Origin of the sequence: Bradyrhizobium erythrophlei (assembly GCF_900129425.1) — a bacterium.
Lineage (GTDB): Bacteria > Pseudomonadota > Alphaproteobacteria > Rhizobiales > Xanthobacteraceae > Bradyrhizobium > Bradyrhizobium erythrophlei_C.
The window spans coordinates 6,621,164-6,736,506 of sequence record NZ_LT670817.1; the positions used below are offsets into that span (position 1 = coordinate 6,621,164).

89 protein-coding genes, 1 other RNA gene and 1 pseudogene (1 of these 91 cut by a window edge) are annotated in these 115,343 nt (G+C 64.0%); 31 read left to right on the forward strand and 60 right to left on the reverse strand.

Annotated features, from left to right (window positions below; translation table 11 throughout):
- The 4 genes from B5527_RS31610 to B5527_RS31625 all read left to right on the forward strand — a co-directional run.
- A protein-coding gene (locus tag B5527_RS31610; protein ID WP_079604995.1) for a c-type cytochrome crosses the window boundary here: on the forward strand, positions 1–684 show its 3' portion. Its footprint begins 564 nt before the window's first position; 684 of the gene's 1,248 nt are visible here — the last part of the coding sequence; the start codon falls outside the window, past its left edge; the stop codon is at positions 682–684.
- Positions 685–887: 203 nt separating this feature from the next.
- Complete coding sequence (locus B5527_RS31615; RefSeq protein WP_079604996.1) at positions 888–1,163, forward strand: FeoA family protein; 276 nt, start codon at positions 888–890, stop codon at positions 1,161–1,163.
- A 19-nt stretch (positions 1,164–1,182) separates the two neighbouring features.
- Positions 1,183–3,054 (forward strand): ferrous iron transporter B, encoded by a 1,872-nt coding sequence (gene feoB, locus B5527_RS31620; protein ID WP_079604997.1) that lies wholly within the window; start codon positions 1,183–1,185, stop codon positions 3,052–3,054.
- Between the two features lie 150 nt (positions 3,055–3,204).
- Complete coding sequence (locus B5527_RS31625; protein WP_079604998.1) at positions 3,205–4,779, forward strand: ABC-F family ATP-binding cassette domain-containing protein; 1,575 nt, start codon at positions 3,205–3,207, stop codon at positions 4,777–4,779.
- Between the two features lie 360 nt (positions 4,780–5,139).
- Here the strand turns inward: B5527_RS31625 and B5527_RS31630 are convergent, their stop codons facing one another.
- From B5527_RS31630 to B5527_RS31640, 3 genes are all read right to left on the reverse strand, one after another.
- Entirely contained in the window at positions 5,140–6,702 is a 1,563-nt protein-coding gene (locus B5527_RS31630) for a Do family serine endopeptidase (protein WP_079604999.1), read from the reverse strand.
- A gap of 159 nt (positions 6,703–6,861) precedes the next feature.
- Positions 6,862–10,542, reverse strand: a complete 3,681-nt coding sequence (locus tag B5527_RS31635; RefSeq protein WP_079605000.1) for an AsmA family protein — start codon at positions 10,540–10,542, stop codon at positions 6,862–6,864.
- 197 nt (positions 10,543–10,739) lie between these two features.
- Positions 10,740–11,972 carry a cytochrome P450 gene (locus tag B5527_RS31640; protein WP_079605001.1) on the reverse strand — a complete coding sequence of 411 codons (1,233 nt, stop codon included), beginning with the start codon at positions 11,970–11,972 and terminating at the stop codon, positions 10,740–10,742.
- Positions 11,973–12,116: 144 nt separating this feature from the next.
- Between B5527_RS31640 and B5527_RS31645 the strand changes: the two genes are divergently transcribed.
- Complete coding sequence (locus tag B5527_RS31645; protein WP_079605002.1) at positions 12,117–12,728, forward strand: TetR/AcrR family transcriptional regulator; 612 nt, start codon at positions 12,117–12,119, stop codon at positions 12,726–12,728.
- A 207-nt stretch (positions 12,729–12,935) separates the two neighbouring features.
- Here B5527_RS31645 and B5527_RS31650 read toward each other — a convergent pair whose 3' ends face one another.
- The 6 genes from B5527_RS31650 to B5527_RS31675 all read right to left on the reverse strand — a co-directional run bounded on the left by B5527_RS31650 (position 12,936) and on the right by B5527_RS31675 (position 20,102).
- On the reverse strand, positions 12,936–14,231 hold the full coding sequence (locus B5527_RS31650; protein ID WP_079605003.1) for an MFS transporter: 1,296 nt from the start codon (positions 14,229–14,231) through the stop codon (positions 12,936–12,938).
- A 129-nt stretch (positions 14,232–14,360) separates the two neighbouring features.
- A complete protein-coding gene (locus B5527_RS31655; protein WP_079605004.1) occupies positions 14,361–15,344 on the reverse strand; it encodes a hydroxyacid dehydrogenase in 984 nt (327 codons plus the stop codon).
- Positions 15,345–15,497: 153 nt separating this feature from the next.
- Positions 15,498–16,247, reverse strand: a complete 750-nt coding sequence (locus tag B5527_RS31660) for an ABC transporter ATP-binding protein (RefSeq protein WP_154072627.1) — start codon at positions 16,245–16,247, stop codon at positions 15,498–15,500.
- Positions 16,228–18,027, reverse strand: a complete 1,800-nt coding sequence (locus tag B5527_RS31665) for an ABC transporter permease subunit (RefSeq protein ID WP_079605005.1) — start codon at positions 18,025–18,027, stop codon at positions 16,228–16,230. Before B5527_RS31665 ends, B5527_RS31660 begins: the two co-directional genes overlap by 20 nt.
- On the reverse strand, positions 18,027–18,884 hold the full coding sequence (locus tag B5527_RS31670) for a branched-chain amino acid ABC transporter permease (protein WP_079605006.1): 858 nt from the start codon (positions 18,882–18,884) through the stop codon (positions 18,027–18,029). Before B5527_RS31670 ends, B5527_RS31665 begins: the two co-directional genes overlap by 1 nt.
- 21 nt (positions 18,885–18,905) lie before the next feature.
- Positions 18,906–20,102 carry an ABC transporter substrate-binding protein gene (locus B5527_RS31675; protein ID WP_245332347.1) on the reverse strand — a complete coding sequence of 399 codons (1,197 nt, stop codon included), beginning with the start codon at positions 20,100–20,102 and terminating at the stop codon, positions 18,906–18,908.
- A gap of 274 nt (positions 20,103–20,376) precedes the next feature.
- Here B5527_RS31675 and B5527_RS31680 point away from each other — a divergent pair, with 274 nt between their 5' ends.
- The 3 genes from B5527_RS31680 to B5527_RS31690 all read left to right on the forward strand — a co-directional run bounded on the left by B5527_RS31680 (position 20,377) and on the right by B5527_RS31690 (position 22,779).
- Entirely contained in the window at positions 20,377–20,814 is a 438-nt protein-coding gene (locus B5527_RS31680; RefSeq protein ID WP_079605007.1) for a DUF3617 domain-containing protein, read from the forward strand.
- A 143-nt stretch (positions 20,815–20,957) separates the two neighbouring features.
- A complete protein-coding gene (locus B5527_RS31685; protein WP_079605008.1) occupies positions 20,958–22,217 on the forward strand; it encodes an alpha-hydroxy acid oxidase in 1,260 nt (419 codons plus the stop codon).
- A gap of 115 nt (positions 22,218–22,332) precedes the next feature.
- A complete protein-coding gene (locus B5527_RS31690; RefSeq protein ID WP_154072628.1) occupies positions 22,333–22,779 on the forward strand; it encodes a hypothetical protein in 447 nt (148 codons plus the stop codon).
- On the opposite strand, the gene B5527_RS31695 is transcribed toward B5527_RS31690, so the two are convergent.
- The 4 genes from B5527_RS31695 to B5527_RS31710 form a co-directional block, all read right to left on the reverse strand.
- On the reverse strand, positions 22,745–23,842 hold the full coding sequence (locus tag B5527_RS31695; RefSeq protein ID WP_079605010.1) for a cytochrome D1 domain-containing protein: 1,098 nt from the start codon (positions 23,840–23,842) through the stop codon (positions 22,745–22,747). The two genes, B5527_RS31690 and B5527_RS31695, sit on opposite strands and share 35 nt — an antisense overlap.
- Positions 23,843–24,025: 183 nt before the next feature.
- A complete protein-coding gene (locus B5527_RS31700; RefSeq protein WP_079605011.1) occupies positions 24,026–24,406 on the reverse strand; it encodes a hypothetical protein in 381 nt (126 codons plus the stop codon).
- A gap of 53 nt (positions 24,407–24,459) precedes the next feature.
- Positions 24,460–25,191, reverse strand: a complete 732-nt coding sequence (locus B5527_RS31705; protein ID WP_079605012.1) for an alpha/beta family hydrolase — start codon at positions 25,189–25,191, stop codon at positions 24,460–24,462.
- 56 nt (positions 25,192–25,247) lie between these two features.
- Complete coding sequence (locus tag B5527_RS31710; protein WP_079605013.1) at positions 25,248–26,540, reverse strand: LVIVD repeat-containing protein; 1,293 nt, start codon at positions 26,538–26,540, stop codon at positions 25,248–25,250.
- A 190-nt stretch (positions 26,541–26,730) separates the two neighbouring features.
- On the opposite strand from B5527_RS31710, the gene B5527_RS31715 reads away from it, so the two are divergent.
- Together B5527_RS31715 and B5527_RS31720 are read left to right on the forward strand one after the other, a co-directional pair.
- Positions 26,731–27,606: an MBL fold metallo-hydrolase gene (locus tag B5527_RS31715; protein WP_079607660.1), complete on the forward strand. Its 876-nt coding sequence runs from the start codon at positions 26,731–26,733 to the stop codon at positions 27,604–27,606.
- 211 nt (positions 27,607–27,817) lie between these two features.
- Positions 27,818–29,467, forward strand: coding sequence for a hypothetical protein (locus B5527_RS31720; RefSeq protein ID WP_154072630.1), 1,650 nt, complete (start codon positions 27,818–27,820; stop codon positions 29,465–29,467).
- Here the strand turns inward: B5527_RS31720 and B5527_RS31725 are convergent.
- Positions 29,453–30,826 carry an MFS transporter gene (locus B5527_RS31725; protein WP_079607661.1) on the reverse strand — a complete coding sequence of 458 codons (1,374 nt, stop codon included), beginning with the start codon at positions 30,824–30,826 and terminating at the stop codon, positions 29,453–29,455. The two genes, B5527_RS31720 and B5527_RS31725, sit on opposite strands and share 15 nt — an antisense overlap.
- Positions 30,827–31,018: 192 nt before the next feature.
- Between B5527_RS31725 and B5527_RS31730 the strand changes: the two genes are divergently transcribed.
- Both B5527_RS31730 and B5527_RS31735 read left to right on the forward strand, forming a co-directional pair.
- Complete coding sequence (locus tag B5527_RS31730; protein WP_079605015.1) at positions 31,019–32,641, forward strand: ABC-F family ATP-binding cassette domain-containing protein; 1,623 nt, start codon at positions 31,019–31,021, stop codon at positions 32,639–32,641.
- Positions 32,642–32,715: 74 nt separating this feature from the next.
- Positions 32,716–33,507, forward strand: coding sequence for a molybdate ABC transporter substrate-binding protein (locus tag B5527_RS31735; protein ID WP_172842732.1), 792 nt, complete (start codon positions 32,716–32,718; stop codon positions 33,505–33,507).
- Positions 33,508–33,557: 50 nt separating this feature from the next.
- Here the strand turns inward: B5527_RS31735 and B5527_RS31740 are convergent, their stop codons facing one another.
- Complete coding sequence (locus tag B5527_RS31740; RefSeq protein ID WP_079605017.1) at positions 33,558–34,976, reverse strand: FAD-binding oxidoreductase; 1,419 nt, start codon at positions 34,974–34,976, stop codon at positions 33,558–33,560.
- An 84-nt stretch (positions 34,977–35,060) separates the two neighbouring features.
- Here B5527_RS31740 and B5527_RS31745 point away from each other — a divergent pair, with 84 nt between their 5' ends.
- Positions 35,061–35,573 carry a thioesterase family protein gene (locus tag B5527_RS31745; RefSeq protein WP_079605018.1) on the forward strand — a complete coding sequence of 171 codons (513 nt, stop codon included), beginning with the start codon at positions 35,061–35,063 and terminating at the stop codon, positions 35,571–35,573.
- Between the two features lie 19 nt (positions 35,574–35,592).
- Here the strand turns inward: B5527_RS31745 and B5527_RS31750 are convergent, their stop codons facing one another.
- Positions 35,593–35,766 (reverse strand): DUF1328 domain-containing protein, encoded by a 174-nt coding sequence (locus B5527_RS31750; RefSeq protein WP_079605019.1) that lies wholly within the window; start codon positions 35,764–35,766, stop codon positions 35,593–35,595.
- 301 nt (positions 35,767–36,067) lie between these two features.
- On the opposite strand from B5527_RS31750, the gene B5527_RS31755 reads away from it, so the two are divergent.
- From B5527_RS31755 to B5527_RS31775, 5 genes are all read left to right on the forward strand, one after another.
- Positions 36,068–38,731: an ATP-dependent helicase gene (locus B5527_RS31755; RefSeq protein ID WP_079605020.1), complete on the forward strand. Its 2,664-nt coding sequence runs from the start codon at positions 36,068–36,070 to the stop codon at positions 38,729–38,731.
- A gap of 181 nt (positions 38,732–38,912) precedes the next feature.
- Positions 38,913–40,037, forward strand: a complete 1,125-nt coding sequence (locus tag B5527_RS31760; protein ID WP_079605021.1) for a DUF2336 domain-containing protein — start codon at positions 38,913–38,915, stop codon at positions 40,035–40,037.
- 36 nt (positions 40,038–40,073) lie between these two features.
- Positions 40,074–40,295, forward strand: a complete 222-nt coding sequence (locus B5527_RS31765; protein ID WP_079605022.1) for a hypothetical protein — start codon at positions 40,074–40,076, stop codon at positions 40,293–40,295.
- Positions 40,296–40,509: 214 nt separating this feature from the next.
- A complete protein-coding gene (locus tag B5527_RS31770) occupies positions 40,510–41,433 on the forward strand; it encodes an ABC transporter ATP-binding protein (RefSeq protein WP_079605023.1) in 924 nt (307 codons plus the stop codon).
- On the forward strand, positions 41,430–42,191 hold the full coding sequence (locus tag B5527_RS31775; protein ID WP_079605024.1) for an ABC transporter permease: 762 nt from the start codon (positions 41,430–41,432) through the stop codon (positions 42,189–42,191). The genes B5527_RS31770 and B5527_RS31775 overlap by 4 nt, the downstream gene beginning before the upstream one ends.
- Before the next feature lie 57 nt (positions 42,192–42,248).
- On the opposite strand, the gene B5527_RS31780 is transcribed toward B5527_RS31775, so the two are convergent.
- The gene (locus B5527_RS31780; protein WP_079605025.1) at positions 42,249–42,575 is read right to left on the reverse strand and encodes a hypothetical protein; all 327 of its coding nucleotides are present in this window, start codon (positions 42,573–42,575) and stop codon (positions 42,249–42,251) included.
- A 286-nt stretch (positions 42,576–42,861) separates the two neighbouring features.
- Here B5527_RS31780 and B5527_RS31785 point away from each other — a divergent pair, with 286 nt between their 5' ends.
- Entirely contained in the window at positions 42,862–43,644 is a 783-nt protein-coding gene (locus tag B5527_RS31785) for a L,D-transpeptidase (protein ID WP_079605026.1), read from the forward strand.
- Between the two features lie 114 nt (positions 43,645–43,758).
- Here B5527_RS31785 and B5527_RS31790 read toward each other — a convergent pair whose 3' ends face one another.
- Genes B5527_RS31790 through B5527_RS31800 form a run of 3 tightly spaced genes read right to left on the reverse strand, consistent with a single transcriptional unit; the run spans position 43,759 to position 48,126 of the window.
- Complete coding sequence (locus tag B5527_RS31790) at positions 43,759–44,205, reverse strand: hypothetical protein (protein ID WP_079605027.1); 447 nt, start codon at positions 44,203–44,205, stop codon at positions 43,759–43,761.
- A gap of 11 nt (positions 44,206–44,216) precedes the next feature.
- Complete coding sequence (locus B5527_RS31795) at positions 44,217–45,815, reverse strand: GMC family oxidoreductase (protein ID WP_079605028.1); 1,599 nt, start codon at positions 45,813–45,815, stop codon at positions 44,217–44,219.
- A 25-nt stretch (positions 45,816–45,840) separates the two neighbouring features.
- Positions 45,841–48,126 (reverse strand): spermidine synthase, encoded by a 2,286-nt coding sequence (locus B5527_RS31800; RefSeq protein ID WP_079607662.1) that lies wholly within the window; start codon positions 48,124–48,126, stop codon positions 45,841–45,843.
- Between the two features lie 263 nt (positions 48,127–48,389).
- Here B5527_RS31800 and B5527_RS31805 point away from each other — a divergent pair, with 263 nt between their 5' ends.
- On the forward strand, positions 48,390–49,991 hold the full coding sequence (locus B5527_RS31805; RefSeq protein WP_079607663.1) for a phytoene desaturase family protein: 1,602 nt from the start codon (positions 48,390–48,392) through the stop codon (positions 49,989–49,991).
- A 217-nt stretch (positions 49,992–50,208) separates the two neighbouring features.
- Here the strand turns inward: B5527_RS31805 and B5527_RS31810 are convergent, their stop codons facing one another.
- Entirely contained in the window at positions 50,209–51,333 is a 1,125-nt protein-coding gene (locus B5527_RS31810; protein ID WP_079605029.1) for a hypothetical protein, read from the reverse strand.
- A gap of 594 nt (positions 51,334–51,927) precedes the next feature.
- Entirely contained in the window at positions 51,928–52,239 is a 312-nt protein-coding gene (locus tag B5527_RS31815; protein WP_079605030.1) for a hypothetical protein, read from the reverse strand.
- Positions 52,240–52,358: 119 nt separating this feature from the next.
- Here B5527_RS31815 and B5527_RS31820 point away from each other — a divergent pair, with 119 nt between their 5' ends.
- Positions 52,359–53,255, forward strand: a complete 897-nt coding sequence (locus B5527_RS31820; protein WP_154072631.1) for a 50S ribosomal protein L11 methyltransferase — start codon at positions 52,359–52,361, stop codon at positions 53,253–53,255.
- Between the two features lie 15 nt (positions 53,256–53,270).
- Here the strand turns inward: B5527_RS31820 and B5527_RS31825 are convergent, their stop codons facing one another.
- Positions 53,271–53,468: a hypothetical protein gene (locus B5527_RS31825; protein ID WP_079605031.1), complete on the reverse strand. Its 198-nt coding sequence runs from the start codon at positions 53,466–53,468 to the stop codon at positions 53,271–53,273.
- A gap of 192 nt (positions 53,469–53,660) precedes the next feature.
- Between B5527_RS31825 and B5527_RS31830 the strand changes: the two genes are divergently transcribed.
- Positions 53,661–55,487 (forward strand): aminopeptidase P family protein, encoded by a 1,827-nt coding sequence (locus tag B5527_RS31830; RefSeq protein ID WP_079605032.1) that lies wholly within the window; start codon positions 53,661–53,663, stop codon positions 55,485–55,487.
- A gap of 250 nt (positions 55,488–55,737) precedes the next feature.
- Positions 55,738–57,018 (forward strand): multidrug effflux MFS transporter, encoded by a 1,281-nt coding sequence (locus B5527_RS31835; RefSeq protein ID WP_079605033.1) that lies wholly within the window; start codon positions 55,738–55,740, stop codon positions 57,016–57,018.
- Positions 57,019–57,918: 900 nt separating this feature from the next.
- Here the strand turns inward: B5527_RS31835 and ligA are convergent.
- A complete protein-coding gene (gene ligA / locus B5527_RS31845) occupies positions 57,919–60,069 on the reverse strand; it encodes an NAD-dependent DNA ligase LigA (protein ID WP_079605035.1) in 2,151 nt (716 codons plus the stop codon).
- A 122-nt stretch (positions 60,070–60,191) separates the two neighbouring features.
- Here ligA and B5527_RS31850 point away from each other — a divergent pair, with 122 nt between their 5' ends.
- Positions 60,192–60,479 (forward strand): GIY-YIG nuclease family protein, encoded by a 288-nt coding sequence (locus B5527_RS31850; RefSeq protein WP_079605036.1) that lies wholly within the window; start codon positions 60,192–60,194, stop codon positions 60,477–60,479.
- A gap of 273 nt (positions 60,480–60,752) precedes the next feature.
- On the opposite strand, the gene recN is transcribed toward B5527_RS31850, so the two are convergent.
- The 9 genes and pseudogenes from recN to murB all read right to left on the reverse strand — a co-directional run bounded on the left by recN (position 60,753) and on the right by murB (position 71,554).
- Entirely contained in the window at positions 60,753–62,426 is a 1,674-nt protein-coding gene (recN, locus tag B5527_RS31855) for a DNA repair protein RecN (RefSeq protein WP_079605037.1), read from the reverse strand.
- Between the two features lie 12 nt (positions 62,427–62,438).
- Positions 62,439–63,362 (reverse strand): outer membrane protein assembly factor BamD, encoded by a 924-nt coding sequence (locus B5527_RS31860; protein WP_079605038.1) that lies wholly within the window; start codon positions 63,360–63,362, stop codon positions 62,439–62,441.
- Positions 63,363–63,670: 308 nt separating this feature from the next.
- A complete protein-coding gene (gene lpxC, locus B5527_RS31865; protein WP_079605039.1) occupies positions 63,671–64,630 on the reverse strand; it encodes a UDP-3-O-acyl-N-acetylglucosamine deacetylase in 960 nt (319 codons plus the stop codon).
- A gap of 342 nt (positions 64,631–64,972) precedes the next feature.
- Entirely contained in the window at positions 64,973–66,766 is a 1,794-nt protein-coding gene (gene ftsZ / locus B5527_RS31870; protein ID WP_079605040.1) for a cell division protein FtsZ, read from the reverse strand.
- Between the two features lie 87 nt (positions 66,767–66,853).
- A complete protein-coding gene (gene ftsA, locus B5527_RS31875) occupies positions 66,854–68,173 on the reverse strand; it encodes a cell division protein FtsA (protein WP_079605041.1) in 1,320 nt (439 codons plus the stop codon).
- Entirely contained in the window at positions 68,170–69,156 is a 987-nt protein-coding gene (locus tag B5527_RS31880) for a cell division protein FtsQ/DivIB (protein ID WP_079605042.1), read from the reverse strand. Before B5527_RS31880 ends, ftsA begins: the two co-directional genes overlap by 4 nt.
- Positions 69,123–69,494: pseudogene (locus B5527_RS31885) on the reverse strand (D-alanine--D-alanine ligase); the annotation flags it as partial. The gene B5527_RS31880 and the pseudogene B5527_RS31885, both read right to left, overlap by 34 nt.
- A 5-nt stretch (positions 69,495–69,499) precedes the next feature.
- On the reverse strand, positions 69,500–70,489 hold the full coding sequence (locus B5527_RS31890; protein WP_079607665.1) for a D-alanine--D-alanine ligase family protein: 990 nt from the start codon (positions 70,487–70,489) through the stop codon (positions 69,500–69,502).
- A 144-nt stretch (positions 70,490–70,633) separates the two neighbouring features.
- A complete protein-coding gene (gene murB, locus B5527_RS31895; protein WP_079605043.1) occupies positions 70,634–71,554 on the reverse strand; it encodes a UDP-N-acetylmuramate dehydrogenase in 921 nt (306 codons plus the stop codon).
- 20 nt (positions 71,555–71,574) lie between these two features.
- Between murB and B5527_RS31900 the strand changes: the two genes are divergently transcribed.
- The gene (locus B5527_RS31900; protein WP_079605044.1) at positions 71,575–71,910 is read left to right on the forward strand and encodes a GIY-YIG nuclease family protein; all 336 of its coding nucleotides are present in this window, start codon (positions 71,575–71,577) and stop codon (positions 71,908–71,910) included.
- A 59-nt stretch (positions 71,911–71,969) separates the two neighbouring features.
- Here the strand turns inward: B5527_RS31900 and murC are convergent, their stop codons facing one another.
- The 10 genes from murC to rsmH form a co-directional block, all read right to left on the reverse strand.
- Positions 71,970–73,373 carry a UDP-N-acetylmuramate--L-alanine ligase gene (gene murC / locus B5527_RS31905; protein ID WP_079605045.1) on the reverse strand — a complete coding sequence of 468 codons (1,404 nt, stop codon included), beginning with the start codon at positions 73,371–73,373 and terminating at the stop codon, positions 71,970–71,972.
- 163 nt (positions 73,374–73,536) lie between these two features.
- Complete coding sequence (murG, locus tag B5527_RS31910) at positions 73,537–74,637, reverse strand: undecaprenyldiphospho-muramoylpentapeptide beta-N-acetylglucosaminyltransferase (protein WP_079607666.1); 1,101 nt, start codon at positions 74,635–74,637, stop codon at positions 73,537–73,539.
- A gap of 152 nt (positions 74,638–74,789) precedes the next feature.
- Entirely contained in the window at positions 74,790–75,941 is a 1,152-nt protein-coding gene (gene ftsW / locus B5527_RS31915; RefSeq protein ID WP_079607667.1) for a putative lipid II flippase FtsW, read from the reverse strand.
- A 185-nt stretch (positions 75,942–76,126) separates the two neighbouring features.
- Positions 76,127–77,527 carry a UDP-N-acetylmuramoyl-L-alanine--D-glutamate ligase gene (murD, locus tag B5527_RS31920; RefSeq protein WP_079605046.1) on the reverse strand — a complete coding sequence of 467 codons (1,401 nt, stop codon included), beginning with the start codon at positions 77,525–77,527 and terminating at the stop codon, positions 76,127–76,129.
- 109 nt (positions 77,528–77,636) lie between these two features.
- Positions 77,637–78,743 (reverse strand): phospho-N-acetylmuramoyl-pentapeptide-transferase, encoded by a 1,107-nt coding sequence (mraY, locus tag B5527_RS31925; protein ID WP_079605047.1) that lies wholly within the window; start codon positions 78,741–78,743, stop codon positions 77,637–77,639.
- Positions 78,744–78,753: 10 nt separating this feature from the next.
- Positions 78,754–80,193 (reverse strand): UDP-N-acetylmuramoylalanyl-D-glutamyl-2,6-diaminopimelate--D-alanyl-D-alanine ligase, encoded by a 1,440-nt coding sequence (locus tag B5527_RS31930; RefSeq protein ID WP_079605048.1) that lies wholly within the window; start codon positions 80,191–80,193, stop codon positions 78,754–78,756.
- Positions 80,190–81,650, reverse strand: a complete 1,461-nt coding sequence (locus tag B5527_RS31935; protein WP_079605049.1) for a UDP-N-acetylmuramoyl-L-alanyl-D-glutamate--2,6-diaminopimelate ligase — start codon at positions 81,648–81,650, stop codon at positions 80,190–80,192. Before B5527_RS31935 ends, B5527_RS31930 begins: the two co-directional genes overlap by 4 nt.
- 54 nt (positions 81,651–81,704) lie before the next feature.
- Complete coding sequence (locus B5527_RS31940; RefSeq protein WP_079605050.1) at positions 81,705–83,453, reverse strand: peptidoglycan D,D-transpeptidase FtsI family protein; 1,749 nt, start codon at positions 83,451–83,453, stop codon at positions 81,705–81,707.
- Positions 83,450–83,830, reverse strand: a complete 381-nt coding sequence (gene ftsL, locus B5527_RS31945; RefSeq protein WP_079605051.1) for a cell division protein FtsL — start codon at positions 83,828–83,830, stop codon at positions 83,450–83,452. The genes B5527_RS31940 and ftsL overlap by 4 nt, the downstream gene beginning before the upstream one ends.
- Before the next feature lie 2 nt (positions 83,831–83,832).
- A complete protein-coding gene (gene rsmH / locus B5527_RS31950; RefSeq protein ID WP_245332348.1) occupies positions 83,833–84,828 on the reverse strand; it encodes a 16S rRNA (cytosine(1402)-N(4))-methyltransferase RsmH in 996 nt (331 codons plus the stop codon).
- A 690-nt stretch (positions 84,829–85,518) separates the two neighbouring features.
- Here rsmH and B5527_RS31955 point away from each other — a divergent pair.
- The gene (locus B5527_RS31955) at positions 85,519–86,301 is read left to right on the forward strand and encodes an N-acetylmuramoyl-L-alanine amidase (protein WP_079607668.1); all 783 of its coding nucleotides are present in this window, start codon (positions 85,519–85,521) and stop codon (positions 86,299–86,301) included.
- 58 nt (positions 86,302–86,359) lie between these two features.
- Here B5527_RS31955 and B5527_RS31960 read toward each other — a convergent pair whose 3' ends face one another.
- Together B5527_RS31960 and B5527_RS31965 are read right to left on the reverse strand one after the other, a co-directional pair.
- Positions 86,360–87,601: an RNA polymerase sigma factor gene (locus B5527_RS31960; protein WP_079605053.1), complete on the reverse strand. Its 1,242-nt coding sequence runs from the start codon at positions 87,599–87,601 to the stop codon at positions 86,360–86,362.
- Between the two features lie 135 nt (positions 87,602–87,736).
- Positions 87,737–88,087 carry a YciI family protein gene (locus tag B5527_RS31965; protein ID WP_079607669.1) on the reverse strand — a complete coding sequence of 117 codons (351 nt, stop codon included), beginning with the start codon at positions 88,085–88,087 and terminating at the stop codon, positions 87,737–87,739.
- A gap of 147 nt (positions 88,088–88,234) precedes the next feature.
- Between B5527_RS31965 and rnpB the strand changes: the two genes are divergently transcribed.
- Positions 88,235–88,661, forward strand: an RNA gene (gene rnpB / locus B5527_RS31970) — RNase P RNA component class A.
- A gap of 192 nt (positions 88,662–88,853) precedes the next feature.
- Here rnpB and B5527_RS31975 read toward each other — a convergent pair.
- Positions 88,854–89,570 carry an alpha/beta fold hydrolase gene (locus B5527_RS31975; protein WP_079605054.1) on the reverse strand — a complete coding sequence of 239 codons (717 nt, stop codon included), beginning with the start codon at positions 89,568–89,570 and terminating at the stop codon, positions 88,854–88,856.
- A gap of 228 nt (positions 89,571–89,798) precedes the next feature.
- Here B5527_RS31975 and B5527_RS31980 point away from each other — a divergent pair, with 228 nt between their 5' ends.
- Positions 89,799–90,524 carry a sulfite exporter TauE/SafE family protein gene (locus B5527_RS31980; RefSeq protein ID WP_245332349.1) on the forward strand — a complete coding sequence of 242 codons (726 nt, stop codon included), beginning with the start codon at positions 89,799–89,801 and terminating at the stop codon, positions 90,522–90,524.
- A gap of 6 nt (positions 90,525–90,530) precedes the next feature.
- Here B5527_RS31980 and B5527_RS31985 read toward each other — a convergent pair whose 3' ends face one another.
- The 6 genes from B5527_RS31985 to B5527_RS32010 all read right to left on the reverse strand — a co-directional run bounded on the left by B5527_RS31985 (position 90,531) and on the right by B5527_RS32010 (position 100,081).
- Positions 90,531–92,300: an O-antigen ligase family protein gene (locus tag B5527_RS31985; RefSeq protein ID WP_079605056.1), complete on the reverse strand. Its 1,770-nt coding sequence runs from the start codon at positions 92,298–92,300 to the stop codon at positions 90,531–90,533.
- 139 nt (positions 92,301–92,439) lie between these two features.
- Positions 92,440–94,245 (reverse strand): ABC transporter ATP-binding protein, encoded by a 1,806-nt coding sequence (locus B5527_RS31990; protein ID WP_079605057.1) that lies wholly within the window; start codon positions 94,243–94,245, stop codon positions 92,440–92,442.
- 313 nt (positions 94,246–94,558) lie between these two features.
- Positions 94,559–96,061 (reverse strand): MBOAT family O-acyltransferase, encoded by a 1,503-nt coding sequence (locus B5527_RS31995; protein WP_079605058.1) that lies wholly within the window; start codon positions 96,059–96,061, stop codon positions 94,559–94,561.
- A gap of 9 nt (positions 96,062–96,070) precedes the next feature.
- On the reverse strand, positions 96,071–97,057 hold the full coding sequence (locus tag B5527_RS32000) for a hypothetical protein (protein WP_154072633.1): 987 nt from the start codon (positions 97,055–97,057) through the stop codon (positions 96,071–96,073).
- A 49-nt stretch (positions 97,058–97,106) separates the two neighbouring features.
- Positions 97,107–98,693 (reverse strand): DHA2 family efflux MFS transporter permease subunit, encoded by a 1,587-nt coding sequence (locus tag B5527_RS32005; protein WP_079605060.1) that lies wholly within the window; start codon positions 98,691–98,693, stop codon positions 97,107–97,109.
- Between the two features lie 53 nt (positions 98,694–98,746).
- Positions 98,747–100,081 (reverse strand): HlyD family secretion protein, encoded by a 1,335-nt coding sequence (locus B5527_RS32010; protein WP_079605061.1) that lies wholly within the window; start codon positions 100,079–100,081, stop codon positions 98,747–98,749.
- A gap of 184 nt (positions 100,082–100,265) precedes the next feature.
- Here B5527_RS32010 and B5527_RS32015 point away from each other — a divergent pair, with 184 nt between their 5' ends.
- Positions 100,266–100,907 carry a TetR/AcrR family transcriptional regulator gene (locus B5527_RS32015; RefSeq protein WP_079605062.1) on the forward strand — a complete coding sequence of 214 codons (642 nt, stop codon included), beginning with the start codon at positions 100,266–100,268 and terminating at the stop codon, positions 100,905–100,907.
- A 171-nt stretch (positions 100,908–101,078) separates the two neighbouring features.
- Here B5527_RS32015 and B5527_RS32020 read toward each other — a convergent pair whose 3' ends face one another.
- The 3 genes from B5527_RS32020 to B5527_RS32035 form a co-directional block, all read right to left on the reverse strand.
- Positions 101,079–101,309 carry an AbrB/MazE/SpoVT family DNA-binding domain-containing protein gene (locus B5527_RS32020; RefSeq protein WP_079607670.1) on the reverse strand — a complete coding sequence of 77 codons (231 nt, stop codon included), beginning with the start codon at positions 101,307–101,309 and terminating at the stop codon, positions 101,079–101,081.
- A 109-nt stretch (positions 101,310–101,418) separates the two neighbouring features.
- Positions 101,419–102,672: an extensin family protein gene (locus B5527_RS32025; RefSeq protein ID WP_079605063.1), complete on the reverse strand. Its 1,254-nt coding sequence runs from the start codon at positions 102,670–102,672 to the stop codon at positions 101,419–101,421.
- Between the two features lie 353 nt (positions 102,673–103,025).
- A complete protein-coding gene (locus tag B5527_RS32035) occupies positions 103,026–106,943 on the reverse strand; it encodes an autotransporter outer membrane beta-barrel domain-containing protein (RefSeq protein ID WP_079605065.1) in 3,918 nt (1,305 codons plus the stop codon).
- Positions 106,944–107,350: 407 nt separating this feature from the next.
- Here B5527_RS32035 and B5527_RS32040 point away from each other — a divergent pair, with 407 nt between their 5' ends.
- Positions 107,351–108,442 (forward strand): FecR domain-containing protein, encoded by a 1,092-nt coding sequence (locus tag B5527_RS32040; RefSeq protein ID WP_245332350.1) that lies wholly within the window; start codon positions 107,351–107,353, stop codon positions 108,440–108,442.
- 280 nt (positions 108,443–108,722) lie between these two features.
- Here the strand turns inward: B5527_RS32040 and B5527_RS32045 are convergent, their stop codons facing one another.
- From B5527_RS32045 to asd, 4 genes are all read right to left on the reverse strand, one after another.
- Positions 108,723–110,102 carry a sensor histidine kinase gene (locus B5527_RS32045; RefSeq protein ID WP_245332351.1) on the reverse strand — a complete coding sequence of 460 codons (1,380 nt, stop codon included), beginning with the start codon at positions 110,100–110,102 and terminating at the stop codon, positions 108,723–108,725.
- Positions 110,089–110,781 carry a response regulator transcription factor gene (locus B5527_RS32050; protein WP_079607672.1) on the reverse strand — a complete coding sequence of 231 codons (693 nt, stop codon included), beginning with the start codon at positions 110,779–110,781 and terminating at the stop codon, positions 110,089–110,091. Before B5527_RS32050 ends, B5527_RS32045 begins: the two co-directional genes overlap by 14 nt.
- A gap of 284 nt (positions 110,782–111,065) precedes the next feature.
- The gene (locus B5527_RS32055; protein WP_079607674.1) at positions 111,066–111,683 is read right to left on the reverse strand and encodes a hypothetical protein; all 618 of its coding nucleotides are present in this window, start codon (positions 111,681–111,683) and stop codon (positions 111,066–111,068) included.
- Between the two features lie 172 nt (positions 111,684–111,855).
- Positions 111,856–112,722, reverse strand: a complete 867-nt coding sequence (asd, locus tag B5527_RS32060) for an archaetidylserine decarboxylase (protein WP_079605066.1) — start codon at positions 112,720–112,722, stop codon at positions 111,856–111,858.
- A gap of 35 nt (positions 112,723–112,757) precedes the next feature.
- Here asd and B5527_RS32065 point away from each other — a divergent pair, with 35 nt between their 5' ends.
- Positions 112,758–114,422: an aminotransferase class III-fold pyridoxal phosphate-dependent enzyme gene (locus B5527_RS32065; RefSeq protein ID WP_079605067.1), complete on the forward strand. Its 1,665-nt coding sequence runs from the start codon at positions 112,758–112,760 to the stop codon at positions 114,420–114,422.
- Positions 114,423–114,653: 231 nt separating this feature from the next.
- Here B5527_RS32065 and B5527_RS32070 read toward each other — a convergent pair whose 3' ends face one another.
- Entirely contained in the window at positions 114,654–115,286 is a 633-nt protein-coding gene (locus B5527_RS32070; protein WP_079605068.1) for a hypothetical protein, read from the reverse strand.
- Positions 115,287–115,343: the final 57 nt, after the last annotated feature.

A 115,343-nucleotide genomic window follows, 5' to 3' on the forward strand; every position in this document is an offset into this window, starting at 1 on the left:
GTCCAGGGCCCCGGTCATTGCACGGCCTGCCATACGCCGAAAACCTCCCTCGGCGGCGACAAGTCGGGCGACAACCTGCGCGGCTTCAACCTCCAGGGCTGGTTTGCGCCCGACATCACCGCAGATACCAGTCAGGGACTCGGCCAGTGGAGCGAGGCCGACATCACGGGCTATCTCAGGACCGGCCATAACCGGATGACGGCCGCAACCGGACCGATGGCCGAGGAAATCGTCAATTCCACTTCGCAATATAACGACAGCGATCTGCATGCGATCGCCACCTACCTGAAGTCGCTGCCGGCGCGGCAGGACAAGGCGCCGGCGCAAGCGGCGCAGCCGGTGATGGCGGCGGGCCAGGCCATCTATCGCGATCAATGCTCGGCCTGTCACGGTCTCGATGGACAGGGCGTGGCGATGCTGTTTCCGTCGCTGGCGCAATCTTCCCTCGCCCATGCCAGCGACCCCACCAGCGCCATCCGGCTGGTGCTGCGCGGCGGCCGAAGTGTGGCAACCAAAGCCGAACCGACCGCGCCGGGCATGCCGTCGTTCGGCTGGCAATTGAACGACGAACAGGTGGCGGCCGTGCTCACCTACATTCGAAATGCCTGGAAAACCGCCGCTGCGCCGGTTTCCGCCGACACGGTCGGCAAGGCCCGGGACCAGCTTCGCACCCGGTCCGATTAGGCTGGGCGAACGGTTCAAGGTTCTTGCCTAAACCGGCTGCAATTTCCTGCGCTGCCTTGCTTTTCCTTAAGGATTCGAAAGGGAGTCGGACGGCATTTTCCAGGACCGGCAGCCGCGCAGGGCTTTCTTACAATCGCTCTAAGGAGCGGCCTCATTTTGACTGCTGCGCTTGACCTGTCGGCCGCCGATTGAAAATACAGGGCATGATTGAAACCAGCGACGCTCGCCTGCAACTGCCGCTAGGCCTGGCCAAACGCGGCTATTGCGGCGTGATCCAGCACTTCGCCGCCGGCGATGCGGGCTCTGCGCTGTCGGCGATCGAGCTCGAAAGCCGGCTGATCGAACTCGGCTTCGTCGAGGGCGCCCGGGTCGAGGTGCTGCACGAAGGCGTGATCGGGCGCGATCCGATCGCGGTCCGGGTCGAGAACGTCACGATTGCGGTGCGCCGGCGCGAGGCCATGGCCATCATTGTCGCCTGAAGCAAGCGAACCTTAAGCCATGGAAGCTCCGTTGATGCATCTGGCTCTGGTGGGCACGCCGAACAGCGGCAAGACCTCGCTGTTCAATGCGCTGACCGGCAGCCGGCAAAAGGTCGCGAACTATCCGGGCGTTACCGTGGAGCGCAAGGAGGGTTCGTTCGTCACGCCGCTGGGACGCCAGGTGTCGGTGGTCGACCTGCCCGGCACCTACTCGCTGCGCGGTCGCAGTCCCGATGAAGAAATCACCCGCGACATCGTGCTCGGCCGCACGCCCGGCGAGGCACTGCCGGACCTCGTGCTCTGCGTCGCCGATTCCACCAATCTGCGGCTGACGATCCGGCTCGTGCTCGAACTCAAAAGCACCGGCCGGCCGCTGATGCTGGTGCTCAACATGTTCGACATCGCCACTCGCCGCGGCGTCACGGTGGACGTGGCACGGCTGTCCGAGGCGCTCGGCGTTCCCGTGGTGACATCGATCGCGGTGCGCAAGGGCGGTACCGCCGATCTGCTGCGCCGGACCGACGAGATCGCGCTGCAGACGCCAACGCCGCTTCAACAAAACCTCTGGCGACCGCTCACGATCGCCGAATTACGCGCCACCCAGCGTGAGGCCGATCGCATCATCGCGGCGACCGTCAGCCTGCCGGCACGGCCCGACTCCTGGACCGCGCGGATCGACGCCGTCGTGCTCCACCCGGTGGCCGGACTTGCGATCCTGGCGCTGATCCTGTTCGTGATGTTCCAGGCGGTATTCACCTGGGCGCAGCCGCTGATGGAGCTATTGTCGTCGGCCTTCGAAGCGCTCGGGCAACTGGTTCACGACACGCTGCCGGCGGGCATCCTGCAAAGCTTCCTTCAGAACGGCGTGATTTCCGGCGTCGGCAGCGTCATCGTATTCCTGCCGCAGATCGTCATCATCTTCCTGTTCATCCTGCTCCTGGAAGATTTCGGCTACATGGCGCGCGCGGCGTTCCTGATGGACCGCATCATGGGCGGCGCCGGCCTGCACGGCCGCGCCTTCATCCCGCTGCTGTCGAGTTTCGCCTGCGCGATCCCCGGCATCATGGCAACAAGGGTGATTGACAATCGCCGCGACCGGCTGACCACCATCCTGATCGCGCCGCTGATGACCTGTTCGGCGCGGATCCCGGTCTACACGCTGATCATTTCCGCCTTCATCCCCGACCAAACTGTATGGGGCTTCATCAATCTGCGAGGCCTTGTGATGTTCGGGCTCTATGCGGCCGGCATCGGAAGCGCGCTCGGCGTGTCGTTCCTGATCAAGTTCTTCATGTGGCGCGACTACGCGCCGGCGCCGTTCATGCTGGAATTGCCCGACTACAAGATGCCGCGCCCGAAAAGCATCGCCATCGGTGTCTACACCCGCGCCAAGATGTTCCTGCAGCGCGCCGGCACCACGATCTTCTCGATGATGGTGCTGATCTGGTTTCTGGCGTCGTTTCCGCTGCCGCCGGCCGGCGCGCAGGACCCCGCCATCAACTACAGCCTGGCGGCCATGATCGGCAAGGCGCTGGCGCCGTTGCTGGCCCCGCTCGGCTTCAACTGGCAGATCGCGGTGGCGCTGATCCCGGGCATGGCCGCGCGGGAAGTCGCGGTCGCAGCCCTTGGTACGGTGTACGCCATCGAGGGCGGCAAGGAAGCCGCCGAGCAGATCGGTCAGGTGCTTGCCACCAAATGGAGCCTCGCGACCGCGCTGTCGCTGCTCGCCTGGTACATCTTCGCGCCGCAATGCGCTTCCACGCTGGCGGTGATCCGCCGCGAGACCGGAAGCTGGAAATGGATGGCGATCACCTTCGCCTACATGCTGGCGCTGGCCTATGTGGCGAGCCTCGCGACCTACAACGTCGCCGTCGCGTTTGGCGCCGGATAAATTTCCCGCCGCGGCACACGCGTCACCCCTTGCGCGGAAGCCCGCAAATTTCTATGGAAGAGCGATCCGACCGGTAACCCCTCATGGAGGCTGAAATGGACATCGCAAGGCACATCGCTTCGCGTTCCCTGTCCATTTCGGAAGCCTGCCATGACCGCGTTCCTCACGCTGGATTCGATCTCCCTCGCCACCCCTGACGGCCGCCCGCTCTTCGACGGATTGACGCTTGCGCTGGGGCGCGAGCGGACCGGCATCGTCGGCCGCAACGGCTGCGGCAAATCCACCCTTCTGCGGCTGATCGCCGGCGAGGTCGAACCTGCCAGCGGCTCGGTTTTGCGCGCTGGCTCCGTCGGCATGCTGGCACAGCTGGCGGACGACAGCCTGACGGTCGCCGAGGCGCTGGGCGTTGCCGACGGTCTTGCCCGTCTGCGCCGGCTCGAAAGCGGCGAGGGTTCGCTGGATGACGCCACAGAGGCCGACTGGACGCTGGAAACGCGACTGGATGCGGCGCTGGTCGAAAGCGGCCTGCCCGCTCTGCCGAGGGAGCGCCGGCTCGCTTCGCTCAGCGGCGGCGAACGCACCCGCGTGGCGCTGGCGCGCCTCCTGATCGAGGCCCCGGACCTGCTGCTGCTGGACGAGCCGACCAACAATCTCGATGCCGATGGCCGAAAGGCCGTCGCCGAATTGCTCGAACGCTGGCGCGGCGGCGTGGTCGTCGCCAGCCACGACCGCGCATTGCTGGAGCGCGTCGACCGCATCGTCGAACTAACCGCCGTCGGCGTCACCATCTTCGGCGGCGCGTGGTCGGCATTTGCCGCAGCCCGCGATGCCGCGCGGGCGCGCGCCGAAACTGAACTCGACCGGGCCGCCGATGCCCTGCGCCATGCCGAGCGCGCCGTCCAGAAAGCCCGCGAGAAAAAGGCGCGTCGCGACAAGGCCGGCCGCGCCTGGCGCGCCAAGGGCATCGAAGACAAGATGTTCATGGACGCCGAAAAACAGCGCGCCGAAAATAGCGGCGCGCGCGAGGCCCACCTCGCCGGCCGCCTGATCGGCGATCGCGCCGAGGCCCTCGAAGAGGCGCGCGCCCACGTCGAGGTGCTGACGCCACTCGCGATCGAACTACCTAGAACCGCGCTGCGCGGCGGCCGCGAACTGATTGCCTTCGAGGAGGTCGCGATGGCATGGGATCATCGCCGCCTGTTCGGCCCGCTATCCTTTACGGTGCGCGGCCCGGAACGCATCGCCATCAACGGCGTCAACGGTTCCGGCAAGACCACGCTGCTTCGCCTGATCATGGGAGAACTCGAGCCCAGTACCGGAGAGATCTGCCGCCTCACCGATCGCATCGCCATGCTCGATCAGCATGTCGGCCTCCTCGATCCTTCGGCCAGCATCCTCGACAATCTGCGCCGCCTCAATCCGGATTTGTCCGACAACGAAGCGCGCACGACGCTGGCGCACTTCGCGTTCCGCAACAAGGCGGCGCTGCGGATCGTCGGCACGCTGAGCGGCGGCGAGCGTCTGCGTGCGGGACTGGCCTGCCTGTTCGCAAGGCCGCGGCCGCCCTTGCTCCTGCTGCTGGACGAGCCGACCAACCACCTCGACCTCACCTCGATCGAGGTGCTGGAGGCCGCGCTGTCGGGATTCGACGGCGCCGTGATGGCCGTGAGTCACGACCATGCGTTTTTGCACGCGATCAGAGCCGAACGCGAGATCAGACTCTAACGCATCTCCGGTTCAGTGGCCTCATCCTTCGAGACGTGCGCAAGAGCCGCTCTGCAGGATGAGTTCTAGACCTACATCTGTGGAGCGCGCGGCAACGCCGCGCGTCCCGAACCACGAGGCCAAGATACCGGACGATCAGTTGGCCGGGGTTCGTTCCAGAATGGCTCTGCGCAGCGTTCGCGACAGCGCTTCGACCGAATAGGGCTTCTGAATGAGTTCGAAGCCCTGATGGGGCGTTCTCCGCCAGCACGCTGCTGTAGCCGCTGGCCAGCCGGCACGCGACCAGCGGATGAGCGCTGACCGCGCGCAAAAGCCGGCAGCGCGCGATGACGCTGCCGGCTTTGTGCGTTGCTGCTTTTATTAGCCGTTGCCGAGCGGTACAGCGACGTAGTGAGAGGTGTCGCCGGAGCGAACCCTCATCAGGACGTTGTTCTTGTTGTCGGCGTGCGCTGTCTTGATCGCGTCACGCACGTCACCGGGGTTCGCCACGGATTTTCCCGCCACTTCGAGAATGACGTCGCCTTCCTTGAAGCCTCTTTCCGCGGCAGCGCTGTTCGGATCGACGCTGGTGACAACGACGCCATTTTTGCCGGCACCCGCAACTGAATCCGCGGGCGCGATCGTGAGGCCAAGCCGCGGGACGTCCGAACCATGCTCGGTATCGGCATTCGCCTCCTGCGTGGCAGGCAACTGACCCAACGTCAGATTGATGGCTTCGTCCTTGCCCTGATGCAGGACGTTGAGCTTGACCGCATCGCCGGGCGCGAGGCCGCCGATGGTGCGGGCGAGTTCGCGGGCGTCCTTGACGGTTTCGCCGTTGACCGACGTGATGACGTCGCCGGATTCGATACCGGCCTTGGCAGCGGGGCCGCTGGCTTGCGGTTCAGCGACCAGCGCGCCTTCCGCTTTCTTCAGACCGAGGCTATCGGCGATATCCTGGGTGACCGGCTGAATCTGGACGCCGATCCAGCCGCGGCTGACGGTGCCCTTGTCCTTGAGCTGGGCGATCACGTTCTTCACGGTTGGAGCCGGGATCGAGAAGGCGATGCCGACGCTGCCGCCCGACGGGGAGTAGATCGCGGTGTTCACGCCCACGACTTCTCCCTGCATATTGAAGGAAGGTCCACCCGAATTGCCCTTGTTGACGGGCGCGTCGATCTGGAGGAAATCGTCGTACGGGCCGTTGCCGATGTCGCGGCCGCTGGCCGAGACGATGCCGGCGGTGACGGTTCCACCGAGACCGAAGGGATTGCCGACTGCGAGCACCCAGTCGCCGATCCGCGGCTTGCCTGCTGCAAGTTTGGCGAATGGAAAGTCCGCGCCGCCCTCAACCTTGATGAGCGCGACATCGGTGCGGGCATCGGTGCCGATGACCTTTGCGGTATAGGTCTTGCCGGCATCGGTCGTCACCTCGACCTTGTCCGCGCCAGCGACAACGTGATTGTTCGTCACCGCATAGCCATCGGGCGAGATGAAGAAGCCCGAGCCCTGACCCATCATGACGCCATGACCACCGCGGTGATTTCGCATGCCGGGAGGCGTGCCTTCAGGGCCGCCAAACCGCCGGAAGAAACGTTCCATCGGCGGGCCCGACTGATCCGACTCATCGTTACCGCGGTCGCTCGCATCGGCCGCTTTGTCCTTCATCGTGACCTTGACTGAAATCACCGAGGGCTTCACGCGCTGCACGATATCGGCGAACCCGATCGGCTGTGCGACATTGCTGACATCATTATTGACCTGCGCATGCGCCGGACTTGCAAGAAGGCCGAAGCCGCCAGGCGAGGAATCGAAGCCGCAGACGGCAACGCCAAGACCGGCCACCACCGAAGCCATCAGCGCAATCCTGCGTGCGGAAAACAGCGAACGCCGGGCGCGCGGATGGAAGGGAACTGAAGAAGGATCAGATCGATGATCTGTCATACGGAAGTCTCCATGATTGAGGTGATAACGCGGCGGCTGGCGCCGATGACACCCAACATGCGACTTGCCGCGTTACGGCCCGCTGGCCAGCAAGTTAATGTTTCGCAACAAACGTCGCGGTCTTCGCCATAGACGTCCGATCGGGGGAAATGAAATGCGCTAGAACGCCGGCCGCTGCGGAGTTGCAACCGGCGGCGTCAGCACCAGCGGCGGGTGTGGCTTCGGCTTCGACGGCGGTCGCAGCAGGCCGGGAGCCGGGCGGATCTCGATCGGCGGCGGCAGGGGCGTTACCTGCTGGCTGACGACAGGTGCATTGGCAGGTGGCGGAGCCGCCGGCGGACGCGGGGCACTCACCGTTGGCTTCGGCTGAGGCCGGCGCGGATCGGTGCCCGGCATCGGCACCCCGGAGAAGGGTTGATCCGGGGGGACCGCCTCCGGCATTCCGGCCGGCGGTGTTGCCGCGGGGGGTGGAATCGACGCAGGCAAAGCCGGCGGCGGTTCTCCGCGCTCGATTGAATCCAGCCTTCGGGTTTCGCGATCGATCGCCCTCACCGCCAGCCATGACGACAGCGCCGCCACGTCGACGGTGCGATCGAGCGCATCCGGCGAGCCCACTGCGAACAATTGAATTTCCGGACGGCTGGTCGCCGATCCCGTCGTCGTCGACGCCAGATTGACGCGAATGTCGGCCTGGTCGGCGGGGATATCGTATCCACCAGACACGATCGCGCGTGCGCCATCGGCGTCGAGTGTGGTGGCATCGACGCGAAGCCGGCCATCCCTGATATTGAATGGAATTTGCGCCGACTTGACCGACAACGCGCCCGCTGACAGCACCGGCTCGACGATCTGCCGCAGCCTGTTGTCGTCGCTGGCCTGTCCGCTGTCGCTGGCGCGGATCGCCGTGTCGAAGGCGCGGGGATCGAGCCCGGCGACACGAGCGGATTCCAGCGTCAAGGTCCCGCTTCCGGACAACGCGCCGATCAGTGCCGAGGCGCTGCGGCCCTCGCTCGCCAGCGTCATCTGCATCGACGCACGGCCGGCGGGCAGTACGAGGCTGCGATAACGCAGCGCCGCGCCGTCGACGCCCGAGAATTGAACGCGCGCATTCAGCGCGATACCGTTCGTGCTTGGCCTGGCGTCGATCGTGGCGTTCGCCTCGCCGCCACCGATGTTGCCTTTGATGGCGTCAAAGGTCAGCGACTGGCCGTCGCTCTTGACGGTGCCGCTGACCGGGCGCAACTCGCCGCCGCCCGGAAGCGTGCCGCGCAACGCCTGAAATGCGATGCGGCCGCGCCAGCCCTTCAACAACCCCGAGCCGAGCGGCTGGGCGGCATCGTGCCCGGCCGCGCCGACAGCAAGCGCAAAGGCCGGCTTGAGATCGAGCGTGTCGAGTCCGAGTTCGCCCTCGACGTTTTTTTCATCGTCAAGGGTCAACGCCAGCCGGCCGCGCAGCCGCGAGCCCGCCATCGCGCCGTCCAGATCGTCCAAGGTCAGCTTGTTGCCGGACAGCGAGACACGCGACGACACGCTGACGTTCTGCGCCAGCGCATCGGCCGGCTTGAGATCGAACAGCGGCGCCAGATTGACACTGCGAACCTTCAGATTGACGCTGGCCCTGGGCTCGGACGCCCAGGGTTCCGCACTCCCCTGCGCTTCAGCGTCGAGGCCCGCCCCCGAGATCCGGGCCTTCAGCCGCAGCGGCGCCCGCCACATGCCCGTCGCCGATCCCTCAAACCGCGCCGGACCTTCGCCCGCCGCGATGGCGCGATCGAGCCCGAGCAAGGCAAGCAATGAACGGCCCTGCTCCGAAGATAAGTTGGTCTCAATGCCGAATTCACTGCGCCCGAGTGCATCGAAATCGATCTTGCGCAGCGCTGCGGCATCCGGCTTTGCCGTGATGGTGGCCGTGCCCTTGAGTTGCGGCGCGTCAAGGTCGAGCACCGCGCGCGCATTGGCGCGACCGGCGTGTTCGGAATTCCGGGTGAGATCGAGCGCGAGCCTCAAGTGCGCGGGGCCCGGAACCGCCGCCATCGAATTGAGCCGGGACGCCAGCGCCGGCGCCAGCGGCGCGATCAGGCCGGTGATCTGGCCCAGCGATGCGACGCTTGAATTCAGCGCCAGTTTGCCGGTTGCATTGACTCGGTCGAAACTTCCCGCCGCTTCCATCATCACGCCGGCAGGTCCGCCGATCTTCAGTTGGTCGAGCGAAATCGTGTTCGGACCGTAGCCGAGCTTCGCGACGAACGGGCGCAACTCCTGACCGGACGATATGGCGCTGCCGATATTCAGCGACAGCTGCGCCTCGTCCGGCCACTCCTCTTGCGGACCGGCCAGCGAACGCGCGAAGGCTGTAGCGGCATCGAGATCGAGACGTTCCGCCGTCAATTCGGCGTCGAAGCGGGAGCCGCCGCCTGCTGGCGGATTTGAAACCGCCATCCGGCCTTCGACGGCGCCGCCATCGATCTCGGCTTTCATGGCTTCGATGGCAACGCGACCAGGGGTCACACTGACGTCGCCGCTCAGCCGCAGCGGCTTTTGATTGCGATGGGTGATCTCGCTGCGGCCCTGCAACCACGCCAGCAGCGTATCCGGATCGGATGAGTCAACGCTGAGTGCTGTTTTGAAGCTTCCGGACGAAGCCACTGGGGTATTCATGCCGCTCAGGGAAATACTGGTGGCGCCGGGTGCGCGAAAATCCAGCCGGTCGATGCTCCAGGATCCGGCGTCGGCATGCAGATCGGCGGAAAGATTCTGCAACGGACGCCCGCCCAGCATGATCTGTTCGGCGCTGAATTCGATTTTGGCCGGAATCGGAGCCTGCGGAATGTCAGCGATAAGCGCGCGCAACCCCGGCAATAGCCGCAACGGCTCGCCGGCGTTATTGTCTTTGGCGACAAACTTGTCGGCGTCGAGCTGCCGCGCCGTGAGTGCGGCGTGGAGCTGCGGCGACGCGCCAAAGCGAATGTCGCCCAGTCCGGCAAATTTCAACGCGGTCTCTTCGGCGCCGTAGCTCGCCTCAAGCTGTTCGAGCCTTGCTGTGGCCGGGTCCGCCTTGACCTTGGCCGATATCCGCCAAGGCGTGATCGGGACATCCCCGTTGGACTTGGGGCCGGCGGGCACAGCCAGAACCAAGGCGCCGTCGAAGCGCGGGGCGCGTGCCTCGAACGAAAGCACGCCGTCGAGATCAGCGGACCACGGACGCATACCGGGATCGATGTTGAGATGCACGCGTGTGCCGGTGCCATCGGGGCTCTGACCGGATGAGACGCGGAACGGGTAGCGCGTACCTGACAGCACGAAGTTGCCGTCGCCGCGTACTGCGCCGGCGAGCGAGCGAACGTCGCCGCTGAAAGCGATATCGTTCAGCTCGAGCGTGCCGCGGCTTGCGGCGTCATGCAGCGCGATGCGGCCGGTCAGGTTCAGACGGTCGATCGAAAGCGTTCCCAGGTTGAACTTGCCGGTCGAAGCGGGCCAATCGATCCGCCCCTGGGAATCGAGGCCGAGATCGAGCGACATGCCGTTGATGGTGAGTTCGTCGGCACGCCATTCGCCGCGCATCAGCGAGCCCAGGCTGAATTCGACATCGAGCTTGTCGGCGCGAACCTTGCCGAGATCGTTGGGACCGCCGACCACCACCGAGCGCAGCCGCAGCGACGGCGTCGGCAGCAGCCGCGCGTCGAGTTCGCCGCCGACCCGCACCGGCGCGCCGACCACCCGCGTTGCCTCGGCCTCAAATTGCGGCCGGAACTGATTCCAGTCGATGAAGTACGGCCCGACCAGCGCCGCAAGCAGCGCGACGATGAAGGCAATCGCTAATCCGAGCAGCGTCGTCTGCACGGCGTCTCCCTTTGAGCAGGTGCCGGCGCGGCCTCCCGCGGCATGTATCCGGTCGCCAGGCAGCCCGCGGCTTCGCCCAGGAGACCCGAAACCGTCCAGCCGCCCGCCGCGCTGAGATCAACGCCGGAACAGGCCATATATAGAGCCAACTGTGGCGAAGTCACAGCGACGTGGCGCCACGCCCTCGTGAGGGTCCGTCACCAGCTTGCGGGCAGCCGTTTCAGGCCGCGCAGCACGAAGGTCGGTCGCCATTCCGGATTTTCGGCATCGTCGAGCCGCAGATCCGGCAGTCGGCGCAGCAGGCTCGCGATCGCGATCTCCGCCTCGATGCGCGCCAGCTGGGCGCCGAGGCAAAAGTGGATGCCCCCGCCGAACGACAGCGGACGCACATTGGGTCGGGTGATATCGAGGCGATCCGGACGGTCGGGATATACCGCCGGGTCACGATTGGCCGAACCCAGCAGGCAGAGCACGCCCTCGCCTTTCGGGATTTTCTTGCCACCGAGATCATCGATGTCTTCCAGCGCCACCCGGCCGGACATCTGTACCGAGGAGTCATAGCGCAGGAATTCCTCGATGGCATTGGTGATCAGCGCGGGATTGGCCTTCAGCAGCGCGAGCTGATCGGGATTGCGGTGCAGCGCCAACAGCCCGTTTCCGATCAGATTGACGGTGGTCTCGTGGCCGGCGCCGAACAGCAGAATGATATTGGCGGTCAGTTCCTCGTTGGAGAGCTTGCTGCCGTCTTCCTCGGCGTGCACCAGTTGCGTCGTCAAATCGTCGCCCGGGCTGCGTCTGCGCAGTTCGAAAAGCTGCTGGAAGTACATCTGCGCCATTGCATTGGCGGCATTGCCCTGCTCGATTTCGGCCGGCGACATCGGTACCGGCTCGAGAACGCGCCCGCCATCACGCGAGCTGGCGTAGAAAACCTCGCGATGCTCCTCGGGAATCCCGAGCATGTCGCAGATGATGGTGACCGGCAGCCGGAACGCGAAATCCTCGATCAGATCCATCTGCCCGTTCGGGGCGATGCGGTCGAGTGTTTCATCGACGATCTGCTGGATGCGCGGGCGCATGTCCTCGACCCGGCGCGCCGTGAACGCCTTCACCACGAGGCCGCGCAGTCGGGTGTGGTCGGGCGGATCCTGCTGCAGCATCCAGTGGCTCATGCTGCGAAAGACCGGCTCCTCCATGATCTGCGGTCCATAGCGCCGCTTCGTCCGCTCGACGTAATCCTTGCCGAAGCGCTTGTCGCGCAGCACCAGACTGGCTTCCGCGTGCCGGCTCGCGACAAACGAGCCAAGCGCCGTCTGGTGCATTGGATCGGTAGTTCGCAGCCGCTCGTAGTGGGGATAGGGATCGCGAATGAACTCCGGCGATAGCGGGTTGAAAAGCGGCTCGGTGGTAGCCGTCTGAACAAGCTCGTTCATGATGACCTCATTTGGTTGCCGCGCTGGAGCGCCCGAAGTTGAGTGCATTGGCCTGCTCAAAGGCCGGACCCGAGGTGGTTATCCAGGCACCCTGAAATTCGATACACTATTGTATCGAGTTGCATTTTGACCTAAAACAGGCCGATGTCAAGAGTCCGAACCAGACCGACCCGGGACGAAACCTGCGAAAAACTGTTCGAGGCGGCGGCGCGCGCCTTCGAGGAACAGGGAATCGGCGGCGCCAGCATCGAGGCCATTGCGGCTGCGGCCGGCTTCACGCGCGGGGCATTTTATTCGAATTTCAAGAGCAAGGACGAGTTGATCATCGCCATGATCGAGGACCATGTCGAGCAATCCATTCGACGCAATCTCGATCTTCTCGCCAGGCACAAGAACCTCGCGGATTTTATCGATGCGCTAAAGACCATGGACCGCAGCCGACAGGATCCGCTCGGTCGTTCTCCGCTTCTGCACATGGAGATGATCCTGTTTGTGGCACGCGCCGAAAAGCGCAGACCTGACCTTGCCAAGCGCCTGCGGGCCAGAAGAAAACTGATTGCGGATATCGTCGAGACCACGTCGACGAACAGCGGAAAGAACGGACCCCTGAACCCGGCATGGACCGCCGCGATTCTGCTGGCGCTGGAGGACGGCTTTCGTCTGCACCGTCTGATTGATCCGGAGACCACGTCAGCTGACAGCTTCCTGCGTGCCATCGGCGATCTGCAGAGAGCCATGGGAATTTCATCGGCCTGACGGAATTTTTCGTCCGAATACAGCCGCCACGGCGGACGAGTATTTGGCGGCGCTAATGCTGGCTCGACGACAATCCTGCCAGCGATCAGTCTGGCGACCGCGGTCTTCGTCGTGTTCAGCCGGCGCAATCCGCTGTGGCGATCGCGGCCGGCACCTGCGTCAGCATCGCAGCACGTTGCAGCACTTCATCCGTGACTGCAGGGCAAGCTAGCCGGTCCTCTGGATTTGCGTCCGGTGCAACTGGCCCGCGACTGCGCGGATTTTGCCGGGCGACGCCATCCAGATCGCGAATGCGGACAATGCGCAGACACCGATCCCGATGGCGAAGGCGAGCGTATAATCCCCCGTGAGGTCGTGCAGAACACCGGTGACGAGGGGGCCCGCCGCACCTCCGGCGAGCGCGGCAAGCATCACGCAGCCGAAAATACTGCCATAGTGCTTGCCCTGAAATATCTCGACCACTACCGCGCCCATGATCGAGGTCAGGCCGTAGCCCAGCGCGCCCTGCCCCAGCACCATGAGATAGACCAGCGGCAACGTCGGAAAATACTTAAGCGCGATCAGTGCCGCAAAGCAGATCGCAAAGCCGAAGCAACTCGCACTCCAGATCCATTCGCGCCCCACCCGATCGGAGATGTGTCCGAGCAGGATTTGGCCGGGAATACCGAGCAGGCTGACCACGCCAAGCGCCCAGACCGCGACGCTGGAGCTGAAGCCGATGTCGAGCAGGTATTTGGTCTGGTGGACCTGCACCGCGTACCAGATATACAGGCCGCCGAAATAGCCGAGCGATATCCACCAGAACCGCGCGGTGCGAAGCGCGCGCCGCAGGGTCCAGTCGATGCCGGCCCATACGGGATCGACGACATTCGATACCGGTCTGGTAGAGGCCGAGGGCGCGGCATCGCCATCGGGTTCGAGCCCGATGTCTTCAGGGCGCTTGCGCAGCAACAGGTTGATCGGCGCCAGCACCACCAGAACCACGATCCCCATCGCGGTGCAGGCGGTGCGCCAGCCGGTTTGCTCGATCATGTGCTGCACCCAGGGCAGCAGCGTCATGGAGCCCAAGCCGACGCCGGCGAAAGCAAGCCCCATGGCGAGGCCGCGCCGGCGATTGAACCAGTTCGGCAGAAACAGCGATTGACCGGAATAGCCGAGACAGATGCTGCCGGCGCCGACCAGCACGCCGATGGTCAGATACAGATGCCAGGGCTGCGTGGTCAGCGGCGCGAGCAACAAGCCACTCGCCATCAAAGCCACGCCGAGTTCCATCACCGTGCGCGGGCCGAAGCGGTCCATCATGCGGCCGATCAGCGGGCTGACCGCGGCGGAAACCAGAAAGCCGAACGAAAATGCACCGGCGGTGACGCCGCGCTCCCAACCGAACTCATCGATGATCGGCGGAAAGAACAGCGAAAACGCGGTGCGCGCATTGACGCCGATCGCCATGGTGACGAACGTCACCGCGATGATGATCCAGCCGTAAAAGAAGGGAAGCCGCATCAGAAGCCTTTTTGTGGAAGTGACGGGGATGTCGAATTCAGGTGGTTGCGCAAAACCGTTTGGCGGGAGCGTGTCTTTCGAGAACGATTCAGGCGTCCTTCGCAATTTTTACCGGCTCCTGGTCAGCACTCAAGGACGACGTTTCCAACGATCGGCATTGACGGCACCCATCGGGACCTTGCCATCGATAATCGCTTCGACCTGGCGAACGGTCTCGGACGACTGGCTTTCGATCGCCGGTGGCGTCAGCCCCCCGATGTGCGGCGTCGCAATGACATTCGGCAGCTTCGCCAGTTCGGGTGACGGCATTTGATCCAGCGCGCGGCCGACATCCATCGCCGCGCCGGCAATGCGGTTCTCACGCAGCGCCGCCATCAGCGCGGCTTCATCGACGAGGTTGCCGCGAGACAGATTGATGAAGAATGCGTGCGATCGCATGCGCGCCAACTCCGCCTGTCCGATCAGATTTTCCGTGCTTTCGTTGGCGATTGCGAGGCAAACCACATAATCGGACCGTTCCAGAAGGTCTTCGAGCGACAGATGTCTTATCCTGGCGTCGTTCACGCTCGCGAACGGATCGGCCACCAGAACCTCCATCCCGAGCGCGAGAGCGATCGGAGCGAGATAACGGCCGATGCTGCCGTAACCGATGATGCCGAGGCGGCTGCCGGCCAGTTGCCGCCCCATTACGACCTCCGGCGCCCGCCCCGAGTGGTAGTCCGCCGTGGCGCGCGAAATTCCACGCGACAGATCGACCATGAAGCCAAGCACAAGTTCCGCCACCGATGGCACGAAGCCGGGTTCGGCCCGCGTGACCAGCACACCCGCCGCGGAAGCGGCCGCGACATCGATGTTGCGGATATCGACCGCGCAGCGAACGAAGGCGCGCAGCTTTGGCAGCCGCGGAAAAATCTCACCCGGCCCCTGCGTCAGGCGGTCGGCGACGATGATATCGACATCGCGCGCGGCCTCGATCAGGCCGGCAGCGTCGAGGGCGTCATCGGCTTCATTGAGAACGACCTGGGCCAGGGCCTGGAGGCCTTTCAGACTGCGCTCGCCGTAATACTGGCGCCGGAACTGAGGCGTATGGGTCAGCAGAATTTTTGTGATCATATGGTCTCTCTCAACTGACGGCGGTCAGTAACCGAAGGCGCGCGGCAGCGCGGTGCTGATGGCCGGCACGAAGGCAATCACCAGCAGGCACAGCAACGGCAAGCCGAGATAGCCGATGATCGGCTTGACGGTTTGTTCGGGCACAACAAGCTCTCACCCAACGACCGGCGCGTGGCTGTCATGTCCAAAATAGGCGCGTTCGAGCCGCTGCGGCAGGTTGGCCTCGCTGGTCGGCGCTTCCATCACGATGTGGCCCTGCACCAGCGCGTAGACGCGGTCGGCGGCGGCCAGCGCCTTTTCCAGCAATTGCTCGACCAGCAGCACGGCCGTGCCCTTGCTGCGGAGCTGGGCGATGACGTTGAGCACGCGATCGACCAGTACCGGCGACAGGCCCGCTGAGGGTTCGTCGAGCATCAACAGCCGCGGCCGGCGCACCAGTCCCTGCGCCACCGTCAGCATTTGTTGCTGGCCGCCGGAGAGCGCGCCGCCGCGCTCGTGGCGCTTCTCGGCGATCTCCGGAAAGAACGCCAGCGCCTCCTCGACGCGGGCCGCGCGCTCGCCGCGTGGCAGGTCGTAGGCCGCCAGCAACAGGTTGTCGGTGACGGAAATCTGCGTGAACACGCGATGGCCTTCGATGACGTGCACGAGTCCGGCGCGCGCCGCCTCGCGCGGCGTGGCGTTAGTCATGTCGCGGCCGGCGAAGCGCACATGCCCGGCATTGACCGGCAGCAATCCCGACAGCGCGCGCAGCATGGTAGTCTTGCCGGCGCCGTTGGGGCCGAGCAGCGCCACCACCTCGCCCGGCGCTACCGTGAAATCGATGCCGTGCAGCACGCGGATCTTGTCGTAGCCGGACTGCAGCGCTTCGACCGTGAGCAGAAGTTCAGCCGCCGAGGTAAGCACTGACCACCTCCTTGTGGACGCGAATCTCGGCCGGCGTTCCCGCAGCCAGGATACGGCCGAGATTGAGCACGGTGACTTGGTCGCAGATGTCGAAAATCAGGTCGGCATGATGCTCCACCAGCAATACGCCGGTGCCGCGCCGGCTGATCGCCTTGATGAGAATCCCGAGGCGTTCGATCTCGTCGCTGGAGAGACCGGCGGCAGGCTCGTCGAGCAACAGGAAATCCGGCTCCAGCATCAGCGCCCGCGCGATCTCGATGAAACGCAACTCGCTGTGTTGCAGCCGGTCGGCACGGACCTCGGCCAGCGTTTCCAGTCCGACGACGTCGAGCAGCGCGCGGGCCTTGGCGGCGAGCCTGCGCTCGTCGCGCCGGTTGCGCGGCAGCGCCAGCAGCGCTTCGACGAAGGTTGCCTGGCCCTCGATGGTACCGCCGATCATGACGTTCTGCAGCACCGAGGCCTCGCCGATCACGCGCGGGGTCTGGAAGGTGCGGGCGATGCCGCTTGCCGCGCGCAGCGCCGGCCGGCCCGGCGGTAGCGCGTCGTCGCCCAACGTCATAGTGCCGGCCTTGGCGGCGTAGTAACCGGAAATCACGTTCAGGGTCGTGGTCTTGCCGCTGCCGTTGGGGCCGATCAGGCCATGAACCTGGCCCGGCCGGACGTCGAGATCGAGCCCGTCGATGGCGCGCACATTGCCGAAATTCAGCGCAATCCTGCGCAGGCTCAACGTCCGGTCACCCGCGCGCTTGCGGACGACATCGCCGAGCGCGGAGGGACGCGGTACGATGGCGCGGTTGCTCGCGAGCGGACGGCGGTTGCGAAAGTCCAGCAGTGCTGCGATGCCGCCGGGCATCACCAGCACGATCACCAAGAGCAGCACGGCGTAAAGGAACGTCGACCACGCCGCCAGCGGTGCGGCGATCTCCGGCAGGATGGTCAATATGATGGTGCCGAGCATCGGGCCCAGGATCGAGCCGCGTCCGCCGATCAGGATCGCGATGAAGAACAGGATCGACAGATCGAAGGTAAAAGCGTCCGGCGTGATGTAGGTCTGCAGGCTCGCGAACAGGCCGCCGGCGATCGCCGCCAGCGCGCCGGCCAGCAGGAAGATCGCAATCAGCATGCGTGGCTTGGAAATGCCGGTGGCTTCGGCCGCGACTTCGGCGTCGCGGACCGCGATCAGGGCGCGGCCGAACCGGCTATGGGCGACATTGGCGCTCATCCAGGTGCAGAAGGCGGCGAAGCCGATACAGAGATAGTAATAGCCCCATGCGGTATTGAACGGCGCTGGAAATTCCGGGCCGGATATGCCGATGCCGCCGCCGGTGACGCTCTGCCAGGCCAGCGCGATCTGGGTGACAATGGTGGCGAAGCCAAGCGTCGACATCGCGAAATAGAACGTGCGCAATCGCAACGCCGGCAGGCCGACGATGACGCCGAACACCGCGCCCACACAGCCCGCGATCGGCAATGCCGCGAATACCGGCAGCGCCGGCATCACATTGCCGGCCACCAGCACGCTGGTGGTGTAGGCGCCGAGCGTCAGCAGCGCGACATAGCCGATCGCCAGATGTCCGGCGAAACCGACGATCAAATTGAGTCCGGAGACCAGCACCCAGTAGATCGCCGCCCGTGTCCCGATCAGCGCCCAGTAGTCGTTGCTGACGAACGGCAGCACCATCGCGACCGCGAGGATCCCGAGAAACGGCGCCAGTTGCGGCAGCACCGCGCGATAGGCGCGGGGTTCGCTGCGTGCCGGGGTTGCGGTGACCGAGGTCATCACACCCTCCGCGCCGTGGCCGAGCCGAACAGGCCTTGCGGCGCCGCCAGCAGGACCACGATGAACAGCGTGAACACGGCCACCGACGAGAAGATGCCGCCGACCAGGAAGTTAGCCGCCTGCTGGAACAGGCCGAGCGCCAGCCCGCCGATGATGGCGCCGCGGTTGTTGCCGAGCCCGCCGAGCGCCACCGGCACGAAGCCGTAGAAATTCAGCAGCGCACCATTGGCGAAGAACGCCAGCAGCAACTCGCCGCCGGAAAATCCGGCAACCCCGCCGATCACCCCGGCGAGCGCGTAACTGGCGATGCGCAGATTGCGCTCGGGCAGGCCCAGCGCGCGGGCGGCGAAATTGTCCTCCGCGATCGCCAGGAACGCGCGGCCGACCAGCGTGCGGCGATAGAGATATTCGAGGCCGGTGATGGTGACCGCGCAGGCGGCGACCGGCAGCCAGAATTTTTCATCGAGGACCCCGCTGCCCCACCCGATCAGCCTGGGAAACGGCTGCGGCTCGGTGCCCCATTTGATCGCCGCCACCTGTTGGATCATCAGCGCTAGCGCCAGCGTGGACAGCACATAGAGGTGTTGGTCGAGGTTTTTCAGCACCGGCCGCACCGCGACGAATTCGGTGATGACCCCGATCACAGCGCAGCCGAACAACGTCAGCAGCAAACCGGCCCATATCGGCATGCCCAGCTTCAGTATGAACATCGAGCCGAACACGCCGCCGAGCATGGCAAGCTGGCCGGAGGTGAAGCTCATCACCCGCGAGGTCGAGAACATCGTGTTGTAGGTGACGCCGACGAGTGCGTAGATCGCGCCCGCCGCCAATCCCGATGCGAGAATAGAGGCGAGCATCTGCCCTGCCCTCTGCCGCGGTCAGCTGTAACCGGGGGCCAGCGCGAAGGTGCCGTTCTTGGCGGTCGAGGCCTCCGACATCACGATCTCGTCGGTCGGATAACCATTGTGCTGGGTCGGCGTGAACGTGTAGTCCCCGAAATAGCCGGGATATTTCGACAGCGAATTCAAATAGGCGATAATGCCGGGGCCGTCGGTCGATCCGCTGGTTTCGACACCCTTGGCGAACAACTCGATGGCGTCGATGCCGCCGGCGATCCACCACAACAGGGTATCGTTGAGCGCGACGTTGGCCTTGGTGAGGCGGTCGACCAGGTCCTTGGTCTTCGGAGGCAGCTTGCCCGCGCCATCGTAGCTGACGCTCTTGTAGCCGACGGCGTAGACTTTTTTCCAGTTGGCGGGCTTCTCGACCAGCCCGGCGATTTCGCCTGACGCCAGCGAGGGATGACCGACAAAGGCCACATCCCAGTTCATGGCGGCGCGGGTGTTGAACATCCGCGCTTCCATGCCTGTCGTGACGCTCCACACCACGATCACCTCGGCGCCGGCATTTTTGGCGCGCAGCATGTCCGGCGTCATGTCGGGCTGGGTCGCATCGATGTTGGCCTGATAGACCACGTCGGCGCCGTCCTTCTTGAACGCCGCCACCGACGCGCCCAGCGCGGTCACGCCGTAGCCCGTGGTATCGCCGATCACGGCGATCTTCTTCACCTTGAGGATATTGAGGCAATAGCTGCGGACGGCATCGTCCCACTGGCTGTTCGAGGGCGCCATGCGAAAGGCATTGGGAAATTTGGCGGGGTCGATCAGGCTTTCGACGACGCAGGGATGAATGTTCGGCATCTTGGCGCGCGCCATGATCGGCGTGGTAGCGAGCGCCTCGCCCGAATTGACCGGCCCCCACAGCGCGTGAACCTTGGCCTGGCTGATCAATTCCTGCGTCGCGTTGACCGCCTTGGTCGGATCGCCCTGGGTATCGCGGGTGATGACCTCGATCTTGCGGCCCTTGACACCCCCGGCGGCGTTGATGGCGTCGACCGCAAAGATCACGCCGCGATTGAAGCCGATGGTGGGTGCGGAACTCGGACCGGTCATTGCGGCGAGCCAGCCGATCTTGATCGGCTCCGACTGGGCGATGGCGGGCTTTGGAAACGGCAGGGCCGCGGCGCCCAATGCTCCGGCGCTGCCCAGCAAAACCTTACGACGCGAAATCGCCATGTATTCCTCCCCGATACTATTTTTCAGGCGCCCGTCATTGCCGTGGGCGCTCTGGTTTGGTCCGCCAAATTTGAGCCTGATGTGGACGTCTTGTCCAGAGCTTCCGGTTGGAAGATACGAGATTGCAGCAAAGGGAGCGCCGATTTCGTGGAATAATGAAGGTCTGCTGGCGCGCCTGAACGACCCGATGGGAGACGACACCTGCGCCCCGTGATACCAGCGAAATGTCCGCGACTTCCCGCTTGGTGTCCTAACGAACTGGAGAAACAGGCCGATGAATAAATTTGTGGTGGTCTTGTTCTGCGCGCTTTCCGGGCCGGCGGCCCTGGCCGCAGCCGAGAATCTGATTGAGCCGGGACAGTGGAAAATAACCTCGAAAAATGTCGTGAACGGCGCGACCATGCCACCGCAGGTGAAGGCGCGTTGCCTCAGCCCTGAACAGGCCGGCGACGTCGCCAAGACCTTTGGCCCCGCGACCAACACCGTTAATTCGACCTGTGAACGCACGGAATACGAAGCGACCGGCCGAACGCTGAAATGGCACCTGCAGTGCAAGGGGCAAATGGGTATGGATGTCTCCGGCAATTTCAATTTCGACAGTGCGTCGCACTACACAGCCACCATCACCACCAAGGCCTGGATGGCGGGCATGTTGACCAACGATGTGAAAACGGAATTGGAAGCCGAGCGCGTCAGCGAGTGCCAGCCGTGACCGAAGGACGACACAGCGACCTCCCCTAACGCCGGTTCGAGCGAGCCGCGATTGAGGGTGACCCGTACGGCTCCTATGGCTTCCGGGAAACCCCGCCGGCTGCTATCGTCCCCCACAAGAACAACAACAGGGGGGATATTTGAATGACGTCGCCGATCGTTCGCGCCACCAGCCGCCGCCGTTTTCTGCAACACCTCGCGGCAAGTCCGCTGTTCGCCTCAGGCACGCTTTCGGCTTACGGCGCCGAGGCACCCTCCAAATGGCCCGATCCGATGATCTGGGCGCCGGCAGGCGGCGGCGAACTGATCGACCGCCCGAAGGACGCCATCAACGTGTTCGACTTCGAGCCGGTGGCGCGCAAGAACGTGCCGCCGGCGCATTTCGGCTACATGGCGTCCGGCCTGGACGACGAAGTCACGCTGCGCGCCAACCGCGAGGGCTTCCTGAAATTCCAGCTGATGCCACATCGTCTCAATGACGTGTCCAAGGTCGACACCAGCGTGGAGCTTTTCGGCACCCGCTACGATTCGCCGATCTTCGTGTGTCCGACCGGTGGCAACCAGTTTTTTCATCCCGACGGCGAGGTTGCCGTCGCCAAGGCCGCGCGCGCCGGCAACCATTTGCAGATCCTGTCGACATCCTCGAACTATTCCGTCGAAGACGTCACCGAGGCGCGCGGGGCGCCGATCTGGTTCCAGCTCTATGCGTCGCCGCGCTGGGAGGTTGCGCAGGCGCTGATCAAGCGGGCCGACGCCGCCGGCTGTCCGGTTCTGGTGGTGACCGTCGACCGGATCGCGGGCCGCAATCAGGAAACCCTGTTCCGGCTGATGCGCACCGATACGCGCGAATGTTCGGCCTGTCACGATCGCGGCAGCTTCGCGGCGCGCTCGGTGCGCCGGCACAATTACGACGGCATCGATCTCTCCGGCATGCCCGCGGGCGGTGAGTCCTCCAACTTGTCCTGGGATACTTTCAAGCGAATGCGGGACATCACGCGCATGAAGATCGTGCTCAAGGGCATCGTAACCCCCGATGACGCCGAGTTGGCGGTGCAGAACGGGATCGATGGAATTCTGGTTTCCAACCACGGTGGCCGCGGCGAGGACAATGGCCGCTCCACCATCGACGCGCTGCCGGACATCATCGCGGCAGTGAAGGGACGAATGCCCGTGATCGTCGACAGCGGATTCCGCCGCGGTACCGACGCGGTCAAGGCGCTCGCGATCGGCGCGCAGGCGGTCGGAATCGGCCGGCCCTATCTGTGGGGACTGGGTGCCTTCGGCCAGGAAGGCGTCGAACGGGTGCTCGAGATCGTGCGCACCGAAACGCGGGCGGCGATGCAGCAATGCGGCGCGCGCTCGGTGAGGGAGCTCAATCCGAGCTTTGTGCGCCGGGCAACCTAGAAATCGTCGGGTCCGCTGTTTGTTTTAACCGACGCAAACCGGTCAGGCTTGTCGAAGCCCGCATTTTCGCTACCATCCGACTCAATAGAAGAACAAGGCGCCAGGGAGAGTTGAAATGCCGGGTCGTGCGTTGATAGCCGTAGCGGTTCTGGCCGCACTTGCCGCTTCCAGCTCCATCGCTGCGGTGCAAGACACGCCGAAACTCGATTACGACTATTTCAAAACCCGGGTCGAACCGATCTTTCTGAGCAAGCGGCCTGACCATGCCCGCTGCTACGTCTGTCATGTCGAGAGCAACAACGCATTCCACCTGGAGCGGCTAGCGGCGGGTGCGCAGAGCTGGACCGAGGAACAATCACGCCGCAACTTCGAGATGATCTCGATCCTGGTCAATCCCGGCGATCCCGATACCAGCCGGCTGCTGCTGCATCCGCTGGCCCCCGAAGGCGGCGGCGATGTGTTTCACTCCGGTGGACGGCAGTTTTCATCGAAGCGCGATCCGGCCTGGCGCGCGCTGGCCGCCTGGGTCAATGGAGCGACGCTCGCTTCCCCGAAGAAGTAGCGGCGGAGTCCGGTCGGTCCGGAATCACCAGCGTGTTGATGCGCTTGGGCACCTCGCCGACCGGGACCACCGCGACCAGCTTCCTGGATTGGGTGTCGATCGCCGAGACCGAGCGCAGGCCGGCGTTGGAAATGTAGACCGTCTTGCTGTCAGGCGTGAACGTCACCCAATTGGCGACCGCCGAAATCGCGCCGTGCCCCGGCAGTTTCAGCGACGGAAGGGCGACTTCGCCTAAAAGCGAGAGATCGGCAAGCGAATAGACATACACCGCGTTATTGGGGATGCTGGTCACCCACAGCGTCTTGCCGTCGGGCGCCACGCCGATGCCGTGCGAGGGCGCGTCGGAGCGGCCGCCATCGGTCTCGAAGTCGGCCCTGGCCGCGGGCAGAAGGATCCGCGCCACTTCCTTGCGGGCGGCGAAATCAATCACGGCGAAGCCGTTGACGTCGGACAATTGCACGAAGATTCGTTTGGTCGCGTCGTCGGGGCCGGCCTCGATCGCCATCGGACGAATGCCCTTGTCGAGCTTGACCTCCCACGCCGGTTGCTCGGTCGCAAGATCGATGACACTGACAATTCTGGTTCGGATCGAACCGGTGACGGCGTATTTGCTGTCAGGAGTCACATAGACGTTATGCAGCCGGCCGTTGACCGGCACGCTTTTGGTCCGCTCCAGCGTGACGGGATCGATGATATCGAGCGCACCGGGGTCGCGGGCGATACCGACCACGATGCGGCCGTCCCTGGCCACCGCGATGTTGTTGGGATGCGCGCTCAGCCCCACCCTCTTGAGGAGCTTGCCGGACTTGCGGTCGAACACATCGAGCGTCGAATAGACTTCGTCGCTGACATAGACCCTGGCGCCGTCGGGAGAGAAGGCGATTCCGTGCGCGCCCTCGATACCCCTGATCTGCTGGACCACCTTGTTGGTCGCGGGATCGATGACATGGATGCTGTCCCCGGCGCTGTTGGTGATGTAGATGCGGGCGGTGCCCGCCCAGGCCGGAATTGGCGCAAGCACCAGCAACAGCCACGCACAGTGTAAGAGGCGGAAGGGCTTCATGGGCGTCGAGCTCCCGTTCTGGTTTTATCGGAGCCTACGCAGCAATTGGCCGTGCGGCAAGCTGGCAATGGCGGCCCAAACGCCGATCGCGGTCACTTGTTCTCGGAAAACCTACCTCACGCAGCACCTTATGATCCTCTTGCGGCTGGGGAGCGCCAAACAGCGCCTCCGTGCCCGCGAGGTTCATCGCCGCAGCACCGGATGGTCGCTCAGCACCTCTTCTCTGATCGACACCGTCTGGATCGCGCGAAACAGGATCCGCGCCGTCTTCAAATTGTCAGCCGTCACGCACAGGTCCACGATCTGGCGTACCGAAGCATCGCGCAACAGATCGTCGGAAATCTTGACGGCGATTTCCATGGCGGCCCTGGTGGCGCGCTCATAGCGTTCGGGCTCGTTCGCGTGATCGCGGCGGCCGGAGCCCCCTACGCTTTCAGGGCTGTTGGCGGCGGAACGGCAGATCTCGCGTATTCTGTGGGCCGCTTCGAGGTCGCCAATCGGCCACTGAATATCTTCATCCCAAATTTCCTGGCGCTGGTGCTTGCGCTTGGTGAACCACCACATCGGCAAACCCTTAAAACAGGGAAGCATAGATGGCCGCAGGGCAATTTCAATCGTCAATCCGCCGCAGGACCGGGCGTTTCTCCAGCCGGGCCGCCGATGCACTCCCCGGTTGTCGCGGCGATCCAGTCGGACAGTGTGTTTATGACCTCGCTCATGGCGTCGCGGTCGGTCCTTCCGGAACGCGCCAGGACATGAAAGGAATGGTCGCCCTCCCGCACAAGGTGCAGCGTCGCCGCTGCGCCGAGCCGTTTCACGACGGATTCGAGCAGCGGCAGTTCCGCGAGCTTGTCGCGGGTGCCTTGTACGAACAGCAAGGGAATATGGACATCCGAAAGGTGCTTTGCCCGCGCCTCAGACGGCTTGCCCGCCGGATGCAGCGGAAAGCTCAGGAACGCAAGACCATGGACGCCGGCCAATGGCGTGATGGCTTGCGCTTGCGAGGTCATGCGGCCGCCGAAAGATTTGCCGCCGGCGAAAAGAGGTAGCCCCGGACAGCTTCGCGCGGCTTCCGCCACGGCGGCGCGCACCGCGGCATGCGCGATCACAGGCGGATCCGGGCGCCTGCTGGCTTTTTCCATATAGGGAAACTGATAGCGCAAGGTCGCGATGCCGCGGTCGCAAAGCCCGGCCGCGACCGTCTCCATGAAGGCATGGGTCATCCCCGCGCCGGCGCCATGGGCAAAGACAAAGCACGCTCGCGCCGATAACGGCCGCAGCAACAACGCGGAGACGGCGTCCGCGCCATCGACCTCGATTTTCAGTTGCTGCGGGCTGACGGTATTCATCACGCTTCAGTTGATCGCGAAACCGGCATCCGGCGCAAGACCGAAAATCCGCGTCTCTATTTGCCGGTATATTTCAAGATCCAAAGCCCCTGGTTTTTGTGGGTGACATAGATAAAGCCCCTGGTATCGACCAGCACGTCCTCGCTCTGGGCGACCAGTTTGCCTTTCGGAAACACGCCATAACGATGGGTCGGATCGGGCGGCAGGAAGTATCCGACTTCACGCGGCGCGGTCGGCGTACTGGTGTCGTAGATCCGCAAGCCGGCATTGAAGTAGGTGAGATAGACCAGATCGCCCTGCGGCTGCACGAACGGATTGTGCAGCAGCGTATTCTGGTTGTGCGGCCCAAATCTTCCGCCGCGCTCGCAGAAGCTTTTGATCGGCCAGTCCGACGGCGGCAACGGCAACGGAAACAGCGCCATCAGCCGCGGCTTGGCGGGGTCGCTGATATCGACGATCGACGCATTCTGTAACGCTTCTTTGCAGTCCTCCTGGATCGCCTCGGAGTTGATGAAGGCGAGCCCTCGTGCCGGCACTGGAATCACCGTGTGCACGCCGATGCTGGAGGCGAACGGCGGAGACATCGAGAGCTGTCCGATCTTTTTCGGGTGCGCGACGTCGGCGATGTCGAGAATGATCATGCCCGCGCCGCCATAGGGCAGATACGCGGTATTGCCGACGATGAAGGCGGGGCCATGCAGCATGGTGCCGGGAGGCGCGGCGGGCGTTTCGCCGTCTTTCTGGCCGGGCACCCACCACCTTCCGGCTTCCACGGGATGCGCGGGGTCGCTGATATCGACGATGACGTAAATGTTGCCCTTGTATCCCGGCATGATGGCCGAGAGATGCATATACTTGCCGCCCTGATAGCCATTGCGGTGAGTGCCGAGCGAGCCGGTCTTGTACTGGCCGAGCTTTTGCGGATTGAGCGGGTCCTTCAGATCCCAGATCAGCACACCCTCGTCGAACGGCTTGTTCGGATCGCCGCCCCAGCCCGGCGATATCCTGGCCAGCGCGGTGATCATCTTGCCGTCGGCAATCTCCATCTGATCGGTCGCGGTATTGTCGGGCCCCTGGATTTCCTTGACCACTTTCGGGTCAGCCGGATCGGTGACATCGACGATCTCCCAGCCCTCGTTCCACAGCATGCCGATGTAGAGATACCAGCGTTCGCCGACCTTCTGGATCGACATCTTGAAGCCCGGCTTGTCGTTGAGATTGCTGTAGCCGACGGCCTCGACGTTCTGACCGACTGCGCCGGGGGGAATGGGGTCTGCCCGCGTCTGCGTCGCCGACGCCAAACAAAGAAAAGCGGCCGTCACGACTGCCGCCGGATGCATCGGTCTCATCACACGCCCCCCAATCGATCTTGTTTTGTTGGAGCGCAGCCTCCTCCAGTTTGCGCAGCGTCGCAATCGCCATGAAATCATGGGAGTGCTGCGTGACGCGCGCACGGCTCGCGCGAGGAATCGTTGGCCTTCACTTGAACGGCCGCGAGGCGCCGGTTACGCTCACGCCAACAAGTCCGGGGAAGCGAACATGAAGCAGATCAGGATCGGCGACATTACCATCGACGCGGTGATCGAACGCGAAGGCCCGTGGCGCCGACCGCAGGACTTCTTCCCGGCCTATGACGAGGCCCTCTTCAAGGGTCACCTGCCCTCCATGGAGCCGGAGGTGTTCGATGTGGCGCTGGGGATGATCGTCATCACCTACCAGACCTTCGTGGTCCGGACGCCGCATCATACGATCCTGGTGGACACCTGCACCGGCGAGCACAAGGGCCATCCGCCGCCATTCGATTTTCCCGGCAAGGAGCGCTGGCGGAACGAGTTGTTCGCGCTCGGCATCGGCTTCGACCAGGTCGACTATGTGTTCTGCACCCATCTGCATATCGACCACACCGGCTGGAACACCACGCTGCGCGACGGGCGCTGGGTGCCGACATTCCCGAATGCGAAATACGTCTTTCACAAAGGGGAATATGCGGTCTGGGAAGCGGAGCACGCGAAAGGCGCCAATCCGCCCGGCACGGTATTCCGCGACAACTGCCTGCCGATCGTGGAAGCCGGCCAGGCGCTGCTGGTCGACGACGACTACGCGCTGGACGACACCATCACACTGACGCCGACCCCGGGGCACTCGCCGTGCCATTGCTGCGTCAACATTTTTTCGCGCGGGCAGCGCGCGGTGGTGACCGGGGACATGATGCACCATGTGATCCAGTGCCGGGAGCCCGACTGGTCGGCCAAACCGGACTGGGATGCGAAGCAATCGGCGATATCGCGCCGGAAGTTTTTGTCCTCCGTTGCGGAAACCGATACGCTGATTCTGCCGATTCATTTCCCGACGCCGACGGCGGGGTTTGTGACGGCGGATGCGGATCGGTTCAACTACCGATTCAAGCGGGAGTGAACTGCCCGTTTTTCTGAAAACCTGGAACGCGCTCTGCGCCGGCGATCCCTCGACATCGTCTCATGTTCACAAGTGCGGCAAACGCGTCAAGCGCGACAATAATACTCGACGGTAAGGCCGTTGGGTTGTTTGATGCTCCCAAATGGTGCTCGTCGACGCGAGCCCCAATCGCAAGAATGCCGTACACGGCATCATCGAAGGGAGGCGCAAAATGACCGCAACACGGCGTGAGTTCTTGGGTGTGGGAGCCTCCGCGGCGCTCGGACTCCTGCCATTGGGCGAAACAACGCCCGTGGCCGCGCAAACTGCGGCCGGCGGCGGAATTTCGGCGCGGCCGACATGGGACGATGGGGAACTCGCTCACCTTCTTCCGACCAGCAGTCACGACCGGATTCTCGTCAAGGCGTCGTTCAAGAAGCCCCTCGAAGCGGCGCCGATTCTGCGGGTCGGCGATCAGCGCGTGGTGGGAGAGCGTTCGGATACGCGCGGGTCATTCTGGCAATTCAACGCCGCCGATCTGAAGCCTGGAACGCCTTATCAGCTGTCGCTGGTGAGTTCCGATGGACGCGTGCTCTCGCAGCCATGGACCCTCGCGACGATGCCGGCACCCGACGACATGCCGGCGAAGCTGCGATTGCTGGTGTATTCCTGCGCCGGCGGCCACGATATCTTCAAGCTGTCGCACACTGGTGTGGAGTTCGTGCCAACAGCGGTCCGGCAAAAGTTGCTTCAGCGGGCACTCTCGTATGTCCCGGACGCACTGATTGCCAACGGCGATCAGGTCTACTGGGATCTGCTGGCGCCGAAAGCATCGCCCCGGCTCGGAGCGTCCAAGGCCGCACTGGAATATGCCCGCTTCGATCGCAGCGCGCCCATTCTCGGCGGAGCCAACGAGACGGCGTTGCTTCGCGCGGCCGGCGAGCAGATCAGCCCGCTCTACGGCACGCTCTGCCGTTCGACGCCGGTATTTTTCCTGCAGGACGACCACGACCATTTCGACAACGACGAAGCGACCGACGAGATCGTGACGTTTCCGCCCGACAATTTCATGCTGCAGGCCGCCCGCGCGACCCAGCGGCTGTGGTATCCCGAGTTCCTTCCCGATCCCAATCGATCGCCCGGGCTTCCCGGCTCCGACTATCCGGATCAACCGGCGTCGCGGCCGTCGGGCCTTTCGGAAAGTTTCGGCACCCTGCGCTATGGCCGCCTGGCCGAGGTTCTTCTCTATGACGTGAGGCGGACCGTCACGCTGGCCGGACCGTCGGGTGTCTTTGTCGCGCCCAACGTCGAAGCCTGGTTGAAGGCCCGGGCGGCGGCCAGGGAAGTCGTCCATCTCGTCAATGTGCCATCGAACCCGCCGGGATGGAGCGCCGGCAAGTGGGGCGAATGGTACCCCGACATGCTCGGTCCCGATGGCAGGCTTTCCGAGGCCAAGCCAAAACCGTATTGGCAGCGAGGCTGGCTCTCGCAGCATGATCGGCTGATGCAGGCGCTCTCGGAAATGCCGGGACGGATCCCGCTTGTGGTCAGCGGCGATTTACACGCCACCGCGGAGGGACGAATGATGCGGAGCGGTCAGCTCGACTTCTCGCGAAATCCCGTGATCACCGTTCTGCCGGGCACTATGGGCACCAGCACCGGCGGCTGGGCGTCGGAATTCCGTGGCGTCGGCCCGCAGCCGCCGCAACATCTCGACATGCAGGAAACCGTCAAGCCAATCGAGGAGAACGGCTTTCTGCTGATGGACTTCACGCCTGAGACGATCACGCTGCGCTATTTCAAGTGGAATCAAAAGACCCAGCCGGTCAGCGACATCGAGACGCTGGAGCCGTTCCACACCACTGAATTAAAGCGCGCCTGACGCTTGGCTATCGGCGGCGCGCCGCATGGCAGTCAGCGTGCCGCCGACCACCACGATCGAGAGCACGGCCGCGGCGATGATGTAATAGGCCGGCACCAGCTTGCTCCCGGTCGCCGCGATCAGCCAGGTCACCGTCAGCGGCGCAAATCCGCCGAATACGGTGACGCCGACATTGTAGGCGATCGCCATGCCGGTGGAGCGGACCTCGACCGGAAACAGGCCCGCGAGCATCCCGGGACCGGGGCCCTGCAGCAGGCCGAACACGGTCAGCACCACGAACTGCGCCAGGAACAACCGGCCGAACCCGGGCGCGGCCAGCACATAGGCGAAGAACGGATAGGAGATCAACGCGGAGATCGCGGTGAACAGGAAGAACATCCGATAGGGACCGTATTGGTCCGCAAGCCAGCCGCCCAGCATGCAGGTGCCGATGCCGAGCGCGGACGTGACGAGGACGCCGAGCAAGCCTTGCCATAGCGGCAGGTGCAGTTGCTCGACCACATAGGTCGGCAGATAGGTGTTCCAGATATAGGTCAGCGAGGTACCGATGATGATGAGGCCGATGGCACAGATCAACGGCTGCCAGTGGCGTTGCAGCACGTCGCGTACCGGCGCGCGGGCCACATCCGGCGCATGCTCGCGGAGCTTCCGATATTCCGGCGATTCCCCGAGGCGATATCGCACGTAGAAGCCGAACGGCCCGATCAGCGAACCGATCAGGAACGGGATGCGCCATGCGCCCGCCTGCACCGTCGCGGCCGGCAACGTCAGCAACACCGAGAGCCCGATGCTCGTTGCCAGCACGCGCCCCAACGCCTGGGAAGACATCTGAAAGCTGCCGAACGTCATCCGCCGGTTCGGCGGCGCGTATTCCACCAGCAGCGCGGTGGCGCTGGCGAATTCACCGCCGATCGAAATCCCCTGCACGATGCGCCCGAACACGACGATGATCGGCGCAGCGATACCGATCGTGGCGAAGGAGGGCGTCAGCCCCAGCGTCAGCGTGCCGAACGCCATCATCACGATCAGCAGCGAAAGCGCCCGCCGCCGCCCGTAGCGGTCGGCATAGGCGCCGAGCATGATGCCGCCGATCGGCCGCACCACGAATCCGACCGCAAAGGTCGCGTAGGTCAGGACAAGCGAAAGATTGCTGTCCGCCGGGAAGAACACTTTCGCGATGATGCTGGCGAAATAACCGTAGGAGACGAAATCGAACCATTCGAGTCCGTTGCCCAGAACCGATGCCAGCACCACCCGCCGCCGCATCCGGCTTTCCGTTATGGCGTCGTCGGCGGCGACGGCTGGAAACTCGCCGATATCGGCGGGCAGCGCGGAGCGGAGCAGCGAGGCCGGTTTCATTGTCGCAACTCCACCGCGGCAGTCTCCCGCGTCGTCGCCCCGGAGCGTGTCCGGCAGAAATTCCAGCATCGAACATTTCATGTTTTGGCGGCTGCTTCCAGCGCATAAGCGCCAGCGCCGCTAGCCCCTTTCGCAGGTGCACAACATGTCCTAAGCAGCGGCCGCGACATCTCTTTCCAGTCACGTGTGCACATGATTCGTCTCGACAACGTCAGCAAGCAAATTGGTCACCAGATCCTCTTCATCGAGGCGTCGGCGGCGCTCCAGAAGGGCGAGAAGGTCGGCCTCGTCGGTCCCAACGGGGCCGGCAAAACCACACTATTCCGAATGATCACGGGCCAGGAGTTGCCCGACGAGGGCCAGGTGGCCGTCGATCGCGGCGTCACCATCGGCTATTTCAGCCAGGACGTCGGCGAGATGTCTGGCCGCAGCGCGGTATCCGAGGTGATGGACGGCGCCGGTCCGGTCAGCGCGGTCGCTGCCGAATTGAAGACGCTCGAGGCGGCCATGGGCGATCCGGATCAAGCGGATGACATGGATGATATCATCGCGCGCTACGGCGAGGTGCAGGGGCGCTTCGAGGAGCTCGACGGCTACGCATTGGAGGGCCGGGCGCGCGAAGTCCTCGCCGGCCTCAGCTTCAGCCAGGAGATGATGGACGGTGACGTCGGCGCGCTGTCGGGCGGTTGGAAGATGCGCGTGGCGCTGGCCCGCATCCTGCTGATGCGCCCCGACGCCATGCTGCTGGACGAGCCAAGCAACCATCTCGACCTCGAGAGCCTGATCTGGCTGGAGCAGTTCCTTAGGGGCTACGACGGCGCGCTGCTGATGACCTCGCACGACCGCGAGTTCATGAACCGCATCATCAACAAGGTGGTGGAGATCGATGGCGGCACGCTGACGACCTATTCGGGCGATTACGAGTTCTACGAGCAGCAGCGCGCGCTGAACGAGAAGCAGCAGCAGGCTCAGTTCGAGCGCCAGCAGGCGATGCTGTCAAAGGAAATCAAGTTCATCGAGCGCTTCAAGGCGCGCGCCTCGCACGCCGCCCAGGTGCAGAGCCGGGTCAAGAAGCTGGAGAAGATCGAAAGGGTGGAACCGCCGAAGCGCCGCCAGACGGTCGAGTTCGACTTTTTGCCGGCGCCGCGCTCCGGTGAGGACGTGGTGAGCCTGAAGAAAGTGCATAAGGGCTATGGCAGCAAAAGTATTTACGAGGGACTGGACTTCATGGTGCGGCGCCGGGAGCGCTGGTGCGTCATGGGCATCAACGGCGCCGGCAAGTCGACGCTGCTGAAACTGGTGGCGGGCTCCACGCCACCGGATGATGGCACGGTGGCGCTCGGCGGCAGCGTCAAGATGGGCTACTTCGCGCAGCACGCCATGGATCTCTTGGACGGCGAGCGCACCGTATTCGAGTCGCTGGAGGACTCATTCCCTCAGGCCGGACAGGGCTCGCTGCGCGCGCTGGCCGGCTGCTTCGGATTCTCCGGCGACGACGTGGAAAAGAAATGCCGGGTGCTATCGGGCGGCGAGAAGGCCCGGCTGGTGATGGCGAAGATGCTGTTCGACCCGCCGAACTTCCTGGTGCTGGACGAGCCCACCAACCATCTGGACATGGCGACCAAGGAGATGCTCATCACCGCGCTGTCGCAATACGAAGGCACCATGCTGTTCGTCTCGCACGACCGGCATTTCCTGGCCGCACTGTCCAATCGGGTGCTGGAACTGACGCCCAAAGGCATTCACCAGTATGGCGGCGGCTACACGGAGTACGTGGCGCGCACCGGCCACGAGGCTCCCGGCCTGCGCAGCTGAGGTTGTCCGCGCCGAATTCCTCCGCTACCCTCTCCTTCAACAACAACGACAAATCTTTCGGGGAGAGAATGACCATGGCTGGGAGCGCATTTGTGCTGAGGTTTGCAGGGGCGATGGCGGCAGGATTGCTGTTTGCGTCGGTCACAGCGATCGACGCGGCCGTCGCGGAGCCTGCCGAGATCAAGGTGCTGACGTCGGTGGCGCTGACGTCGACCATGGACGAGTTGGCGCCCCAATTCGAACGCGCGACCGGCAACAAGCTCAACATCGGCTACAGCCTGATCGCCGACATCAAGAAACGCATCCTCGCCGGCGAAACCGCCGACGTCATCATTCTGTCGCGGCCGGTGATGGACGACCTGCAAAAACAGGACAAGTTGGCGCCCGGCAGCATCGTCAATGTCGCGGGCACCGCGGTGGCGGTGGCGGTACGCGCCGGCGCGCCGAAGCCGGACATCAGTTCGGCCGATGCACTGAAGCGTTCGCTGCTCGAAGCCAAATCCATCGTCTACGCGGATCCGGCCAAGGGCGGCGCCAGCGGGGTCGCTTTCGCCAAGGTCATCGACCGGCTGGGAATCGCCGAGCAGTTGAAGTCCAAGACCATTCTGGTGCCGGGCGCCCAGGCCGCCGACGTCGTCGCGAAGGGCGAGGCCGAGATTGGCGTCGGGCAAACCTCGGAGATCGTGCCCGTCGCCGGCGCGCAACTGGTGGGACCGCTACCCGGAGACCTCGGAAGCGTGACGTCCTTCGCCGCCGGAATCGGCGCCGGCAGCAAGGCACCGGGCGCGGCGAAGACGCTGATCCAGTTCCTGACGGGCCCTACGGCCGCGCCGGTGTTCACGTCGAAGGGCTTGCAGCCGGGTTGACGGCGCCCGCGGCATCGACAGCCCGTCGGGACCTCTGTGATTCCGAGCCGCTACGCCGCCGGCAGTATCTTTCCCGGATTGAAAATATTTTGCGGATCGAGCGCCGCCTTCACCGCGCGCATCGCGTCGATCGCCTCGGGGCCGAGTTCGGCCTTGAGATATTTCTGCTTGCCCTGCCCGATGCCGTGTTCGCCGGTGCAGGTCCCGCCCATCGATTGCGCCCGCTCCACCAGCCGATGCATGAAATCCTCGCCGCGCGCCATTTCGTCACGATCGTCGACATCGCACAGCAGCGAGCAGTGGAAGTTGCCGTCGCCGACATGGCCGACAATCGGCGACTGCAGGTTAAGGCGCTTCAGGTCCGCTTCGGTTTCGGTCACGCAATCGGCCAGCCGGGAAATCGGCACGCAGACATCGGTCGCCACCACGCCGGCGCCGGGGCGCAAGGCTTTCACCGACCAATAGGCGTCGTGCCGCGCCTGCCAGAGCTTGGTGCGATCCTCCGGCCGCGTGGTCCAGGTGAAATCCCCGCCCCCACATTCTTTGGCGATCTCGCTGAAATTCTTCGACTGCTCGGCGACCTCGTTCTCGCTGCCGTGAAATTCCAGGAGCAGCAGCGGGGTCTCCGGCAGCGACAGTTTCGAATAGGAATTGCAGGCGGCCACCTGCTCGGCGTTGAGCAGTTCGATGCGGGCGACGGGAATGCCGGTCTGGATCGCCATGATCGTCGCCTGGCAGGCGCCGCGAACGGTCTCGAACGAACAGGCCGCGGCCGCGATGGTCTCGGGAATGCCGCGCAGCTTGATGGTGAGTTCGCTGATAATACCGAGCGTGCCCTCGGCGCCGACGAACAGATGCGTCAGGTCGTAGCCGGCCGAGGATTTCTTCGCCCGCGTGCCGGTCGTGATGATCTCGCCGTCGCCGCGCACCACCTTGAGCGCCAGCACGTTGTCGCGCATGGTGCCGTAGCGCACCGCATTGGTGCCGGAGGCCCGGGTCGACGCCATGCCGCCGAGCGAGGCATCGGCGCCGGGATCGATCGGAAAGAACACGCCCTGGTCGCGCAGGTATTCGTTCAGCGCCTTGCGGGTGACGCCGGGCTGGATCACGCAGTCGAGATCCTCGGCGTGGACTTCCAGCACCTGGTTCATGTCGCGCAGGTCGATGCAGATGCCGCCCGCGGGCGCGTTGACCTGCCCCTCCAGCGAGGTGCCGGTGCCGAACGCAATCACGGGGACGCCATGTCGGGCGCAAATCCGCACCACGTCCTGGATGTCCGAGGTCTCCTGCGCCATCACCACCGCGTCAGGCGGCTGCGGCGCCAGCCAGGTCGTGGTATGGGCGTGCTGGTCGCGGACCGCCTGCGAGGTAATCAGCCGGTTGCCGAACCGCGCGGCGAGCGCTTGCAGTGCGCTTGCCAGCGCCTGCGGCTCCGGACGCTTCAAATGATTGGTGATGGTGATACCCAAGCTAGATCCTCCCGGCTCGAGGCGACCGTGGCAAAGGATATATAAGGGGTCAAGGGACCAGAATCGAACAAACGGGGATGGGCGATGCCGACCTTTGCCGCCGGTAATGATGCGCTGCTCCGGCCCGTGCCGTTTCTGGCGTCGGTGATGCAGATCGAGCCGCAATGGATCGACTATAACGGCCACCTCAACATGGCCTATTACAACGTGATGTTCGACCGCGCCATCGACGAATTATGGCTCGAACTCGGCATTGGTCCGGCTTACATGCGGGAACGCAAGGGATCGACCTTCACCGCTGAATGCCACGTGCGATATTTGCGCGAAATCCATCTTGGCGATCCGGTGCAGGTGTCGATCCTGCTGGTTGCGGCGGACGAAAAGCGGCTGCATACGTTCGAGGAATTACGCCACGCCGGCGAGGGCTGGCTGTCCGCCACGTCGGAAAATATGACCATCCACGTCGACATGACCGCGCGAAAGACCGCGCCGTTTCCACCGGATATTCGCGCCCGCATCGAGGCGGTCACGAAGGCGCACTCGGCAGTTCCTCGGCCCGAGGGCATCGGACGAAAAATCGCGATGCCCGCCAAGTAGCGGCTCGTATCCGATCGCGTCAAACGCGGGTGCGTCCGCGCGCCAGACCGACCACGGCTGAGACCAAAAACAGCACGACCGCGATGAAGAAGATGGTCTTGGCGATTTCGATGGAGGCTCCGGCGATGCCGCCAAAGCCCAGAATGCCGGCGATCAGCGCGACGACCAGAAACGTAACGACCCAGCTCAACATGATACCAACCTCTGCTACCACTTTCTGTTTCGATATCAGCGCGACCGACCTCGCCGCGCATCGACTGCAGGAACAATCCGGCCTCGGAACAAAAGTTCCGGGCGGTTCCGACCGCCGAAATCGCAAAAATGGCGGGCCGCGCAAGGAACTAAATCCCGCCTGGGGGTGCCAAATGCGGCCCGCTGCGCCACGGGATAAGTCCTGTCAAATCCGCGGCAAACCCCCTATATGCCGTCCAATCCTGCTATGAAGGCTCCCCTTCACGGCCCCACGGTGCCATCGTGGGCGGAAGACGATTCGCATGACCGAGCCGAACAGATTGACCCTTTCAGGCGTTCCCGACCACCAGCCCGCGGCTGGCGGCATCGCCGCGCGTGCGCGGGCATCCGCGACCCCGCAATATCTGAGCGGCCTCAATCCCGAGCAGCGCGAGGCGGTGGAAACGCTGGACGGGCCGGTTCTGGTGCTGGCGGGGGCCGGCACCGGCAAGACCCGGGTACTGACCTGCCGCATCGCCCACATCCTCAGCACGGGCCGCGCGCGACCCGGCGAAATTCTCTCAGTCACCTTCACCAACAAGGCGGCGCGCGAGATGAAGCTGCGGCTCGGCCAGATGCTGGGCCAGGCGGTCGAGGGCATGCCGTGGCTCGGCACCTTTCACTCGATCGGCGGGCGTATCCTGCGCAGCCACGCCGAACTGGTGCAGTTGAAGTCGAATTTCACCGTGCTCGATGTCGACGACCAGATCCGGCTGTTGAAGCAGCTTCTGGCGGCCGACAACATCGACGACAAGCGCTGGCCGGCGCGCATGCTGGCCGGCCTGATCGACGGCTGGAAGAATCGCGGGCTGACGCCGTCGCAGGTGCCCCCGGGCGAAGCCGCCGTGTTCGGCAACGGCCGGGGCGGCAAGCTCTACGCGGCCTATCAGGAACGGCTGAAGATCCTCAACGCCGCCGATTTCGGCGATCTGTTGCTGGAAAACATCCGGCTGTTCCGCGAACACCCCGACGTGCTCCGGCAATACCAGCACCGCTTCAAGTTCATCCTGGTCGACGAATATCAGGACACCAACGTCGCACAATATCTGTGGCTGCGGCTCTTGGCGCAGGCGCCGTCGAAGCCGGGCGTGCCCCTATCCTCCGTCATTCCCGGCCTCGCAGCCTCTCCCGTCATTCCGGGGCACGCCGAAGGCGTGAACCCGGAATCTGGAGATAAAGAGGACTCTCCTCGGGATTCCGGGTCTGCGCTTGCAGCGCATCCCGGAATGACGGCGCAAAGTCCACCCAAAAACATCTGCTGCGTCGGCGACGACGACCAGTCGATCTATGGCTGGCGCGGCGCCGAGGTCGACAACATCCTGCGCTTCGAACACGATTTTCCCGGCGCCAAGGTGATCCGGCTGGAGCGCAACTACCGCTCCACCGGCCACATCCTGGCCGCCGCCTCGCATCTGATTGCGCATAATGAGGGACGGCTCGGCAAGACATTGCGCACCGAGGACGTCGACGGCGAAAAGGTCACCGTGACCGGCTCCTGGGACTCCGAAGAGGAAGCCCGTGCCATCGGCGAGGAGATCGAGGAACTGCAGCGCGGCGGCCACAAGCTCAACGATATCGCGATCCTGGTGCGGGCCTCGTTCCAGATGCGCGAATTCGAAGATCGTTTTGTCACGCTCGGCCTGCCCTATCGCGTGATCGGCGGCCCCCGATTCTACGAGCGCGCCGAAGTCCGCGATGCGCTGGCGTATTTGCGCGTCATCAACTCGCCGGCCGACGACCTCGCCTTCGAGCGCATCGTCAACGTGCCGAAACGCGGCCTCGGCGACGCCTCCGTGCAGATGCTGCACGACCACGGCCGCAAGCGCCGCATTCCGCTGTTCGAGGCTGCCCGCGCGGTGGTCGAGACCGACGAGCTGAAGCCGAAAGCGCGCGGCTCCCTGCGCGATCTCATCGTCAATTTCGATCGCTGGCGCGCGCAACGCGAGGTAACCTCGCACACCGAACTGGCCGAGATCGTGCTCGACGAGAGCGGCTACACCGAAATGTGGCAGAAGGATCGTTCCGCCGACGCCGCCGGACGCCTGGAAAACCTCAAGGAGCTGGTGCGCTCGATGGAAGAATTCGAGAACCTGCAAGGGTTCCTCGAACACATCTCGCTGGTGATGGACCGCGACGGCGGCGCCGAGGACGATGCGGTGTCGCTGATGACGCTGCACTCGGCCAAGGGACTGGAATTCGACAACGTGTTCCTGCCCGGCTGGGAGGAAGGCCTGTTTCCGAGCCAGCGCACGCTCGACGAACAGGGCCGCGCCGGTCTGGAAGAAGAGCGCCGTCTGGCCCATGTCGGGCTGACCCGCGCCCGCCGCCGCGCCAAGCTCTACTTCGCGACTAACCGGCGAATTCACGGCACCTGGTCGACCACGATCCCGTCGCGCTTTCTCGACGAACTTCCGGCGCATAATGTCGAGATTACGGAGTCTAAGGGCGGCTCGGGCTGGGGCGGCAGCAGCGGTTACGGCCCCTCGCGCTTCGACAATGTCGAATCGTTCGGCTCGAGCTATACGACCCCGGGCTGGCAGCGCGCGCAGGCCAACCGCGCGCGCGGCCAGCGTGGCGGCAACGGCCAGGCCGGCGGCGGTTTCAATGAAAGCCAGTCGCCATTTTCGGGCTCGCGCAGCGATGCCTCAGGCTCGCGCAGCGATGCCCCAGGCTCGCGCAGCGATGCCTCAGGCTCGCGCGGCGAGGCCGGCGGCTTCTCCCGCAGCAAGCGCGGCCCGATGACCATCGAAGGCGAACTGATCGCCAAATCCACCGGCACCATTTCGGAATTCTCCCTCGACGACCGCGTTTTTCACCAGAAGTTCGGCTATGGCCAGGTGGTGAAGATCGACGGCAACAAGCTCACCATCGCGTTCGAAAAGGCCGGCGAGAAAAAGGTGGTCGATAGTTTCGTCGAGCGGGCGTGACATCGAGTGTTTGATGGCGCCTGGGGCACTGTGACCGCGAAATCAATAAACTCATCCGCATTTTAGCGAATTTTTAGAACCAATACTTAGCCTCCATTTTTACCGAAAACTCGGGTGTGTGCGCTATGAGCCAACGTGGAAATCTTTGGCACGGGTGTATTGGCAGTTAAGGTTGGGCGGAATGAGTGAGGCAAGTTCGTTTTTAAGGGACCTCGATGACGCGGTGTTGCGGGGAAACGAAGAAAGCCGCCTGCGGGCATTGTGGCATACCACCGATTTGATGATCGCCGGCCGGTACAGCGATGACGAGATATGGACCTTTGGCGAGGTGATCGGGCGGCTTGCCGATGAAATCGAGGTTGCCGCCCGCGCGCAGCTTGCCAGGCGGCTGGCCCGCTTCGACAAGGCCCCGGTCAACATCATCCATAAACTGGCCTTTGACGATTCGATCGATGTCGCCGGCCCGGTATTGCTGGAGTCGGAGCGGCTCGAGACTCCCGCCCTGGTCGCCAACGTCTGCACCAAAAGCCAGCCGCATTTGCTCGCGATCTCGAAACGAAAGTCGATCGAGGAAACGGTTACCGACGTGCTCGTGACGCGCGGCGATCGGGAGGTCTTGAACTCGGTCGCCAAAAATGATGGCGCGCGTTTCTCGGACTTCGGCTTTTTACACATGATCCAACGGGCCGAAGGCGATTCCATTCTCGCCGAGCAACTCGGCCTCCGTGAGGACATCCCCAGGCAGCTTTTCCAGCAACTGATCGCAAAGGCGTCGGACGACGTGAAGAAGCGGCTGGAGCGCGAGCGCCCGGCCATGGTCGGCCAAATCCAGACCTCGGTGACGGACGTCGCGGGAGCGCTGCAGTCGAAGTTGGGCCCGGTATCGAGAAGCTATTTTGTCGCAAAGCGTCTTGTGACGGCGCAGCATCAGCAGGGCAACCTGAACGAAAACAGTATATCCGGCTACGCGCGATCCCATAAGTTCGACGAGATCACGATCGGCCTGTCCTTATTGTGCGCGTTGCCGGGCGACGTGATCGAACGTGCGTTGGTAGACAGGAACAGGGAAATGCTGCTGGTTCTGTGCAAAGCCCTCGACTTTTCGTGGGCGACGACCATGTCGTTGCTGTTTCTTGGCGCCAAGGATCACCGCATCACCGCCAAGGATCTGAATGATCTGGAAAGCGAGTTTGGCCGCCTCAACGTCGAGACCTCCCGGAGCGTTCTGGAATTCTACAAGTCTCGCAAGAATGCCGGGGCCGCCGATCCCGGTTCGCGGCAGCCGTCCCTGCTTGGGGTGCATTGAGATGACCGATCCAAAATTGGCTGGAGAACATCGGCAATGAACGCCATGTCATTTGGCGCGGCAGCACATGAACGCCCGGGCACCATCTCCGATGGGTCGAACACCCCCCTGGATGCGGTCTGGATCGTTCTCGAGGCAGCGAACGATCTCGGGGACGATGCCACCGTCGAAATTTGTCGACGGGTCATCGATGCGAACCTGAACGGGAGGTCCGCCCGCCAATCCGACCTGCATATCATCCTCGATTATTTCAGGTGAATACGGGACAGTCCTGGATTTGCGGTAGCCTCGCCTGAATAGGGAGCCTGGCTTGAATGCGGGCCAGTCCGAGCCTGGTCATATGGCTCGCAGCGATTGCGCTCTGGCTTGAGCCTCCCTATCTGTCAGTGCTCGCCTCCTCTCCCGCCTTAAGCTGGCCGAATTGCCGCTTACCCTCTCGCGCATTTTTCCTGTTCAGGCTATCACGCCCGCCATGCCTCCCATCATATCCGTTTCGAACCTGTCGAAGAGCTACGCATCCGGCTTCAAGGCGCTCAATAACGTCAGCCTTGACATCAACCGCGGCGAGATCTTCGCGCTGCTGGGGCCGAACGGCGCCGGCAAGACCACGCTGATCAGCATTATCTGCGGCATCGCCAATCTGAGCGAAGGCCGCGTCACCGTCGGCGGGCACGATATCAACGGGGAATATCGCGCGGCGCGCACGATGATCGGGCTGGTGCCGCAGGAGCTGCACACCGACGCCTTCGAATCGGTGTGGGCCACGGTCAGCTTCAGCCGCGGCCTGTTCGGCAAACCGAAAAATCCGGCACATATCGAAAAGGTGCTGAAGGACCTGTCGCTGTGGGACAAGAAGGACGCCAAGATCGTCACGCTGTCCGGCGGCATGAAGCGCCGGGTGATGATCGCGAAAGCGCTGTCGCACGAGCCGCAGATCCTGTTTCTGGACGAGCCGACCGCGGGCGTCGACGTCGAATTGCGCAAGGGCATGTGGGAAGTGGTGCGGACGCTGCAGGCCTCCGGGGTCACCATTATCCTCACCACGCATTACATCGAGGAGGCCGAGGAGATGGCGGACCGCATCGGCGTCATCAACAAGGGCGAGATCATCCTGGTCGAGGACAAGGCCGGCCTGATGCAGAAGCTCGGCAAGAAGCGGCTCAAGCTGCACCTGCAGGGACGGATCGATGCGATTCCCCCGGCGCTCGCGGACTACAATCTCGAACTGTCCGATGGGGGCTGCGAGGTGATCTACACCTACGACACCAAGGGCGACCGCACCGGCATCACCAGCCTGCTGAGCGACCTCCGCGGCGCCGGCATCCGCTTCTACGATCTCGACACCACCCAAAGTTCGCTGGAAGACATCTTCGTCAGTCTGGTGAGGGCGCCATGAATTTCCGGGCAGTCCGCGCGATCTATCTGTTCGAAATGGCGCGCACCTGGCGCACGCTGCTGCAAAGCATCGTGTCGCCGGTGGTTTCGACGTCGCTGTATTTCGTGGTGTTCGGGGCGGCGATCGGCTCGCGTATCACCTCGGTCCAAGGCGTCAGCTACGGCACCTTCATCGTGCCGGGGCTGGTGATGCTGTCGGTGCTGACGCAGAGCATCGCCAATGCCTCGTTCGGGATCTATTTTCCGAAATTCGTCGGCACCATCTACGAATTGCTGTCGGCGCCGATCTCCTATTTCGAGATCGTGCTCGGCTATGTCGGCGCCGCCGCGACCAAATCGATCATCCTCGGCCTGATTATCCTCGCCACCGCCGGCCTGTTCGTGCCGCTGCACATCCACCACCCCTTCTGGATGCTGACCTTCCTGGTGCTGACGGCGGTGACCTTCAGCCTGTTCGGCTTCATCATCGGGATCTGGGCCGACGGATTCGAGAAGCTGCAGATGATCCCGATGCTGGTAGTGACGCCGTTGACCTTCCTCGGCGGCAGCTTCTACTCGGTGAGCATGCTCCCGTCGGGCTGGCGCACCATCACGTTGCTCAATCCGGTGGTCTACCTGATCAGCGGCTTCCGGTGGAGTTTTTATGAAATCGCCGACGTCAGCGTCGGCGTCAGCATCGGCATTACGCTGATGTTTCTCGTTATCTGCATGGTCGTGGTGTGGTGGATCTTCAAGACCGGCTACCGGCTGAAGAATTGATGCGAAGGGCCATTCCGGGTTCGCGTAAACGCGCGCCCCGGAATGACGGCCTATCGATTACCGATAGCAGTGGAAGCGACGATGGTGATCGTAAAAGCCGCGGCAGCGATAGTGACCCCGATAGGGAATCCCGAGCACGCCATCCACGGCGCCCACTGCACCGCCGACGCCGGCTCCGACCGCGCCGCCAACTAGTCCGCCCACCGGACCGGCGGCCCGGTTGCCTTCATACGCACCTTCCTGGGCGCCGCGCACGATGCCCTGCGCATGTCCGATATGGGGGATCGCCAGCAAGCCGAGAGCGAGCGCAACACCCGCAAGATAGAGTCTGGCCGGCGAACGGGTCGGCAGCGCCGATGTCTTGATCTTCGTCGTCGTTTTCATCTGGATTCCTCTTGATCGGCTGCGATTGCGCCGGCGGGGCGGGCATGTGTAACGCCGGTGCGGCCAAAAGGTTGCGCAGCCGTGACGAATTCGCGACGGCCCGGTGCGGTGAGTCCAGCACGAATAACGCGACGCGCCGGATAAAGCCCCGCCCCTGCCTTGTTAGCGCCCGTCTGCGCATTGACGATGGCCCAAGAGCCCGGTGGAACCAAAGCCGAACTTCGGGCATATAGATGCCGGGGACGGTGAGCGTCACTGCAGTCAAGGCCCGGAGGCCAAAAGTAAGATGCGTTCCTTTATCGTTGCTGTCGCTAGCCTGATGCTGTTCGCCACCGGCGCCGCGCAAGCCAAAATCTCCATCACCGTCGACAAGAATGCGCAGATGATGACCGTCGCAGTCGACGGCGTCCAGCGCTACCAGTGGCCGGTCTCGACCGGCAATCCCTCACACGAGACGCCGAACGGTACCTTCCAGACCTTCCGGATGGAGGAAGATCACTACTCCAAGGAATTCGACGACGCGCCGATGCCGCACTCGATCTTCTTCACCAAGGTCGGCCACGCGATCCACGGCACCGAATCCGAAAGCCATCTCGGTGTGCCGGTGTCTCACGGCTGCGTGCGGCTGTCGCGCGCCAACGCCACGACGTTATACGCGCTTGTGCAGCAGGAGGGCGTGCTCAACACCACCGTGACGCTTACCGGTTCATCCCAGATTGCGCTGGCGCGCAATCCGCGCAGCCGCCCCAATATCGCCGTCGCCCGCCGCGATCCGACGCAGCCCTACGATCAGCAGTACAGCGCCGCCGGCGATCCCGTGGTGATCACTCCGCAGCAGGCAGCGCCGGGCCAGTACGCGCCGCAGCAGCGGGCAGACGACGGTTACATCTATCCGGCCGACGGCAGCTCGGACGTGGCGCGCTATCCCGCGCCGCGCAGCAGCCGCCGTCTCTACGACACGCAGGTCTATCAGCAGCAGCAATATTACGACAGCCGCGGCTACGCGCCGCAATATGCGCCGCAGGTCTACGCGCCGCGGCCGTATCAGCCGCGCGGACTGTTCGACTGACCGAACTGACGCGCGTCATTCACTTTCAAAAATGGCGTGGGCCGGCCCACGCCATTTTTGGTGTTTCCGCCCCGCGATGCGTAGTCGATCCCCGAAAACTTGCGGCGATTGTGTTTACTCAGGCCGCCGGTACATCGGCGGCCGCACACGGACCGGATCGAGCAGCGACCAGTCGCCCTGTTCGACGACGTGCCCCCTGGGGAAGGGTGGGCGCGGTTCCTGGCCGAGCGAGCGCATCACCCGGTCGTCCCTGTAGTAGCAAAGCAGGACCACGCGGACCAATGCGGCGAGCGGCGCACCGCCAGCTTCGCGAAAAGTCGCGGCCACCTCCGTGCGGCGCACTGGGCCGAGGTCCGCGAAGACGCCACCTGCGAGCGTGGCCAGATGCACCAGTGCGCGACCTATGTCGTCGCGATCGCGCTCAAGGCTCGCCAGGATGTCATTGAAGATCGTTTCATCGTCGGCGCCGGGCACGCCATAGGCCGGACTCGGCGGGATGATCGCGGCGGCGAGCGCGCGGAAGTCGCGTATCTGTTCGGCGGAAAGGCCATGGTTCTGCATGTTGGTCTTTCTTAATCGAACAGGTTGGCGAGGCGCTGCTTGATGCTGTCGGCAATGTAGAGCGCCAGCGCCTGGATGGTCGAGGTCGGGTTGACGCCGCCGGAGGTCACCCAGATGCTACCGTCGACGATGAAGAGGTTCTTCACGTCATGGCAGCGGCCCCATTTATTCACCACCGAGCGTTCGGGGTCAGTGCCCATGCGCGCGGTGCCGAGCAAATGCCAGCCGCCGTTCAGGATCGGACTCTCCACGGCAATATTGCTGGCGCCGGCTGTCGTCAGAATCTCCGTCGCGCGCGCGATGCCATGGTTCATCATCTTCAGACTGTTGGCGCTGATGGTATAGTCGAGCTTCGGCGCGGGGATGCCGCTACTGTCCTTCAGGTCAGGATCGAGCGTGACACGATTGTGCTCCTCGGGAAGGTCCTCGCAGATCGCCGAAAGACCGATGCGATGGTTGAGCAGTTTCCGGTAGACCCGGTGATGGTCTTCGCCCCATGGCAGCCGCCCGGCCGCGGAACTGACAATGGCTTCCATGATCGCACCGACGCCGCGGCCGAACTGAAAGGTATAGCCGCGCACGAAATCGCGCCGGGAATCGGTTTCGTAGAATTCCTGGCTCCACAGACATAAAGGCGGGCCGTGATTGCCATCGAGCGGCTCATCGACATAGCCGTAGGTCAGGGCGTACGGGTGAAACATCAGGTTCTTGCCGACCAGCCCTGAGGAATTGGCAATGCCGTTGGGGAATCTTGCCGATACCGAATTCAGCATCAGGCGCGGCGTGCCGACGCCGTTGCAGGCGAGGATGACGACTTCGGCCGCCTGGAAGTGCTCCGGCCCCTCGCCGTCATAATAGATTACGCCTGTCGCCATGCCGTCTGCATCGACGGTTATTTCGCGAACCCGGCACAGCGTGCGCAGTTCGACGCCGGCGCGGATCGCATGCGGCCAGTAGGTGATGTCGGTACTGCCCTTGGCGCCCTGCGCGCAGCCCGGCGTGCAATGACCGAGGTTGATACAGCGCCCGCGCCCTTCATAGTCGGTCGTCGCAATCGTGGTGTCGGACGGCCACCAGTGCCAGCCGAGCTGGTTCATCGCCTTGCCGAAGCGCGTGCCCGACTTGCCGAGCGGCAGCGGCGGCATCGGCGGCTGTTTCGGCGGATAGGCGGGATCGCCGGCGAGACCCGAGACGCCCATCATGCGATCATTCTCGGCGAAGAACGGCTCCAGCGTGGCGTAGTTGATCGGCCAGTCGTCGGCGACGCCGTCGAGCGTGCGTACCCTGAAGTCGGAGGGGTGCAGGCGCGGAAAATGCGCGGTGTACATGATGGTGCTGCCGCCGACGCCGTTGAAGTTCACCACCTTGATCGGCGAATTGGCGTCGTTGATCGGATAATCGGTCGGCCGCGCCCGGCGGTTGGGATTGATGGCGAAATCGCTGAATAGCCGCGCCTCCCAATCCCGTCCGTTGCTCGGATAGTCTGAAGGCTTCACCCAGTCGCCCTGCTCGAGGCAGAGAATCCGCATCCTGGTATCGGCCAGACTCCACGCCACCGCGGCGCCTGACGCTCCGGAACCGATGATCAGCACATCGACTTTATCATGCATGCATTCCTCCCAACCGCCCCGAGCCCTACTCCTCGCCGTCGCGCAGCCGGCGATAGACCGCGCCGAGCACGTTGGAATAATCGTCGGTCCAAACCCGCTGGTTCTCGTCGGGTTCGGTCAATTCCCACTGCTCCGAGGACGCCAGCTTGCCGAGGTCGGCCTCCTCGCGCGCGCAGACTACGACCGAAGTGGCGAAGATGTATTCGTCATCGCGGTTGGAATCCTCGCTGTAGACCCAGCTCTTGAGATCGTTGGCTTCCGCAATGCCGACGACGACGCTGGACAATTCCAGATGCCGGTTGGAGACGTGCATCACGACAGCGCCCTGCGGCGCCAGCTTGTCCTTGTAGATCTTCATCGCCTCCTGGGTGGCGAGATGGATCGGGATCGCGTCCGACGAATAGGCATCGACGATGATCAGGTCGTAGACGCCGTCGGGCTCGCGGGCGAAGGTCAGCCGCGCGTCGCCCATGACGGGCTTCAGATCCGGCTCGCAGTTCTGGATGTAGGTGAAATATTTCGGGTCGCGCGCGGTATCGACCATCGACTGGTCGATCTCGAAGAATTTCCAGCTCTCGCCCGGCTCGGAGGCGCAGGTCAGGGTGCCGGAGCCCAGCCCGATCACCGCCACGCGCAGCGGTGCGCCCTTGCGCTCGCGCACCGCCGTGATCGCCTGACCGATACCGCCATCCTTGTGGTAATAGGTGATCGGCTCCGGCCGCCCGGTCACCGGCGTGCCGTCATTGTTCAGGAATTTCTGGGCGCCGTGGATCGTGGTGCCGTGCATCAGCACGTGATACTGGCCATGCGGCGTGACCACGATCTTGTGGACGCCGAAGAAGCTGCGCACGGTTTCGACGCGCCCGTCGTCGGACGGATAGGCGCGGATCAGCACCAGCGCCACCGCGACGGTTGCGAAAATCTTCCAGCGGTTGGCGTTCAATCCGAGCGCCAGCAAGGCCGAGAGCACGCCGACGGCGCCGATCACCCAGACCCGGTGGTCGCCGAGCCAGGCCATGACCTTGCCCTGCGAATAGGACGGCGCGATCAGGGCTACCGCCAGCACGGCGAGAAACGGCCAGTACCAGCCGCTCCAGCGCGGCAAACGCTCCTCGCCGCCGGGCGGCCGGCACAACGCCGCCAGCCCCAGCAGGATCGGGTATTCGGCGATCCATGAGAAGGTAAAGGGTGCGATCAGGCCTGCGAACAATCCGCCGACCATGCCGCCGAACGACAGCGCGACATAGAAACCGGTGAGATATCGCGCGGCAGGCCGCGTGCGCGCCAGTTCGCCATGGCAGGCCATCGCGATCACAAAAAAGCAAAGCAGATGCCCACCGAGCGTCAGCAGCAGGTTCTGCTCGCCGCCGATCGCGAGCAGCATGATCACGCCCGCGATCGCCAGCGGCTGCGTCATCAGCATCCATTTGTGCGGCAGCAGCGGGCGCGACTGGAACACCAGCACCCAGGTCAAAAGATAAAGCGATAGCGGCAGCACCCACAACAACGGCGCCGCGGCGACATCGGTGGAAATATGCGCGGTCACCGCGATCAGCAGGCCCGACGGCACCGCGGCGAGGAAGATCCAGCGCGCGCGCAGGATCCACGGCGGCGGCGGGGCATCGGTATCCTCGGCAAGTACATCGACCGCGGCCATCGCAGGCGAGCGCAGCAGCAGCACGCCGCAAGTCCCGATCAGGACGATCAGCAAGCCATAGCCGCCGGTCCAGATCAGGTTTTGCGTGCGCAGCGTGAACATCGGCTCCAGCAGCACCGGATAGGACAACAGCGCCAGGAAACTGCCGATATTCGAGGAGGCATAGAGGAAGTAGGGATCGGGCCCGTTGGGATGCCCGGTGCGGACGAACCAGGCCTGCAGGAGCGGATTGTTGGCGGCCAGTGCAAAGAACGGCAGCCCGATCGAGACCGCGAACAGGCCCAACAGCCAGAACGCATAGCCCGATGTCGGCGGCTCGCCCCACCCGCCCGCGATCGACAGCGGCAGCGTCAGCAGGGCGATCAGCAGCAGCCCCAGATGAACGACCACCGGAATCATGCGGTTGCGGATCCGCATCAGGTAATGCGCATAGGCATAGCCGGCGAGCAGCAGCGACTGGAAGAACACCATCGCCACCGACCACACCGCCGGCGAACCGCCGAGCCGCGGCAGCACCATCTTGGTGAACAAAGGCTGCACCGAGAACAACAGCAGCGCGCTGACGAAGATGGCCGAGGTGTAGACCATCAGGACCAGCCGGTTTCGGCCGGCGGAAGGCTGGTCCGTGGCAGCGGACGGATCGGGTGACGTCATGGAAACTCCGGCTTGAACCCGGCGGGCGCCGGCGGCGGGATTTCCGGCAAAGCGCGCGCCGGGCGCGGCAATGGAGCATAGGGCGACGCGGCGGGCAATGCGGGGGAGACAGCCGAAGGGCATGTTGGCATTGTGCTGATGTTCACATCTTCGCTAAGGAGTGAATGTCATTCCGGGACATGCCAAGCAGAACCCGGAAACTCGAGGTTCCGGGTTCATCGCTGCGCGATGCCCCGGGAACGACGAATGCGAATGAACCAGCCATGACAGAAACCGACGTCATCATCATCGGCGCGGGGCATAACGGCCTCACCTGCGCGGCCTATCTGGCGATGGGGGGCCTGCGCGTGAAGGTGATCGAGCGCCGCAAGGTCGTGGGCGGCGCCGCGGTGACGGAGGAATTCCATCCCGGCTTTCGCAATTCGGTCGCGGCCTACACCGTCAGCCTGCTCAACCCGCGGGTCTCAGCCGATCTGAAATTGAGCGAGCACGGCCTGCGGATCGTCGAGCGCCGCGCCCAGAATTTCCTGCCCGCCCCCGATGGCAGCTATTTGCTGACCGGCGAAGGCCGCACGCATCAGTCCGTGGCCAAACTCAGCGAACGCGATGCCGTCAGGCTCGATGCCTTCACGCGCGAGCTTGAGGTGATCGCCGACGTGCTGCGCGCGTTCGTGTTGCGCGCGCCGCCGAACCTCGTCGAGGGGTTTGGCGCCGGATCGATCCGCGAAGCCTTCAACGCGCTCAGCACCGCCAACATCCTTCGCCGGCTTTCGCTGGAGCAGCAGCGCAGCCTGCTCGATCTGTTCACGCGTTCGGCCGGCGAAATGCTGGACGAGGTCTTCGAGAGCGACCTGGTCAAGGCGCTGTTCGGATTTGACGCTATCGTCGGTAATTACGCCAGCCCCTACGCATCCGGCTCGGCCTATGTGATGCTGCATCATGCGTTCGGGGAGGTGAACGGCAAGAAGGGTGTGTGGGGCCACGCCATTGGCGGCATGGGCGCGATCACGCAGGCGATGGCGCAGGCGGCGCGCGGACACGGCGCCGAAATCGGGCTGGATGCCGGCGTGCGCGAGGTGATCGTCGAACGCGATCGCGCGGCCGGCGTCATCCTCGACAACGGCGAAACGATAAGAGCCAGATATGTCGCCTCCAGCGTCAATCCTAAACTGCTGTATACGCGGCTGGTGCCTGCGGATGCATTGCCGCCAGCCTTTCTCGATCGCATCAAGAACTGGCGCAACGGCTCCGGGACTTTCCGCATGAATGTCGCGCTGAATGCCCTGCCCTCGTTCACGGCGCTTCCGGGCGCCGGCGACCACCTCAGCGCGGGCATCATTATCGGCCCGAGCCTGCCCTACATGGACCACGCCTGGCAGGATGCGCGGGCGCACGGCTGGAGCCGCGAGCCCGTGGTCGAGATTTTGATCCCGTCGACGCTGGACGATACGCTGTGCCCGCCGGGCCGGCATGTCGCCAGCCTGTTCTGCCAACATGTCGCGCCGCAATTATCCGATGGAAGGTCGTGGGACGACCATCGCGAGGAAGTCGCCGATCTCATGATCGCGACGGTGGACAACTACGCGCCGGGTTTTGCCGCAAGCGTCATGGGACGGCAGGTGCTCTCGCCGCTCGATCTGGAACGGCAGTTCGGCCTGCTTGGCGGCGACATCTTTCATGGCGCGCTGACGCTGAACCAGTTGTTCTCGGCGCGGCCGATGCTGGGCCACGCCGACTATCGCGGCCCCCTGAAGGGTCTTTACCATTGCGGAAGCGGCGCGCATCCCGGCGGCGGTGTCACCGGCGCACCCGGCCATAACGCCGCGCGCGTAATTCTGGGGGATCACCGGACGCTGTTCAAGTGAGTGGACGCAGATGCAGCCATCTGTCATTGCGAACGTCAGCGACGCAATCCAGATGGTGACGGAGGCAACCGGTTGACAACCCGGTGGACAGCCTGTGGAAAACCGGTTGACGGCCTGGTGATAAGGCGGTGGAGAAGCCGCCCGGATTTGCTGTGGATATTGTCAAGGCGGGCCTGTGAGCAACCAGGCAGAGGCTCAATCCAGGATCTGAAGCTGCTTAGACGTTGGAGAGTTGCGCCGAAAGCCAGGCAATGGCTTCCGTGCCGGAAACCTCATGACCGCCGGCAAATACGCGCAATGTGACAGCGCCCGCAGCGTCAACCTCCCGATAGGCCGTTTGAATTTTCGCGAATGCCTGGTCGCGGCCGAAAGTGTTGTTGCTAAGCCCGTCGCGATCCCCGATTTCGAAATACAAGGGGCACGGTCGCACCAATTTCGCCAAACCCGGAAAAAAATAATTTGCAGCGCCGGGCAGCTGGTGAAGGTAGGTCAGGAACGGTTGGCTTGCCCGGTTTTCGAGCCATCCGGATCTAACCAACTGCTCCTCGTCGCGCAAATACCCCGAAAGGACACTCGGCGTGCGCGCTCCCGTCGCGGCTTCGAGATTGCCGGCGATGACGCTACCCCACGACATTCCATAACGGACAACGCGGAGTTCTGGCACTTTCAGTTGCCTCATGGCCCAAGGGCCGAGGTTCAGCGCCGAGCAAACCACGTTGTGATAGGAAATTCCTGCAAGTGAAAGCATTCCGGCAAGATTGTCCTGACTTGGCTCATTGCCGGACTGAGGCAAGAACGGACACCACACAGCCAATCCCGCTGCGCACAGCCGTGCTCCAATCGCTCTCATGTAGTCAGGAGATGTCACGTTAAAACAACGCTCGGGAGTCGTCTCCATGCCGTGGGCCAGCAAGACGAGACCGCGAGGTGCTGTCCGCGGCACCGCCGCGCAGCCCATGACCGGAACTCCGCAGTCCAGGTCAAAGCTAAGTCTGTGAAGCGTGAAGTCCTCAATCCTGTCGGTCGAAAGGATTCGCAAACTCTCTTCCTGCGCGACGTGCAAGTGATCGCCGCCAAACGCCTCGCGGATTTCTGCCCTGATCACAGGCCCGGTGGCAGCACCCGTCAACCTGTCAGACCGACTGAGGTCAAAGAACGAATGATAGAACTTGTCATATTCAAATCGCGACCAATCCTGACTAAAACAATCCGCCGCGCATTTGCTGTTTGACAATTTCCTTTTTAAGTCCGTCCAGGCACCGGTGCCCGCGAGACCAAAGCAAGCCGACGCGACCACCGAGGCCGTCAAACCTCCAAGGAGAAAGTTGCGCCGCGCAATCATGAAAAAATTTGTATGGTGAACTAGATGGCATACAATGGCAGGAGATGAGCAAGAATGAGGCAGGAGAGTAAGCGTTGTTGCCGGTTGTTTCTCTTTCCATGTGCCTTTCAGATTTTTGTTACGGTCGACTATTTTTCGCAATCGGGGCTTCGCCCAAGTCTTGAAGTTTTCGTTCGCTCACGCGCGACCGGCTTTAATGCCTCGGTTTGAATGCTGAATTTTGCTCCACGCGTGCTGATTGCAATCGTGCATTCCGAATCAACTCGCGATTTGCGGTTACCGCAGCGAGCGTTCCAGTTGAAATCGTCGCGCGGTCCGGCGAGCGATCGAGAGTCATTACCAAAGATTCATGTTCGGGCAGCGACATGACATGTGCTGTGCTGGATCGAGGCGCCCTTCAAAAATGTCCGCGACCGCATATTGAAACAATCCGCTGGCATGATCGGCGTGGCACCGATCCCCGGGGATCCGCGTATTGTCTCCCGAAACGCTATTGGCGCGCGTAGCGCCAATCCGGACCCATCCGGACTGACCACGTGCGTCACGTGCGAAGTGCCTGTGCACAAACCGGGTATGTCCCAGTGCATGACGCTGTCAACGTCCCCTGCGTTTGATGCCGACAGGCTGTGACGACGCGGTCCTGTCTCCGTTGGCGGAGTGAACTCTTTTGCGCATGACCACATGCTGGCCTCTCTCCCGATTTGTGCTGCAGGCCAGGGCCGCCTTTTGCGACACCGGCGCTTGCTCGGACACCGGGTCCGGACCTGACTGCCTCATGCCGTCGCCTCTGACGAACAGCTCGGAATGCGGATCCACCGCAAGCCGCTCGAACAGCGCCTGCAGTTCGGGCCGAAGCCCGTCGCCGCACAGAGCGGCAATGGAGTGAAATTTACGGAAAGGTGCCATGACCCAAAACTCCTGGCGAGGTGTTGAGGCACCATAGGGAGGCAGGCCTGTTGCGCCACCCGATTACCGGGTAATCGATGGGGCGCGTTACCCGCCTGCGCCATTTCCCCGGACCCTTGATGACCTCCATTATTACCCCCAGCACCAGCCGCGCTACCTTCGCCATCGGCAACGAGCAGACCGCCAAGCGCGTGGTCGATCTCCTGACCGAAAGCTTTTTCGACGGCCAGGCCGCCATCGCCGCGTACGAGGGTCCCGGCGGGCGCTGGGGCATCACGGTGCATTTTGCCGAAGCGCCCGATCAAACCTCGATCCGCGAACTCGTCCGTCTCGTCGCCGGTGACGAGGTCGCGCAAGCCATCAGCTTCGACACGGTTGAGGCAAAAGACTGGGTCAAGGCGACGCTCGAAGAACTCGTTCCGGTGCGCGCCGGGCGATTCATCGTGCATGGCAAACATGACCGCGCCCGGGTGCCGCCGAACAAGCTCGGCATCGAGATCGAGGCGGCGCTGGCGTTCGGCACCGGCCACCACGGCACCACCCGCGGTTGCCTGCTGCTGCTCGACGCGGTGCTGAAGGCTTACCACCCCCGGCGCGTGCTCGACCTCGGTACCGGCAGCGGCGTGCTCGCCATCGCGACGGCGAAGGCGCAGCACCGGCCGGTGCTCGCGAGCGACATCGATCCGCTGTCGGTCCGGGCGGCGCGCGACAACGCCCGGCTCAACGGTGTTGGCGGTCGCGTGCAGGCGATCCAGGCGAGCGGGTTTTCAGCGCCGTTATTCGCCGCGCGCGGACCGTTCGACCTGGTGCTGGCGAATATTCTCGCCAATCCATTACGGCAAATGGCAACGCCGATGGCGCGGCATCTGGCACCATCGGCGTTGGTCATTCTATCGGGGTTGCTGCCGCATCAGGCTCAGGGGGTCGTCGCCGCCTACCGCGCCCGCGGGCTTGTTCTCGTGCGGCAGCTACAAATCGAGGGCTGGAGCAGCCTGCTGATGCAGTGCGCGGCCTGACATAATCAGAAATACTTAATCAGCATCAGAAGGTCGCTGCTGGCGGGGGGCGACGGCGCCCTTTTCCTCTTCCTCGCCCAGCGTCCGCCTGACGCGGGCCTCGACAAAACGATCCAGGATCTGGACGATGACACCGCGTTGTTTCTTGGCGGTTGGAGGAATCTGGCCGCGGGGGACCGGCGGCGAAATCTTCTCAAACGTGAAAACAGGCATGGTGTATCCCCTCTTCGTTGAGTTGAAACACTCCTGGAATTTCCCCAGATATCGTTAGGTGAACCGTTTGTGAGACAAACCGTTCCATCCCGTCTAACGCAGGTGTAATAATTCAAGCATAAGTTACGCAAAATATGAAGCAATTTGCATTGCATTGCGGACTTCTCCCCGTACTCCTAAGGTAGGCCCGCGATGTTCGAAGCCCTTTTCCAGACATTCGAAGAGCCCGAAAGCGGCGTGGCGCTGACCGCGCGGCTGTCCGCGTTTCGCGAGGAGCTGGCGCGGCGGAGGCTGACCGGGTTTGTGATTCCCCGCGCCGATCAGCAGCAAAATGAATATGTCGCGCCGTCCGAGGAGCGGCTGGCCTGGCTGACGGGTTTCACCGGATCGGCTGGACTGGCGATCGTGCTGGCGCAAGCCGCCGTATTCGTCGATGGCCGCTATACCCTGCAGGCCGCCAAGCAGGTCGATACCAGGGCCTGGAGCATCGAGCCCCTGGTCGATCCGCCGCCGGAAACCTGGCTCGGGAAGCATCTCGCCGCCGGCGACCGACTCGGGTTTGATCCATGGCTGCATACTTCCGCGGCCGCCGAACGGCTGGCCGCCGCCTGCGCCGGGGCCGGCGCGGAGCTGATCGCGGTCGATACCAACCCCCTGGATTCCGTTTGGACCGAGCGTCCGCCGCCGCCGCTCGGCCCCGTGGCCGTTCACGGCCCGCAATTTTCCGGCGAACCCGAGGCCGACAAGCTCGGGCGTATTCGCCAGGAGATCGCCAGGCTCGGCGTCGATGCGATGGTGCTGTCGGATTCGCACGCGGTGGCCTGGACCTTCAATATCCGCGGCGCCGACGTCTCGCACACCCCGCTGCCGCTGTCCTATGCGTTGGTTCCGAAGGACGGCCGCCCCATTGTGTTCATCGATCACCGCAAGCTGTCGAACAGCGCCCGTGACCACCTCGAACAATCAGCCGACGTCGCCGAGCCGGATGCGCTGACGCCTGCGCTCACCGAGCTGGCACAACGCGGCGCATCGGTCGGCCTCGACAGCGCCACCGCGGCCGACGCCTTGAGCCGGCTGATCGTCGCCGCCGGCGGCAAACCGGTGCGCGGCAACGATCCGGTGAGCCTGCTCAAGGCCGTCAAGAATGCCACCGAGATCGAGGGCGCCCGCAGCGCGCACCGGCGCGACGCGGTGGCGCTGGCACGGTTTCTCGCCTGGATCGACCGCGAAGCCCCGTCGGGGGCGCTGACCGAGATCGATGCCGTCGAGGCGCTGGAGACCTTCCGCCGCGACACCGGCGCGTTGAAGGACGTCTCGTTCCCGACCATCGCCGGCACCGGGCCGAACGGCGCCATCGTGCACTACCGCGTCACCCGCAAGAGCAACCGGCGGGTTTCGCCCGGCGATCTGCTGCTGATCGATTCCGGCGCGCAATATGAGGACGGCACCACCGACGTCACCCGCACCATCGCGATCGGTACGCCGACGGTCGAAATGTGCGACCGCTTCACCCGCGTGCTGCGCGGCCACATCGCGATCGCCCGCGCGGTGTTTCCCGACGGTACCACCGGCGCGCAGATCGACCCGCTGGCGCGGCAATTCCTGTGGCAGGCCGGCGTCGATTTCGAGCACGGCACCGGCCATGGCGTCGGCAGCTATCTGTCGGTGCATGAGGGCCCGGCGCGAATTTCCAAGCTCGGCACCACGCCGCTGCGGCGCGGCATGATCCTGTCCAACGAGCCCGGCTATTACAAGACCGACGCCTACGGCATCCGGATCGAAAATCTGGAACTGGTTGTCGGCACCGATATCGCCGGCGCCGAGAAACCCGTTAATGCCTTCGAGACGCTGACCCTGGCGCCGATCGATCGCCGTCTGATCGATCTGAACATGCTTGATGGCGACGAACTGAACTGGATCAACGAATATCACGAGCGCGTCCGCCATGCGGTCCGCCCGCATGTCGACGAAGCCACCAGAGCGTGGCTCGACGCCGCCACCGCGACGCTGTCGCTGTAACTAGCCGCAATCAGAACGTCATTCCGGGGCGGTGCGAAGCGCCGAACCCGGAATCCAAGGATTCCCCGATGTGCAATCGCACATCTGAGGTCTGGTCCTTCGGACCATCCCGGAATGACGAGGTTGATTGTGGTGGTCGTCCTCAAAAATCGAATAGCCGCATTCCGAAACGGGCGTATTCCCGCTGAAGGATGGGGTTACAGTCGGCTGCGATTTATTTTGAATCATACTCGAGCCGAACCCGGAAAAAATGCACGGAGTGATGGGCAAACAGCCCGAAGCGGTGACGGAGGCCGGCACCGCGCCATCGCGGGTCATGCTGTGGCTGCTGGTCGCGATGACCGGCGTCGCGCCGATTTCGCTCTATATGCTGGTGCCGGCGCTGCCCCAGCTCGCCACCATTTTCGAACGCGACATCTCGATCGCGCAGATGACGGTGTCGCTCTACATGGTCGGCATCGCCTGTTCGCAGATCATCATGGGCCCGCTGTCGGACCGGTTCGGACGCCGTCCGGTGCTGCTGGCGGGACTCGGCCTGATGGTCGCGGCAAGTGCTGCCTGCATTTTCGCCGAGACCCTGCCGGAACTGATCGCGGCGCGGTTTCTGCAGGCGCTGGGCGGCGCCACCGGCATGGTGGTGAGCCGCGCCATCATCCGCGATCTCTACAGCCGCGAGCGCATCAGCAGCATGATCAGCCTGGTGATCGCGGTGATGATGATCGCGCAGATGCTGAGCCCGCTGACCGGCGGCCTCCTGGAAACCGCGTTCGGCTGGCGCTCGATCTTCTACGTCATCACCGGCGCTTCGCTGGCGGTCGCCGTGGCCATCGCGCTCGCTTTGCCCGAGACGCGCCGGCTGCGCGCTGAGGGCAGCGGGTTCCGACAGGATGTCGGCAGCCTGCTCACCAGCCGCGCCTTCATCGGCTACATGCTGTGTCAGGTGCTGGCCTCGCAGATCATCTTCACCTTCGCCGGTGGCGGGCCCTATATCGTGGTGATGCAGATGGGTCGCAGCAGCGCCGAATATGGCGCCTGGTTTGCCACGACGGCCTTTGCCTATCTCATCGGCAATCTGTTCTGTGTGCGCTTTTCACCTCGGCATTCGCTGGAGAAACTGATCTGGTTGGGGCTCGCGCTGCAACTCGCCGGCAGCGCGCTGAACCTGGTATGGGGCGTCATCGGGCTGAACCAGTCGCCGTCATGGCTGTTCGGCACCCAGATGCTGGTGATGTTCGCCAACGCCTTCGTGATGTCGAACTCGGCGGCCGGCGCCATCAGCGTGCGCCCGGAAGCCGCCGGCACCGCCTCGGGCGCGATGGGATTCCTGCAGATGGGACTGGGCGCGCTGATCTCGCAATTCGGCGCTTGGCTCGGCGGCCATTTCACAACGCCGGTGCCGCTCAACATCGCCATCGTCGTGCTGTCGATCGCCTGCGCCTCGACTATGGTTTTCCTGATCCCACGCCGCAACGTGGTGGTCAGCGAGCAACTGATCGAACAGGCGGAGGAGGAAGAATCGGGGTTGCTGTAGGCGGAGGTTCTTGACCTCTCCGCTCGGTAGATTGCGCGAAATTCCGACACAGTCATTGCAGACACACCTTCGCATTCTCGCGGCGCGATACGCCCGAGGTTTGCTCTCAAGTCCCGCCCTCTCAATTCAGAGGGCGCAGGGAATGCCGGGCGCCCGATGCACCCGCAGCCTCGTGTGCGCTATGGGGTAGTAAGTAGGCACACGAGTATTCACAGCGAGTTTACCGGAGTCATCCGGCATTCCCCGCGCAATGGTTTACGGCTTATACCGTGCTCTCCCCGGTGATCGGCTTTCTTGCCACCGTCGTTACGCGGATCAATCCGCCAACTTGACGCCGGCACCGAGGCGTCAGGACCACACGTCTTCGCCGTCCGCGTTGGCATCGCCCGTCAAGCGCGCCGTCGCGTCCACCGCCCCCCGCCCCGCGTCCGTGACGTTCGCGAAACGCCCCTCTGAGTGGAACAGGATGGCGGGGGATATAGACTGATTTGGGTTTTCGGAAAAACAGAATATTTTTGCAAAGGGGGCTGGACATGCCAGCATTGGAAGGCGAACTGATTTGCCCGTCGGGCCGCAAGCGGCGCGCCGTGTCGCCATACACTCACATGAGAACAAGATGGTTTTAATTTGAATCGGTGCCCTTCACCTCTCCCCAGCGGGGAGAGGTCGATTTGCGCAGCAAATCGGGTGAGGGGGCGCTACACCAACGATAGACCGCAACCCCTCACCCGGCGCTACGCGCCGACCTCTCCCGATGGGAGAGGTAAAGTTCACCGCTGCGTCCCTTCATCTCATCACGCTTTAGCCCGTCGTCGCCCGGCGCCTGTCCCCGACTTGATTGGGGATGAGCGGGCGACCCGGTACGCCGCGGCTTCTCATTCAATCGGAAAGGATACCTCGTCACTCCCCGATCATCTTCAGCCATTCATCCTCGGTCAGCACCGCGACCTCGTGCTTTTTGGCTTCCGCGAGTTTCGAGCCGGCGCCGGGACCGGCGACCACGTAATCGGTCTTCTTCGACACCGAGCCGGACACCTTGGCGCCGAGCCGCTCGGCCTTTGCCTTGGCTTCGTCGCGCGTCATCTTCTCCAGCGCACCGGTGAAAACGACGGTCTTGCCGGCGACGGCCGAGTTGCTCTTTGGCTTTTCCGCATCGAGGATGGTGACTTCTTTTGTCAGCCGCTCGACGATGCCGCGATTGTGGCTCTCGCCGAAATAGGCGGCGATGGCGGCGATCACGGTCTCGCCGATCTGGTCGAGCGCGTCCATCTCGGCGATGGCCTCCTCGTCACCGCTGGCGACCTTGAGGCAGGCGTCGTGAAAAGCCGTCCATGAGCCGTAGCCGCGCGCCAGCGCCAGCGCCGTGGTCTCGCCGACCTGACGGATGCCGAGCGCGTAGATGAAGCGTTCCAGCGAAATTTCGCGCCGCCGCCTGATCGCCTCGAACAGGTTGCGCACCGAGGTCGCGCCGTAGCCTTCGATCTCCTCGAGCTTCAGCTTCGCATTTCGCGCTTCGAGGGTAAAAATGTCGGCCGGCTCCTTCACCCAGCCCTGCTCGAAAAAGAATTCGATCTGCTTTTCGCCGAGCCCGTCGATATCGAAGGCGCGGCGCGCGGCGAACAGTTTCAGGTGCTCGATCTTCTGGTAGGGACAGGCAAACTCGCCGGTGCAGCGGGCTCGCGCCCCCTCCTCGCCGGTGGCGGTTTCCTCGCGCACCACGTCGGTATGCAGCGGACACGGGCACTTCTTGGGAAAATGATAGGGCCTGGCATCCTTCGGCCGCTTGTCGGCGACCACATCCACCACCTGCGGGATGACGTCGCCGGCGCGCTGGACGATGACGGTATCGCCGATCCGGATGTCGCGGCCCTCGCGCAACTGCTCGCCGTCGCCGCCGATACCCCGGATGTAATCCTCGTTATGCAGCGTGACGTTCTGCACGATGACGCCGCCGACGCTGACCGGTTCGAGCTTGCCGACCGGCGTGAACGAGCCGGTGCGCCCGACCTGGATCTCGATATCCCGGAGCACGGTCATGGCGCGCTCGGCCGGGAACTTGTGCGCGATCGCCCAGCGCGGCGTGCGCGAGACGAAGCCGAGACGTTCCTGCCAGTCGAGACGATCGACCTTGTAGACGACGCCGTCGATGTCGTAATCGAGATGCGAGCGCTGCTCCTCTATGCTGCGGTGAAAGGCGATCAGTTGCTCTACCGAGTGACACAGCCTGGTCAGCGGATTGGTCTTGAAACCGCAACGCTCGAACCAGCCGATCATGCCGGACTGGGTATCTTCAGGCATCCCGCTCATCTGCCCCCAGGCGTAAGCGAAGAAGCCGAGCGGCCGCGAGGCGGTGATCGACGGATCCTTCTGGCGCAATGAGCCCGCCGCCGAATTGCGCGGGTTGGCGAACACGGTATCGCCGGCGGCCTTCTGCCGCTCATTGAGCGCGAGGAAAGCCCGCTTGGTCATGTAGACCTCGCCGCGCACTTCGCAGATCTCGGGTACGTTGCGACCCCCGAGTTTTTTCGGCACGTCCTCGAGCGTTCGGATATTGGCGGTGACGTCCTCGCCCTCGGCGCCGTCGCCGCGGGTGGCGGCGGTGACGAGTTCGCCGGCTTCGTAACGCAGCGACATCGAGAGCCCGTCGATTTTCGGCTCGGCGCTGAAGTCGATCTGGTCGTCTTCGCCGAGTTTCAGGAAGCGCCTGATGCGACCGACGAAATCGAGCACGTCCGCTTCCGCAAAGGCGTTGTCGAGCGACAGCATCGGCACCGCATGCCGGACCTTCCTAAAGCGCCCCGAGGGCGCCGCGCCGACCTTCTGCGACGGCGAATCGCTGGTGACGAATTCGGGAAACCTGGCCTCGATGGCGCTGAAGCGTTTGCGCAGCGCGTCGTATTCAGCGTCCGAAATTTTTGGCGCGTCCTCCTGATAGTAGCGCCTGTCGTGGCCTTCCAGCTCCAGCGCCAGCCGTTTGTGCTCCACCCTGGCCCGCGCCTTGGTGAGGGTGTCGACGTCGGGGGGAGATTTTGTTTTTGATTTTGCTATCATGATAAGAATTTATAGCCCGTCATTCCGGAATGGTCCGCAGGACCATATCCGGAATCTCGAGATTCCGGGTTCGTGCTTCGCACGCCCCGGAATGACGTTTTGCGTTGTGAGCAATTAATATCATGGCCTATTACGTCTACATACTTGCCAGCAGAAAGGACGGCGCAACCTACATTTGGATTACGAACGATCTCGTGCGCAGGGTCTACGAACACCGCACAAAGGCCGCCCGCAGCGTCACGTCGAAATACAATATCACGCGACTCGTCTGCTTCGAAATCTACGATGATCCGATTTCCGCGATTTCCCGTGAGAAAGAACTGAAGAAATGGAAGCGGAGCTGGAAAACCCAATTGATTGAAGCGCAGAACCCGCGGCGGAATGATCTGTATGAATCCATTTGTAACTGACTCGTCATTCCGGGATGGTCCGAAGGACCAGACCTCAGATGTGCAATTGCACATCGGGGAATCTCGAGATTCCGGGTTCGCGTCTTCGACGCGCCCCGGAATGACAAGGAATACCTACGCCGTGGCCGCGCGCAGCAGGTGTTCACGCGCGTCTTCGACGCGCTATGGTGATGCGCTGCTGATCCGGGGTCCATGACGACGCTCAGTTGGTTGGGTCCCGGCTCTGCGGAGCAGCGTGAAGAACGCTGCACCGCGTCCGGGACACGAGAGACCTCACGCCGTGGCCGCGCGCAGCAGGCGTTCCGCCGCCGCGCGGGCCTCGGCGGTGATTTCCGCACCGGCCAGCATGCGGGCGATTTCCTCGCGGCGGTGATCGGCGGCGAGTGCGTTGACGCGGGTGGCGACGCGTTTGCCCCTGTCGAGCGCGTCCTTGGAAATCAGCAAATGCTGGTCGGCGCGGGCCGCGACCTGCGGGGCGTGGGTCACCGCCATCACCTGCACCTTGCCCGCGAGCCGCGCCAGCCGCGCGCCGATGGCGTCCGCCACCGCGCCGCCGACCCCGGTGTCGATTTCGTCGAACACCAAGGTGGGCGCCGAACCGCGATCGGACAGCACCACCTTCAAGGCCAGCAGGAATCGCGACAGCTCGCCGCCGGAGGCGACCTTCATCAAGGGCCCCGGCCGCGTGCCCGGATTGGTCTGAACCCAGAACTCGATGCGGTCGAACCCCTGCGGGCCCGACGACTCCGGATCGGATTCGATCTGCGTGGTAAACGTGGCGCGCTCAAGCTTCAGCGGCGCCAGTTCGGCATTGACGGCCCTGTCGAGCTTCTGCGCCGACTTCGATCGCGCGGCGGAGAGCTTTGTCGCGGCGGCGCCGTAGCGCTTGTCCGCCTCGGCCGCGGCCGCCTCCAGCTTCTTCAACTGATCGGCGCCGGCGTCGATCAGCGCCACGTCGGCGGCGTATTTCTTAGCCAGCGCCGCAAGGCCGTCGACCGCCGTCGAATGTTTGCGCGAGGCGGCGCGCAGCGCGAACAGCCGCTCCTCGATGCGCTCGAGCTCGCTGGGGTCGAAATCCGCCGCGATCAGCGCCGCCGTGAGATGCTGGTCGGCCTCCTCCAGCGCGTTGATGGCGGCGTCGATCGCCTTCACCGCGGGCTCGACCAGCGCAGGCGAATTTCCGGCCCGGCGCTCGAGCCGCCGCACCGCCGCGGACAGTGCCGCGACCGGCGAATGATTGCCGCTGACGGCATCCTGCGCCTCGCGCAGATCGCCGGCGATCTTCTCGCCCTGCATCATCGTGGTGCGGCGCTCCGCCAGCGTGGTTTCCTCGCCGTCCCTGGGCGCGAGTTTTTTCAGCTCATCAGCGGCGTGGCGCAGATAGTCGGCGTCGCGGGCGGCGCGCTCCATGCTCGCGCGATGCTCGTCGAGCACGGTGTTGGCCGCGCGCCTTGCATCCCACAGCAGCTCCAGCGCGGCGACGTCCTTCTCGAGGCCGGCGAATGCATCGAGCAGGCGGCGGTGGGTCGAGGCATCGACCAGCGCCCGCTCGTCATGCTGGCCGTGGATCTCGACCAGCGCGGAGCCGACCGCCTTCAGGGTCTGCACGCTGATCGACTGATCGTTGATGAAGGCACGGGTGCGGCCATCGGCGAGCTGCACACGGCGCAGGATCATTTCGCCGGTGTCGTCGAGGCCGTTATCGCCGAGGATTTTCGCGGCCGGATGGTTCTTCGGCACGTCGAACACGGCGGTGACCTGCCCCTGCTCGACGCCATGACGGACCAGACCGGCGTCGCCGCGGCCGCCGAGCGCCAGCGCGAATGCATCGAGCAGAATGGATTTGCCGGCGCCGGTTTCGCCGGTCAGCACCGCCAGGCCACGGGAAAACTCGATATCGAGCCGTTCGATCAGGACGATGTCACGGATCGAAAGGCGCGCCAGCATGCTGAATTAATCCTACCCAAGACCCAGTTTTTTGAAAGCCCTGGAGATATAGGAACCCTGATTCTCGCTCGGCTCGACGCCGCCGGACTTTACTAGATTATAGGCGTCCTTGTACCAGCGGCTATCGGGAAAATTGTGCCCGAGCACGGCGGCCGCGGTTTGCGCCTCGCCGACGATGCCGATCGCCATGTAGGCCTCGGTGAGCCGGGCCAGGGCTTCCTCGACATGCCGGGTGGTCTGATACTGGGTGACCACGGTCTTGAAACGGTTGATGGCGGCGGTGTAGTCGCGTTTGTCCATGTAATAGCGGCCGACCGCCATTTCGCGGCCGGCGAGCTGGTCGCGCGCGCCTTCGAGCTTGGCCTTGGCGCTGACGGCGTATTCCGAGGTCGGGTATTTGCGAATCACCTCTTCAAGCGCCGCGATCGCCTTCTCGGTGCGGCCCTGATCGCGGGTAATGTCCGGAATCTGGTCGTAATGCGAGGCCGCGATCAGATATTGCGCATAGGCGGCATCGGGGCTGCCCGGGTGCAAGGTGACGTAACGGGTCGCGGCGCCGATGCAGCTGTCATAGTCGCCGGAATCGTAGAAGGCATAGGCCGACATCAGCAGCGATTTGCGCGCCCAGTCGGAATAAGGATGCTGACGGTCGACTTCCTCGAATTTCTTCGACGCCGCCTTCGGATCCTTCTTCTGGTTCATCAGGTACAAGCCCTCATTGTAGAGCTTGTCCGCGGGCTCCTCGACGAAGGTATCGTCCTTGGCCATAAACTTGTCCCACAAGGCCCCGGTGCCGCATCCGCTCAGGGGGATCGCGAGCACAACCAGGCCCGCGGCCAGCAGCAGCCGCCGGCCGATCCAATTGCGCCCCGCAATCTCTTGGCCGATGCCAGCCGATTTCTTGCGGAATTCGAGCGTCATACGCGGTGCCGACATGAAGTTATGACCTGACGCCTGTGATGCGGTGCCCGCCGCGCGTCCCGAGCGCGGTCATGGACGCGGTGATTGCTGTGCCGGTGCCGCCGTGCCATGCAATCGCGGGCCTGTGTAGCCGAAATTAGTCCCTCAACCAACCGGATACGCAGGCATTTCGCCCGGATTAAGGCGGGTCTGGGCCGATCGCTGCCGATCATGGTTACCGCAGGGATCGAGGATCAGTCCGCCCCTGGACAAGGCCCAAGGCATTTCAAAGCCGAAAGTCAGGAAACGTCCAGAGGACGCTCAGGACATTTCGAAGCCGAAAGTCAGGACACGTCGGGACCGTAGGCCGGGGCGATCATGCCGCCCACCATGCCACTGCCGGGCTCCGCGTGACCGCGCGAACGACGGGCGGCCTCGGACTCGATCACCCGCCAGGCACTGCGATCGGCCATCAAGGCCGTCAGCACCGCGTGGTTGAGCTTGTGACCGCCGCGCACCGAGCGATAGGCGCCGAGCATTGGCAGACCCGCCAGCGCGAGATCGCCGATCACGTCGAGAACCTTGTGGCGCGCGCATTCGTCGCTGTAGCGCAGCCCCTCGGTGTTGAGCAGGCGGGTCTCGTCGAACACCACCGAATTCTCGAACGAGGCGCCGAGCGCAAAGCCGGCGCTCCAAAGCCGCGCCACATCGTTCATGCATCCGAAGGTCCGGGCGCGGGAAATCTCGCGGCGGAATCTTTCGGGGCTGAGATCGAGTACATAACTCTGACGGCCGATCACCGGATTGGCGAAGTCGATTTCGATCTCGGCGCGGAAGCCCGCGGCATGGGGGCGCAATTCGCCGAACGAATCGCCCATCGCGACCTGCACCGGCTTCAGCACCTGGATGAAGCGGCGCGACGCCGACTGGGTAAGAATACCAGCCTGGTCAATCGCAGCGACGAAGGCGGCTGCGCTGCCGTCCATGATCGGAACTTCCGGGCCGTCGATGTCGATGGTGGCGTTATCGACGCCCATGCCCCGCAGTGCAGCCAGCACATGTTCGGCGGTGGAGACGAGCGGACCCTCACGGTCACCGAGCACGGTAGCAAATTCGGTGGCGATCACCGACTCGGCTGACGCCTGAACCTCGCGATCGCAGCCATCCAGACCGGTGCGGACAAAAATAAAACCTGCATCCACAGGTGCAGGTCCAAGAGTGAGGCTTACAGGTAGACCAGAATGAACGCCAACGCCCGTCACGGTGGCTTGCGACCGAAGCGTTGTTTGCCGGCTAAATTTCATTCGAAGACCGCCCACCACCGACTTACTCAAAGATCAGATCCGACCCGATTCCGGGTACCGATTCGCACTTCAAGTCCCCAAGTCACGGCGGACCATAGTCACAGCCTCAAAGGGCGCCAACTCACGCTTTTTTACCAATTGTTACCCTATCCATGCCGTATTTACGCCAAAGGTTAACCAAATTGGAGCACGCCTGGCAGCCTTCGCGGGCCTGCCATCCCACCACGAAATACATAATTAATCATTTAATATCAGTTGCTTGAAGAAGACATTGACGGCCTTCCCAACTCAAAAACCAAGGCCCCGGCTAGGTCAGCCGGGGCCTCTTCCGTCGTAACAATTTCAGCTGGACTGGCGGCGTAGGAACGCCGGGATGTCCAAATGATCGTCGCCCTGTGGCGCTACAGCAACAGGTGCAGGGCGGCCGTGAACGTCCAATCCCTGGGGCGCGGGCCGGCGAGCGTATTCGGACACCGGTTCAGCGGCCGCAATTTGCTGCGCGACCGAGCGCTGCGGCTTCCGTTCCGGCAGCGGCGGCATCGACGCCATCGCAGGACCCGAGGCGCGGGCCGCGATCGGCGGCTCGCTCTCTTCGTCGCGGCGGCCGAGGCCGACATTGGCGAGGCGCTGCAGCAGCGACATCCGGGTCTTTTGCGGATGCTCCTCTTCGGCTTCGCCGCGTGCCTGGCGAATCTCGTTCTGCGCCGGCATCGGCAGATCCTCGAACTTCGGCATCCTCGGCGCGCGAACCGGCGCGCGCTCGGCCGCCTGCGGAATGAATGTCTCGGGCGTCGGCGGCTCGTGAGCCTGTACACGCGCGACATCATGATCCGGGAACAGCGACGGCTTCTGCGCAATCGGCCGAACCGTGACGTCGCCGTAGGACGCGGGCTGCATCGGCGCCGCGGCCGGCTGCGGCGTTTGCGGAGAGACCGCCGCGGCGATCGCCGCGAGCGCTGCGCGTTCGACGCTGCCCGAGGAGCGCTGCGGCGCGGCGGAAGCGGACGGCGCCGGGCCGGATGCCTCCTGTTTCTGGGCACGTTCAGCGATGCGCTGGTTGTCGGCACGCAGCCGCGCGGTCAGGTCGGCCAGGCGGGAGTCCGGGCTGGCCGCCGGAGCCGCCGCATGGGTCACGGGTGCGGCCGGCGACGCGGCGTTGCGGGAAATCAGCGCCTGTTCGATACCGGTGGCGACGACGGAAACCCGGATCACGCCGTCGAGGGTTTCGTCGAACGTGGCGCCGACGATGATATTGGCGTCCTGATCGACCTCCTCGCGGATCCGGGTTGCGGCTTCGTCGACTTCGAACAGCGTCAGATCCTTGCCGCCGGTGATCGAGATCAACAGGCCGCGCGCGCCCTTCATCGAGGAATCGTCGATCAGCGGATTGGCAATGGCGGCCTCGGCCGCGGTCAATGCGCGCTTCTCGCCGGAGGCTTCGCCGGTGCCCATCATCGCCTTGCCCATTTCGCGCATCACGGCGCGAACGTCGGCGAAGTCGAGATTGATCAGGCCTTCCTTGACCATCAGGTCGGTGATGCAGGCGACGCCCGAATACAGCACCTGGTCGGCCATCGCGAAGGCGTCGGCGAAGGTGGTCTTTTCGTTGGCGACCCGGAACAGGTTCTGGTTCGGGATGATCAGCAGCGTATCGACCACCTTGTGAAGCTCGGAGATGCCGGCCTCAGCGGTGCGCATGCGGCGCTGGCCTTCGAAGTGGAACGGTTTTGTCACCACGCCGACGGTGAGGATGCCCATGTCGCGCGCGGTCTTGGCGATCACGGGTGCGGCGCCGGTGCCGGTGCCGCCGCCCATGCCGGCGGTGACGAACACCATGTTGGCGCCCGAGAGGTGGTCGCGGATCTCGTCGATGACTTCCTGGGCCGCGGCGGCGCCGACATCCGGCTGCGAACCGGCGCCGAGGCCCTGCGTGACCTGGGTGCCCATCTGCACGATGCGCTGCGCCTTGGACATGGTGAGCGCCTGCGCGTCGGTGTTGGCGACGACGAAATCGACACCCTGCAGTCCGGCAGTGATCATGTTGTTGACGGCGTTGCCGCCGGCTCCGCCGACACCGAAGACGGTGATCCGCGGCTTGAGCTCGCTGATGTCAGGGGGGGTCAGATTGAGTGCCATGGTTGCCTCTCGATTACGCGCGCGTTGGTTCGCCCCGGCCGACGGCCGCGGGAGTTGGTGGAAGCCGAATGGGCCGGAAAAAATTCATCAGAAGCCCTCACGAAGCCATCGTCCGACTTTTCCGAGATAACCGTCAGTCCCTGTCCTGAGCTGCCGCGTATGCCGCGGTTCGACATGTTCAAGATGAGCGTATTGCGGATAGACCAATAGACCCGAGGGGACCGCGAACGACGCGCTCTTCGCCTCGGCGGGCAGCCGGCCGAAACCGAGCGGGCGGGCGATCCGCACCGGCCGGCCGAGAATCTGGGTGGCAAGTTCGAGGGTGCCGGAGAGCTGCGAAGCGCCACCGCTCAGGACAACCCGCGCCCGTGGCTCTGCCGCAAAGGGAGAATCCGCGAGGCGGTCCCGGACCATTTCAAAAATCTCCTCGGCGCGCTGGCGTACGATGTTCGCGATCGTGGCGCGGGACACGATTTGCGGAAGATCCCGCTCGCTGTCGCCGGCGCTCGGCACAGACATCAACTCACGCGCGTCGGAACCACCGGTCAGCACGGTGCCATATAACGTCTTGATTCGCTCGGCATCCGCAATGCATGCGCTCAAGCCGCGCGCAAGATCCATGGTGATGTGGTGACCGCCGAGCGCAAAGCCGCTGGCATGCACGAAGCGCCCGCTGGAATAGGTCGCGATCGTGGTGGATCCGGCGCCCATCTCCACCACGGCGGCGCCGAGATCGGCTTCATCGTCGGTCAAAACCGACAGCCCCGCCACGTAGGGGCTCGCCGCCATGGCTTCGACGTTGAGATGGCAGCGTTCGACCACCAGCATCAGGTTCTTGGCGACCGTCGCATCCACGGTGACGACGTTCATGTCGACGCCGAACTGCCGGGCCACCATGCCCTTGGGATCGCGAATGCCCTTGACGCCGTCGAGCGCGTAACCGACCGGCAGCGCATGCAGCACGGTACGGCCCGCGCCGGTGGCGTGGCGCATGCCGGCAGAGGTGATCCGGGTGACGTCGGCTGATGTAACCGCGCCGCCGCGAATATCGGCCGCGGCTTCGATCAATTGACCTTGCAGCCGGCCGCCCGAAACCGAGAGCAGCACGGATTCGACCCGGACCTTGGCCATTCGCTCGGCCAGCGTCACCGCCTGGCGCACCGCCTGCTCGCATGCGGCGAGATCGACCACGGCGCCAGCCTTGACGCCGCGCGACTGGATCTGGCTGTACCCGATCAGCTCGACGGCATGGCTGCGCCCGCGCAACGCGCCATTCGGCGGGCACGGCTTCAACCGTGCGATCATGCAGGCGATCTTGCTGGTGCCGATGTCGAGCGACGCCACCAGCGCGGTGCGCTTCTGCATCGGGCGCGTTTTCGGCGTCTGATTGTGATCGAGGCCGGTCATGCGTCACCGGCCTTTTTCTTGGACTTCTTGTCCTTCAACAGGTCTTCGCGGGCCTTGGCGGCGTCATCGGACAATTGCACCGTCAGCCGGTCCGGCAGCCGCATGTCGACGGCGACGATATCGCGCGAGAACAGCCGGTCTTCCTGGTCGAGCTTGCTCAGCGCCGCCAGCGCATTGCCGACGTCGTGTTCCGGCAGCCTGATATCGAGACCGTCCTTGAGCCGCAGGTTCCAGCGCCGCTCGCCGACGAAGACAGCGGCCTTCGTCACCGAGCGCACCTGCGGATAGCGCGCGAGCAGCGCCAGGAAATCCTTGGCGCGGGTTTCGGCACCCTTGCCGACGACCAGCGGCAGCGAGAGGAAGCGGCGCGACAAATAGGGCTCGAGCACCGCGCCGTCGTCGGAGATCACCGCCAGACGGCCGTCCTGCTGCCACAGCGCGAACGCCGAACGTTCGACAATATCGATCTGGAGCTGGCCGGGATAAAGCTTGAGGACGGTGGCTTCGGCGATCCAGGGATTGGCCTTCAGCTTGTCGCGCACCTGGTCGGCGTCGAGGAACAACAGCGAGGAGCGGCCATTGACGCCGCCGATCGCCAGCACCTCGTCCTGGGTCAATTGCTTGCGGCCGTTGATGGCAACCGCGGTGATTCGAAATCCGGCCGAATTGGCGATCGCATTGCGGGCGTCGCTCAAAGCCGAGGTGAATTCCTCGAGGTGGCCGCCCTTGACGATCCCGAAGCCGGCGCTGCCGAGCAAAATCAGGACGGTCGCGGTGACGCCTGCGCGGTGCGGAAGGTAGCGCTCGAGCAGCGCGATCAGGCGGTGCGGCGGTTGTTCGCGTTGCTGCCGCGGCCTGGCCGGCGCGCGAGGAAGGCCCAGCCGCTCGCGCAGCAATATGACCGCGCCAATGGCGGCGGCCTTCAGGTCAGTTTGGGGCCTCAGCGATCTCAGCGATCGAGCGAGGCGTCCTCCACCATCCATTGCACGAGCTCATCAAATGTTATGCCCGCAAAAGCTTTGCGAGTTCTGGCACATGTGACGTCTCGGTCATGCCGGGCTGGGCGTGTTGACCTCAAGGCAGAAGAGGCCACCTGTTCCCTCGATGCGGTCGTCGAAGCGGAAATCCGCGACAGCTCACGCCCCGGCAGCCAAGCGCCACATGCGCCGCCAGCGTTAACCTTCGGACTTCCTGGTAAACAAAGTGTAAATCAGTGGCAGGCTGGAGGTGTTTTGATCCGCCTTCCCCGCACTTTGGCTCGAATTCGTTAGAATTTTACCGATCCGACCATCCCGGTCACCCCGGCCGGTTCGCCCTTGACTGGAACTATTGCTGCGCGCGCCTAGCGGCCAGCGCGATCTGGTCCTGCAGAAAATCGGCAAATGCGATCCCCTGAGCCTTGAGGGATTTGGGATAGAGCGAGGCCCTGGTCAGGCCCGGCAAGGTGTTGGTTTCGAGATAAATCGGCCCGTTCTCCGAAATAATGAAGTCCGAACGGGAATAGCCGCTGCAAGACAACGCCTGGTGCGCCCTGACCGCCTGATCCTTGATTTGCGCGTTGATTTCAGGTGCAAAACGCGCGGGGCAGATTTCCTGGGTCGCCTTGGCCAGATATTTGGCGACATAGTCGAACGGGCCCTCGGCCGGAATGATCTCCACCGGCGGCAGCGCGATCAGCGAGCCGTCCAGTTGCTCCAGCACGCCGCAGGTCGCCTCTGCACCCGCGATGAACGGCTCGATCACGTAGTCTTCGGTCCTGGCGGCGTTGCGGACGGCGACGAGGTCCTGCTTCGAATTGACAAAGATCAGGCCGTAGCTCGAGCCGTCCCGCGCCGGCTTGGCGATCAGCCTGCCGTGTTCGGCCAGCGCCGCCTCGGCATCTTGCAGCGCCACGCCGGCCGGCGACTTCACGCCTGCAATGGCGGCAAATCGTTTGGCAGCGACCTTGTCGAAGGTCAGATGCGACGACGCCGAGCCCGAGCCGGTGAAGGGAATGCCGCGCATTTCGCACATTGCCTGAAGCTCGCCATTCTCCGCCGTGCCGCCGTGCAGGCCGAGCACCAGCAGGCGGTTTTCCGCCTTTGCCTTGTCGAGCGCCTGTTCGATCCCACCGACGCCGCGGTCATCGACCTTGAATGGCTGCTCGAATGGCCTGGCATGAGTCTCAAGCGCCTGAGGCCGGATTTCATGCACGCTGTCATCGACGTCCCAGAACCACAGATCCGCGTCGGGCAACGCCGAATGCAGCGCCTGGGCTGTGGCCACAGACACCAGGCGCTCCTTGTTCGTGCCGCCGAAAACAATGGTGATCCGCATCATGCCGTTCCGCTGATTACATCTTTCGTCATTCCGGGATGCGCCGAAGGCGCAGACCCGGAATCTCGTTCTATGCTATTTCGAGATTCCCCGATGTGCGACAGCACATCTGAGGTTCGCGCTGCGCGCGCCCCGGAATGACATCTAGGCCGGAATCCCGATCCGCTTGATTTCCCAGTGTAGCTCAATTCCCGAATTTTCCTTCACCCGCGCGCGCACGGTCTCGCCCAGGGTTTCGATGTCATGGCCGGTCGCGGTGCCCATGTTGATCAGGAAATTGCAGTGCATTTCCGACACCTGCGCGCCGCCGACGCGCAATCCCCGGCAGCCGGCGGCCTCGATCAGCTTCCAGGCGCTGTTGCCGGGCGGATTCTTGAAGGTCGATCCCCCCGTCTTTTCCCGGATCGGCTGCGCGGCCTCGCGGTGGTTTTGCACCTCGTTCATCCGCGCGCGAATCGCCTCCGGCGCGCCGATCAGCCCGCGAAAGCGGGCCGAGGTAAAAATGACGGAAGCGTCGACGCCGCTGTTGCGATAGGCGAATTTCATATCGGCATTTTCAAACGTGTGTTTTTTGCCGTCGCGACCGACGCCGGTGGCCTCGACCAGCACATCTTTGGTCTCGGCACCATTGGCGCCGGCATTCATGCGCAGCGCGCCGCCGATGGTGCCGGGAATGCCAAAGAAAAATTCTAGCCCGCCGATATTGGCCGCCGCCGCAGTCTCGGCCACGCGCTTGTCGAGCGCGGCGGCCCCGGCGCCGACGATGTCGCCGTCAGCAGCGACGTCTCCAAAGCCGCGCGGCGAAAACCTGATCACCACGCCCGGCATGCCGCCATCGCGCACGATCAGGTTGGAGCCGACGCCGACGACATAGACCGGAAGTTCGGCCGCCAGATGCGCCAGGAAATAGGCGAGATCGTCTTCATCCGATGGCGTGAACAAAACCTGCGCCGGACCGCCGACCCGAAACCAGGTCAGCTCCGCGAGCGACTGGTTCGCCAGCAACCGGCCGCGCAAGCCAGGCATCGCGGCTTTGAGATCGAGCGTGATGTCGGGGAAGGTCACGCCGACTCCCTCAATTCGTCATGGCCGGGCTTGTCCCGGCCATCCACGTCTTGCAGAATATCCGCATGGCAGGTGGATACGCTTATATTCTGACCAACCGCCCAAACGGCATCCTGTACGTCGGCGTGACGAGCGATCTTGTCCGCCGCGTATTCGAGCATCGTTCCGGATTTGTCGATGGCTTCACCAAACGGTACGGACTGAAACGCCTCGTCTATTTCGAAAAGTTCGATGACATCCGCGACGCCATCCAGCGCGAGCACAACATCAAGCATTGGTCGCGCGCATGGAAGGTTCGAACGATTATCGCTGCAAATCCAGATTGGGACGATCTCTATCCGACGATCACGCAGTAAAGACGTGGATGGCCGGGACGAGCCCGGCCATGACGAACCTGAACGTTGAGGCCAACCCATCACCCCAGCGCCTTCAATTCGCCCGGCAGCGCATAGGCCCATTGCGTGATGTTGCCGGCGCCGAGACAGACGACGAAATCGCCGCTCGCCGCGATGCCATGAACCACGCCGGCGAGATCGGCGGAATTCTGCAGCGGAATCACTTCGCGATGGCCGTGCGCGCGCAGGCCCAGCACGAAATGGTCGCGGTCGATGCCCGGTATCGGCGCCTCGCCGGCCGGATAGACTTCGGCGACGACGACCGCGTCGGCATCGTTGAAGCAGGTGCAGAATTCCTCGAACAGCGATTGCAGCCGCGTGAACCGATGCGGCTGCACCACGGCGATGATTTTGCCCTGGCTGGATTCCCGCGCCGCCCTCAACACCGCCGCGATTTCCACGGGATGATGGCCGTAATCGTCGATGATGGTGACGCCGTGCCATTCGCCGGTGCGGGTAAAACGCCGCCGCACGCCGCCGAAGCTGGCGAGCGCCTTCCGGATGGTCTCGTCCGCAAGTCCCAATTCATGCGCCACCGCGATCGCCGCCGTGGCGTTGAGCGCGTTATGCCGTCCCGGCATCGGCAGCACGAGATCGGCGATCTCATGCGCGACATCGGTCTTGCGGTCGCGAAAGGCGACCTTGAAGCTGGAACCGCCGCCGGCCGGATGAAGATCAATCAGCCGCGCGTCGGCCTGCGGATTTTCGCCGTAGGTGATGATGCGGCGATCCTCGATCTTGCCGACGATGCTCTGCACCACGGGATGGTCGATGCACATAACAGCGAAACCGTAGAACGGCACGTTCTCGACGAAATGGCGGAACGCATCCTGCACGGCGTCGAAGGTCTTGAAGTGGTCGAGATGCTCGGGGTCGACATTGGTGACGATGGCGACATCGGCCGGCAGCTTGAGAAAGGTGCCGTCGCTTTCGTCGGCCTCCACCACCATCCATTCGCCGGCGCCGAGCCGGGCGTTGGTGCCGTAGGCATTGATGATGCCGCCATTGATCACGGTCGGATCGAGATCGCCGGCGTCGAGCAGGGCCGCGACCATCGAAGTCGTGGTGGTCTTGCCATGGGTGCCGGCGATGGCGACGCAGCTTTTCAGCCGCATCAGTTCGGCCAGCATTTCGGCGCGGCGCACCACCGGGATGCGCTGCGCGCGGGCCGCCATCAATTCGGGATTGTCGCGCTTGATCGCGGTCGACACGACAAGCACGTCGGCGCCGGCCACGTTCTCGGCCTTGTGGCCGACGGTGATGGCGATGCCCTTGTCGCGCAGCCGGCTGACATTGGCGCTCTCGGATGCGTCCGAGCCCTGCACGGTGTAGCCGAGATTGCACAGCACCTCGGCGATGCCGCTCATGCCGATCCCGCCGATACCGACAAAGTGGATGGGTCCGATCTCGCGCGGCAATCTCATGGTTGGTTCCGTATGTTCTCGTCATACCCGGGCAGAAGTGCGAAGCGAGTCTTCGCACTAGGCGTCCCGGGCATCCACGAATCTCCGTCACTTCATGCAAGACGTGGATGGCCGGGACAAGCCCGGCCATGACGGTAAATACCCAAAATGCGGCCGCTTTGGCCTAAATCCCTGCCACTTTCATCACCAGATCGGCCAACCGCTCGGCGGCATCCAGCCGGCCGACGGTTCGTGCGCCGGCGGCCATCGCGGTCAGCCGCGCGGGCTCGGCGGCGAGCGCGGAGATTTCCGCCGCCAGCCGGTCGGGCGTGAAATCGGCCTGCGCAATCCGCAGCGCGCCACCCGCCTGCGCCAGCACGCCGGCATTGGCGAATTGATCCTGGTCAATCGAGCCGGGCAGCGGCACCAGGATCGAGGGGCGGCCGATGGCACCGAGTTCGGCCACGGTGCCGGCACCGGATCGCGAGATCACCAGCTGGCTCGATGCCAGACGCGCCGGCAGATCGCCAAAGAACGGCGCCAGTTCGGCGTTGATCTTGAGCCGGTCATAGACCACGCGCACCCGCGCCATATCTTCTTCGCGCACCTGCTGGGTGAGGACCAGCCGGTTCCACAGCGCCGGTTCCAGCCGCTCGATCGCTGACGGCACGATATCGGCCATCACCCGCGCGCCCTGGCTGCCGCCCACCACCAGCAACCGAAACGGTCCGGCGGCCTCGGGGGTCACGAATTTTACCGCCGCGGCGGCGAGGATGGCCGGGCGCATCGGCGTGCCGACGGTGGTTGTTTTCCCTGACAGCGCCGGGTCGCGGTCGAGCACGCCGGGCAGCGAGGTTGCGATCGCGCTGACCCGGCTTGACAGAAAACGATTGGCGCGGCCGAGCACCGCGTTGGCCTCGTGGATGATGCCGGGCACGCCGAACATACGCGCCGCCAATAGCGGCGGCAGTGTCGGATATCCGCCGAAGCCGACCACGGCCGAAGGCTTCAGCCGGCGCATCAGGTTGAGCGAAACGGCCGTGCCGGCCGCGAGCATCGCACCGGTAGCGGCGAGCGACCACGGCGTACGACCGCGCACGGTCGCGCTCGGCACCACGTCGATGGTGTCCTTTGAAAACAATCCGCTGTAGCGCAGCGCGCGGGAGTCGGTGGCGAGGCGCACGCGAAGTCCGCGCCTGATCAGTTCGACGCCCAGCGCCTCGGCGGGAAACAGATGGCCGCCGGTGCCGCCCGCGGCCAACAGAATGAGAGGCTGTGTAGTCATCGGTCTGATCGTCGCCAATTTCAATCGTCATTGCGAAGCGACGAAGCAATCCAGCCTTGCTTGATATCGCGCCGGATGGCTTCGCGGAGGTTATCATCGGGCGCGCATTCGCGCGACCCCTCGGCTCGCAATGACGAAAAGTTACCGTAAGATCAAGCGTAACTGGAAACCGCGTTGGCGTCGCCGATCGATTCCATCTCGGTGCGCGGCCGATGTCGTGTCAGGGCAAGCATCATGCCGACGCCGTAAGCCAGTGAGACGATCGACGAGCCGCCATAGGAAATGAACGGCAGCGTCATGCCCTTGGCCGGTATCAGCTGCAAATTGACCGACATGTTGATCGCGGCCTGCACGCCGAACAAAATGGCGAGCCCCGACGCGGCGAAGCGCGCGAACATATCTTCAGTGGCGTAGGCGCGCGACAGCGCGCGGATCACGATGAAGGCGAACAGCCCCAGCAGCGCGAGGCAGAGGATAATTCCGAATTCCTCCGCCGCCACCGCGAACACGAAGTCGGTATGGCTGTCCGGCAGGCTGCGCTTGGCGATGCCTTCGCCCGGCCCAAGCCCGAACCAGCCGCCATTGTAGAAAGCCTCCATGGCGGTATCGACCTGAAAGGTGTCGCCCGAGGCGGGATTCATGAAGCGTGTAATGCGGCCTGCGACATGCGGCACCAGAAGATAGGCGCCGAACAGCCCGGCGCTCGCGGCGCCCGCGAGCCCCAGCACCCAGATCATCCGCATGCCCGCGATGAAGAACAACGCGCCCCACACCATCAGGATCAGCATGGTCTGGCCGAAATCGGGTTCCATTACCAAGAGCGACACCAGCGTCATCAGCAGCACCAGCGCCATCGAGGTCGCCGGCATTTCCGGCCGCCGCGCCGATTCCGCAAACAGCCATGCGGCCAGCACCACGAAGGCGGGCTTGGCGGATTCGGACGCCTGGATATTGACGCCGATCAGGGTGATCCAGCGCCGCGAGCCCTTGACCTCGGGGCCGATCAGCAACGTCGCCACGATCAGCACGACTGAGACCGCGAAAACAATCAGCGCCGTACGGCGGATCTGCCGCGGCGACAGGAAGGACACCCCGATCAGCACGATGAAGGACGGCACCAGAAAGAGGACGTGGCGGTTGAAGAAGTGAAACGGATCGAGCCCGATCCGGGTCGCCACCGGCGGACTGGCCGCCAGCGAAAGAATGATGCCGGCCAGCATCAGCGCGATAACAGCCGCAAGCTGCAGCCGGTCGACGGTCCACCACCATTCGCTTAGGGGGGTACGTTGTTCACGGGAAATCATCGGCGGTCCCAAAGGCGGAGGTTTGCCCATTGGTCGCCCATGATGGTTTCCAGGAGGTTAACGGAATGCGTAACTTTTGTGGGCAAATGCGCTCCGCTCGTCATGCCCGGGCTTGTCCCGGGCATCCACGTGTTTTGCCCAGGACAGACGTGGATGGCCGGGACAAGCCCGGCCATGACGGGCCATTACACCACCGGCTCGACGCCGGGCAGCGCGGTGACGAGGTCGCGGAAGCGGGAACCGCGAATCTCGAAATTGCGGTACTGGTCGAACGACGCGCAGGCCGGCGACAGCAGCACCACGGGATCGGGCAATCCGGAGGCTTCTGCATCGCGCGCCGCATTGGCGACCGCGACCTCGAGCGTCTCGGATATCTCGTGCGGCGCAAGCTCGCCCAGCGTGCCGGAAAATTCCTTCGCGGCTTCGCCGATCAGATAGGCCTTGCGGATGCGCGGGAAATATTCGCTCAGGCCGGTGATGCCGCCAAGCTTCGGCTTGCCGCCGGCGATCCAGAAAATATCTGAAAACGACGACAGCGCATGCGCCGCCGCATCTGCATTGGTGCCCTTGGAATCATTGACAAACAGCACGTTGCCGCGGCGACCGACCTGCTCCATGCGATGCGCCAGGCCGGGAAAACTGCGCAAGCCGTTTTGCAGGGTTTCGGGGGCGACACCGAGCGCCACCGCGCAGGCCGACGCGCAGGCCGCATTCTGCGCATTGTGCAAGCCACGCAAGGAACCGATGCCGCCGATGACAGCCATCTCGCTGCGCGCGCCGCCGGAGGCGCGCCAGATGATTTCGCGCTCGACATAGACGCCGTCGGGAAGCGGATTCTTCACGGAGACCCGGACCACGCGCCGGCCGGCCCGCTCGATCCGGTCGGCGGTGTTGCGGCTCCAGCCGTCATCGACGCCGACGATCGCGGTGCCCTGCTTCTGCACGCCGGCAACGAGACGTTCCTTCACCGCGGCGTAATGCTCGAGCGTGCCGTGACGATCGATGTGATCCTCGCTGACATTGAGCAGGATGCCGACAGAGGGATCGAGCGATGGCGAGAGATCGATCTGATAGGACGACATCTCGATGACGTGAACCCGCCCCATCCGCGGTGGCTCCAGCGACAGGATCGCGGTGCCGATATTGCCGCCCATCTGGGTGTCGTAACCGGCAAAGCGCATCAGATGCGCGATCAACGCCGTGGTGGTCGATTTGCCGTTGGTGCCGGTGATGGCGACGAACGGCGCATCCGGCGCATGGCGGCGTCGCTCGCGGCAGAACAGTTCGATATCGCCGACCACCTCGACGCCGGCCCGTTGCGCCGCCAGCACCGTCCAGTGCGGCGCCGGGTGGGTCAGCGGCGCGCCGGGGGTCAGCACCAGCGCCGCGAAATTGGCCCACGATACCTTGCGCAAATCGGCGGTAATGAAGCCGGCCTTCGCGGCTTCGGCGAGCTTTTCCACGCCGTCGTCGCTGGCAATCACTTCCGCCCCGCCCGCCTTCAGCGCGTGGCAGCTCGCCAGCCCCGATCCGCCGAGGCCGAACACCGCGACCGTCTTGCCCGCAAAGGAGGTGACGGGGATCATGACGTGGCGTCGGTCATTCCGGGGCGTGCGAAGCACGAACCCGGAATCTCGAGATTCCGGATTGCCGCTTCGCGGCCTCCGGAATGACGAAAGAGAGTATCCAAGGCGATCACCGCAGCTTCAGCGTGGAGAGGCCGGCCAGCGCCAGCATCACCGAGATGATCCAGAACCGGATCACGATCTGCGGTTCGGTCCAGCCCAGTTGCTCGAAATGGTGATGGATCGGCGCCATCCGGAACACGCGCTTGCCGGTGAGCTTGAACGACACCACCTGCACGATCACCGAGACCGCTTCCAGCACGAACAGGCCGCCGATCACGGCAAGCACGATCTCGTGTTTGACCGCGACCGCGATCGAGCCGAGCATGCCGCCGAGCGCCAGCGAGCCGGTGTCGCCCATGAAGATCGACGCCGGCGGCGCGTTGAACCACAGGAATCCCAGTCCTGCGCCAAGCACCGCGCCGCACAGCACCGCGAGTTCGCCGGTACCGGCGACGTAATTGATCTGCAGGTAATCCGAGAACACCGCGTTGCCGACGAGATAGGAGATCAGGCCGAAACTCGCCGCCGCGATCATGACGGGAACGATGGCCAGACCGTCGAGACCGTCGGTCAGATTGACCGCGTTGCCGGCGCCCACCATGATGAACGCGCCGAACAGCAGGAAGAACCAGCCGAAATTCAACAGCACGTCCTTGAAGAACGGAATCACCAGCGAGGTCGAGAACGGGTCGCGTCCGAGCCGGACCAGGGCGTAACACGCCGCCAGCGCGATCACCGCTTCGATCGCAAGGCGGATGCGCCCGGCGAAGCCGCTATGGGTCTGCTTCGTCACTTTCAGATAATCGTCGTAGAAGCCGACGAAGCCGAAGCCGAGCGTCACCGCGAGCACGATCCAGACATAGGGATTGAGCGGATTGGCCCACAGCAGCGTCGAGACCACCAGTCCCGACAGGATCATCAGCCCGCCCATCGTCGGGGTGCCGATCTTGGTGACGAGATGCGATTGCGGGCCGTCGCTGCGGATCGGCTGGCCCTTGCCCTGGCGAATCCTCAGGTGATCGATGATCCAGGGACCGAACAGGAAAACGAACAGCGCCCCCGTCACCATGGCGCCGCCGGTGCGAAAGGTGATGTAGCGGAACACATTCAAGAATGTGCGGAACACGGCAAACCCTGGAACCGTGTTGGAAAGATCGATCAGCCAGTAAAACATTCAAACCGCCCTATACCGCGGCTTCGTCGAGCGCGGTCTTGCCGGGAAAGCGCCTTTCAAGCGCATTCACAATCGTTTTCATCTTCGAGCCGAGCGATCCCTTGACCATGATGGCGTCGCCGGCGCGAATCGCGGCAACCGCCTCTGCTTCGAGACCCGCCGCGCTCTCGGCATAGCCGCCCCGTTTACCCGTGGAAAGAGCGTCCCACAAGTTACGCATCAGCGGACCACAGCAATATACGAGATCGATGTGGTTGGCCTTGATGGCGTCGGCCAGGCCGCGATGCAGCGCGGCGCCGGTGGGGCCGAGTTCCAGCATGTCGCCGAGCACCGCGATGCGCCGGCCATGCGGACCGACCGCGGCATGGCCGAGCACGTTCAGTGCCGCCGCCATCGACGCCGGGTTGGCGTTATAGCTTTCATCGATCAGCGTCGCCTCGCCGTCGGCGGTTTCGAGCACGCGCCGAGCGCCGCGGCCCGCCGCCGGCCCGATCTGCGACAGCGACAGCGCCGCCAGCGCCAGATCGGCGCCCGCGAGCGAGGCGGCTGCGAGCACCGCCAGCGAATTCATCGCCATGTGGCGGCCGGGCATGCCGAGTTTGTAGGTAACGTCATGGCCGAGGATATTGGCATGCACCGCCGAACAGGCCGCATGCAGCGACACGTCGAGCAGCCGCGCGTCGGATTTCGTGTCGGCGCCGAAAGAGACGATGCGCGAGATACCTAGCTTGCCAGCGCGTCTTTGTAATCGCGCGAACTGCGAGTTGTCGCGGTTGAGCACCACCGTGCCACCGGGCTCGAGGCCGGTGAAGATTTCCGCCTTGGCGTCGGCGATCGCCTCGATGCCGGCGAAGAACTCCAGATGCACCGGCTCCACCGTGGTGATGACAGCCACATGCGGCCGCACCATGTTGACCAGCGGCTCGATTTCGCCGGCGTGATTCATGCCGATCTCGAAGATCGCAAAACGCACTGTGGCCGGGCATCGCGCCAGCGACAGCGGCACGCCCCAGTGGTTGTTGAAGGACGCGGCCGAGGCGTGGGTCTCGCCTTGTGCGCCGAGCACGCGCCGCAGCGCTTCCTTGGTCGAGGTCTTGCCGACCGAACCGGTGACCGCGATCACCTGGGCCTTCAGGCGCGCGCGCGCGGCGCGGGCGAGATCGACCAGTCCGGCGAGCACGTCGTCCACCACCAGCAGCGGCGCGTCGGGCGCGAATGTGTGGCGCTGCGCGGCCTCGACCACCGCCAGCGCCGCGCCCGCCTTCAGGGCGGCCTCGACGAAATCGTGGCCGTCGTGAACGTCGCCCTTGATGGCGAAATAAGCCTCGCCCGGCGCGATGGTGCGGCTGTCGATGGAAAGGCCCGTGACGGCCTCGGGCAACGTGCCCCGGACCTTCGCGCGCATCGCCTCCGCCATCGCGCCCGAAGTCCACAGCGGCGTCGTGCTCATGCCACCCTCGGCGCAAAGGCGGATGCGACCGCATCGTGATCGCTGAACGGCAACACCCGGTCGCCGACGATCTGTCCGGTCTCGTGGCCCTTGCCGGCAATCAGCAGCGCATCGCCCGGCTGCAGCGCTGCAATCGCGGTCCGGATCGCCTCGGTGCGGTCCCCGATCTCCCTGGCACCGTTCGCAGCGTTCAGGATCGCGGATCGGATCGCTTGCGGATTTTCGCTGCGCGGATTGTCGTCGGTGACGATGACGCTGTCGGCATTCGCGACGGCAATCGCGCCCATCAGAGGCCGCTTGCCGGCGTCGCGGTCGCCGCCGGCGCCGAACACCACGACAAGCCTGCGTTTCGCGTAGGGCCGCAGCGCCCGCAGCGCCTTCGCCAGCGCGTCGGGCTTGTGCGCATAATCGATAAAGATCGGCGCGCCGTTGTGCTCGGCGACCCGCTCCAGCCGGCCCTTCGCGCCTTCGAGCAGTTCGAGCTCGGCAAACACGGCTGTGGGCTCGCTGCCGGTAGAGATCGCGAGCCCGGCGGCGACCAGCGCATTCTCGATCTGGAATTCGCCGACCAGCGGCAGCCGCACCGCATGCCTGCGCCCGCGATGTTCGAGCTCAAGTTTCTGCGCAAAGCCGTCGATCTCGGCTTTGACCAGGCGAATGCCCTCGCGCGCGCCGTCGCCCTTGTGGCCAACGGTGACGATCCGCAGGTTTCTCGCGCGGGCCGCATCGATGACCGTCTGCGAGCAATCGTGATCGGCCGAGATCACAGCCGTGCCGCCGGCCGCGATGAGATCGCGGAACAGCCGCAGCTTGGCGGCAAGATAATGCGCGACGTCGGGATGGTAATCCATGTGGTCGCGCGACAGATTGGTGAAGCCGCCGGCAGCGATGCACACGCCGTCCAGCCGATACTGATCGAGCCCGTGCGACGACGCTTCAAAGGCGAGATGCGTGACGCCTTCGCGCGCGATCTCGTCGAGCTGCCGGTGCAGCGCGATCGGATCCGGCGTCGTCAGCGAGCCGTAGATGGTGCGCTTGGGCGATACCAGCCCGATGGTACCGATGCTGGCCGAGGCATGACCGAGCCGCTGCCAGATCTGCCGCGTGAAGGCGGCGACGGAAGTCTTGCCGCTGGTGCCGGTGACGGCGGCAATCGTCGCAGGCTGTCGCGGGTAGAATCTCGCCGCGGCCAGCGCCAGCGCGCGGCGCGGATTGGGCGTGGTGACGAACGGCACGCGGGCTTCACCTTGCGGCGGATGATCGCCCGCGATCGCCACCGCGCCGGAGGAAATCGCGGAATCGATGAAGCGCGCGCCGTCGGTCTTGCCGCCGGCGATCGCAAAAAATAGATCGCCGGGCTTCACCGCGCGGCTGTCGACGGCAAGGCCTGTCACCGCGACCGCTTCCGCCTGCGGGTCGATCGTGGCGTCATCGCTGAACAGCTCGCGAAGTCTCATGATCTTCCGGTCCGGCAGGTGCGCTGGCGCCCCCGTTTTACGAAGTTCTACGCCTTACTGGGTTGTCCTGGATGCCGCAAGAATAAGGCGGTCGGACGGCGGCAGATCGAAACGCGGTTCGATGCCCAGAAGCGGCGCAATACGGGCGATCACATTGCCGCCGGTCGGCACCGCGTTCCAGCCGGAAGTCATGAAACCGTAGGTTTCCTTCAGCGCCTGCGGCTCGTCCAGCATCACCAGCAGCTGGTATTTTGGATTGTCGGCAGGCAGGATCGCGGTGAAGGCCGTGAGCACGCGCTTCTTGGCGTAGCGGCCGTTGACGACTTTTTCGGCTGTGCCGGTCTTACCGCCGATGTAATAGCCCTTGACGTCGGCCTTTCGGGCGGTGCCGATCTCGGCATTGAGGCGCATCAGGAACCGCATCTTTTCGCTGGTCTCGGGCTTGATCACCCGTTTCGCCAGCGCCATGGCTTCCTGCTCGCTGCGTTTCAGGAAAGTCGGCGGAATCAGATAGCCGCCGTTGACCAGCGCGTCGATGCCCATCACCGCCTGCAGCGGCGCCACCGCGATGCCGTGCCCGAATGCGATGGTCACCGTGTTCAACTCGCCCCAGTGCTTCGGCAGGATCGGCGATGCGCTCTCGGGCAGTTCGGTACGCAGCCGGTCCATTTGCCCCATCTTGCGCAGGAACGCCTTGTGCGCCTCGACGCCCTGCGACAGTGCGATCCGCGCCGCGCCGACGTTGGACGAGAAGGTGAAAACCTCCTTCATGGTGAGAAAGCGGCCCTTAGGTTCGTCGTCGTGGATCGTGAACTTGCCGTAGTGCAGCGGACCGCGCGCGTCCCACAACGAGTTGAGATCGGACTTGCCGGAATCCAGCGCCATCGCCAGCGTGAAGGCCTTGAAGGTCGATCCCATCTCGTAGACGCCTGTGGTCAGACGGTTGATGCGATCGGGATCGTGCGCCTCTTTCGGATTGTTGGGATCGAAATCCGGCACCGACACCATCGCCACGATTTCGCCGGTCCTGACGTTGGAGACGAGACCGGAGGCCGCCTTGGCGTGGAATTTTTCCTTGGCCTTGAGCAGTTCGTCGCGCAACGCGTGTTCGACGCGCAGGTCGACCGACAATTCCACCGGCAGCTGCAGGCGATCGGTGGCGAAGCCGGCGCGGTGCAAATCGGCGAGACCGTTGGTGTCGAGCCATTTCTCCATCCCGGCGATGCCCTGGTTGTCGGTGTTGACCAGGCCGATCAGATGCGCGACTTCGGCGCCGGTCGGGTACACCCGCTTGTTCTCGCGCAGGAAGCCGATGCCGGGAATGCCGAGGCGGTGAATTTCCAGCTGCTGCTTCGGCGTGATTTCGCGCTTCAGCCAGACGAAGCCTTTTTTCGACGACAGCCGGTCGCGCACTTCGGCGGTGTCCAGATCCGGCAGCGTCGCGGTCAGGAGCTCGACGGCTTCATCCTTGTCGATGATCCGGCGCGGCTCGCCGAACAGGCTGGGCGCCTTGACGTCGGTGGCGAGCACCTCGCCGTTGCGGTCGATGATATCCGGCCGCGCGGTGGCGATGGCATCCTGCGCCGCGGTGTGGCGCGCGCCGTGATTGTCGCCGACGGCGGCGAACATGACCAGCCGTCCGCCGATCACCGCATAGATCGTCAGGAATGCCAGAATCGTAAATCCGACGCGGGCGCGCGCTTTCGCGGCGCGGTCGACGTTGCGCCCGTACAGCAGGCTGCGGATCAGCCGCTGCCGCCATGGTTCTGTGGGCTTGACTGGCCTGGGCGCCCGATCCGTCATTGTTGAGCCTCCGGCGCCGGCACCGAACCGGTCACGGCAGCGGAATCGATCGTCTCGATCATCGCGCCGATCGGATCGGGCTCACCGGACCTGGTGAAGTTCGGCGGCCGCTCGGGCAGGTTCTTCAACTGATCGTATTGCGTGGCGGCAATGGGCTTCAGCGGCAGATGGCGTTCGGCGAGGCCCTGCAGCCGCACCGGCGCATCGAGCTTGGCCCATTCCGAACGCAGCACCGCGATGGCGTCGCGCTGCTCGCGAATCTCCGCATGCAGCCGCAGCACCCGCTCGGTACGCAAGGTGGAGTCCATCTTGATCCGGTAGACGTAAGCGGCGGCGAAAACCAAAGCGGCGATGACGAGGAGGTGGATGATCCGCATGGTCAGCCTCCCTTCATCACGCGGGCGAGGGTCGGCCATTCCGGCAAGGCGTTGGCGGCATGCGGCGGCGCAGCGGTGCGCTCGGCCGCGCGCAACTTCGCCGACCGCGCGCGCGGATTGGCCGAGATCTCGGCGTCGTCAGGCGTGACCGGACGTTTCGTCAGAAGAGTGAAGCTCGGCACGGCCTGCGAGACTTCGGGCAAATGCCGCGAGCCGCCGCCGGCCTTGCTGCGCTCGACCATAAAGTTCTTGACGATGCGGTCTTCCAGCGAATGAAACGACACCACCACCAGCCGGCCGCCGGGCTTCAGCACGCGCTCCGCCGCCGACAGCGCCAGGTACAATTCATCGAGTTCTTCGTTGACGAAAATCCGCAACGCCTGAAACGTTCGCGTCGCCGGGTGAATTTCCCCCGGTTTGGACCACACCACTTTCGCGATGATATCGGCCAGCGCGCGGGTGGTCGTAATAGGCGCTTCCTTGCGGGCGGCGACGATGGCGCGGGCAACGCCGCGGGAATGACGCTCCTCGCCGAAGATATAGATGATGTTGGCGAGATCGGCTTCCGACGCGGCAGCGATCACATCCGCCGCGGTCGGGCCGTCGTGTCCCATCCGCATGTCGAGCGGGCCGCCGAGGCGAAACGAGAAGCCGCGGTCGGCCTCGTCGAGCTGCATCGAGGAAACCCCGACGTCCATCACCACGCCGTCGACCGCATCGAGACCCTGCCCCGCGCAAATTTCGGCAAGATTCGAGAACCGGTCCTCGACCAAGGTGAGCCGCCCGCCGGACCGATCGACCAGGTCGAACCCGGCCGCTACGGCTGAGCGGTCCCGGTCGATGCCGATGACGCGGGTACCGGCGGTGTCGAGGATTGCCCGGCTGTAACCGCCGGCCCCGAAGGTGGCGTCGACATAGACGCCGCCGTCGCGGGGCGAAAGCATCTCGACCGCCTCGCGACCGAGCACGGGAACATGGCGTGTGCCAGCCGGATTCATGCGCCGGCTCCGGGCGCGGTCCGGGTCAAAGTACGGAAATTGCACGCCAACGGGCCCATTGCGCCTCAAATATGTGCGCTTCGCGCGGCTTTTCCGGTCGAAAAGCCACTGCGAGGCACGGTTGCCGCTCCCGCGCGTCCCACTTCGCAACCCCTGATTTCCCGACGGAATGTACTGGGCTGCCATGGGATTTCGAGCGTCAAATGGGGCCTCGGCCGCCCCAAAACGGGTTCGGCGCTTCACCACTTAGTAACGTCAGTTAGCGTTAAGAAAGCGTTGATGGGACTGATTCAATTCCCTCGCGGGGAATGAGGGCCGGGTTCCTGATGTTTAGGTGTCATTCCGGGGCGATGCCAAGCATCGAACCCGGAATCTCGAGATTCCGGGTCTGGTCCTTCGGACCATCCCGGAATGACGGGGCAATTTGTCGGACCATCTGAGCCTTGATCGCCAATCGCGCCTCCGGTGATGCTTCCCGCACACACTCGGCCAAAATGCGAGGGCGAGGCCGGCGCGCGCATTGCGCGGACGACATCGTAAAGGAATAGTAAACGACGTTCGTTTTGAAAACGCACTGTTGCCGTTCTCCTGCCCCGTTTGAGCTATCCTATGCCGCTCGGTTCGTTCGCATCTGTTGGTTCCGATTCGAAGCGTCAACGTGCCCTGCCGATTCCAAGGGCCAGCGCGAACATGAAGACATTCACCCCGGATTCCTCGATCGCTTCCGACGTCATCCCTTCGGCGAATTATGGCGAGCGCCACAAGGGCCGTTTGCCCGACATGATCGTGCTGCACTACACCGGCATGCCGGACGTGGAAGGCGCGATCGCGCAACTGTGCACGGCGGGCACCGACGTATCGGCGCATTACATCGTTCTGGAAGACGGCCGCATCGTGCAGTGCGTCCCGGAAGCCAAGCGCGCCTGGCATGCCGGCGTGGCGTCGTGGGCCGGCGAAGAAGACATCAATTCCTGTTCGATCGGCGTCGAGATCGTCAATCGCGGCCATGACTGGGGCTATCCGGAATTTCCGCTGCGCCAGATCGCGGCAGTGATCGCGCTGTGCCGAGGCATCATGCTCCGCCGCAAGGTGCCGTCACACCGCGTGCTGGCGCATTCCGACGTCGCCCCATCGCGCAAGAGAGATCCCGGCGAAAAATTCCCATGGCATTCGCTGGCCAATTCCGGGGTCGGTCATTGGGTGCAGCCGGCGCCGATCGTTCGCGGCGAAGCGCTCAGGCTGGGCACCATCAGCGACGACGTCAGCAGCCTGCAGCAGGCGCTCGCCAAATACGGCTACAGCGTCCCGGTCAACGGCAAATATGACGGGTCGACCATGGAGGTGGTCACCGCGTTCCAGCGCCACTTTCGCCCCGTCCGCGTCGACGGCGTCGCCGATCATTCGACGCTGACCACATTGCAGTCGCTGCTCGCCAGTCTTTCGGCCGATACCAAGGCAGCCGCGACGGGATAGGCGCCCATCCGGCGAACTCGGTTTCCGTCATGGCCGGGACAAGCCCGGCCATGACGATCTACTTGTCTTCCAGCTCCACCAATCGCCGCGCGTAAAGCCGCCGCAACGGCTCGAGCTGCGTCGCGGCGGTCGCCTGCAGATAGGCTTCGCGCGCCGCTTCGCGCCGGCCGAGCCGGCGCAACAGGTCGGCGCGGACCGCCGGCATCAGTTCGTAACCCTTGAGTCCGCCGCGCCCCTCCAGCGCGTCGATCAGATCGAGTGCGCGGCCCGGTCCGTCCACCATCGACACCACGGCGGCATGATTGAGCTCGATCACCGGCGAGGGGCTGATCCGCAGCAGCACCTCGTAGAGGCCGGCGATCTGCGGCCAGTCGGTGTCGCGATAGCTCGGCGCCCGCGCATGCAGGGCGGCGATCGCGGCCTGCACCGCGTAGGATTGCGGCCGGCCCGGCATCCGCAGCGCCTCTTCCACCAGCCTCACACCCTCGGCGATCTGGCAAGCATCCCACAGCGCGCGATCCTGCTCTTCCAGCAGCACGATGTCGCCGCCCGCGGTCGCGCGCGAAGCGCGGCGCGCGTCATGCAGCAGCATCAACGCCAGCAATCCCTTGATCTCGCCCCGTTGCGGCATCAGGGCGTCGAGCAAACGACATAGCCGGATCGCCTCGCGCGCCAGACTGGGCCGCATCAGTTCCTCGCCCGATGTCGCCGCGTAGCCTTCGGTGAACACGAGATAGATCACCGCGAGCACCCCGCGCAGCCGCGGCTCCAGCGCTTCGCGCTCCGGCACCTCGTAGGGAATGCCGGCCAGACGGATTTTCTGTTTGGCGCGAACGAGGCGCTGCGCCATCGCGTCCTCGCCGGTCAGGAAGGCGCGCGCCACCTGCGCGGTCGTCAGCCCGCACACCGTGCGCAGCGTCAGCGCGACCTGCACCTCGATGGCGAACGCCGGATGGCAACAGGTGAAGATCAGCCGCAGCATGTCGTCGTCGAGCACCGCGGCGGCCGGCTCGCCGCCGGCCGATGCGTTGAGCAGCAATTCGTGCAGCAGTTCCCCCTGCTTGCCGCGAAAGGCGATGCTGCGGCGGATCCGGTCGATCGCCTTGTTGCGTCCGACATTGACCAGCCACGCCCGCGGATTGGACGGCGGATCGGCGGCCGGCCAGCGTTCGAGCGCGACCGCAAAGGCATCCTGCAGCACGTCCTCGGCGAGATCGAAATCGCCGACCAGGCGGATCAGCGTTGCCAGCGCCCGACCCGCCTCGTCACGGAATATTTTTTCGATCTCGGTGGGGGTCATCGGGTGGCCGTTTGAGGAACGCCATCATTCCGGGGCGACGCGGAGCGTCGAACCTCAGATGTGCAATTGCACATCGGGGAATCTCGAGATTCCGGGTCTGGTCCTTCGGACCATCCCGGAATGACGGGGAAAGCGTCAATCATAAACCCAGATCGGTCTCACCTCGATCGAACCGTACCGGGCGCTGGGAATCCGCGCGGCGATCGCAAGCGCGGTATCGAGATCTTTGGCCTCGACCAGATAATAGCCGCCGAGTTGCTCGCGCGTCTCGGCGAACGGACCATCCGTCGTCAGCGTCTTGCCCTCGCGGACCCGTACCGTGGTCGCCGTCGTCGTCGGCTGCAGCCGGTCGCCGGCCTTGAAATTGCCGCTCTGGATGATGGACTGGGTAAATGCACCGTATTCCTCCAGCATCTTCTTGCCCGTCGCGGCGTCGATTTTGGCGTAATCGGCTTCGTTCTGATAGATCATCAGCAGATATTGCATGGCTAGCTCCTTTTGATCGGCTTGATCGCCGACATCCGGTCGAACGGGCGGATCGCAAAACGACATCTTCAGGATAAATTATTTTCGCGGACCGCGGACAGCGTTATCGGCTTGACGCGCGCGCCCTGAGCCCCCATGCCTTACCCGTCAGTCGGCCGGACGGCCGCTCCGGCAATCACCGAAAGGTGGCTGGAGAGGAAAGTCCGGGCTCCATCGACATACGGTGCCGGATAACATCCGGCGGGGGCGACCCCAGGGACAGTGCCACAGAGAACGAACCGCTTCCCCACCCCAAAAGGGAGGGGCAGCAAGGGTGAAAAGGTGCGGTAAGAGCGCACCGCGGGTCCGGCAACGGAACCGGCATGGCAAACCACACCGGGAGCAAGACCGAATAGGGACGGCAACGCGGGTTCGTTCGCGCAAGCGAAAACACCGCAGGGCGATGTCAGGCTCGCCGTCCGGGTAGGTTGCTCGAGGCAATGTGCAAACATTGTCCCAGAGGAATGGCCGTCACGTATCGTCCGCGCAAGCGGACGGTGCCCTACAAAACCCGGCTTACAGGCCGGCTGATGCTTTTACGAAAGCGTTTTCGAAGAAAACGCGTCTTACTGAGAATGAGGGGTTCGGCGTAACACGCCGGACCCCTCGCCATTTTTGAGGCAGTGATTCCCTTTAGATGGTCTCATTCCGGGGCGGGAGCGAAGCGAGCGAACCCGGAATCTCGAGATTCCGGGTTCGTGCTTCGCACGCCCCGGAATGACGTTAATTATCCCACCCGCTCCGCGACGATCCCTTGCAACGTCGGCATCAGCGTTTCCGGCGCCGTCACATGCGGCGAATGGCTGGCGTCGATCTCATGATAGCCCCAGCCGGACTCGCTTTTGGCGCGCTCGGCGAACGGGCGGAAAGTGTCCGCAGGCGGCGTACGCAGGGCGTAGATGTAGCTGCGAGGCAGGGTAAGCTCACCGTGGCGCAGCTTGAGCGGCGTCACAAAACATTTGATCGGCATGTCGACGCGGCGTTCGCTAAGCCATTCAACGTCGGCGGGCGACGTATCCGGCGGCGTCGGATTGGGTGGCACCCGCCAGCCGTCGCCGGTCGCCGCAAGTTGCATCATCCGCGCCCGCGCCGACTCGTTCAGATCCAGCAGGGACTGTCCGTCACGCGGCACGAAGGCGTCGAGATAAATCAGCTGCCTGATGCGGTCACGCGCGCGGTCGGCGACGCCAGTGGCGACCATACCGCCATAGCTGTGGCCGATCAGCGCGATGTCGCGCAGGTCTTCATATTTGATGACGTTCAGGATGTCCTGGATGTGGGTTTCGAGATCGATCGATGGATTGGCCAGATGCTCCCGCTCGCCGAGACCGGTGCAGGTCGGCGTGACCAGACGATGCCCCGCCGCAGCCATCAGCGGGTGCATCTTCTTCCATGCCCAGCCTGCCGACCACGCGCCGTGGCAGACGAGAAAGGTTGCTGCCATGATGTTTCCTCGTTGGGCGGTGGACCAGAGTCATTTTGCGATATTTTCGACCCATCGCGTGATGTAAACGTTGCTCGCTAACTCAACAGCAGTCATTCCGGCATCACGCAAAGCGCGAGAGTCATTTCGAGATTCCCCGATGTTCAATTGCACATCTGAGGCTCGCGCTTTCAGCGCGCTCCGGAATGACGCAGGAAATACGGAACGGCGATAACCACGGCCGCCCTTGTGCTTCTCTGTCTTGGCGCACTCGGCGGCGGCTTCGTGTCCGGCCTCGCCGGCTTTGGCACCGGACTGGTTGCGCTGGGAATTTGGCTCTACGTGTTGCCGCCCTCCCTCGCCGTGCCGCTGGTCATCATCTGTTCGATCGTCGGGCAGTCTTCGACGCTGCCGGCGTTCCGGCACGTCATCGACTTCAAGCTGGTTTGGCCATTTCTGATCGGCGGCCTCGCCGGCGTGCCGGTCGGTACCGCGCTGGTCGCCTATGCCGACCCACATATATTCAAATTGAGCGTCGGCGTGCTGCTTCTGGTGTTTCCGACCGCGCTGTATTTCAACCGCACCCCGATTGCGCTTCGCTTCGGCGGACGGGCGGCGGACGCGGCGATCGGATTCGCCGGCGGAATCCTGGGCGGCCTCGCCGGTCTGTCCGGCCCGCTTCCGACGCTGTGGGCGAGCGTGCGGGGCTGGGACAAGGACGCGCGCCGCGGGGTTTTCCAGACCTTCAACTGGACCGTGCTGGTCGCCGCTCTGTGCCTGCAGGCGGGCACCGGCTTCATCACTTCCGAAGTGCTTTGGCTCGCGCTGCTCGCTTTGCCGGGAACGATATTCGGCGCCTGGCTCGGCGCGCGCACCTATCACGCCCTCAGCGACAAAAATTTTCGCGATGTCGTGCTCGGCCTGCTGTTTCTGTCGGGCGTCGGCCTGGTCTGGAGCAGTCTCGGCGTGCGCTAACCCGTGCTAAAACCGGCACTCCGGCAGCTGTTCGTCCCATCCGATATAAGACCTACCAACTTCGACGAGACATCTCCCCGACGGATTATCGTCCGTGGGAGCGACATGAAACATCAAGGCATAGCTCTTGCCGTTGAGCGACAGGTATTGGGCTTGCTGATCGACCCCTGAAAAATCCCCCGATTCCGGGGCAAGATATCCATCCCCGATCAATTCCTTCCTGAGATCGATGATCGGGGTCTCCAAAATCGGATAGCCGCCGCGCGCGGCCTGGTACGCCTTCAGCGCCGCCACCGTCGACCTGATCTCCCGGGCCAGCGGCGTATTCACCGGCGGAGCCTGGAAGAAATCGAAATAAAACAGGGTTCCGAACACCAGGACCGCAACGACTGCGGAGCCAGCCAGAACTTTCGAAAGTACCGGTCTGGCGGCACCGGCGGTGATGGCCGTCGAAGCCGCGCTGCGCAGAGCCTGCCAGCAAGACGACCGCGGCGCCGCAGGAGAGCCGGCATACGATTGCCCCGCATTGAGCGTCATGCCGCCGGCGACACCCACGCCGATCACGTACATCCATCCCTCGACAAAATCGAACAGATGCGAGTTGAACAGCGAGGTCAGAACATTTTGCACGACGACCAGCAATCCGACCCAGTTCACCCAACCCTCGCCGCGAAACAGCGACAAATGGCATAACCACATCGCGTAGAGCACAACGATGCCGATCGCGCCCCACTGCACCGCCACATTCAAGGTCTGATTGTGCGGATTTCCGACAATTTCAGCCTGGGCGCCGGTCTCGCCGATGGCGGCTTGTTCGAACAGACCCCGCGTGGATCCGGTGCCGTGTCCGATCACCGGGGCTTCGGCAAAGAAATCCATGGATTTCTGCCAATACTCGAGCCGCGAACCTACCCCGGAGGGATTGTTCTGGATTCTGGTTTGCCGGTAGTCGGAAACGAATTTTGAGGCCGTCGCGCGCAAGGACGGCGATGCGTTCCAGACCACCGCCGAAAGCACCGCGGCTACGCACAGCGATACGATGACCGTTCGGCATTTCAAATGCAGCAGCGCGAACAGCGCCAGCAGGACCGGCATGGTCGCCAGCGCGGTGCGTGAAATGACCACGAAACTCATGTTGACCACGAAGCCCAGGGCGATGGCGGTGAGCAGCGCGGCGAGCGGTATCCTCCTCCTTCGCAGAAACGTCAGGATCGGAAAAGCGAGCGCCACCGCGCACAACGCGAATTCCTGGCTCTGATCGATGTAATTCTTGACGAAGATTCCCCTGCCCTGGGCTTCCGGCTTGAGCGTGAGATGGGGATCGAAGGCGACCGCCCAGGACACCACCATCAACAGCGTACAGGAGGCCAGGAAGGCGATCAAAACCCACGGCCCGCGGGGAGAGCGTTGGTAATGATAAAGCAGCAACGGCAGCGCCAGCAATTTGGCAGTCGGGCCGACGGCATAGAGACGCGCGCCCCACGATGCGTCCGACCACAGGGTTCCGATAAGCGCCAGGGCGAAGAATGCGATCGGCAAAACACAAATCGGGCGCTTCAGCGACCGCAGGAACGGGCGTGCCTCCAGCGTCGGGATCAGCGCGAAAATCCACAACACCACGGCGATCACGACGCCCGTGGTCGACCAGGGCAACAATATCGCGATCAGAACCGTCAGCAGGTCGATATTAAGGATCCGCGCAGCCGGATCGTGCCAGGCGGAAAAAACCAGCGAAATCCCCGACAGACGAGGCTCCGTTCTCACGGCTTCAGTCATTTTTGCCTTTGCGCGACCGAGACAGCGAATACCTAGCTTAAGCGGCCAGTATGCCGCAATCCCGCAACCGCTCGGGGAACCCGTCGATCGCCGTCATTCCGGGCCGTGCGAAGCACGAGCCCGGAATCTCCCGTGACGCTCACCCGGCCGCCGAGATACGGTCGAATTCCGTCGCCTGGCGCTCGAACAGCCCGCGATAGATTCCGCCGGGTCGGTTGGCGAGCGCGGCGTGCACGCCCTGCTCGACGATCTGGCCGCGATCGAACACCAGGATGCGGTCGAGGCTGCGTACCGTCGACAGCCGGTGCGCGATCACGATCGAGGTCCGCCCCTTCATCAGCCTTTCCATCGCCTGCTGGATCAAGGCCTCCGATTCGGAATCGAGGCTCGAGGTCGCCTCGTCGAGGATCAAAACCGGCGCATCGGCGAGAAACGCGCGCGCCAGCGCCACCCGCTGCCGCTCGCCGCCCGACAGCTTGACGCCGCGTTCACCGACCAGCGTGCCGTAGCCCTTCGGCAGCCGCAGGATGAAGTCATGCGCATTGGCCAGCCGCGCGGCCTGCTCGATCGCCGCCATGCTGGCGCCGGGCCGGCCATAGGCGATGTTCTCGGCCAGCGAGCGATGAAACAGGATCGGGTCCTGCTGCACGATCGCGATCTGGCTGCGCAGCGAATGCTGTGTTGCCAGAGCGATATCCTGGCCGTCGATCAGGATTCGTCCCCCGCTGACATCATAGAGCCGCTGCACCAGCTTGACGAAGGTGGTCTTGCCGGAACCGGAGCGGCCGACCAGGCCGACACGCTCGCCGGCGCGGATATCCACCGACAGGCCGTCATACAGCGGCGCGATGTGGCCGCCGTAATGGAAGGTCACGTCCTCGAACACGATGCGTCCGCCATGGACGATGATCGGCACCGCGCCGGTGGCGTCGGCAACGCCGATCGCCACGTCATGGATCGCGACCAGCTCATCCATGTCGTTGACCGAACGCTGCAGATTGTTGATGTGCATGCCGACATCGCGCAAATAGGCGTGGATGATGTAGTAGCTGGTCAGCACATAGGTGACCTCGCCCGGCGAGGCACGACCGGCGACCCACAGCAGCAAGGCGCCGCCGATCACGGAGGCACGCAGGCACAGCAACACCGAAAGCTGCGCGGTCGAGGTGTAGTTGTAACGCAGCCAGGTCCGCCGCACCCGCGTGCGCCATCGGCTGATGACGCGCGCCAGCCGCGCGTCCTCGCGCGCCTCGGCGCCGAACGACTTGACGACGGCGTTGCAGGTCAAGGCATCGGCCAGCGTGCCGCCGACCCTGGTGTCCCAGGCATTGGAGATGCGCGCCGCCGGCGCGATGTAGCGGGTCGAGAACAGCACCGTCATCGACACATAGGCCAGCGCGCCCACCGCGATCACGAGACCGAGCGAGGTCCAGTGCAGTCCGAGCAGGATCATCGACCCCAATAGCACCACCAGCGACGGCAGCAGCGCCATCAGGATGGTGTCGTTGAGCAGATCGAGCGCCCACATGCCGCGGGTGATCTTGCGCACCGTCGAGCCGGCAAAGCTGTTGGCGTGCCAGTCGGTCGAGAAGCGCTGCACGCGCATGAAGGCATCGCGCGCCACATCGGACATGATCCGCAGCGTGAACGGCACGATCGCCTGCAACCCGATCAGGCGCAGGATCATCGACAGCAGGCCCAGCGCCACGATCGCGCCGAAAGCCACAAGCGCCGCACGGCGAGCCGCCGGGTCCGCCGCCCCCGACGTCATGGCGTCGACCAGATGTCCCGAAAACACCGGCATGAAAAGATCGGCCACCGTTGCGCCCAGCAGGCCGCCGGCAACGGTCGCCGCCGCCAGGGGCTGATGGAGCCAGTGGCGGAACACGAACGGAAGCACCACGCGGATCGCGGAGGGGCGCTTGTTGTGGAGAGAAGCGGTCATGGCGTCATTCGGCTGTGCTCGCGCACGGTCCGGCTCCGTTTGAGTTGACGCGCGACGGCGACAGGCCGAACGCGAGCGTCGTTGAAAAAATCGGTGACTTACTGGGAAGCTTTGATCGGGACGTCAGGCCCGATCGATGCTGACGAAAATGGCCCTCAAAGGGCGAGGCAGGCGTCCAGCATGGACTTCGGACGCGAGGGCGCGATCTGCGAATAAGACGAAATCATGCAAATCCCTCCCCGGTTCGAGTGACGAAGCGGTGCTTATAAATACATCAGGGGCGTTTTGCAACATGCGGGCCGATTGAACGTGCTCAGAACTGAAAATACAAAAATTCCAGCCGTTGCCACATTCCGAACAGCGAGATCGCAAATGCGATCGCGGCAACCAGCGCCCACGCAGCGTTCGGCCGCCATCGCAGCCAGGAAGCCCGCTCCGGCGCGCGGCGATATTCGCGATAGCCGAACAGTTGCGGGACGTTGGGCAGGAAAAGCGCGATCGCGAGCGCCAGCGCCACCGCGCCGCCGCCGATCAGCAGCAGCCGCTGCTCGCCCACCAGCAACGGCAAATCCATCAGCCGAAGCACGCCCGGCGATGCGTAGGCGGAACTCCCGGCTTCGAAGCCGAACAGGCCGCCCAGCATCTGCCACGCTCCATCAGCCGTCCGGGCGCGGAAGAACACCCAGGCAATGACCACGGCAAAGAAAGTGATGGTCCAGGATAATCCTTTGGCGGGCCAGCCGATGGCCGAAGGCGGCGCCTTGCCGCCGCGCCGGCCGGTCCAAAGATGATTGGTGCAGAGATAGACGCCGTGCAGGCCGCCCCAGACCAGAAAATTCCACCCCGCCCCGTGCCAGAGCCCGCCCAGCAGCATCGTCACCATCAGATTGATGTAGCGGCGCTGTTCGCCGAGCCGGTTGCCGCCGAGCGGAATGTAGAGATAGTCGCGCAGGAACCGCGACAGCGTGATGTGCCAGCGCCGCCAGAATTCGATGATCGAGGTTGCCTGATAGGGCGAGCGGAAATTCACCGGCAGGCGGATGCCGAACAACAGCGCGAGCCCGATCGCCATGTCGGAATAACCGGAGAAATCGAAATAGATCTGGAGCGTATAGGACAACGTCGCGAGCCAGGCCCATGACGTGGTGACGCTGCCGCCGGCGTCGAGATGGGCGAACACCGGCGACACGAATTGCGCGAGATTGTCGGCGATGACCACTTTCTTGAACAGCCCGGCAGCGAAGATCGCCAGTCCCCGCGCCGCCAGCACCGCGGAGCGGCCGGTGCGCCCGCGCTTGAACTGCGGAATCATCTCCGCATGATGCACCAGCGGCCCCGCGATCAAATGCGGGAAGAACGACACGAACAACGTGTAGCTTAGGATGTCGCGCTCGACCCTGGCGCCGCGCATCACGTCGACCAGATAGGCGATCTGCTGGAAGGTGAAGAACGAAATGCCAAGCGGCAGGATGATGTTGAAGAACGGCAGCGGCGCACCGGTCAGCGTGTTCAGGCTGTCGAAGATGAAATTGGTGTATTTGAAGTAGCAAAGCACCGCGAGATTGAGCGCGACGCCCGACGTGCCCATGACGCGGCGGCGAAGCGGATCTTCCATCCACAGGCCCAGCGTGAAATTGACAGCGACCGAGGCAACCAGCAGCAGCAGATATATCGGCCGCCAGGCGCCATAGAAAAACAGCGAAGCGCCGGCCAGCACCATGATGCCGGCACGCGGCGAGTGACGGCGCGCGGCGGCGAATGCCAGCACGGTTGCCGGGAGGAATTGAAACAGGAACGTGTAGGAGCTGAACAGCATCGCGGGCGGCTAACGCTTCAGCCGCGACACGAGATAGCGCGTGTAGATCGGTATGCCCGAGGCGTTGACATGCATCTCGTCGGCGTAATTGGCCTGCGCCAGTCCGGGCACCGACTGGATATTGAGGACGTCAAAGCCGCAGCGGCGGCCGGCCTCGGCGACGAGATTCACGTATTGATCGTCCTTGTCGCGCCAGGACGGATCGTGGGCGCGATCGTAACGCGGCGCCCAGGGCGGCACCACCACGGTCAGCTTGCGCGTCAGCGCCACCATGTCGCAGAGCGCGCCGATTTCGAAGCGCGCCTTCGGACCCGACAGATCCCAGCCGGCGTAATGCGCGTTCGAGCCGATTTCGTCCGGCCACCGATCGTCAGGCTGGGTGCGGTCGATGATCTTCAGGCCATGCGCGGCGGGCGGGGGAGCGAGATCGGCGACGCGCTGATCGGCGGCAAGCCGCGCGGCGAAGGCTTCGCGGATGAAGCGGATCAGCGTACCCACGCGCAGCGGCAGAAACGAACGCATCTGGTCGGCGACGCCGAGCCGGGCCGCCACGTCCAGCGGATAGACCGCGGCCGAGCGCACACCTTCGTTGAACAGGAATGGCGCGACGCTGACGACGACCTGAGCCCTCTGGAACCGATCCGGCGCGCGGCGCATGGCGGCCAGAAGCGCCAGCGGCTCACCGGCGTCATAGGCGATGTTGACCGCGGCGCCTTTTGGTTTGCCGATCAATTGCGCGGCAAGATCGGGATCGACCTGGTAGACCGTGCGACTCTCGCCGGCGAAGATCAACTCCGGGCGGGAGGCCAACAGCGGCAGCTTGACCGCGAGCAGAACCGGCACGTCGTCATGGACGCGATCGGCGAGCGCCAATAGTCCCGCCAGCGCCGCCAGCCACACCAGGGCGGTCAGCGCCAGCGCACCCGCGATCCATCGCGCGGAAGCGGCCTGCACATGCGGAAGCGATGCTCGGTGAGCGATGGAAAGGCTGCGCATCATGCCCGCCGTTCAAGCATGAACCGCCACGGCAGACAATATCGGCCGCCTAATGCGCGGGGCCGGAAGAAAGTGCGGCCGGCTTTTTCAAAAGCATGACCAGCAGGCTGAGGCCGAAATAGAACAGCGTCAGCATGAAGAAGGCGTCGCCATAGCCCATCACCACCGCCTGGCGGTGGACGATCTGCGACAATTGCTTCATCGCCATCAGCGCCGCGTCGCCCATGCCCTGCAGGCGCTGGGTGAACATGTTGAGCGTTTCGGTCGCGGTGACATTGCCCCAGGTCACCCTGTCCTGCAGCCGCGAGATATGCAGATCGGTGCGGTCGTTGAGCACCTGGTTGATGATAGCGAGCCCGACCGCGCCGCCGAGGTTGCGCGTCAGGTTGAACAGGCCCGAGGCGTTCTTGACCCGATCCGGAGCCAGGGTCCCGAGCGCGATGTTGTTGGTCGGCACCATCGCGAACATCATGCCGATGCCGCGCAGGATCTGCGGCACCAGCAGTTCATAGAAATCATAGTCGCGGGTGATCCAGGTCATCTGAAACGACCCCATCGCGAAGATGATCAGGCCCGAGGCGATGATCACGCGCATGTCGACCTTCTGCATCAGCCGTCCGACGATCGGCGCGGTGAGGAACATGGTGATGCCGGAGACGAACATGGTCTCGCCGATCATCAGTGCGCTGTAGCCGCGCACCTCCGCCAAATAGCGCGGATAGATATAGGTCAGGCCGTACAGGCCGATGCCGACGCAGAACGAGATCAGGCAGCCGATGCCGAAATTGCGGTCGGTAAAGGCCCTGATATCGACGATCGGCTCTTCCGCGGTCAGCACACGGTAGAAAAAGGCGATCGCAGAGATCGCGCCCACCCCGGCGCAGATCGCCACCGAAGTATCCTGCAGCCACTCGTATTGCGGACCTTCCTCGAGCACATATTCGAGCGAGCCCAGAAAGCCCGCCATCGCGATCAGGCCCCACCAGTCGAACCGGTCGAGCAGCTTGAAATTCGGCTGATCGAAATCGACCAGCGCCAGCACACCGATGGTGATGCCGATGCCGGGGACGACGTTGATGAAGAACAGCCAGTGCCATGACATCGCGTCGGTGATGAACCCGCCGACCGTCGGGCCGATGGTCGGCGCCAGCGTGGCGACCAGACCGATGATCGGGCCGACGATATGGAATTTCGAACGCGGAAACACCGTATAGGCCGAAGCGAACACCGTCGGAATCATGCCGGCGCCCAAAAATCCCTGAATCGCGCGCCACAGGATCATCTGCTCGATCGAGGAGGTGAATCCGCACAGCAGGCTTGCGAGAGTGAAGCCGGAGGCGGAAATCGCGAACAGCAACCGGGTGCCGAGCGCGCGCGACAGGAATCCGGACAGCGGAATCGCGATCACTTCGGCGATCAGATACGAGGTCTGGACCCACGACACCTCGCTCGAGCTGGCCGACAGGCCGGCCTGGATATCGGTCAGCGAGGCCGAGACGATCTGGATGTCCAGGATCGACATGAACATCCCGAACACCATGATGAGAAACGCCACCAGCCGTCGCGGCGCGATGCGCTCGGACGGCGCCGAAGCGGCGGCTATCATCGTGGGTGGGGCGGTGGTGGCATCAGCCATGGTCTGCTCGGCTCAGGACATGCGCACGATCGGGCACCCCGCCCGAGGCGAAATTACTGCGGATGGATCATGGTCGGCGAATCGAGGTCGGCATCGTTGTCGGCATCGGTGGCGCCGGCGGTGGTATCGACGGTGGCATATACCGACATGCCCGCGCGCAGCAGGTTCTGCCTGGCGACATCCTTGGGCACGCGAACGCGAACCGGCAGCCGCTGCACGATCTTGGTGAAGTTGCCGGTGGCGTTGTCCGGCGGCAGCAGCGTGAACACCGATCCGGCCGCGGGCGAGATGCTGTCGACGACGCCGGCGAACTTGCGATGGCCGTAGGCGTCCACCGAGATCGTCACCGGCTGACCCGGACGGATGCGCTTGAGCTGGGTCTCCTTGAAGTTGGCGTCGATATAGACGTCATTGAGCGGCACCACATTGCCAAGCCGCTGCCCGACCACGACGTAATCGCCGGTAGAAACCAAGCGGTTGGAGAAGGTGCCGTCGACCGGCGCGCGCACCGAGGTAAAGTCGAGGTCGCGCTCGGCCTTGGCCAGCGTGGTCTGCAATTCCGCGAGCTGGGCGCGGGCTTCGGCCTGCTGCGCCCGTGTGACCTCGACATTGTCGCGCGCCGCGTCATAGGCGGCTTGCGCCGACTTCACCGCCGCCACGCCCTGATCGCGCCCGGCTTCGGACACCTCGAAAGTCGCGCGCGAGGCAAATCCCTTGGTGTTCAGCGCCTGCTGGCGGTCGAAGTCGAGCCCGGCACGCTTCAGGGCGGCGTCGGCGGAGGCGACCTGGGCCTGGGCCTGCTCGACCGCGCTTTCCAGCGCGGTGACCTGGCGGCCGATCCGGTCGATGGTGGCCTGCTGGGTGGCGATCCTGGTGCGCGCGGCGTCGACCGCGATGCGATAGTCGCCGTCGTCGATCCGGAAGACGACGTCGCCGGTACGGACCACGACGTTGTCGCCCGGAAGGATTGCCGCGACGTGGCCGGACACTCGCGCGCCAAGCGTGGTGTTGTTGGCGCGCACATAGGCGTCGTCGGTCGAGACGAAAAACCGTCCAATCAAAACGTAGTGCACGCCGTAAGCCGCGGCGGCGAGCGCGAGCAGTGTGCCGACGCCCATCATCACCCGTTTGCGTTTTCGCGATTTTGGCGCGGCCGAGTTGGCGGGAGCAGCGGGTGCGGCGGCCGGCTTGTCGGCGGCGGGCTTGTCGATCGCCGGCCGGTCCGGTGCCTCCGCGGGGCGGCGCGCCACCGTCTCGTCCGTAAGATGCGCGCGCAGCGATTCAGCAAGGGCGGCGGGACCGGCGGCAGCGTCGCGCGCGGACTCGCCTTCTGCCGGATCCTGCTCCGGACGAAGGATGCGTGCGGCCTGGTCTCTCGCAGCGGCCATCAAGGCCCCCCATTGCAATGTCGCGATGCAAGCACAGCCAAACGCCCGCTATGCAGCCTCGCCAGCTCTTAATTAACATTGACCGAACGGTTCGGTCAAGATATATTGTTTCGGGGCGAAGATAGCTCCCGAGTCCCTTCCGGTCCGTTTCCGGGGCCGGAATCTTTCCAGAGAAGCTAAACCAATGGTTGCAGCTGACCGCACTACTCTACACCTCATCGGCGATGAGGACAGCTCCAAACGCCGTCAGATTCTCGAGGGCGCCCGAAAGGTCTTCATGGACCTCGGGTTCGACGGCGCCAGCATGGGCGAAATCGCGCGGTCCGCCGGCGTATCCAAGGGGACGCTGTATGTCTATTTCGCCGACAAGAGCCGGTTGTTCGAGGCCATCGTCGAGGAGGAAACGCTCGAACAGGGCAAGGTGACGTTCAACTTCGATCCGACGCGGGACGTGCCCACGACGCTGATGGAGTTCGGTCAGGCCTATATCCAGATGCTGTGCCGGCCGGGCGGCGGATCGGCGACCCGGACGGTCATGGCGATCGCCGAGCGGATGCCCGAGGTCGGCCGACGCTTCTACAGCCACGTGGTGGCGCACACCATCGCCAGGCTCGCCGGCTATCTCGAGACGCGCGCCGCGGCAGGCGATCTGGAAATCGGGGACTGCCAGCTGGCGGCGACGCAATTCATGCAGATGTGTCAGGCGTCGCTGTTCATGCCGTTTCTTTTCCAGGCGGCCCCGGCGCCGTCGGCGGAGCGGATCGCGCAAGTGGTCGAAAGCGCGACGCGGATATTTCTCGCGGGGTATCAAGCCAAACAGGCCTGATCGCAAACCGCCGGCATTCTCCATTCTCAAGACGATTCAATTTTCTGTTTTGAGAGCTTGTCGAGCAGCTTCACATAGGTCCCGTTCAGCGTCTCATCTGAAGGATCCTTGATGTCACTCCAGCGCGCGCCGTCGAGCAGCATCCAGGCTTCGCCGATCTGAAAAACGCTTTCACCGCTCGTTGGCCTCGTCCCGATCGAATTTATAGTCGGAAGGAAGTGTCCAATTGCGAGAGGCCAGGCGCTCGATCGCGGCGTTGCGCCGGTCTTCCTTCGCCACAATCAACGTCCGCTCGGCAACATCGACGATGTTGAGTTCGTCGCCGGCACTCAAGCCCATCTTCTCGACCAGCGCTTTGGGCAGCCGCACGGCCAGGCTGTCGCCCCATTTGGACACCTGCATGGCGGCCTCCTTGATCAACCAATAGATGATATCATCTTGAAGATATCATTTTTCAAGGTCGGGCGGCCCTGGGCCGACTCGGGGGACGCCGGAAGCCCGCTCGCCAGCCCTACTCGTCGTCGAACTCGTCTTCCTCGTTGACCTTGGTGCTGCTGCGCCGATGCGACAGCGGTTTGCTGCCGCCGAGCGATCCCGTCACGAATGGCGCGCGCGACGCATAGGGATTGCGTCCCGCCGCGCGCGCGGCGACTTCCTCGCCCGACATCGCTGCCGGCTGGCAGATGATCGGCCGGCTGGCGCGGCGCATCAGATCGACGTGGATGTGATTGTAGTGATAGACGTTGGAGCCGGGCGCCAGCACGGTGGTAAACTGCTGGCAGGCGGTGGCCTGCACGTCGCGCAGAAAGCCCTGCTCCTCCGGCAAGCCCTTCCAGCCGTCCTGCACTGAAATGTGCCGCCCGTCGGCGAGCGTGAAGCCGGCGATGTCAAGCGCATTGCCGAAGGCGTGCTCGGAAATATGCGCATGCGAATTACCGTTCATGCCGCGGCAGGAATAGGCGGAGATCTGCCTGATCTCGACGACACGGGCGCCGAACCAGCGCATCGCGGCGGGCTGCACGGAATCGGCGAGCCAGCGGTCGAGCACCGAGACGATCGGACAGGCCAGTGTCGCCGCGGGTTTTACCGCGACCGGCCCGAACGCGGCAACGGAGTTGCCCTGCGCCGGGCCGAGCCGCGGCAGCGGTTGCGCCTCCGGCAGACCGGGGGCGGCACCGGCACGTTCCGGATAGGGCGGCGACATGCGGTCGCGCGGCGGATAGGCCTGCGTTCCCTGATACGGCGCTCGATACGATCCTTGATACGGCCCCTGGGAGACCGGTGGCCTCGACCCTGGCGTGCCCTCGGGCGGCAGTTCGATTTCGTCTTCCTCCGCCGCGACGCCGGGCGGGGTCAATGAAATCGGACCGCTGGACCCAGCGCCGTAGCCCGGCTGGCGCATTGAAGTATCCGGATAAGCTGACGGCGGCGGAGCCGTAGGCGGCTGCGAAATCGGCCAGCGCGGCGCATTGCCGATGTTGGCGGGCGGCCGCAGGTCGTCATCGGCGAAGCCGAAGCTGCCGCTGCTTTCGCCGAGCGCCGCGACCTTGAGCGGAAACTCGGCGCCGCAGACCCCGGGACCCGAAATCGGGTCGATCCGGACCAGGTCGGCGCTTTCCTTCACCGCGCCGGATTTCAGACATGCGATCTCGGCCTCGGCCCGCCACGGTTCGCGCTCCTCGGTTTGAAAAAAACCGCGACCGCAACCCGCCAGCGAAACAAGGACGAAGGAGCCGACGAGATACAAGCGAACTCCGCGCGTCATCCGCGCACGTTCGGCCAATTTATTTAAGGACTCTTCAACGCCATGTTTTCACGACTCTTTAACCACGTCGGGCCGCCGCGGAGAGGTGGCGAGGACAGCAAGGCTGACTTTTTTCGCGAGGAACGGTTTGCTAACTTTGGCGTTAGCGGGCAGCGACGTGAACCAGGGAGGTTTCCCATGACGTTCGTCGGTAAGCTGAGCGTTGTTGCCGCGTATGTGGCGTTTGCTTTCGTCGGCGCGATAGTGCTCGGCGTGATCTAGCGCTCAGCAACCCAGATCTTGCAGCGCCCGGCGGTTGGACCATTCCGGCCCCGGGCATTTTCTTGCGATACGGCGACGCGCAACCCCCTGCCTCACCACGCGTAGCGCACCACGCCCTTGCCGGCGTAAGACTGCGTCACCTCGGAGAATTCGCCCTCGAAGGTGGCGGCGGCGGACCAGCCGTTGGTCCATTTCATCTCGGCCGAAGCGGTGGTCAGCGCGGAATCATGTGCCTCCGCCGCGCCGTTGACGACGAAGGAAGCACCGGGCAGCGTCTGGAACGTGGCCGCGATATTGCGGTCGGGGTTGTAATCATGCGCCCAGGCGAAGCGGCCGCGCAGGGTGAAGATGCCGTCCTGCAGGGCATAGGACTTGTCGGTGCGAAGCCCGAGTTCGCTGCGGGTGTCGGTGACGCTCTGGGAATTGTAGGCCAGCGCAAAGGTATTCGTCCCCGACAGCGCCTGCTCGGCATAGGCCGGCAGATCGAAGGTGGTGAACTGGCCCGCGGCGTAGGGCGTGAGGCCGACGCCGCCCATCCACGGCGTGACAAAACGATAGCCACCTTCGAGGCGGCCCGAATAGGCGTTGGCGTTGAACTGCGCACGGAGTTGATCCGCGCCGGCAATCGTCACGGTGCGGTCGGTGGTGATGTCCTGCCAGCCATAGGCCAGCGCCGCCGAGATGTAGGCGGGCCCAACGGTGTGGTGCACGAACGCGCCGGCCTGGAACAGGTCGGAGCGGCCGCTGCCCAATCCGTTGGCGAGCGAAAAATTGGTAGCGCCGCCGGCCAGCGCAAAACCCGCCAGCGTAAACGGCGAGAAGCGATAGTCGGCGCCGACGGCCGTACCTGCGATGCGGCTGGTCGCGGTGTTCGAGCCCAGCGCGGCATTGCCGTCGGTGGTCTGCGACCCGCCATAGCCCGCCGCCCACACGCTCCAGCGCTGCGCGAACGGATCGGCGACGGGCGGAGCCTTCGTATAGACCGCGGCATAGGCATCGCGCTCGCTCTTCGAACGTGCCTTGCCGTTCGCGGCGTAAGCGTTTGCTCCATCGTCGGCTTCGGCGAACGGCGTCGCTCCCGCGCCGCCGGTCGCGCCGTCGCCGCGTCCGGCGATGAAGGGATCGGTGAGCAGGCCCATGAACAGGTTCATCGCGTCGAAGGTGGTCTGCTGCGAACCGGTCGCGACCTCGCCGGAGGCCTGCGTCAGGCCTGCGGGACCGAGCGCCGCAAACGCTGCGGGAATGCCGCCAGTGCGGTTGAAGAAGCCGGTCAGCGCGTTGGCGACGTTCTGCTGGTTGACGTTGAGGTTGCCGCTCGGCGGCGTGAAATTCAGCCTGACGTTCAGATAGGCGTCATTGCCGTCATAGCTCAGGCTCGATTGCAGATTCGACATGTTGGAGACGACAGTCGGATTGAAAGTACTGCCGCCGAGGCCGCCGGTCGCATTGACGATGGTGTACTGCTTGCTGACATAGCTGCCGGGAAGGAAGACCGCATTCACCGTCGCGCCGCCCAGCGCCGCGGTGCCCGTGACATTGGTGCGTCCGGCGTTCGCCGGCGAGACCTGGATCATGTAGGTCGAGGCCGCCGTGAACGAGAGGTTACCCTGCACGGCCAGCGGGCCGAAGATGCTGCCGCCTGTACTGCCGGGCGCCAGCGTGCCGCCCGTGATCGCCGTATTGCCGACGGTGCCGCTGCCGGTGAGCGTGGCGCCGGCGTTCACCGTGGTCAGACTGGAAGGCGCGATCGAGCCGTCGACCTCGAGCACGCCGCCATTGACGGTCGTCGTGCCGGTATAGTGGTTGATGCCGGCGAGGATCTGCGTGCCGGGGCCGTCCTTGACGATGGCGAGCACCGGGCCGCCGGCGCCGCCTTCGCCGCCGGTTCCGTCCCGCAGCACGCCCGAGAACGAGGTCGTCGCGCCGCTGGCGCCGGTGATGGTCAGCGTCGCGGTACCGGAAGCGCTGGCGTTCTGCACGACGCCGCCGCCGGCATTGCCGTCAGCCAGCGATGCGATCGAATTGCTGAAGCTGCTGAGCGTGAGCGTCGCGCCGGTATTGACCTCGAAGGCGGAATTGAGCGACAGCGCGGTGGTCGAATTGGCGATCACGGTTCCCGAGTCGATGTAGGTGATGCCGGAATAGGTGTCGTTGCCGGACAGCGCCACCTCTCTCAATCCGGCGCCGGCGATGCTCTCGAACGTCAGCTTGCCTCCGCTTGATCCCGGCGCGTCCGTGATGTCGCCGGTGATGCGGAAAAAACCGCTGCCGGAATCGATGGTGCCGCCATTGGCGGTGATCTGGATGGCGTTGGCGATCGCGCGCTCGCTCAACGGCAGGGACTGCAGCGTGCCGCCGTCGAAGGTCAAAGTGCCCTTGCCGATTGCCGAGGAGACTATCCCGGAACTGGGTTGCCCCACCACGTTGAAGACCGAGTCGACGCCAAGCTGCAGCGTGCCGGCGGAGATCGTGGTGCCGCCGCCATAGGTGTTGTTGCCGCTCAGCAGCAGAGTACCGGCACCGGTTTTGGTGAGCGCGCCGTTGGCGCCGGTGATCGTCCCCGTCGCCGTCAGCGTCGTGCTGGCGTCGGTGGAAATCGTGCCGCCGGCGACGCCAAGGTTGATGGCGTGCGTGAGCGAGAAAGTCGCCATCGTTTCCAGCGTGCCGCCGGTGAAGGTGAGCGCGCCCGACGCCGCGCCGAGACCGCCGTCCGAAGAAATCGCCAGCGTGCCCTGGTTGATCGTCCACGGCGTCACCGCGGCGGTGGCGCCGGTCAGCGTCCAGGTCGAGGCGCCGATCTTGTTGAAGGTCGAATAGCCCGAGAATTGCGAGGCGAACAGGTTGACATCGAAGGCGTCTGCACCTGTGCCGCCGAGCTGGAAGGTGTCCGCGCCAAACCCCTGCGCGGTGCCGGTGATGACGCTGCCGGGCGCGAGCGTCAGCGTGTTGCCGCCGCTGAAGAAGAGGATCGCAGTGCCACCGCTGCCGGTGATGGTGCCGGCGTTGAAGATCGAGGTGTTACCGGACGCCATTATCGCAATGGCGTCCGACGTAATCAGTCCGCCGGCGTTGTTGGTGACGCTGCCGCTGGTCATCGAGACCGCTTCGAACCCGCCGCCGCCCGACGCAGCCGAGATGGTTCCGGAGTTCGTGATGTTGACCACATTGCCCTGGACGCCGATACCGAAAAGGCCGGTCGCCGAAATCGTGCCGAAATTAGTGATAGTGAGGTTCGGGGTCTGCGAGCCCGAAACGCCGAAGCCGTCGCCGGTGATCAAGCCGGTAGAGTAGTTCGTCAGGACGAGCGTATTGGCATTGAGGCCGGTGCCGCTATTGCCTGATGTCGGCGCCGAGATCGTGCCGTAATTGTAGACCACGGCGCTGTTGGCGTTGATGCCGAAGGCGTCGCCGGTGATCGTGCCGCCGGCGTTGTTGGTCACCGTCACCATGCTGGTGTTGTTGGCGGCGAAATCGATACCTTCGCCGCCGCCGCCCCCGGTCAGCCCGGTAATCAGTCCCGAATTCACCACTGTGCCGGTGCCGACGCCCTGGATGCCGACGACGCCCTGGATGGTCGCGCCGGCTTTGTTGGTTACCGAAAGCCCATCTCCGCTGTTGATCCCGGCGGAGTCAAAAAGGTTGTCGGGAATGTCGAGCCTGCCGATGGTCCCGGAATTGACCACCGTCAGATTGCCGCCGGCGTTGATACCCCAGACGTCGCCGATTGCGCCGTTGCCCGCGGTCGTGATGGTGCCGAAATTGTTGATGGTGTTGTTGTCGCCAACGTCGATGCCGATGCTGGTGCCGGTCACCGACGCAGGCGGCGGCCCCGCCACCACGTTAATCGTGAGCCCGTTCTGCGTACCGTCGCCATATCCCGTGTTGATTCCGGGTCCCTGGTCCAGGGTGGCGCCGCTGCAGGCCACCGTGACGTTGTCGCCGGTGGCGGGCGAGCAACCGGCAAAGGCGGCCGATGGCACGAACGCCGCGGCGCCGAAAAGGCCGATCACGGCGAACCGTGAAGCCGCGAGGCGATCGCGGACGCACTTTCGGGCAACGTCAGGACATGACGAAGTCAGTCTGGTCGATTCGACTTGACGCAACGCAATGCCCCCGCACCCACTTCGCAGCGGCCCCGCCCGAGGCGCTGACAATGCACCTTAACGGCGAATGTCCGGGGGTGAAGGCCGTCACGCGATGCGGCGGCCAAATCTGGTGCCGTTGCGGCATATCGGCAACATTTTCAGGACTCAACCAGCCGGCGTGAAGTTGCAGAAAAGCGACGCCGCACGTTTTACGTTTATTTTTCGATTGTGGACTCCCCCTCTCGCGCGCAATGTTCAGCCGCCGTTCAGCCGCCTGGCCCCCCAATCGCCCGACGGTCGTCTTCGTTTCCATTTCCTGATCAGGTTCACGCGTGACGTGGCACCGGTTTTCATTCGCGGCCTGGCTTCTGATCTGCCTGATGCTGGCCGGCGCGGTGAACGCCTTTGCGATGCCTTCGGCGAGACAAGCCACGCGCGCGCAGGCCTCCGTCGATGCGATCTCCGGTGCGGTCAAACTCGCGCAAAACCAGCCTGCACAAGCACCTGCGCCGGCAACCGCTCCCTCGCCGGCGCAGCCCGCCGCCGACGAGCCGATCGGCAACGTCGCGACGCTGACCGGCAGCGCCACCGTCACCCGCAACAAGGCTTCGACGCCGCTCAACCTCCAGGACGACATTTTCGCAAATGACGTGCTGCAGACCTCGGCCAATTCGACGCTCGGCGTCACCTTCTACGACGCCACCACGTTCAACCTCACCGCCAACGCCCGGATTGCGGTCGACAATTATGTGTATGAGGAAGGCGGCAAACAGAATGGCGCGCTGTTCGATGTCGCCAAGGGTACGGTGGCCTTCGTCGCCGCCGCCGTCGCCAAGACCGGAGACATGAAAATCTCGACGCCGACAGCGACGCTGGGCATTCGCGGCACCACCGGCCTGGTGGAGGTACCGGAAGGCGCCGCCGCCACCAATCCGAACAACGTCGCGATCAAGCTCTATCCCGATCCGGACGGCCATGTCGGCCGGATCGAGGTCAACGATCGCGCCGGCGCGCGGCTCGGTTTTCTCACCCAGGGCGCCAGCGGTTTTACCATCCGGCCCGGCGCCGGCGGGCGGTTTACCGCGGCGCCGCTCATGATCTCGCCACAGCAGGCGCTGCGCGATCAGGGCATCGTGCGCCAGGTGCACGCCGCGCAAAGCGTCGGCCGCCAGATCGTCACCCAGCGGCGCATTCAACGCCTGCAAAATCCCGGCAGAAATAATCCGGCGAACCCGGCGCGTCAGCCCGGTTCGCCGCGGCAGCCGGGACTGCCGAACCGGCCGGGACAGCCACCGCAACCGCCGGGCCTGCAGCGTCAGCCTAATGCACCCGGCGTGCGTCAGCCCGGATTGCAAAACAGGCCCGCGCTGCAACAACGGCGGCCGGCCGCGCCGAAGGGAAAACCGCCGAAGGAAAGGCGCTGAGGCACAAAACAAAGGGCCGCCCGCAACGCCGCAGAGCCCTCGCGACGCGCGCGGGCGGCAATGCGCGACCAGAGCAAGATGGTTTTAATTTGAATCGGTGCCCTTCACCTCTCCCCAGCGGGGAGAGGTCGATTTGCGCAGCAAATCGGGTGAGGCGCTGCATCAACGATAGACCGCAGCCCCTCACCCGGCGCTACGCGCCGACCTCTCCCTATGGGAGAGGTAAAAAAATCTTCGCTGCGTCGCAGTTTAACCTAACCTCATCTCTTCTCATCTCGCTTTAGCCCGCTGGCGCTGAAAACCAGAGCCTGAGCTTGAGACCGGGCGAGTTATCCAGCATTTCCATCCGCGCACCGTGAAGACGGGCGACGGCAGCGACCAGACTGAGCCCGAGACCGTTTCCCGGCGTGTAGCGGCTGCGCTCGAGCCGGTAAAAACGCTTTAAAACATGTTCGTGTTCGTCGGCGGGAATTCCGGGCCCGTCATCGGCGATCGAAATGACCGGCCTGCCATCGATGTTTTCGTTCGCAACGACAACTTGCCCTCCGGCGCGGCCGTGCTTGATCGCATTGTCCACGAGATTGGCGATGGCATCGAAGATCAGATCACGATCGCCGGTCACCAGCACCTCGCCATCGCCGACAACGCTGAGACGGGTGCCGTCCTGTTCGGCCGCGGCATCGTACAGTTCGGCAACCTCATTGGCGATTTCGACCAGATTCACGATGCGGAACGCGCCCTTTCGCGCCTGCGTCTCGATTTGCGCAATCCGCGTGATTGACGAGAATATCCGCAAGACGGCATCGAGGTCGGCGATCGTGTCGCCGATCAGCAATTGATCGACCTCGCCATTGCGCTGACCGTGATAGGCCTTCTCCAGCCGTCCGCGCATTCGCGTCAGCGGCGTCCGCAAGTCGTGTGCAACATTGTCGCTAACTTGCTTGACCTCCCCCATCAACCTTTCGATGCGGTCCAGCATCAGGTTGAGGTTCTCCGCAACGCGATCCCATTCGTCGTTGCTGCCGCGGAGCGGAATACGCTTGTCGAGACCACTGAGCATGATGGCCTGGCTGGTAGCGTTGATCGATTCGATCCGCCCCACCGTCCGGCGCGTCACCAGGATGCTGGCGACCCCCGCAAGCACGAAGATCAATGCAACTCCCGAGATCACGGCCGTCTTGATCTGACCGGTAAGGCTGTCGAGATCGCTGATATTCCTTCCCACCAGCAGACGATCGCCGCTCGGAAATGTTTCGAGCATTGCCCGCAGCAGCGGCCGGCTTGTTGCGCCGGGCGATGGTTCCGGCGCGCGAAACTCTATCCATCCCCAGGCTGCCGAGGCCACCGGTGGCCATATCTTGAGGTTGCCGCTCAAAGGGTGCGATGAAGGATCGACGAGGAGATACACGTTGTCCGCAAAACTCCTGTCGGCAATGCGTTGCTGAATCAAGGCGATCAGCCCATCGCGTCCCGATCGCTCGTAAGCGCCTTGCAGGCTCGAATACTCGGTCATGATTGCGCGATCCGACCGGCTGCGCACATAAGAGGAGGCGGACAGGTAGACGTAGCTGAAAATGGCCGACACGATCACGCCGAAGGTCCCGATCGCGATCAGCGCCAGCTTGAAAGTCGATGACCTTAAGGTCTTAGCCAGGAGCACGGAGACAATACCCGATACCGCGAACAGTATGGATCAACGGATAGGCCTGCTGGCCGTCGACTTTGCGACGCACGCGACTGACATAGACGTCGATAATATTTGTCGAGGGATCGAAATGAAGATCCCAGACGTGCTGCAACAGCATTGCCCGGGATACAACGCGGCCTTCGTTGCGAACCAAATACTCAAGTAGCTGGAATTCCCGACGAAAAAGAACAATGTTCCTGCCGCGTCGGCTGACGCTCCGTGACACCAGGTCGACCGCGAGATCGCCGACGTGCAAGATGGTCTCTTTGACAACTGTGTCACTGCGTCGGCCCAGCGCCTCGACGCGCGCCAACAGTTCGACGAAAGAAAAAGGTTTGACCAAGTAGTCATCGCCGCCGGCACGCAAGCCGCGCACCCGGTCGTCGACTTCTCCCAGTGCACTGATGATCAGGACGGGCGCGGCGACGCCGTCGTCGCGCAACTGACGCATGACCGCGAGGCCATCGATGTCCGGAAGCATGCGGTCGATCGTGATCAGGGCATAGTCGCCGGCGGCGCCGCGGCTCAGCGCCTCGTTGCCGTTGGCGGCCAAATCCACCTGATAACCACCGGCCGTGAGCGACTCCACGAGCTGACCGGCGGTTTCCGGGTCGTCCTCAACCACGAGAATGCGGCGGTGACCTCCCGTCATGGTCTTCGTCTCCGACTGACCAAATGCCGAATTCACTTCAGCACATATGTCAAAAACCAACTCATAGGTAATCTAAAGGTTGCGTGAACAGGCTCGTACCATGCGCGCAGTGGTCGCCCAGTCGAACCAGATTGCGCTTCGCCGAAAAAGGTCCTGGTTACGATGTCCGGCTTCCGGCTCCTCGCTTGCGAGCGCGCCGACGCGATGGGGGCCGGGACAACCACCCACGCGCCGGCTGTCGCTCCGACAACCGGCCGGATCGACCGCGATGCGCTTCAGCAGCGCTAGTAGCCGTAGTAGCCGCAGGCATTGACCCACTGCGGTCCATATGGCGTCCACGCCTGGGTCCAGCAGTCGCCGTAGTCGCCGTAGTAGTCGCCGTAGAAGCCGCCGCCAAAGAACCCAAAGCGATTGAAGCGGTGACGGAAGCCCGCGCGATGACGGAAGCCGTCCCGGCCTCGAAACGCGCCCCTTGAAAACTGAGGCGCGAAGGCAGCATGCGCAAAACGCGTACTCGCGAAACGGTCGCCGCCGAAGCGCGCCCCTCCTGCCATGCCGCCGAAGCGCGTGCCTACGCCCGTGCCTGCAAAGCGCGCGCCTCCCCCCGTGCCTCCGAAGCGCATGCCGCCGCCCATGGCGCCGAAATGCGCTCCTCCTCCCATGCCGCCGAAATGCGCTCCTCCTCCCATGCCGCCGAAATGCCCGCCTCCTCCCATCCCACCACCATGCATGCCGCCTCCCATACCTCCTCCCATCCCACCACCATGGCCCCCACCGCCACCGCCGCCACCACCATGGCCGCCACCGCCACCACCACCCCCGCGCGCGAACGCCGGTGGCGCCAAAGCAAGCGTCGTACCGAGCGCAACCGCGATCAGGCAACTAAGAGCCTTGTTGTTCATCCCGATTACTCCGTGTTGAATCGCAGCGACGGACATCGTCGCAAGAAGCAGACGGTCAGGAGAGCCAAATTATCCAATGATTTCAAATGAAAAACGCGACAGTTTCTGACACGAAAGTTAGCTTCACAAAGGCGGCCATCATTCGGAAGGCCCGCGCCGCGGGGCCCGTCAATCAAGCGGGTTTTCGCATCAGGGGTTGGCCGGCCAAAATCCGCGCCGATTCCAGCACGTTGTCGCAGAACTCGAAATGATCCGGCGTCAGCACGATGATGGTCGAACCGTGCTCGAACCAGCCGAGTTCGTCGCCCTTGCGGACGGCTACATCGCAAGGGAATACCGTCGGTCCTCGGCTTGCGGCGTTGAGCATGATATCCAGAAAATGCAGCCGGATGCTGGCCACGAGTATCGCTGCGACCGGCACCAGGGTCAGGCTCTCTCCGCTTGCCAGCCGGGTCCTGATCACCGCGCGCTCGTTCTTGCAAAACAGTTTTTCGACCCGCTTCAGCGCGATCGGATTAACGTTCCAGGTATCGCCGCTGATGAAATCGACCCGCTCGATCCGGCAATCCTGCGGGGCGTGAAAGCGGTGATACATGCTCGAGGTCAGCCGCAACGTGATGAACCGTCCATTGCGGTGGGCGTCGACCAGCGCGGGGTCGCCGAGCAGGTCGAGCAGCGAATAGGGCGCGCCCTTGATCTGAAACAGCTCGGTATCGGCAATCGCGCCGTGGGCGCCGACGATGGCATCGCAGGGGCTGACCACGATCGACGGATCGGGATCGGGCGGCCGCAGGCCGGGCTTGAGCTCGCGCGTAAAGCAGTCGTGCAGGCTTTTGAAACGCGTCTCGCGCGCTTCGGTGAGATCTAAATCGGAAAACAGCCGCCAGCAGGCGATCGAGAGGTCGCGGATAAGGGGTTGTTCGATCTTGCTGAACCAGCCCACGAACCGTGTCAGCGCCGCCCGCGGAATGCGGTTGGTCAGGAGAAAATTAAGGTCTTCCTGTTGCGTCAGGACCGCGATGAGGCTTTTGATTGTCATGAATCTGTCAGCGGGATTGGATAGCGCTTGATGGCATGGATTCGCCTCTTCCGATTCTGTCTATCGCCGGCGCAGCGGTCATCGGCACCGCGGCCGTCTTTCCGAAATTGCGGGCGCGCCTGGACCTGTCGCGGGCCAAGCACCGCTCGCTGACCGGACATTCCAAAATGTCGCGCCGGGTGGCGCGGCTGATCCCGTTCTATGAATTCGACATCAACGATTTCTTCCGCTCCGACGGCGCGCCCGCGGCGGTCGCGACCCAGCGCCAGGACGGCTTCTTCCGGCTGGCGGGTATCTACAAAGACCGTTTCGCCAAGGGCCGCGAGCTGACGCGGCAGGTCTCCGAAAAGATCTCCGACCTTCAATTCACCGAGAACTACCGGGTGCCGTTCCAGTACAGCCGGCTGGTGCGGGAGCATCTCGGCACCAGCGCCTTCGTGGAGTCCTCGGAAGGCGTCACGGTCACCGACCTTGACGGCAACGTGGCCTACGACCTGACCGGCTCCTACGGCGTCAACATTTTCGGCAACGACTTCTACAAGGAATGCATCGCCAGCGCCGAGGCGCGGGCGCACGCGCTCGGCCCGGTGCTCGGGCCCTATCATCCCGCCATTGCCGACAACGTCACGCGGCTGTGCGAAATTTCCGGACTGGACGAAGTCTCGTTCCACATGTCCGGCACCGAAGCTGTCATGCAGGCGGTTCGGCTCGCCCGCTATCACACCGGAAAATCGCATCTGGTGCGTTTTGCCGGCGCCTATCACGGCTGGTGGGGCGACGTGCAGCCCGGCGTCGGCAATCCGATTTCGCCGCACGAAACCTATACCCTGGCCGAGATGTCGCAACGGACGCTGCACGTGCTCAGGACCCGCCGCGATATCGCCTGCGTGCTGGTCAATCCGTTGCAGGCGCTTCACCCCAACGGCAATGCGCCGGCCGATTCCGCGCTGGCCGACAGCTCGCGCAGCGGCAATTTCGATCGCGCCGCCTACAGCGCGTGGCTGAAATCGCTGCGTGAGGTCTGCACCGAGCGCGGTATCGTTTTGATCTTCGACGAGGTCTTTGTCGGCTTCCGCCTCGCCGCCGGCGGCGCCCAGGAATATTTCGGCGTCCGCGCCGACATGGTGACCTACGGCAAGAGCCTCGCCGGCGGCCTTCCCGTGGGCGCGGTCTGCGGGCGCAAGGACTTGATGCACCGCTTCCGCGAGGACCGCCCGGTCGACGTCTGCTTCGCCCGCGGCACCTTCAATTCGCACCCTTACGTCATGACGGCGATGGATGAATTTCTCAGCCGCCTCGCCAGCGCCAATTTCCGTTCGGTTTATGAGGGGCTCGATGAAACCTGGAACGGACGCGCGCAACGGCTGAACGACACGCTCGCCACGCAGGATCTGCCGGTGCGGGTCACCAACCTGTCGTCGATCTGGATGGTGCACTATACGGAGCCGTCGCGTTACAACTGGATGCTGCAATATTATTTGCGGGCCGAAGGACTGGCGCTGAGCTGGGTCGGGACCGGCCGCCTGATCTTCAGCCTCAATTACACGGACATGGATTTTGCGGAAGTCACAAAGCGCTTCGTGGCGGCGGCGGAAAAGATGAAGCAGGACGGCTGGTGGTGGCACGGGCCTTCCCTCACCAACAAGAAGATCCGGCGGCAGATCCTGAAAGAGATGATCACGCGGAGACGGCCGAAGTAAAACTGCGAGATGGGATCTTTTGTTTTCCGTCACGGCCGGGCTCGGCGCGTGCGTTGGATCACCTCGCCCCGCTTGCGGGGAGAGGTCGAAGCCGAAGGCTTCGGGTGAGGGGGACTATCCGCGAGTGCGAATGCGTGGACAGTCCCCCTCACCCCAACCCTCTCCCCGCAAGCGGGAAGAGGGAGTCGATTGTCGCTGCGCATCAACCTGATCTCATCCCGCTCTAGACGCTCAGGCGTGCTGCTCTTCCAGCCCGTGCTCGACGAGGTCGTGACCGGGATCGATCAGTTCGCCCTTCAGCAGATACAGCGGCGCCTTGTGATAGAGTTTGAAGTCGTTGAACGGATCGGTCAGGATCTTGGTCATCCAGACCAGGCCGGTTTCGACGTCGCGGATGAAGAACAGATGCACGGTGCGGAACAACAGGCCGCCGACGCCCACCGCCAGCCATATCTTGGCGACCTGGCGCATGAAATCGGCCGGCGAGACCCAGGGGGAAAACAGCCCGAACAGCGTCGGATCAAAGTACAACACCAGCGGAGAGGCCGCCCAGATCGACATCAGCACGACCTTGCGCCGCAAATTGTATCCGACCTTGATATCTTCCTTGTGCTCGTGGGTCGCCTGATTGATGTGGTCGTATCCCCTGGGCTCGAAGAAGAAATGCCCCGCCTGGCGTGAGGTCATCGAGACCAGCCAGCCGATCAGCGCGGATGCCACCGGGTCGAAGAACATCATGGCATAGCCGACCATGAAGCTGACCGCGCTGACGAAGTGCAGGCTCTGGTTGATCCGGCTGTGATGATAGTAGCGGTGATCATCCCAACGCTGGATGCGCAACTGCTCGCGGAAGTTCTTGATCATGCTCTCCCCCAAAATAGGTTGATTCGGTGTACAGCGATTCGATGTAGGCGATGTGAC

What these genes read in the sequence shown, in the direction of transcription:
- B5527_RS31615 (WP_079604996.1), top strand. Translation starts at nt 888, where the DNA reads ATGATTGAAACCAGCGACGCTCGCCTGCAACTGCCGCTAGGCCTGGCC.
- feoB (WP_079604997.1), top strand. Translation starts at nt 1,183, where the DNA reads ATGGAAGCTCCGTTGATGCATCTGGCTCTGGTGGGCACGCCGAACAGC.
- B5527_RS31625 (WP_079604998.1), top strand. Translation starts at nt 3,205, where the DNA reads ATGACCGCGTTCCTCACGCTGGATTCGATCTCCCTCGCCACCCCTGAC.
- B5527_RS31630 (WP_079604999.1), bottom strand. Translation starts at nt 6,702, where the DNA reads ATGACAGATCATCGATCTGATCCTTCTTCAGTTCCCTTCCATCCGCGC.
- B5527_RS31640 (WP_079605001.1), bottom strand. Translation starts at nt 11,972, where the DNA reads ATGAACGAGCTTGTTCAGACGGCTACCACCGAGCCGCTTTTCAACCCG.
- B5527_RS31645 (WP_079605002.1), top strand. Translation starts at nt 12,117, where the DNA reads ATGTCAAGAGTCCGAACCAGACCGACCCGGGACGAAACCTGCGAAAAA.
- B5527_RS31650 (WP_079605003.1), bottom strand. Translation starts at nt 14,231, where the DNA reads ATGCGGCTTCCCTTCTTTTACGGCTGGATCATCATCGCGGTGACGTTC.
- B5527_RS31655 (WP_079605004.1), bottom strand. Translation starts at nt 15,344, where the DNA reads ATGATCACAAAAATTCTGCTGACCCATACGCCTCAGTTCCGGCGCCAG.
- B5527_RS31665 (WP_079605005.1), bottom strand. Translation starts at nt 18,027, where the DNA reads ATGACCTCGGTCACCGCAACCCCGGCACGCAGCGAACCCCGCGCCTAT.
- B5527_RS31670 (WP_079605006.1), bottom strand. Translation starts at nt 18,884, where the DNA reads ATGCTCGCCTCTATTCTCGCATCGGGATTGGCGGCGGGCGCGATCTAC.
- B5527_RS31675 (WP_245332347.1), bottom strand. Translation starts at nt 20,102, where the DNA reads ATGGCGATTTCGCGTCGTAAGGTTTTGCTGGGCAGCGCCGGAGCATTG.
- B5527_RS31680 (WP_079605007.1), top strand. Translation starts at nt 20,377, where the DNA reads ATGAATAAATTTGTGGTGGTCTTGTTCTGCGCGCTTTCCGGGCCGGCG.
- B5527_RS31685 (WP_079605008.1), top strand. Translation starts at nt 20,958, where the DNA reads ATGACGTCGCCGATCGTTCGCGCCACCAGCCGCCGCCGTTTTCTGCAA.
- B5527_RS31690 (WP_154072628.1), top strand. Translation starts at nt 22,333, where the DNA reads ATGCCGGGTCGTGCGTTGATAGCCGTAGCGGTTCTGGCCGCACTTGCC.
- B5527_RS31695 (WP_079605010.1), bottom strand. Translation starts at nt 23,842, where the DNA reads ATGAAGCCCTTCCGCCTCTTACACTGTGCGTGGCTGTTGCTGGTGCTT.
- B5527_RS31700 (WP_079605011.1), bottom strand. Translation starts at nt 24,406, where the DNA reads ATGTGGTGGTTCACCAAGCGCAAGCACCAGCGCCAGGAAATTTGGGAT.
- B5527_RS31705 (WP_079605012.1), bottom strand. Translation starts at nt 25,191, where the DNA reads ATGAATACCGTCAGCCCGCAGCAACTGAAAATCGAGGTCGATGGCGCG.
- B5527_RS31710 (WP_079605013.1), bottom strand. Translation starts at nt 26,540, where the DNA reads ATGAGACCGATGCATCCGGCGGCAGTCGTGACGGCCGCTTTTCTTTGT.
- B5527_RS31715 (WP_079607660.1), top strand. Translation starts at nt 26,731, where the DNA reads ATGAAGCAGATCAGGATCGGCGACATTACCATCGACGCGGTGATCGAA.
- B5527_RS31720 (WP_154072630.1), top strand. Translation starts at nt 27,818, where the DNA reads ATGACCGCAACACGGCGTGAGTTCTTGGGTGTGGGAGCCTCCGCGGCG.
- B5527_RS31725 (WP_079607661.1), bottom strand. Translation starts at nt 30,826, where the DNA reads ATGAAACCGGCCTCGCTGCTCCGCTCCGCGCTGCCCGCCGATATCGGC.
- B5527_RS31730 (WP_079605015.1), top strand. Translation starts at nt 31,019, where the DNA reads ATGATTCGTCTCGACAACGTCAGCAAGCAAATTGGTCACCAGATCCTC.
- B5527_RS31735 (WP_172842732.1), top strand. Translation starts at nt 32,716, where the DNA reads ATGGCTGGGAGCGCATTTGTGCTGAGGTTTGCAGGGGCGATGGCGGCA.
- B5527_RS31745 (WP_079605018.1), top strand. Translation starts at nt 35,061, where the DNA reads ATGCCGACCTTTGCCGCCGGTAATGATGCGCTGCTCCGGCCCGTGCCG.
- B5527_RS31750 (WP_079605019.1), bottom strand. Translation starts at nt 35,766, where the DNA reads ATGTTGAGCTGGGTCGTTACGTTTCTGGTCGTCGCGCTGATCGCCGGC.
- B5527_RS31755 (WP_079605020.1), top strand. Translation starts at nt 36,068, where the DNA reads ATGACCGAGCCGAACAGATTGACCCTTTCAGGCGTTCCCGACCACCAG.
- B5527_RS31760 (WP_079605021.1), top strand. Translation starts at nt 38,913, where the DNA reads ATGAGTGAGGCAAGTTCGTTTTTAAGGGACCTCGATGACGCGGTGTTG.
- B5527_RS31765 (WP_079605022.1), top strand. Translation starts at nt 40,074, where the DNA reads ATGAACGCCATGTCATTTGGCGCGGCAGCACATGAACGCCCGGGCACC.
- B5527_RS31770 (WP_079605023.1), top strand. Translation starts at nt 40,510, where the DNA reads ATGCCTCCCATCATATCCGTTTCGAACCTGTCGAAGAGCTACGCATCC.
- B5527_RS31775 (WP_079605024.1), top strand. Translation starts at nt 41,430, where the DNA reads ATGAATTTCCGGGCAGTCCGCGCGATCTATCTGTTCGAAATGGCGCGC.
- B5527_RS31780 (WP_079605025.1), bottom strand. Translation starts at nt 42,575, where the DNA reads ATGAAAACGACGACGAAGATCAAGACATCGGCGCTGCCGACCCGTTCG.
- B5527_RS31785 (WP_079605026.1), top strand. Translation starts at nt 42,862, where the DNA reads ATGCGTTCCTTTATCGTTGCTGTCGCTAGCCTGATGCTGTTCGCCACC.
- B5527_RS31790 (WP_079605027.1), bottom strand. Translation starts at nt 44,205, where the DNA reads ATGCAGAACCATGGCCTTTCCGCCGAACAGATACGCGACTTCCGCGCG.
- B5527_RS31795 (WP_079605028.1), bottom strand. Translation starts at nt 45,815, where the DNA reads ATGCATGATAAAGTCGATGTGCTGATCATCGGTTCCGGAGCGTCAGGC.
- B5527_RS31800 (WP_079607662.1), bottom strand. Translation starts at nt 48,126, where the DNA reads ATGACGTCACCCGATCCGTCCGCTGCCACGGACCAGCCTTCCGCCGGC.
- B5527_RS31805 (WP_079607663.1), top strand. Translation starts at nt 48,390, where the DNA reads ATGACAGAAACCGACGTCATCATCATCGGCGCGGGGCATAACGGCCTC.
- B5527_RS31810 (WP_079605029.1), bottom strand. Translation starts at nt 51,333, where the DNA reads ATGATTGCGCGGCGCAACTTTCTCCTTGGAGGTTTGACGGCCTCGGTG.
- B5527_RS31815 (WP_079605030.1), bottom strand. Translation starts at nt 52,239, where the DNA reads ATGGCACCTTTCCGTAAATTTCACTCCATTGCCGCTCTGTGCGGCGAC.
- B5527_RS31820 (WP_154072631.1), top strand. Translation starts at nt 52,359, where the DNA reads ATGACCTCCATTATTACCCCCAGCACCAGCCGCGCTACCTTCGCCATC.
- B5527_RS31825 (WP_079605031.1), bottom strand. Translation starts at nt 53,468, where the DNA reads ATGCCTGTTTTCACGTTTGAGAAGATTTCGCCGCCGGTCCCCCGCGGC.
- B5527_RS31830 (WP_079605032.1), top strand. Translation starts at nt 53,661, where the DNA reads ATGTTCGAAGCCCTTTTCCAGACATTCGAAGAGCCCGAAAGCGGCGTG.
- B5527_RS31835 (WP_079605033.1), top strand. Translation starts at nt 55,738, where the DNA reads ATGCACGGAGTGATGGGCAAACAGCCCGAAGCGGTGACGGAGGCCGGC.
- ligA (WP_079605035.1), bottom strand. Translation starts at nt 60,069, where the DNA reads ATGATAGCAAAATCAAAAACAAAATCTCCCCCCGACGTCGACACCCTC.
- B5527_RS31850 (WP_079605036.1), top strand. Translation starts at nt 60,192, where the DNA reads ATGGCCTATTACGTCTACATACTTGCCAGCAGAAAGGACGGCGCAACC.
- recN (WP_079605037.1), bottom strand. Translation starts at nt 62,426, where the DNA reads ATGCTGGCGCGCCTTTCGATCCGTGACATCGTCCTGATCGAACGGCTC.
- B5527_RS31860 (WP_079605038.1), bottom strand. Translation starts at nt 63,362, where the DNA reads ATGTCGGCACCGCGTATGACGCTCGAATTCCGCAAGAAATCGGCTGGC.
- lpxC (WP_079605039.1), bottom strand. Translation starts at nt 64,630, where the DNA reads ATGAAATTTAGCCGGCAAACAACGCTTCGGTCGCAAGCCACCGTGACG.
- ftsZ (WP_079605040.1), bottom strand. Translation starts at nt 66,766, where the DNA reads ATGGCACTCAATCTGACCCCCCCTGACATCAGCGAGCTCAAGCCGCGG.
- ftsA (WP_079605041.1), bottom strand. Translation starts at nt 68,173, where the DNA reads ATGACCGGCCTCGATCACAATCAGACGCCGAAAACGCGCCCGATGCAG.
- B5527_RS31880 (WP_079605042.1), bottom strand. Translation starts at nt 69,156, where the DNA reads ATGGATGGTGGAGGACGCCTCGCTCGATCGCTGAGATCGCTGAGGCCC.
- B5527_RS31890 (WP_079607665.1), bottom strand. Translation starts at nt 70,489, where the DNA reads ATGCGGATCACCATTGTTTTCGGCGGCACGAACAAGGAGCGCCTGGTG.
- B5527_RS31900 (WP_079605044.1), top strand. Translation starts at nt 71,575, where the DNA reads ATGGCCGGGCTTGTCCCGGCCATCCACGTCTTGCAGAATATCCGCATG.
- murC (WP_079605045.1), bottom strand. Translation starts at nt 73,373, where the DNA reads ATGAGATTGCCGCGCGAGATCGGACCCATCCACTTTGTCGGTATCGGC.
- murG (WP_079607666.1), bottom strand. Translation starts at nt 74,637, where the DNA reads ATGACTACACAGCCTCTCATTCTGTTGGCCGCGGGCGGCACCGGCGGC.
- ftsW (WP_079607667.1), bottom strand. Translation starts at nt 75,941, where the DNA reads ATGATTTCCCGTGAACAACGTACCCCCCTAAGCGAATGGTGGTGGACC.
- murD (WP_079605046.1), bottom strand. Translation starts at nt 77,527, where the DNA reads ATGATCCCCGTCACCTCCTTTGCGGGCAAGACGGTCGCGGTGTTCGGC.
- mraY (WP_079605047.1), bottom strand. Translation starts at nt 78,743, where the DNA reads ATGTTTTACTGGCTGATCGATCTTTCCAACACGGTTCCAGGGTTTGCC.
- B5527_RS31930 (WP_079605048.1), bottom strand. Translation starts at nt 80,193, where the DNA reads ATGAGCACGACGCCGCTGTGGACTTCGGGCGCGATGGCGGAGGCGATG.
- B5527_RS31935 (WP_079605049.1), bottom strand. Translation starts at nt 81,650, where the DNA reads ATGAGACTTCGCGAGCTGTTCAGCGATGACGCCACGATCGACCCGCAG.
- B5527_RS31940 (WP_079605050.1), bottom strand. Translation starts at nt 83,453, where the DNA reads ATGACGGATCGGGCGCCCAGGCCAGTCAAGCCCACAGAACCATGGCGG.
- ftsL (WP_079605051.1), bottom strand. Translation starts at nt 83,830, where the DNA reads ATGCGGATCATCCACCTCCTCGTCATCGCCGCTTTGGTTTTCGCCGCC.
- rsmH (WP_245332348.1), bottom strand. Translation starts at nt 84,828, where the DNA reads ATGAATCCGGCTGGCACACGCCATGTTCCCGTGCTCGGTCGCGAGGCG.
- B5527_RS31955 (WP_079607668.1), top strand. Translation starts at nt 85,519, where the DNA reads ATGAAGACATTCACCCCGGATTCCTCGATCGCTTCCGACGTCATCCCT.
- B5527_RS31960 (WP_079605053.1), bottom strand. Translation starts at nt 87,601, where the DNA reads ATGACCCCCACCGAGATCGAAAAAATATTCCGTGACGAGGCGGGTCGG.
- B5527_RS31965 (WP_079607669.1), bottom strand. Translation starts at nt 88,087, where the DNA reads ATGCAATATCTGCTGATGATCTATCAGAACGAAGCCGATTACGCCAAA.
- B5527_RS31975 (WP_079605054.1), bottom strand. Translation starts at nt 89,570, where the DNA reads ATGGCAGCAACCTTTCTCGTCTGCCACGGCGCGTGGTCGGCAGGCTGG.
- B5527_RS31985 (WP_079605056.1), bottom strand. Translation starts at nt 92,300, where the DNA reads ATGACTGAAGCCGTGAGAACGGAGCCTCGTCTGTCGGGGATTTCGCTG.
- B5527_RS31990 (WP_079605057.1), bottom strand. Translation starts at nt 94,245, where the DNA reads ATGACCGCTTCTCTCCACAACAAGCGCCCCTCCGCGATCCGCGTGGTG.
- B5527_RS31995 (WP_079605058.1), bottom strand. Translation starts at nt 96,061, where the DNA reads ATGCTGTTCAGCTCCTACACGTTCCTGTTTCAATTCCTCCCGGCAACC.
- B5527_RS32000 (WP_154072633.1), bottom strand. Translation starts at nt 97,057, where the DNA reads ATGCGCAGCCTTTCCATCGCTCACCGAGCATCGCTTCCGCATGTGCAG.
- B5527_RS32005 (WP_079605060.1), bottom strand. Translation starts at nt 98,693, where the DNA reads ATGGCTGATGCCACCACCGCCCCACCCACGATGATAGCCGCCGCTTCG.
- B5527_RS32010 (WP_079605061.1), bottom strand. Translation starts at nt 100,081, where the DNA reads ATGGCCGCTGCGAGAGACCAGGCCGCACGCATCCTTCGTCCGGAGCAG.
- B5527_RS32015 (WP_079605062.1), top strand. Translation starts at nt 100,266, where the DNA reads ATGGTTGCAGCTGACCGCACTACTCTACACCTCATCGGCGATGAGGAC.
- B5527_RS32020 (WP_079607670.1), bottom strand. Translation starts at nt 101,309, where the DNA reads ATGCAGGTGTCCAAATGGGGCGACAGCCTGGCCGTGCGGCTGCCCAAA.
- B5527_RS32025 (WP_079605063.1), bottom strand. Translation starts at nt 102,672, where the DNA reads ATGACGCGCGGAGTTCGCTTGTATCTCGTCGGCTCCTTCGTCCTTGTT.
- B5527_RS32050 (WP_079607672.1), bottom strand. Translation starts at nt 110,781, where the DNA reads ATGACGGGAGGTCACCGCCGCATTCTCGTGGTTGAGGACGACCCGGAA.
- B5527_RS32055 (WP_079607674.1), bottom strand. Translation starts at nt 111,683, where the DNA reads ATGAACAACAAGGCTCTTAGTTGCCTGATCGCGGTTGCGCTCGGTACG.
- asd (WP_079605066.1), bottom strand. Translation starts at nt 112,722, where the DNA reads ATGACAATCAAAAGCCTCATCGCGGTCCTGACGCAACAGGAAGACCTT.
- B5527_RS32065 (WP_079605067.1), top strand. Translation starts at nt 112,758, where the DNA reads ATGGATTCGCCTCTTCCGATTCTGTCTATCGCCGGCGCAGCGGTCATC.
- B5527_RS32070 (WP_079605068.1), bottom strand. Translation starts at nt 115,286, where the DNA reads ATGATCAAGAACTTCCGCGAGCAGTTGCGCATCCAGCGTTGGGATGAT.